Origin of the sequence: Agarivorans sp. Z349TD_8 (genome assembly GCF_050870825.2) — a bacterium.
Lineage (GTDB): Bacteria > Pseudomonadota > Gammaproteobacteria > Enterobacterales > Celerinatantimonadaceae > Agarivorans.
Genome location: NZ_CP194037.2, coordinates 3,687,936 through 3,803,278 on the forward strand (window position 1 = coordinate 3,687,936; position 115,343 = coordinate 3,803,278).

The 115,343-nt window shown below is 44.6% G+C and carries 100 protein-coding genes and 1 pseudogene (1 of these 101 only partly in view); 41 read left to right on the plus strand and 60 right to left on the minus strand.

The window, feature by feature from the left end; all coding sequences use genetic code 11:
* The first annotated feature begins 104 nt into the window (after positions 1-104).
* On the plus strand, positions 105-1,091 hold the full coding sequence (gene trhO / locus ACRRS1_RS16660; protein WP_432452077.1) for an oxygen-dependent tRNA uridine(34) hydroxylase TrhO: 987 nt from the start codon (positions 105-107) through the stop codon (positions 1,089-1,091).
* A 13-nt stretch (positions 1,092-1,104) separates the two neighbouring features.
* Here trhO and ACRRS1_RS16665 read toward each other — a convergent pair whose 3' ends face one another.
* The 3 genes from ACRRS1_RS16665 to ACRRS1_RS16675 all read right to left on the minus strand — a co-directional run bounded on the left by ACRRS1_RS16665 (position 1,105) and on the right by ACRRS1_RS16675 (position 3,516).
* Positions 1,105-1,617: an RNA methyltransferase gene (locus tag ACRRS1_RS16665; RefSeq protein WP_432452076.1), complete on the minus strand. Its 513-nt coding sequence runs from the start codon at positions 1,615-1,617 to the stop codon at positions 1,105-1,107.
* A gap of 119 nt (positions 1,618-1,736) precedes the next feature.
* Entirely contained in the window at positions 1,737-2,204 is a 468-nt protein-coding gene (locus ACRRS1_RS16670; RefSeq protein WP_432467344.1) for a VF530 family DNA-binding protein, read from the minus strand.
* Between the two features lie 325 nt (positions 2,205-2,529).
* Entirely contained in the window at positions 2,530-3,516 is a 987-nt protein-coding gene (locus tag ACRRS1_RS16675) for a Gfo/Idh/MocA family protein (RefSeq protein ID WP_432467343.1), read from the minus strand.
* A gap of 436 nt (positions 3,517-3,952) precedes the next feature.
* Here ACRRS1_RS16675 and ACRRS1_RS16680 point away from each other — a divergent pair, with 436 nt between their 5' ends.
* Positions 3,953-4,438 carry a DUF2937 family protein gene (locus tag ACRRS1_RS16680; RefSeq protein WP_432467342.1) on the plus strand — a complete coding sequence of 162 codons (486 nt, stop codon included), beginning with the start codon at positions 3,953-3,955 and terminating at the stop codon, positions 4,436-4,438.
* A gap of 81 nt (positions 4,439-4,519) precedes the next feature.
* Here the strand turns inward: ACRRS1_RS16680 and ACRRS1_RS16685 are convergent, their stop codons facing one another.
* A complete protein-coding gene (locus ACRRS1_RS16685; protein ID WP_432459929.1) occupies positions 4,520-5,374 on the minus strand; it encodes a carboxylate/amino acid/amine transporter in 855 nt (284 codons plus the stop codon).
* A 301-nt stretch (positions 5,375-5,675) separates the two neighbouring features.
* Between ACRRS1_RS16685 and ACRRS1_RS16690 the strand changes: the two genes are divergently transcribed.
* The gene (locus ACRRS1_RS16690) at positions 5,676-6,575 is read left to right on the plus strand and encodes an HAD-IIA family hydrolase (protein WP_432467341.1); all 900 of its coding nucleotides are present in this window, start codon (positions 5,676-5,678) and stop codon (positions 6,573-6,575) included.
* 130 nt (positions 6,576-6,705) lie between these two features.
* Here ACRRS1_RS16690 and ACRRS1_RS16695 read toward each other — a convergent pair whose 3' ends face one another.
* From ACRRS1_RS16695 to ACRRS1_RS16715, 5 genes are all read right to left on the minus strand, one after another.
* Positions 6,706-7,116: a hypothetical protein gene (locus ACRRS1_RS16695; RefSeq protein WP_432459931.1), complete on the minus strand. Its 411-nt coding sequence runs from the start codon at positions 7,114-7,116 to the stop codon at positions 6,706-6,708.
* 355 nt (positions 7,117-7,471) lie between these two features.
* A complete protein-coding gene (locus ACRRS1_RS16700) occupies positions 7,472-7,573 on the minus strand; it encodes a MetS family NSS transporter small subunit (RefSeq protein ID WP_432452069.1) in 102 nt (33 codons plus the stop codon).
* A 1-nt stretch (position 7,574) separates the two neighbouring features.
* Positions 7,575-9,062, minus strand: coding sequence for a sodium-dependent transporter (locus tag ACRRS1_RS16705; RefSeq protein WP_432459932.1), 1,488 nt, complete (start codon positions 9,060-9,062; stop codon positions 7,575-7,577).
* A 363-nt stretch (positions 9,063-9,425) separates the two neighbouring features.
* Positions 9,426-10,673, minus strand: a complete 1,248-nt coding sequence (gene sstT / locus ACRRS1_RS16710; RefSeq protein WP_432452067.1) for a serine/threonine transporter SstT — start codon at positions 10,671-10,673, stop codon at positions 9,426-9,428.
* A gap of 547 nt (positions 10,674-11,220) precedes the next feature.
* A complete protein-coding gene (locus tag ACRRS1_RS16715) occupies positions 11,221-11,853 on the minus strand; it encodes a YiiX/YebB-like N1pC/P60 family cysteine hydrolase (RefSeq protein WP_432459934.1) in 633 nt (210 codons plus the stop codon).
* A 577-nt stretch (positions 11,854-12,430) separates the two neighbouring features.
* On the opposite strand from ACRRS1_RS16715, the gene ACRRS1_RS16720 reads away from it, so the two are divergent.
* Positions 12,431-13,885, plus strand: a complete 1,455-nt coding sequence (locus ACRRS1_RS16720; RefSeq protein WP_432468974.1) for an SLC13 family permease — start codon at positions 12,431-12,433, stop codon at positions 13,883-13,885.
* A 56-nt stretch (positions 13,886-13,941) separates the two neighbouring features.
* On the opposite strand, the gene ACRRS1_RS16725 is transcribed toward ACRRS1_RS16720, so the two are convergent.
* From ACRRS1_RS16725 to ACRRS1_RS16755, 7 genes are all read right to left on the minus strand, one after another.
* On the minus strand, positions 13,942-15,678 hold the full coding sequence (locus tag ACRRS1_RS16725; protein WP_432452065.1) for a methyl-accepting chemotaxis protein: 1,737 nt from the start codon (positions 15,676-15,678) through the stop codon (positions 13,942-13,944).
* 149 nt (positions 15,679-15,827) lie between these two features.
* On the minus strand, positions 15,828-17,081 hold the full coding sequence (lamB, locus tag ACRRS1_RS16730; RefSeq protein ID WP_432452064.1) for a maltoporin LamB: 1,254 nt from the start codon (positions 17,079-17,081) through the stop codon (positions 15,828-15,830).
* A gap of 246 nt (positions 17,082-17,327) precedes the next feature.
* Complete coding sequence (locus ACRRS1_RS16735) at positions 17,328-19,400, minus strand: beta-galactosidase (protein WP_432467340.1); 2,073 nt, start codon at positions 19,398-19,400, stop codon at positions 17,328-17,330.
* A gap of 21 nt (positions 19,401-19,421) precedes the next feature.
* Positions 19,422-20,657 carry a glycoside hydrolase family 53 protein gene (locus ACRRS1_RS16740; RefSeq protein ID WP_432452062.1) on the minus strand — a complete coding sequence of 412 codons (1,236 nt, stop codon included), beginning with the start codon at positions 20,655-20,657 and terminating at the stop codon, positions 19,422-19,424.
* A gap of 2 nt (positions 20,658-20,659) precedes the next feature.
* Entirely contained in the window at positions 20,660-21,502 is an 843-nt protein-coding gene (locus ACRRS1_RS16745) for a sugar ABC transporter permease (protein WP_432452061.1), read from the minus strand.
* 10 nt (positions 21,503-21,512) lie between these two features.
* A complete protein-coding gene (locus ACRRS1_RS16750) occupies positions 21,513-22,817 on the minus strand; it encodes an ABC transporter permease subunit (protein ID WP_432452060.1) in 1,305 nt (434 codons plus the stop codon).
* Between the two features lie 55 nt (positions 22,818-22,872).
* A complete protein-coding gene (locus ACRRS1_RS16755) occupies positions 22,873-24,111 on the minus strand; it encodes an extracellular solute-binding protein (RefSeq protein WP_432452059.1) in 1,239 nt (412 codons plus the stop codon).
* 282 nt (positions 24,112-24,393) lie between these two features.
* On the opposite strand from ACRRS1_RS16755, the gene ACRRS1_RS16760 reads away from it, so the two are divergent.
* Both ACRRS1_RS16760 and ACRRS1_RS16765 read left to right on the plus strand, forming a co-directional pair.
* Positions 24,394-25,512 (plus strand): ABC transporter ATP-binding protein, encoded by a 1,119-nt coding sequence (locus ACRRS1_RS16760; protein ID WP_432452058.1) that lies wholly within the window; start codon positions 24,394-24,396, stop codon positions 25,510-25,512.
* A gap of 344 nt (positions 25,513-25,856) precedes the next feature.
* The gene (locus ACRRS1_RS16765; protein ID WP_432452057.1) at positions 25,857-26,855 is read left to right on the plus strand and encodes a substrate-binding domain-containing protein; all 999 of its coding nucleotides are present in this window, start codon (positions 25,857-25,859) and stop codon (positions 26,853-26,855) included.
* 165 nt (positions 26,856-27,020) lie between these two features.
* Here ACRRS1_RS16765 and ACRRS1_RS16770 read toward each other — a convergent pair whose 3' ends face one another.
* Positions 27,021-27,503, minus strand: coding sequence for a YajQ family cyclic di-GMP-binding protein (locus ACRRS1_RS16770; RefSeq protein WP_432452056.1), 483 nt, complete (start codon positions 27,501-27,503; stop codon positions 27,021-27,023).
* 74 nt (positions 27,504-27,577) lie between these two features.
* Here ACRRS1_RS16770 and ACRRS1_RS16775 point away from each other — a divergent pair, with 74 nt between their 5' ends.
* Genes ACRRS1_RS16775 through ACRRS1_RS16785 form a run of 3 tightly spaced genes read left to right on the plus strand, consistent with a single transcriptional unit; the run spans position 27,578 to position 29,380 of the window.
* Positions 27,578-27,943 carry a VanZ family protein gene (locus ACRRS1_RS16775; protein WP_432452055.1) on the plus strand — a complete coding sequence of 122 codons (366 nt, stop codon included), beginning with the start codon at positions 27,578-27,580 and terminating at the stop codon, positions 27,941-27,943.
* Positions 27,886-28,824, plus strand: coding sequence for a ketopantoate reductase family protein (locus ACRRS1_RS16780; RefSeq protein WP_432459937.1), 939 nt, complete (start codon positions 27,886-27,888; stop codon positions 28,822-28,824). Before ACRRS1_RS16775 ends, ACRRS1_RS16780 begins: the two co-directional genes overlap by 58 nt.
* Positions 28,817-29,380, plus strand: coding sequence for a DJ-1 family glyoxalase III (locus ACRRS1_RS16785; RefSeq protein ID WP_432459939.1), 564 nt, complete (start codon positions 28,817-28,819; stop codon positions 29,378-29,380). The genes ACRRS1_RS16780 and ACRRS1_RS16785 overlap by 8 nt, the downstream gene beginning before the upstream one ends.
* Before the next feature lie 378 nt (positions 29,381-29,758).
* On the opposite strand, the gene ACRRS1_RS16790 is transcribed toward ACRRS1_RS16785, so the two are convergent.
* The 8 genes from ACRRS1_RS16790 to ACRRS1_RS16825 form a co-directional block, all read right to left on the minus strand.
* Positions 29,759-30,505, minus strand: a complete 747-nt coding sequence (locus tag ACRRS1_RS16790) for a carbonic anhydrase (RefSeq protein ID WP_432459940.1) — start codon at positions 30,503-30,505, stop codon at positions 29,759-29,761.
* 248 nt (positions 30,506-30,753) lie between these two features.
* Positions 30,754-31,737, minus strand: coding sequence for a substrate-binding domain-containing protein (locus ACRRS1_RS16795; RefSeq protein WP_432452051.1), 984 nt, complete (start codon positions 31,735-31,737; stop codon positions 30,754-30,756).
* Between the two features lie 455 nt (positions 31,738-32,192).
* On the minus strand, positions 32,193-33,176 hold the full coding sequence (locus tag ACRRS1_RS16800; RefSeq protein WP_432452050.1) for a substrate-binding domain-containing protein: 984 nt from the start codon (positions 33,174-33,176) through the stop codon (positions 32,193-32,195).
* Positions 33,177-33,389: 213 nt separating this feature from the next.
* Positions 33,390-33,746 carry a DUF1499 domain-containing protein gene (locus tag ACRRS1_RS16805; RefSeq protein ID WP_432467339.1) on the minus strand — a complete coding sequence of 119 codons (357 nt, stop codon included), beginning with the start codon at positions 33,744-33,746 and terminating at the stop codon, positions 33,390-33,392.
* Entirely contained in the window at positions 33,734-33,862 is a 129-nt protein-coding gene (locus ACRRS1_RS16810; RefSeq protein ID WP_432467338.1) for a hypothetical protein, read from the minus strand. Before ACRRS1_RS16810 ends, ACRRS1_RS16805 begins: the two co-directional genes overlap by 13 nt.
* A 97-nt stretch (positions 33,863-33,959) precedes the next feature.
* Entirely contained in the window at positions 33,960-35,441 is a 1,482-nt protein-coding gene (lysS, locus tag ACRRS1_RS16815; protein ID WP_432456151.1) for a lysine--tRNA ligase, read from the minus strand.
* A 40-nt stretch (positions 35,442-35,481) separates the two neighbouring features.
* Positions 35,482-36,580, minus strand: a protein-coding gene (gene prfB / locus ACRRS1_RS16820; RefSeq protein WP_432452048.1) for a peptide chain release factor 2 whose coding sequence is annotated in 2 segments (ribosomal slippage) — positions 35,482-36,504 and positions 36,506-36,580 — 1,098 coding nt in all. Because the reading frame shifts where the segments join, the coding sequence is not laid out codon by codon here.
* 330 nt (positions 36,581-36,910) lie between these two features.
* The gene (locus ACRRS1_RS16825) at positions 36,911-38,023 is read right to left on the minus strand and encodes an adenosylhomocysteinase (RefSeq protein WP_432459942.1); all 1,113 of its coding nucleotides are present in this window, start codon (positions 38,021-38,023) and stop codon (positions 36,911-36,913) included.
* A 275-nt stretch (positions 38,024-38,298) separates the two neighbouring features.
* Between ACRRS1_RS16825 and ACRRS1_RS16830 the strand changes: the two genes are divergently transcribed.
* The 3 genes from ACRRS1_RS16830 (at position 38,299) to ACRRS1_RS16840 (ending at position 40,282) form a co-directional block, all read left to right on the plus strand.
* Positions 38,299-38,640, plus strand: coding sequence for a DUF3316 domain-containing protein (locus tag ACRRS1_RS16830; RefSeq protein WP_432459943.1), 342 nt, complete (start codon positions 38,299-38,301; stop codon positions 38,638-38,640).
* A 114-nt stretch (positions 38,641-38,754) separates the two neighbouring features.
* On the plus strand, positions 38,755-39,672 hold the full coding sequence (locus tag ACRRS1_RS16835; RefSeq protein ID WP_432452045.1) for a LysR family transcriptional regulator: 918 nt from the start codon (positions 38,755-38,757) through the stop codon (positions 39,670-39,672).
* A 250-nt stretch (positions 39,673-39,922) separates the two neighbouring features.
* Positions 39,923-40,282 (plus strand): hypothetical protein, encoded by a 360-nt coding sequence (locus ACRRS1_RS16840; RefSeq protein WP_432467337.1) that lies wholly within the window; start codon positions 39,923-39,925, stop codon positions 40,280-40,282.
* A 96-nt stretch (positions 40,283-40,378) separates the two neighbouring features.
* On the opposite strand, the gene tyrA is transcribed toward ACRRS1_RS16840, so the two are convergent.
* Positions 40,379-41,503, minus strand: a complete 1,125-nt coding sequence (gene tyrA / locus ACRRS1_RS16845) for a bifunctional chorismate mutase/prephenate dehydrogenase (protein WP_432452043.1) — start codon at positions 41,501-41,503, stop codon at positions 40,379-40,381.
* A 14-nt stretch (positions 41,504-41,517) separates the two neighbouring features.
* Positions 41,518-42,591, minus strand: a complete 1,074-nt coding sequence (locus ACRRS1_RS16850) for a 3-deoxy-7-phosphoheptulonate synthase (RefSeq protein ID WP_432452042.1) — start codon at positions 42,589-42,591, stop codon at positions 41,518-41,520.
* Positions 42,592-42,884: 293 nt separating this feature from the next.
* Between ACRRS1_RS16850 and ACRRS1_RS16855 the strand changes: the two genes are divergently transcribed.
* Positions 42,885-44,540: a LytS/YhcK type 5TM receptor domain-containing protein gene (locus ACRRS1_RS16855; RefSeq protein ID WP_432452041.1), complete on the plus strand. Its 1,656-nt coding sequence runs from the start codon at positions 42,885-42,887 to the stop codon at positions 44,538-44,540.
* The gene (btsR, locus tag ACRRS1_RS16860; protein WP_432467336.1) at positions 44,537-45,283 is read left to right on the plus strand and encodes a two-component system response regulator BtsR; all 747 of its coding nucleotides are present in this window, start codon (positions 44,537-44,539) and stop codon (positions 45,281-45,283) included. Before ACRRS1_RS16855 ends, btsR begins: the two co-directional genes overlap by 4 nt.
* A gap of 108 nt (positions 45,284-45,391) precedes the next feature.
* On the opposite strand, the gene ACRRS1_RS16865 is transcribed toward btsR, so the two are convergent.
* Positions 45,392-45,988, minus strand: coding sequence for a DJ-1/PfpI family protein (locus ACRRS1_RS16865; RefSeq protein WP_432452039.1), 597 nt, complete (start codon positions 45,986-45,988; stop codon positions 45,392-45,394).
* 465 nt (positions 45,989-46,453) lie between these two features.
* Between ACRRS1_RS16865 and ACRRS1_RS16870 the strand changes: the two genes are divergently transcribed.
* Positions 46,454-47,938, plus strand: a complete 1,485-nt coding sequence (locus ACRRS1_RS16870; RefSeq protein WP_432467335.1) for a carbon starvation CstA family protein — start codon at positions 46,454-46,456, stop codon at positions 47,936-47,938.
* A gap of 244 nt (positions 47,939-48,182) precedes the next feature.
* Here the strand turns inward: ACRRS1_RS16870 and ACRRS1_RS16875 are convergent, their stop codons facing one another.
* The 3 genes from ACRRS1_RS16875 to ACRRS1_RS16885 form a co-directional block, all read right to left on the minus strand.
* Positions 48,183-48,869: a TIGR01621 family pseudouridine synthase gene (locus tag ACRRS1_RS16875; protein WP_432467334.1), complete on the minus strand. Its 687-nt coding sequence runs from the start codon at positions 48,867-48,869 to the stop codon at positions 48,183-48,185.
* A 68-nt stretch (positions 48,870-48,937) separates the two neighbouring features.
* Complete coding sequence (locus ACRRS1_RS16880) at positions 48,938-52,645, minus strand: DUF748 domain-containing protein (protein WP_432467333.1); 3,708 nt, start codon at positions 52,643-52,645, stop codon at positions 48,938-48,940.
* Between the two features lie 30 nt (positions 52,646-52,675).
* Positions 52,676-53,302, minus strand: coding sequence for a LysE family transporter (locus tag ACRRS1_RS16885; RefSeq protein ID WP_432456150.1), 627 nt, complete (start codon positions 53,300-53,302; stop codon positions 52,676-52,678).
* 343 nt (positions 53,303-53,645) lie between these two features.
* On the opposite strand from ACRRS1_RS16885, the gene ACRRS1_RS16890 reads away from it, so the two are divergent.
* Positions 53,646-54,917 carry a GGDEF domain-containing response regulator gene (locus ACRRS1_RS16890; RefSeq protein WP_432467332.1) on the plus strand — a complete coding sequence of 424 codons (1,272 nt, stop codon included), beginning with the start codon at positions 53,646-53,648 and terminating at the stop codon, positions 54,915-54,917.
* 23 nt (positions 54,918-54,940) lie between these two features.
* Here the strand turns inward: ACRRS1_RS16890 and ACRRS1_RS16895 are convergent, their stop codons facing one another.
* On the minus strand, positions 54,941-57,862 hold the full coding sequence (locus tag ACRRS1_RS16895; RefSeq protein WP_432467331.1) for an HD domain-containing phosphohydrolase: 2,922 nt from the start codon (positions 57,860-57,862) through the stop codon (positions 54,941-54,943).
* Positions 57,863-58,106: 244 nt separating this feature from the next.
* On the opposite strand from ACRRS1_RS16895, the gene ACRRS1_RS16900 reads away from it, so the two are divergent.
* The gene (locus tag ACRRS1_RS16900; RefSeq protein WP_432467330.1) at positions 58,107-59,426 is read left to right on the plus strand and encodes a DEAD/DEAH box helicase; all 1,320 of its coding nucleotides are present in this window, start codon (positions 58,107-58,109) and stop codon (positions 59,424-59,426) included.
* Positions 59,427-59,541: 115 nt separating this feature from the next.
* Positions 59,542-61,338, plus strand: coding sequence for an ABC transporter ATP-binding protein (locus ACRRS1_RS16905; protein WP_432467329.1), 1,797 nt, complete (start codon positions 59,542-59,544; stop codon positions 61,336-61,338).
* Between the two features lie 2 nt (positions 61,339-61,340).
* Here the strand turns inward: ACRRS1_RS16905 and ACRRS1_RS16910 are convergent, their stop codons facing one another.
* From ACRRS1_RS16910 to ACRRS1_RS16920, 3 genes are all read right to left on the minus strand, one after another.
* The gene (locus ACRRS1_RS16910) at positions 61,341-61,808 is read right to left on the minus strand and encodes a TIGR02444 family protein (RefSeq protein ID WP_432467328.1); all 468 of its coding nucleotides are present in this window, start codon (positions 61,806-61,808) and stop codon (positions 61,341-61,343) included.
* A gap of 217 nt (positions 61,809-62,025) precedes the next feature.
* Positions 62,026-62,238: a cold-shock protein gene (locus ACRRS1_RS16915; RefSeq protein WP_432452030.1), complete on the minus strand. Its 213-nt coding sequence runs from the start codon at positions 62,236-62,238 to the stop codon at positions 62,026-62,028.
* A gap of 270 nt (positions 62,239-62,508) precedes the next feature.
* Positions 62,509-62,766, minus strand: a complete 258-nt coding sequence (locus tag ACRRS1_RS16920) for a DUF3820 family protein (protein ID WP_432467327.1) — start codon at positions 62,764-62,766, stop codon at positions 62,509-62,511.
* A gap of 87 nt (positions 62,767-62,853) precedes the next feature.
* Between ACRRS1_RS16920 and ACRRS1_RS16925 the strand changes: the two genes are divergently transcribed.
* Both ACRRS1_RS16925 and ACRRS1_RS16930 read left to right on the plus strand, forming a co-directional pair.
* Positions 62,854-63,135 (plus strand): pyrimidine/purine nucleoside phosphorylase, encoded by a 282-nt coding sequence (locus tag ACRRS1_RS16925; protein WP_432459954.1) that lies wholly within the window; start codon positions 62,854-62,856, stop codon positions 63,133-63,135.
* Positions 63,136-63,144: 9 nt separating this feature from the next.
* A complete protein-coding gene (locus ACRRS1_RS16930) occupies positions 63,145-63,420 on the plus strand; it encodes a hypothetical protein (protein WP_432468973.1) in 276 nt (91 codons plus the stop codon).
* On the opposite strand, the gene ACRRS1_RS16935 is transcribed toward ACRRS1_RS16930, so the two are convergent.
* The 4 genes from ACRRS1_RS16935 to gloA2 form a co-directional block, all read right to left on the minus strand.
* Positions 63,406-63,822, minus strand: a complete 417-nt coding sequence (locus ACRRS1_RS16935) for a MerR family DNA-binding protein (RefSeq protein WP_432467326.1) — start codon at positions 63,820-63,822, stop codon at positions 63,406-63,408. The genes ACRRS1_RS16930 and ACRRS1_RS16935 overlap by 15 nt on opposite strands.
* On the minus strand, positions 63,815-66,196 hold the full coding sequence (locus tag ACRRS1_RS16940; protein WP_439036000.1) for a heavy metal translocating P-type ATPase: 2,382 nt from the start codon (positions 66,194-66,196) through the stop codon (positions 63,815-63,817). Before ACRRS1_RS16940 ends, ACRRS1_RS16935 begins: the two co-directional genes overlap by 8 nt.
* Positions 66,197-66,257: 61 nt before the next feature.
* A complete protein-coding gene (gene phrB, locus ACRRS1_RS16945) occupies positions 66,258-67,706 on the minus strand; it encodes a deoxyribodipyrimidine photo-lyase (RefSeq protein WP_432467324.1) in 1,449 nt (482 codons plus the stop codon).
* Between the two features lie 123 nt (positions 67,707-67,829).
* Positions 67,830-68,213 (minus strand): SMU1112c/YaeR family gloxylase I-like metalloprotein, encoded by a 384-nt coding sequence (gloA2, locus tag ACRRS1_RS16950; RefSeq protein WP_432452024.1) that lies wholly within the window; start codon positions 68,211-68,213, stop codon positions 67,830-67,832.
* 410 nt (positions 68,214-68,623) lie between these two features.
* Here gloA2 and ACRRS1_RS16955 point away from each other — a divergent pair, with 410 nt between their 5' ends.
* Both ACRRS1_RS16955 and ACRRS1_RS16960 read left to right on the plus strand, forming a co-directional pair.
* Positions 68,624-69,859 carry an OmpP1/FadL family transporter gene (locus tag ACRRS1_RS16955; RefSeq protein WP_432467323.1) on the plus strand — a complete coding sequence of 412 codons (1,236 nt, stop codon included), beginning with the start codon at positions 68,624-68,626 and terminating at the stop codon, positions 69,857-69,859.
* Between the two features lie 148 nt (positions 69,860-70,007).
* Complete coding sequence (locus tag ACRRS1_RS16960; RefSeq protein WP_432467322.1) at positions 70,008-70,715, plus strand: SDR family NAD(P)-dependent oxidoreductase; 708 nt, start codon at positions 70,008-70,010, stop codon at positions 70,713-70,715.
* A 37-nt stretch (positions 70,716-70,752) separates the two neighbouring features.
* Here ACRRS1_RS16960 and ACRRS1_RS16965 read toward each other — a convergent pair whose 3' ends face one another.
* Positions 70,753-71,571, minus strand: coding sequence for an AraC family transcriptional regulator (locus ACRRS1_RS16965; protein WP_432467321.1), 819 nt, complete (start codon positions 71,569-71,571; stop codon positions 70,753-70,755).
* Positions 71,572-71,611: 40 nt separating this feature from the next.
* Entirely contained in the window at positions 71,612-72,205 is a 594-nt protein-coding gene (locus ACRRS1_RS16970; RefSeq protein WP_432467320.1) for a LysE family translocator, read from the minus strand.
* Between the two features lie 202 nt (positions 72,206-72,407).
* Here ACRRS1_RS16970 and ACRRS1_RS16975 point away from each other — a divergent pair, with 202 nt between their 5' ends.
* Positions 72,408-72,662, plus strand: coding sequence for a TIGR02647 family protein (locus ACRRS1_RS16975; RefSeq protein WP_432452019.1), 255 nt, complete (start codon positions 72,408-72,410; stop codon positions 72,660-72,662).
* Positions 72,663-73,088: 426 nt separating this feature from the next.
* Here ACRRS1_RS16975 and add read toward each other — a convergent pair whose 3' ends face one another.
* The 6 genes from add to ACRRS1_RS17005 all read right to left on the minus strand — a co-directional run bounded on the left by add (position 73,089) and on the right by ACRRS1_RS17005 (position 79,283).
* Positions 73,089-74,093, minus strand: coding sequence for an adenosine deaminase (add, locus tag ACRRS1_RS16980; RefSeq protein WP_432467319.1), 1,005 nt, complete (start codon positions 74,091-74,093; stop codon positions 73,089-73,091).
* Positions 74,094-74,280: 187 nt separating this feature from the next.
* Positions 74,281-74,898, minus strand: coding sequence for a hypothetical protein (locus ACRRS1_RS16985; RefSeq protein ID WP_432467318.1), 618 nt, complete (start codon positions 74,896-74,898; stop codon positions 74,281-74,283).
* Between the two features lie 155 nt (positions 74,899-75,053).
* A complete protein-coding gene (locus ACRRS1_RS16990; RefSeq protein ID WP_432467317.1) occupies positions 75,054-76,952 on the minus strand; it encodes a transglutaminase TgpA family protein in 1,899 nt (632 codons plus the stop codon).
* On the minus strand, positions 76,952-77,920 hold the full coding sequence (locus ACRRS1_RS16995) for a hypothetical protein (RefSeq protein WP_432467316.1): 969 nt from the start codon (positions 77,918-77,920) through the stop codon (positions 76,952-76,954). Before ACRRS1_RS16995 ends, ACRRS1_RS16990 begins: the two co-directional genes overlap by 1 nt.
* Before the next feature lie 2 nt (positions 77,921-77,922).
* A complete protein-coding gene (locus tag ACRRS1_RS17000; protein ID WP_432467315.1) occupies positions 77,923-78,843 on the minus strand; it encodes an AAA family ATPase in 921 nt (306 codons plus the stop codon).
* A gap of 182 nt (positions 78,844-79,025) precedes the next feature.
* The gene (locus ACRRS1_RS17005; RefSeq protein WP_432467314.1) at positions 79,026-79,283 is read right to left on the minus strand and encodes a CBU_0592 family membrane protein; all 258 of its coding nucleotides are present in this window, start codon (positions 79,281-79,283) and stop codon (positions 79,026-79,028) included.
* 1,034 nt (positions 79,284-80,317) lie between these two features.
* Between ACRRS1_RS17005 and ltrA the strand changes: the two genes are divergently transcribed.
* The 3 genes from ltrA to ACRRS1_RS17020 all read left to right on the plus strand — a co-directional run bounded on the left by ltrA (position 80,318) and on the right by ACRRS1_RS17020 (position 83,740).
* Positions 80,318-81,649: a group II intron reverse transcriptase/maturase gene (ltrA, locus tag ACRRS1_RS17010; protein ID WP_432467313.1), complete on the plus strand. Its 1,332-nt coding sequence runs from the start codon at positions 80,318-80,320 to the stop codon at positions 81,647-81,649.
* A gap of 164 nt (positions 81,650-81,813) precedes the next feature.
* Entirely contained in the window at positions 81,814-82,623 is an 810-nt protein-coding gene (locus ACRRS1_RS17015) for a site-specific integrase (protein ID WP_432467312.1), read from the plus strand.
* A 76-nt stretch (positions 82,624-82,699) separates the two neighbouring features.
* Complete coding sequence (locus tag ACRRS1_RS17020; protein ID WP_432467311.1) at positions 82,700-83,740, plus strand: IS91 family transposase; 1,041 nt, start codon at positions 82,700-82,702, stop codon at positions 83,738-83,740.
* Between the two features lie 255 nt (positions 83,741-83,995).
* Here the strand turns inward: ACRRS1_RS17020 and ACRRS1_RS17025 are convergent, their stop codons facing one another.
* Both ACRRS1_RS17025 and ACRRS1_RS17030 read right to left on the minus strand, forming a co-directional pair.
* Positions 83,996-85,231: a hypothetical protein gene (locus ACRRS1_RS17025; RefSeq protein ID WP_432467310.1), complete on the minus strand. Its 1,236-nt coding sequence runs from the start codon at positions 85,229-85,231 to the stop codon at positions 83,996-83,998.
* A 116-nt stretch (positions 85,232-85,347) separates the two neighbouring features.
* Complete coding sequence (locus tag ACRRS1_RS17030; protein WP_432467309.1) at positions 85,348-85,713, minus strand: hypothetical protein; 366 nt, start codon at positions 85,711-85,713, stop codon at positions 85,348-85,350.
* 328 nt (positions 85,714-86,041) lie between these two features.
* Here ACRRS1_RS17030 and ACRRS1_RS17035 point away from each other — a divergent pair, with 328 nt between their 5' ends.
* From ACRRS1_RS17035 to ACRRS1_RS17045, 3 genes and pseudogenes are all read left to right on the plus strand, one after another.
* Positions 86,042-87,271: an ISL3 family transposase gene (locus tag ACRRS1_RS17035; RefSeq protein ID WP_432467308.1), complete on the plus strand. Its 1,230-nt coding sequence runs from the start codon at positions 86,042-86,044 to the stop codon at positions 87,269-87,271.
* Between the two features lie 34 nt (positions 87,272-87,305).
* A complete protein-coding gene (locus ACRRS1_RS17040; protein WP_432467307.1) occupies positions 87,306-88,286 on the plus strand; it encodes an integron integrase in 981 nt (326 codons plus the stop codon).
* 736 nt (positions 88,287-89,022) lie between these two features.
* A pseudogene (locus ACRRS1_RS17045) lies at positions 89,023-89,148 on the plus strand (transposase); the annotation flags it as partial.
* A gap of 749 nt (positions 89,149-89,897) precedes the next feature.
* Here the strand turns inward: ACRRS1_RS17045 and ACRRS1_RS17050 are convergent.
* Positions 89,898-90,149: a DUF2960 domain-containing protein gene (locus tag ACRRS1_RS17050; RefSeq protein ID WP_432452003.1), complete on the minus strand. Its 252-nt coding sequence runs from the start codon at positions 90,147-90,149 to the stop codon at positions 89,898-89,900.
* Positions 90,150-90,550: 401 nt separating this feature from the next.
* Here ACRRS1_RS17050 and ACRRS1_RS17055 point away from each other — a divergent pair, with 401 nt between their 5' ends.
* The 4 genes from ACRRS1_RS17055 to ACRRS1_RS17070 all read left to right on the plus strand — a co-directional run bounded on the left by ACRRS1_RS17055 (position 90,551) and on the right by ACRRS1_RS17070 (position 97,167).
* A complete protein-coding gene (locus ACRRS1_RS17055) occupies positions 90,551-92,239 on the plus strand; it encodes an AMP-binding protein (RefSeq protein WP_432467306.1) in 1,689 nt (562 codons plus the stop codon).
* Positions 92,240-92,374: 135 nt separating this feature from the next.
* A complete protein-coding gene (gene icd / locus ACRRS1_RS17060) occupies positions 92,375-93,628 on the plus strand; it encodes an NADP-dependent isocitrate dehydrogenase (RefSeq protein ID WP_432467305.1) in 1,254 nt (417 codons plus the stop codon).
* Positions 93,629-93,962: 334 nt separating this feature from the next.
* Complete coding sequence (locus tag ACRRS1_RS17065) at positions 93,963-95,453, plus strand: EAL domain-containing protein (protein ID WP_432467304.1); 1,491 nt, start codon at positions 93,963-93,965, stop codon at positions 95,451-95,453.
* A gap of 199 nt (positions 95,454-95,652) precedes the next feature.
* Positions 95,653-97,167: an EAL domain-containing protein gene (locus tag ACRRS1_RS17070; protein WP_432467303.1), complete on the plus strand. Its 1,515-nt coding sequence runs from the start codon at positions 95,653-95,655 to the stop codon at positions 97,165-97,167.
* 358 nt (positions 97,168-97,525) lie between these two features.
* Here ACRRS1_RS17070 and ACRRS1_RS17075 read toward each other — a convergent pair whose 3' ends face one another.
* Positions 97,526-98,086 (minus strand): hypothetical protein, encoded by a 561-nt coding sequence (locus tag ACRRS1_RS17075; protein ID WP_432467302.1) that lies wholly within the window; start codon positions 98,084-98,086, stop codon positions 97,526-97,528.
* Positions 98,087-98,232: 146 nt separating this feature from the next.
* Positions 98,233-99,180: a LysR family transcriptional regulator gene (locus ACRRS1_RS17080; RefSeq protein ID WP_432467301.1), complete on the minus strand. Its 948-nt coding sequence runs from the start codon at positions 99,178-99,180 to the stop codon at positions 98,233-98,235.
* Between the two features lie 411 nt (positions 99,181-99,591).
* Between ACRRS1_RS17080 and ACRRS1_RS17085 the strand changes: the two genes are divergently transcribed.
* Together ACRRS1_RS17085 and ACRRS1_RS17090 are read left to right on the plus strand one after the other, a co-directional pair.
* Positions 99,592-101,364: a putative bifunctional diguanylate cyclase/phosphodiesterase gene (locus ACRRS1_RS17085; protein WP_432467300.1), complete on the plus strand. Its 1,773-nt coding sequence runs from the start codon at positions 99,592-99,594 to the stop codon at positions 101,362-101,364.
* A gap of 83 nt (positions 101,365-101,447) precedes the next feature.
* The gene (locus ACRRS1_RS17090; RefSeq protein WP_432467299.1) at positions 101,448-102,305 is read left to right on the plus strand and encodes an alpha/beta hydrolase; all 858 of its coding nucleotides are present in this window, start codon (positions 101,448-101,450) and stop codon (positions 102,303-102,305) included.
* Here the strand turns inward: ACRRS1_RS17090 and ACRRS1_RS17095 are convergent.
* The 3 genes from ACRRS1_RS17095 to ACRRS1_RS17105 all read right to left on the minus strand — a co-directional run bounded on the left by ACRRS1_RS17095 (position 102,298) and on the right by ACRRS1_RS17105 (position 106,729).
* Positions 102,298-104,604, minus strand: coding sequence for an FdhF/YdeP family oxidoreductase (locus tag ACRRS1_RS17095; protein ID WP_432467298.1), 2,307 nt, complete (start codon positions 104,602-104,604; stop codon positions 102,298-102,300). The genes ACRRS1_RS17090 and ACRRS1_RS17095 overlap by 8 nt on opposite strands.
* A 10-nt stretch (positions 104,605-104,614) precedes the next feature.
* Positions 104,615-105,547, minus strand: a complete 933-nt coding sequence (locus tag ACRRS1_RS17100) for a formate dehydrogenase accessory sulfurtransferase FdhD (protein ID WP_432467297.1) — start codon at positions 105,545-105,547, stop codon at positions 104,615-104,617.
* A gap of 297 nt (positions 105,548-105,844) precedes the next feature.
* Positions 105,845-106,729, minus strand: coding sequence for an endonuclease/exonuclease/phosphatase family protein (locus ACRRS1_RS17105; protein WP_432467296.1), 885 nt, complete (start codon positions 106,727-106,729; stop codon positions 105,845-105,847).
* Between the two features lie 271 nt (positions 106,730-107,000).
* Here ACRRS1_RS17105 and ACRRS1_RS17110 point away from each other — a divergent pair, with 271 nt between their 5' ends.
* The gene (locus tag ACRRS1_RS17110) at positions 107,001-107,279 is read left to right on the plus strand and encodes a DUF3634 family protein (RefSeq protein ID WP_432451991.1); all 279 of its coding nucleotides are present in this window, start codon (positions 107,001-107,003) and stop codon (positions 107,277-107,279) included.
* A gap of 13 nt (positions 107,280-107,292) precedes the next feature.
* Here the strand turns inward: ACRRS1_RS17110 and ACRRS1_RS17115 are convergent, their stop codons facing one another.
* On the minus strand, positions 107,293-108,045 hold the full coding sequence (locus ACRRS1_RS17115) for a substrate-binding periplasmic protein (protein ID WP_432467295.1): 753 nt from the start codon (positions 108,043-108,045) through the stop codon (positions 107,293-107,295).
* Positions 108,046-108,480: 435 nt separating this feature from the next.
* On the opposite strand from ACRRS1_RS17115, the gene ACRRS1_RS17120 reads away from it, so the two are divergent.
* Positions 108,481-108,834, plus strand: coding sequence for a DUF2750 domain-containing protein (locus tag ACRRS1_RS17120; RefSeq protein ID WP_432451989.1), 354 nt, complete (start codon positions 108,481-108,483; stop codon positions 108,832-108,834).
* 233 nt (positions 108,835-109,067) lie between these two features.
* On the opposite strand, the gene ACRRS1_RS17125 is transcribed toward ACRRS1_RS17120, so the two are convergent.
* Complete coding sequence (locus ACRRS1_RS17125) at positions 109,068-109,241, minus strand: PA3496 family putative envelope integrity protein (RefSeq protein WP_432451988.1); 174 nt, start codon at positions 109,239-109,241, stop codon at positions 109,068-109,070.
* 319 nt (positions 109,242-109,560) lie between these two features.
* Here ACRRS1_RS17125 and ACRRS1_RS17130 point away from each other — a divergent pair, with 319 nt between their 5' ends.
* Positions 109,561-110,244, plus strand: a complete 684-nt coding sequence (locus ACRRS1_RS17130; RefSeq protein ID WP_432467294.1) for an MFS transporter — start codon at positions 109,561-109,563, stop codon at positions 110,242-110,244.
* Positions 110,228-110,713 (plus strand): hypothetical protein, encoded by a 486-nt coding sequence (locus tag ACRRS1_RS17135; protein ID WP_432467293.1) that lies wholly within the window; start codon positions 110,228-110,230, stop codon positions 110,711-110,713. Before ACRRS1_RS17130 ends, ACRRS1_RS17135 begins: the two co-directional genes overlap by 17 nt.
* A gap of 38 nt (positions 110,714-110,751) precedes the next feature.
* On the opposite strand, the gene puuE is transcribed toward ACRRS1_RS17135, so the two are convergent.
* A complete protein-coding gene (puuE, locus tag ACRRS1_RS17140) occupies positions 110,752-111,684 on the minus strand; it encodes an allantoinase PuuE (RefSeq protein ID WP_432467292.1) in 933 nt (310 codons plus the stop codon).
* Between the two features lie 116 nt (positions 111,685-111,800).
* Positions 111,801-112,472 (minus strand): GntR family transcriptional regulator, encoded by a 672-nt coding sequence (locus ACRRS1_RS17145; protein ID WP_432467291.1) that lies wholly within the window; start codon positions 112,470-112,472, stop codon positions 111,801-111,803.
* A gap of 241 nt (positions 112,473-112,713) precedes the next feature.
* On the opposite strand from ACRRS1_RS17145, the gene ACRRS1_RS17150 reads away from it, so the two are divergent.
* Both ACRRS1_RS17150 and ACRRS1_RS17155 read left to right on the plus strand, forming a co-directional pair.
* Entirely contained in the window at positions 112,714-114,171 is a 1,458-nt protein-coding gene (locus tag ACRRS1_RS17150; protein WP_432459981.1) for an NCS1 family nucleobase:cation symporter-1, read from the plus strand.
* 218 nt (positions 114,172-114,389) lie between these two features.
* Positions 114,390-114,698: a DUF1330 domain-containing protein gene (locus ACRRS1_RS17155; RefSeq protein WP_432459982.1), complete on the plus strand. Its 309-nt coding sequence runs from the start codon at positions 114,390-114,392 to the stop codon at positions 114,696-114,698.
* Between the two features lies 1 nt (position 114,699).
* Here the strand turns inward: ACRRS1_RS17155 and ACRRS1_RS17160 are convergent, their stop codons facing one another.
* Positions 114,700-115,343 carry the 3' portion of a methyl-accepting chemotaxis protein gene (locus ACRRS1_RS17160; RefSeq protein WP_432451982.1) on the minus strand. It continues 889 nt past the right edge of the window, so only the last 644 of its 1,533 coding nucleotides appear in the window; its start codon lies off the right edge, out of view; its stop codon occupies positions 114,700-114,702.

Consider the following 115,343-nt stretch of genomic DNA (forward strand, 5'->3'; position numbering starts at 1 on the left):
AACACAGATTCACATTATAGCTGCAATTATTAGCAATTTAATTACAATAGCCGCTTTTAACCATTGCTTCGGGTTTACGCCCCGCTTGGCAACAAGGAAACTGCATGAGTCAAATCACAATTTGCGCCCTCTATAAATTTGTTCGTTTAGACAATTTTCGCGACTTACAAGCCCCCCTTCTACAAATAATGCTAGATAATCAGGTACGCGGTAGTTTATTACTTGCTGAAGAAGGCCTTAACGGCACCATTGCTGGTCAAGAGAGCGCTATAGCAGAAGTACTCGATTGGCTAACAGCAGATCCTCGTTTGGTCAATTTGTCGGAAAAACGCTCCTATAGTGAACAGCAACCCTTTAAACGCTCCCGAGTCAAACTGAAGAAAGAAATCGTAACCATGGGCATTGAAGGTATCGATCCCAATAAAGTTGTGGGCAGCTATGTTAAACCAAAAGATTGGAATACCTTAGTCAGTGACCCTGAAGTGCTACTGGTTGATACCCGCAATGACTATGAAGTGGAACTCGGTAGTTTTAAAAACGCACTAAATCCCAATACAGAGAGCTTTCGTGAATTTCCAGCTTATGTTGCTGAACACCTAGATCCAAAGCAGCATAAAAAAGTTGCGATGTTTTGTACTGGCGGGATCCGCTGCGAGAAATCAACCGCCTATTTAAAACAGCAAGGTTTTGAAGAAGTTTATCATCTAGAAGGGGGGATCCTAAAATATCTAGAAGAGGTCCCCGAGCAAGACTCTCTATGGCAAGGCGACTGCTTTGTGTTTGATGAAAGAGTGAGTGTCGATCACCAACTTCAACCAGGTGATTACCAGCTCTGTAAAGCCTGTAGAATGCCCGTTTCCGTTGCACAACAGCAAAGCCCACTATTTGTGCCCGGCCTCAGTTGCCCACATTGTCATGCTCAACAAAGCCAACAGCAAAAGCAACGCTTTATGGAACGTGAAAAACAAGTGAATTTGGCTAAGCAACGCGGCGAACAACATGTGGGTATGGAAGCTAGCAAACACAGCGAGCAACGGCGCAAACAAAAACTGCGCCTACGTCGAACTCAACGGGAAAAATCAGCTGAATAACCACTATTGCTCATCACTGCGACTTTGCCTTCAGGCGATTATTCACATCGCGACTCTTGCGGATCAGTGGATCGCCTGCGAGGCCTTGGGCTAATTTGGTCTGCCGATCGTAGAGCAGTACATTCACCGTTGCCGCTAAATTCAAACAAGCTTGGCTCGGGATATACACCACCGAATCAGCTTGATCCACCACAGTTTGACTTAGCGAACCGTCTTCCGGACCAAAAATATAAAGAGCCTTTTCTGGGTGAGTAAACTCTGGCAAAGCAATGGCCCCTTCCACCAGCTCCACGCAAACAATTTGCATGTCTGGTGTTACCTGTGCCACCAATGAATCCACCCCCGAGAGTGGGATATTCAAACTCTGATTCTTGGTATCCGTATTGAACCGAGCTGCGCGAGCATAACGCTGCCCCGTATAAAAGACCGCATCCGCTTGAAAACAGCCTGCAGCGCGCATCACCGAGCCCACATTACTGGGACTTTTAGGGTTAACTAGGCCAATATGGACCAGAGTTTGAGACATAAATCGTACCGCACAAAATTAACTAAACCGACTTAACTAACAGCACTCAAGGCTGAGTCAAGTATTAAGTCGTCAATTGTACCTGAAGGCCGACAAAGACGCAGCGAAACTGTGATTACTTAGCGAGACGCAGCCCAAGGATCAAAAGGCTTGTCATCATCGACGCGGGGATTAACATCGCGCGATTTGTAGGGTGTATTTCCCTGAGCGCTTACTTTTGCCTTAGCGCTACGCTTGGACTTCGGCTTATTTTGCGGCTGTGCAGGAGCACTCATATCTATCACCACTGGCGCTCTTGGTTTTTGCTCTGAGGGGATGATTCGCTCCCGCGGCGGCAAAGCATATTGACGATCGTCGGGCCGCGGTAAATGTTTAAAACGATATAAATAAAAAGCCTCAACTTTCTCACGCGCCCACTTGGTTTTATGCAAAAACTTTAGGCAAGAATCAAGATCAGGCTTGTTTCTAAAGCAATTCATATTCATCGCAAAGGCTAAGGTTTTCCAACCATAATGCGCGACAATTTCATCTAGAAGCACTTCTAACTTAAGGCCATGTAAAGGATTGTTGTGGTATGGATTGCTCATAGAAAGTCCTAGGCTCAATATAACGACTTGAACACAATAAGCTCAAGTCAACTCAGCGCTAAGAGTAAGGCCAAAGCCAAAGAAGTCCAAACTATATTGTGCGCCGTATCAATCGTTGGTGAGTCTCAGGCAAGCAATCCACACTTTTACGGCCAGCTCTTATACATCACTATTATCTTCGCCTTGTTCTTCCCCATGCTGCATTCGTCAGCCATAAAATGCAGTGCAACCTAGCTATACCGCGAAGCTTTTGACACAATCCAAACAATAAAACAACCAATAATATCAACAACTTATAACCAATAACAAATCTACCGATAACTCACTACCTGTGAGCGAAGCAATCCATTAAGGCCATCACCGCTCTCGCCTCGCTCACACGACAAGGATTGTCTCGCTCATCGCGAAAATAAGCATTCACTTGCTCAATAAAGGGTTGTTGAATGTGCTCTGGGTTGTTAATCATAAACTCTTGCGTGCCTTGTGCGTTCTCTAAACGAATCACTTGCTCACCAAAAAAATTAACGCTGAGCTTGCCATCACTACCAATCACTTCACAAACATCGCGAGTTTGTTGCGCTTGCACCGCAAAATGCCAACGCCCTTGTAGGATCAGTGAATTCTGCAGACACGCCCAACCATGTGTACAGTCATCAGCCGCTGAATGTTGCTGTTGATTAACACTAAGCCCTTGGGCTGAAACGACGGGGCCAAACCACTGCAGAATTAAGTCTAATTGGTGGGGAGCAAGATCATAAAATAAGCCACCGCCAGAAATTTCAGGATTGACCCGCCAATTGTCTTCGCTACTAGAAATAATATCTGATGCCGCTGGCTGAAGTGTATCGATTTGAACCATTAAGGGCCGGCCAATAGCGCCATTCTTAAGCAACTCAGCCACTTTTAAAAAACAGGGTACATGGCGACGATAGTGTGCCACAACCACTTTAGTCGCAGCCGTTTTTTGAGCCTCGATAAGCTCATCGCACTGCTTTGCATTCAGTGTTACCGGCTTTTCAATATACACATGTTTACCTGCTTTTAGCGCAGCTAAAGCGTAATCTTTGTGTTGTGCTGGTGGTGTAGCAATATATACCGCGTCGATATCTGGATTGGCGAGCAGAGCCTCGGCATTGTCATACCAATGTGGCACTTGATGGCGCGAAGCAAAATCTTTGGCCTTTGTGCCGTTACGCCGCATCACCGCAAGCAATTGCGAGTCTTTTGCTTTATAAAATGCAGGACCGCTTTTGACTTCGCAAACATCACCGACACCAATAATGCCCCAACGGATTAGTTTTGATTGTTGCATCTGATTTACCTTTTATTTCAAGAATAATGAATACTAACGATAAAAGCCGAGCAATATTTAGGTTTAAATATACGAAGCAAACTACCTCGCATGCGCAGATTTGCTAGAATCATTACGCAGGTGTTACATCCGCCACATTCCTGAATAATTGCTATCTATCTACTCAAAGCTCGAATCAGTCGAGCATTCGAATGAGCAAATTGTGACAAAATATAAAACTATTTCAGGATCTTGCTCCCTCTGTTCAAAATAATAAACCGCAAAAAATAAGACTAAAGCGCGATTTACGATTTACCTATCGGACACGACTCAAATATCCAAATGCAAGACGATAAAATCATTTACTCTTATCATCGCAACAGCGTAGGATCAAACACTCAAAATATCACTAAACCAGCCAGCTAAACTGGTTTCGGCTTTGATGCGAGGATCGACTTTGATACTCAACACCCTAGATAAAGTCATATTCACTGTGCTATTACTGGTCTTTTTTCAACTACCGATATTGAGCAATCACTACTTACAGTTTATCAGTGGTTACTATAGCGCGGCTAAAATTCAGGTCGAAGGTTACCAACGCAATGCGACGGCTTATCACTATGCCGACGTCGATGCCATGATCGAAGATTTTAAGCATAACTCTAATCCCGCCGTTAGAGCCGATGCTGAACAAAAACAACAAACTCTGCACCAATTCGCTGACTTAGCCCAAGCCCTTGAGGTTCTCCAACATGGTAACTTACTAGAAAAAACCATCTATATTTTTGCGCCAGCACGTTGGTCAAGATTGAACGAGGTTTTAAAAAACTTTAAACCGGGCATCCCCCTTGAACCGATGGTTGTGGGCTACAGTGTATTAGTGGCACTGATAATTGGCGGCTTGTTTATGTGGCCAATCCGCCGCTTGAGTAAAGCCCGTTAGCAGTCGTAAACAACCGCCATTACCAGCGGCGTGATACAGCCATCAAACTTGCGCCAGCGCTATATGCTCAAGCACCTTGGGCTAAACCCGCCTCGCCCAACGCTGATTCAATGCCAAGGCTCCGAGGATAATCGCCGCCCCAATGCTTAAACGCAAAATATCGGCATCACGATTCCAAATCAGCAAATTGACCGCAATACCCGCTGGAATCAGCAAGTTATTCGCCACAGCTAAGGCGCCAACATTGACCATGGTTGCGCCCTTGTTCCAAGCAAAATAGCCAAGCCCTGAGGCGATGACCCCTAGATAAACCAATACCCCCCACTGCAAGTTTGTGCTGGGTAGGTTTTGGGTATTACCTAGCAGTGCAAAAGCCATACTGGCCACCAGTAAAGCTCCGATAAAAAACCAGGCAAATACCGTTTGCTGGGCCAACTTTACCGGTAAGCGAGCCATCAAACGTTTATAGGCAACTTGCCCACTGGCAAAACATAAATTGGCCCCCTGGACCAATAAAAAGCCAGTAATGAAGCCCTGATCGATGCCTTGATAACGGATAGCCACCGCCCCCATAGTTGCGAGCAGTGCAGTTAACATGAAACGCTGATTAAAACGTCGCTCGAAGGCATCATTGACGAGGGTCACATAGATCGGAGTCATCACCGTAAATAACAACACTTCTGGCACCGACAAATATAAGAAGGACTGATAATAAAAACCATACATACAACCAAGCTGCACCGCTCCAATCGCCATCAACTTCAAGGCGGTACTGGCAGCTAACTCTCTAAATTTTAAAAAAGGTAAGAACACCAAGGTCGCAAGGGCAATTCGCATCAACACTGAAAACCACGCATCTACTTGGCCAGCAAGATAAACACCAATCAAGCTAAAAGAAAAAGCCCACAACAAGGTAATCGCAATTAAATACGCCATAGTCACTCTAATTTGATATAGGCCAGATAGGCCATTGAACGAATATTTTAATTTTACTTAAATTACAAGATGTTAATCTTTAATTTAGGCGCGGCAGCTTAGCACTTTCGGCAAATACCTCGCAAGCATCCACAGACAATTTATCTTAAGTTAAGATGCCAAGCACGGTTGTCCACGACTTGATGCAAACAACCAATGTATATATATGCCCACTCCAAAAGACGGTTACGAAATGATTTAGTTACGCGTCGGCTGTTACTTCTTGTTAGAATCTGGTCTTGATTTTAGACAGGTGAAAGCAATGTTTTTTAGTCCCACGGAGGCCTTTTCCGCTTATTTGGATATGGCGCAACGATTACCCGCCATTGTTCCCGTCCCCTCAAGCCAAACCATCCAACAAATCACCGATTTGGTCGATGATATAGACGTTTTTTTATTTGATGCCTACGGCGTGTTAAACGTTGGAGGAACAGCCATTGCGGGGGCTGCAGCCCAAATCGCTAAGCTACGAGCCGCCGGAAAACTGGTGTATGTGGTGACCAATGCGGCGACTCAAAGTAAACCTCAACTACTTCAAAAATTCATTCGCCTCGGCTTCGACTTTAGCGACCAAGAAATCATCAATAGTCGTGAAGTATTACTGCAGCATATGCCGCAGCCAGCAGACAGCCCACTAGGGATTATCACTTTATCCGAGTTTCGCTTAGATTTAGCCCGCCCCTGCTACTACCCAGAAGATGAAGCTTTTTGGCAAGCCGACGAGTTTCTATTTTTAAGTGGCCAAGCCTGGAATGCTCAGCGTCAGGCACGCTTTATTGAAGCCTTGAATGACCGACCACGTCCAGTCTGGGTTGGAAACTCAGACTTAATTGCCCCCTTAGAAAATGGAGTTTCCCAAGAACCCGGCAGTTATACATTAACCCTACCTGCTCATTTATTTGAACAGGTACGCTGCTTTGGCAAACCCTTTGCACCAATCTTCGACACCGTTTTAGCAAAAATTAAACCGCGTCTGGCAAACATCAACCGACAGCGTATTGCAATGATTGGCGATACACTGCATACCGATATCTTAGGTGGGAACGCCATGGGATTTAAAAGCGTATTGGTGACCCAGCATGGTTTTCTACGCGATTTAGATGTTGATGCGCATATTCAGCGCAGTAATATTCGCCCGCACTTTCAACTCAAAAGTATCTAAATACGCGAGACACAGTGCGGTAAATGAGGACAAGAAGATCCATGACCATGTTTCTTATACCAAGCAATTCACCACTAATAAAGGCTTCCACATAAAGCGGAAGCCTTTATTCAATCAATCGAACAGCAAACTATAAATTTAAGCAATCGTCGTAGGTTTTTAACTTACCTACAAAACCATTTTCACCTTCAAGATTCACCAATACAGCAAAGCCATACTGAAGAACATCTTGTTCACAAATATTCTTAAGAATATTCTTAGTGTTTGCAGCCGCTGCTTGAGGAGTCCACTCCCAGCGTCGATTGATTAAATTAGCATTGTAAACCAATACATCACCAGAAAGGTAACAGTTCACTTTGACTACATTATCTTTGTATACCAAAGATGAACAATGCTCAGATAAAGTTTCACGTATAGTTTCTTTTTGTGGAGTATTGAGCTCAGAATGATAACTGTCTGCGACCTCTTCAACACTCGGTCTTGTCATCGCACAACCACTTAAGGCCAGCGCCAATAAAACACCACTAATAATTCCTTTCACACATCATCCTTAGATATCAATAGAGACTCAATTTTAAGCAAAAATTAACTATAAAATCAATAAAATAGCTTAACTCTTTTTATTTCGATAGCAACGTGTGCTGGTGCTCCGCCGAAAACACCGCTTTAATACCAACCTGATTCATTATATGAACAACTAATTGCGCAGAATAAATCTGTCGATAACGAGGCATGAAGCGCAGTAAGGGGTGGCTCTCATGGCCAGATACATCACCTAGTTAGCGATGATTTAGCGGAGCTAAGAATGAACAGATAATGAGTTAGATTGGTATAATATCGATATAAAAAAGCCAAGCAAAGTGCTTGGCCTTTTAACTCATAGCAGGTTTAAACCACTAGCCTTTATCTGCCTGCATGGCACGGCGAATACAAAATATCGCGCCGCCCCAAGTACAACCCAAACCGATGATCATCATCACAATGGCACTTAATTCCATCTTAGTTTTCCTCCGCTGTAAGTTCAGCTGTCGGTAATTTACGTATAATAATTGCGAGCACCGCCATAATTGCCACGAGGCCCCAACCAAAACTCATTAAGTCAAATTGGCTATAACCACCGTAACCTTCTGATAATAGCGACACAAAGTTGGTTGCTAAGATAATCAGCAAAATTGCAGGGCTAATAAAACGTAAGCACCAAATAAACCAGTCACCAACTCTCAATTCAGAGCGTCGATTGGCATATTCTTGAAGCTCAGGCAAGCCTTTGAGCATCCAACCAACAATCAGCAATTCCAATAAACAGCTACCTAAGATCCCTACATTATTCATGAAGTAATCCACCACATCTAACAGCAACAAACCACCGTTACAGGTAAAGGCCAAGGATACGATTAAAGCCACACCACACACCAAAGTGGCCGCTTTACGACGGTCGCAACCAAACTTATCAATCACAGCTGAAGTGACTGCTTCGATAATGGAGATCATCGAGCTTAAGCCTGCAACGGTGAGCGCGAAGAAAAACAGAGGCCCCAAAATATAAGGCGCAGGTAGCAGGTTAATTGCTGTCGGGATCGTCACAAAAGCTAAACCGACTCCCGCTTTCACCACTTCGGTAATGGCAACCCCTTGCTGATTAGCCATGTAACCTAGAATGCCAAAAATCATGATGCCAGCCATGATAGAAAAACCACAGTTAATCAACACCGTCATAAAGGCATTGTTACTAATATCGGAATCTTTTGGCAAATAACTGGAATAAGCCAGCATAATTGAAAAACCAACACTCAAGGTAAAGAAGATCTGCCCATAGGCCGCCGACCAAACGGAAACATCAAGAATTTTGCTAAAGTCCGGCTTGAATAGGTAATTTAGGCCTTCCAGTGCGCCGGGCAAAAACACCATGCGAATAATGAGACCCAAAACCATGACAAATAATAGCGGCATCATGATTTTACTTGCTCTTTCAATGCCTCCTTTTACCCCAGTAAATACTGCAGAGTAAGTGATCAGCCATGCCAAGATCACAGGTACAACAATATGTAGCTGTATGCCGCCTAAGCGGCTTGGGCTATTATCGCCAAGCTTTAAGTACTCGGTGAAGAAAAAGGTATTGGGATCTGCCCCCCAACTTTGTGAGAAAGAAAAACCGAGGTAGGAAATAGCCCAGCCGATCACCGCTACGTAATACACCGCGATCACAAAGGCCACTAAGACTTGAAACCAGCCCAGCCACTCTAGTCGTCGACCCAATTTGGCAAATACCCGAGGGGCGGCACCACGCATTTTATGACCAAGGCTAAATTCCATGATCATAAATGGGATCCCCGCAGACAACATCGCAAACAGATAGGGAATAAAAAATGCCCCCCCTCCATTTTCGTATGCCATATAGGGAAAACGCCAAATGTTACCTAAACCAATAGCGGAGCCAACTGCCGCCATGATAAAGCCTGCCCGAGAGCCCCATTGTTCTCGTTTCATATTTGTTACCTCAAACTGCTTAAACGGAAAGTCAAAGAGAATGGTTTAAAATGCACTTTGACTTCCATATATGAATAATGTTGTGCTACTGGAGAAAATTATATTTATAAGTATCTACCGCCAGAAGCCGGCGATTCTATAAAATAATCATCTGTGAAAACAGAGAAAACTCACAATCTATTGAGTTAATGACGATGACGCGCATCTTCAGCCCACTGGACTCAAATCATCGAAATAATCGCCTTGGTTTACCAGTTCGCCATCGAAGTGAACCTCGATAGGCCGGTGGCTACGCCAACCTCTGACAGCAGTAATAAAAAAACAGCGCTTTACGGCGCTGTTCTTACTTGCAAGTAAATAAACCTAGCGTTGGTCTTCTGCGACCTGAGCATATGGTTCTTCCGCTGCCATACAACAGGCGGCGGTAAACAAAACATCGGTAGAGCTATTTAATGCAGTCTCAGCCGAATCTTGTAATACACCAATAATAAAACCGACAGCAACCACTTGCATCGCGATATCATTCGAGACTCCAAATAGACTACAAGCCAGCGGGATCAATAACAATGAACCACCAGCTACACCCGAAGCACCACATGCAGATACCGCAGCAACCACACTCAACAATAATGCGGTCGCAAAATCGACGTGAATTCCCAAGGTATGTACTGCTGCAAGTGATAGCACCGTGATGGTAATTGCGGCACCTGCCATATTAATGGTTGCGCCTAGCGGAATAGAGACTGAATATGTGTCTTCATCCAGATTAAGCCGCTCAGCAAGATCCATATTCACCGGAATGTTGGCCGCTGAACTACGGGTAAAGAAAGCAGTCACACCACTTTCACGAAGACACTTAAAGACAAGAGGATAGGGATTGCGACGAATTTTGTAGAAAACCAACAATGGATTCATCACCAAAGCAATCAACAGCATAGAACCTATCAACACTAATAACAGTTGACTGTAGCCCCATAGCGCCGAAAAACCAGTTTGCGCGATAGTATTTGCCACCAGGCCAAAGATCCCAAGTGGCGCTAGGCGGATCACAAAACGCACGATGCTAGAGACGCCATCCGCAACATCATTAAACAAAGCTTTAGTCGTTGCAGAAGCACTATGTAGCGCCACGCCTAAGCCAATTGCCCATGCCAAAATACCAATGTAGTTACCATTCATAATGGCACTCACTGGGTTATCCACAATTTTAAACAATAAGGTATGTAATACTTCACCGATCCCCTGTGGTGGATTGGCCACGGTATCGGTACTCACCAAAACCAGTTCGGTGGGGAAAACAAAGCTCATGACAACTGCAGTCAGCGAGGCGGCAAAGGTACCAAATAAATACAAATAAATAATTGGTTTTAGTTGAGTATCTTGACCTCGTTTATGGCTCGCAACAGACGCCGCCACCAATACAAAGACTAACACTGGTGCAACCGCTTTTAGTGCACCAACAAATAGGCTACCGAATAAACCTAAAGAGATGGCAAACTCTGGCGCGACAACGGCCAAGATACTACCGGCGATAATACCGATCAGGATTTGTAGCACGAGGCTACCTTTAGTTATAAAGCTAAATATGTTGTTGTTTGAATGTTGATTCATGCTTCTTATTATCCTTGATGGAAGCTATATTGTTGGTTAAGGCGCAACCATATAGTATGAAGCACTAATTTTAAACAAAAGATCGATATTAAATTGACACATCACAAAAACTTTTTTTAGCCAAGCGATGCCGAGTCATAAACGACCGATCCTCGTCACAAATAATTAAGCAAACTCCCCTTTATCACGCTTAAGTAACAAGCAAGCACCCAAGCCTTTTTTACCGAAGAAAATGACACATAAAACGCTGTTAACCGTCCTCTTTGGCTTGGTTTGGCTTGAGTTTGAGTTTGAGTTTGAGTTTGAGGATATGCTGCAGCCGAAGCCAAGATGGATCCCGATGCCGGCATCTGCATATGATCGCGCGGACTAAAACCAAGCACCATCATTCAGACACAATGAAACAACATCACGGCGCACGATAACGGTAGTTAGGTTGATATAGAAGAGAGAGGACAAAACATAGACTTCACAGATCTGAATACTCACGCTGCGAAGCCATCGATGCAGGGGTTCACCAATGGCGTTCACAACTGCTTTAATTTAGTTAGACACTAAAGCTAAATTCACCAATGGACGGTTCTTGCTTAAGCAGCTCAACTTCTTCGGATAAGTAGAATCCGGAATTTAACTCTCGCAGCGCATCTTCAGAAAAATCAGCTGGGGTATACTCATTTGCAGGCTTAGTCTCATCTAGAAGACCTAAGCGCTGGTAAGCCGCTGCCACTAACTCACTGCAAAATAATGAAGACAAGTCTTGGCTATTTTCACCCCATGGCCCATCCCAACCAGCACGAGTCAATTGCCAGAAGTCTTGCTCATAACGGCGCCCCTGTAGCTGTTCCAGTAATTGCATCAAATTGTCTAACGCGGCTTGATTAAGTTCTTCGCCCATCAATTGGCGTACCGCAACATCACCTTGATGCTGTGCAACCCGCTCTTCCAGGGCAACCACCTGCACGCCCTTACTCGCGCGCTGAGCATAAAGGCAAAACCCATCTCGACTCGGTACTGCCTCCCACAAGGTTACAAAATCATAATTTGCTAACTGCAATACCATGCCGACATGTGACCAAGGACTAAAAGTCCCCACACGAATGAGACTACTGCCAAGCCCCTTACTCGAAAAAAAGACTAAATCGCCAGTTTTAAGCTGATTCAATAACTGTTGCTGCATCATCCATTAACGCTATATATGATCAATTACATTTTACCCATTCAAACAAAACCTACCATTATGCGAATTTATTGTAAATATTCACTGAAAATGCCATTTATAACAATTGATGCTAACAAATGTTCCCCCGATGAAATTTTGTCAAACCTATATCAACTATATACACATCTGTATTTGTGACTAAAAATGCATATTTTTTACCCTTAAATATCTTGCCCCCCATTCAAAGCAACCAGAAACTATGAAGTAAAATAATTATATATCTATAAAATACCGTTTAAAATCAATTAACTAATTTTAAAATCATCATAAAAGCAGACTTTGTATATTTTTACTATAAAGACCCCAATAATCCCTAGTTAAACCAACAATAAACGACCTCTAAATAGAATTACTTTTCTAAATTGGACGATAAACCATCACTTAAATAAGTAGATTAGAACAACGACTTGCTATTGCTTTACACAGAAGCCATCAATGAGTAACGCAAACACGCCTTTTTGTTCGGCGTAGTCGATAAATTTCTGCTATAGCTAATAGCAGAAAACCCCTTAAATCTTAAGGTATTATTATGAACTCGATGGTCAGCCATCCCAATTATCAACATCAACACCTCGCCAAACTATGCGGCTTACTACTTGGCCCATTAAGCTTAATTGCGACTCTCTTTATTCCACCTCCCTTTGAAGGGCTGCCCCAACAAGCATGGGTGACCATGGGATTGGCCACCATGATGGCAATTTGGTGGGTCAGCGAGGCAGTTCCGATCCCCGTCACCTCATTTTTACCAATGGTCTTGTCCCCACTACTCGGCATCGCCAGTTTAAAAGCTGCCACCGCATCCTTTGCTCATCCCTTAATCTTCCTATTCATGGGCGGATTTATGCTGAGTCTGGCGATGGAACGATGGGAGCTGCATAAACGAATAGCACTAGTCGCAATGCTCACCGTCGGGGACAAACCAGCGCAACAAGTAGGCGGATTTATGCTGATCACCGCTTTTTTAAGCATGTGGATGAGCAATACCGCCACCGCAGTGATGATGCTCCCCATAGGGCTGTCGATCATTGGGATGATGTCCAAACAAGAGCAGCAACCAGACTTCAGTGCCGCGCTACTGTTAGGCATTGCCTATTCAGCAAGTATTGGGGGGGTAGCCACCCTGATTGGTACCCCCCCCAACGCTTTACTCGCAGCGTATTTAGCCGACTCCTACGATATCCACATCGGCTTTGGCGAATGGATGCTCATCGGTTTGCCACTCTCAATTTCGATGTTATTCATTACTTGGATATGGCTAACTCGAATCAACTATCGCTTACCCAATCGAAGCCAGGGAAACTCAGCTGAAATGTTACGTCAGCAACTCCATCAATTAGGCCCAATGAAGCCACCGGAGAAAGTTGTCGCCGTTGTATTTACCCTAGCCGCTTGTGCATGGATCTTACGCCCCTTGTTGGCGTCTTATAGCGGCTTGGCGATCAGCGATACCGGGATCGCCATGATGGCTGCCGTCAGCCTGTTTGTCATTCCAGTGGATTGGCGTAAACAAGTCATGGTGATGGACTGGGATACAGCCAAAAAATTGCCATGGGGAGTATTGATGTTATTTGGAGGAGGCTTAAGTTTAGCGGCCCAGATCAAAAGTTCGGGGATGGCTGACTTCATCGGCCTCAGCTTAAGCGCAGCCTCTACCTATTCACTGATTTGGGTGATCGTTATCGTCACCACAGCAATCATCTTCCTTACCGAAATCACCAGTAATACCGCCACCGCGGCAGGTTTTCTGCCACTGCTCGGGCCAATTGCCGAGTCGATGGGGTCGAACCCGATGATATTAGTGGTTCCGGCAGCCTTAGCTGCCAGTTGTGCTTTCATGATGCCCGTTGCAACTCCACCCAACAGCATCGTATTTGCTTCTGGTCAATTACATATTAAACAAATGGTTAAAGCTGGCTTTATGCTTAACCTCGTCGGTATCGTATTGATCAGCCTTTTTAGTTACTACTTAATCGAAATCATACTGCTGTCTTAATACAAGCCCAGCATGTGCGAGTCAGGTGCTGACTCGCGCTATCAATCACTCATCAGCTAGGCAAGTTTGAAACGCGCAATAAAGTGAGTCAGCTCATTAGATACATCTTGCAGCTCATCGCTGATTTCAATACTCGTCAACTCATTGCTACGGATCTTTTCAACAAAACTTTCCACCCGAGACATGTTAGTTCGAACTTCCTGCATAATAGTATTTTGCTGATTAGCGGAGCCTGACATATTAGCGTTCAATTGATGAATTCGCTCAGTAGATTCACGCATCAAATCGAGTTTTTCCATCATCACTTGAGTAATAGCTTGAGAAGAATCACAGCTCGCATGAGTATCATCCATTCTGGAGCTAATATGATGACTGGTTCTCCCCCAAAAATTCAACATGTCATTGATTTGGGTGGTACACGCCGTTGTTTTTGCCGCCAAGGCTCGCACCTCATCCGCCACAACCGCAAAACCTCGACCTTTATCGCCTGCCCTGGCTGCTTCAATCGCCGCATTCAAAGCCAGTAAGTTTGTTTGATCGGCAATAAAACCAATGGTAGAAAGAATATCGCCAATATTTTTGGCCCCTTCATCCATCTCAGATATCGAGTTCGCCACAACACTAATATCTTCAATTAACACTTGCACACTATGAACAGCCTGCTTGCTAGACTCACTGGACTGCTCAACATTAACACGAACATTTTGGGTATATTCGGCGGTTTCGTTGGCCCCTTCTGCGATATTATCGGAAGAAGCACTCAACTGCTCGATAGAGCGTACAATTTCTCGGCTTTCAGCATTATGTTCCTCAATCGCCGAAATATTACGCTTAGATTGCTGACTAAGCTGTTGGATCACCGTGTTAATATGCACATTAGATTCTGAGATATGTACAAAAATCTTCTGCAATTGGTCGGTAAACATATTAATTGAATGACAAATCTCTCCCAACTCATCCTTAGATTTAACTTCCAAGCGCTGAGTTAAATCCCCCTCTCCCTGGGAAAGACCATAAACCAGAGTTCGCAAACGGATTAAGGGTTTAAAGGTAAAATGTAATATAAAAATACTCAGAGAAAGCATAATCAAGGCACAGACTATCAAATAGAAGTTGATGCTTTCATTAATAGACTTGGTGATTCTATGTATATCCGCCACGTCGATAAAACTATTTAAGTGCCAAGTCTGGCCATAAAAATTTAATGTTCCTTCATTCACTTCTAAATTAACACTTGGCTTATTTGAATAAATCAAGGTGTCATTATCAGAAGTAATTTGCAAATAAGTGTTGATTTTATGAAAACGTTTAACTAGAGATTCTAAGTATGTCAAATCAAGCGTAAAAAAATCGACAATATTATTTTTCTTCTTCGAAATAATAACGACAGGTACACCATCTAATATCGATACCTGGCTAACCTGAATACCATCGGGGTGATTTTTAACCTGCTTGATGTAAAGGCTCGCTTCTGCTTTAGGCATGCTTCCCTTATCACTAAGGGCTAAATTATTAATCACCTTTACGACACTTAAAAACCCCAATTTATCCTTGGTTGAACGGATCGCCATAATTCCAAAGTCGACACTTTGAATGAGATCAACTTTCGCTTGAATACTTCTTTCAACCTCTCCACGGATCAAGTTGACCTGACTTTCTACATCACTCACATAGGATTTATAAATATAGGCACTAATCACATGGCGAACACTAAAGTAGGATGAAATGATAGTGACCATAATGGTTGCTATCATCAAGGCGATGATCTTGTTTTTAAACGAGAGATACTTCATTCATTTACGATCCTAAATAACCTCAACTCAGCATAAGCAACAGCACTCTATTACGATCTAAAGTCCATTCAGCTCTAAGCTTGCCTGCTACCGTTTGATAAAAAACGAAAAAAAGCGGTGCAATCATGCACCGCTCTGTTCTAATCGGCCTACCACCAAGCTTCGATTTGAACACCTAGTTTGACTGAATCTTCATCTTGAGCAACCTGATCAACAACATTAAAAGATTTTCCTTCGGTATCTTTAAAGTAACTTGCGTAGAAACGAATTTCAGGGCGAGCAAAGAAGCCTTCACCAGTGGCTAAGACTTGTGAAATAGTCACTTTGTTACCACCAGTTTTGCTTTCAGAACCGCTAACCAATTTCTTAGTTTGCGTAAAGTAGCCTAGTTCTAATACTGTTTTATTGTATTTAGACCAGTTATAGGTCGGGCGAGCGACTAACGAAAGCAGCGTTTCATCGTCAACTTTAACACCATTTACAACACCGTGGTCTTGCGCATAACCGTAGGTAAACACATGATCAATAATGATATTATCACCAATGTTAATATCACCAGTATTAATCAAGCGATAACCTTTAGCGCTATTTACATCACCACTCCATACATCGTACCAACCACCGCCTTGCGAGACCGCGTTTTGCGCCAGTCCTTTGTCCATGTATTGCAATACAGTTTTGTTGTAACCCATAGAGAAGCTTTGACTTAGTTCTGCAGTAAGCATCAAGCCATTGTCAAAATCTACGTTATCCTTTTCTTGCTGGTCGGTAGGATTGGTCATACCGTAATCAATACCAACTTCTACCCAAGCGCCCTGCCAAGGTTTCATTCCCGCATAACGAACATCAACATAGTTGATGTTTAAACCATCCTGGTCACCACGAATAATTGCCGTAGACAATGCACCAGGGCCCATTTGAACCCCCTCCAGACCAAAACCGTAACCCGATACATTCCAGTATTTGGTATCGATAATGTGCAAATCATGACGCTGATAAAAACGTTTACCCGCCCAAACGACCGCTTCTGGAGCAGCAGCAATATACCCTTTGGCTTGCATATTTAACTGCTTGATCGAGAAGTTCGCACTGTCATCGGTGGTCTTTTCTGTCTCAGAAAAACCATCGGATGACATTTCAAACATGCTTTGAAAATAGACACTCTTGCCATCGTCGTTAAATAATTCCTGACCTAGGCCAATTTCAGAATAAGTATCAAATTCATTTCCTAGACGACCAAGCTTTTGCTTCTGAAATTCGTCGCCGCCTTGCACACCGCCGCCGGCTGTATCAATACCTATTCCAGCACGCACATAACCACTAAAATCTACCGCAGACGCTGGCGCTGCCACCATTGCAAGAAGTACCGCAGAAACAACCGGTTTTAAACTATTTTTCATCATAACATCCTTATACTTTTTGTAATTATTGCATCTAGCTTTGCTTTTATAACAAGCCTTAGCCAGAACACATTGTAATATTATTAAACAACAAAAATTCGCGACATTCACCCAACAAATGGAAACGTTTACATTTTTTACTTAATTTTATTAACTTTTGCTATATGAGTCACATATATTGATGGAACTAAAAAAAAGCCAGCTTTTAATAAGCTGGCTAAGACATTACAAGGAATAAGGTTTATAAGGCTATATTGGTCTGCTAAATACTTTTACTTCATAGCCAGAAAGTTTAATTTGAGCATTTATTAAACTATGCTGAGTACTTTCATCAACATAGTTTGTATCATCTAATAATAATTCTTTCTCTTGGGTTGAAAAATTCATGACAAATAGATACTCAGTGCTTTGATTGTGACGCTTGGTGACCGATATCCCCTGAGGTAATTCGCTATTGATCACCCTCGTTAAGTGATGGCGGCGGATAATCCCTTGATAAAAGTCACGGTTAAAATCGAGACTGTTCTTAGACGTAATATAATAGGCGTAACCTTCGCCTTGGCGATTACAGGTGACAGCTGGCATCCCCGCAAAAAAGTCACTATTGTATCGCGCGATAATCTCAGCCCCTTCGCAATGGATTAATTCACATAGATGGCGCGCTTGGTATGCTCCACTCAGACCCAATGGATTAATTGGCTCTGCCACAACTTCTATCCGCTCTTCATCGTAAAGGGAATCTATCTCTTCGGCCCAAATGCCAAGGGTATGACGTAAAGGACTGTCACTTCCGCCAGGGAATCCACCTAAAAAGCACAAATCATTTTGATCAACAATGCCACTCCAATAGGTGGCAACAAATACCCCCCCCAGATTAACGAAGGCTTCGATACGCTCTGCAACACCGGGTTTAATCAAATAAAGCATTGGAGCGACAATCACTTTGTATGTAGAGAAGTCAGATAACTGTTCGATGACATCACAGTTAATCCCCTGCTCCCAAAAACCACGGTAATTATCATTCACCGTTTGCTCATAAAACAAACCTTCATTACGTGGGCCTTGCGCATCATCCATAGCCCAACGACTTTCCCAATCAAAAATAATGGCAACTTCTGCTGCCGTTCGACTGCCGGCGAGTCCCGAAAGCTGTTGTAGTCGTTGGCCGACTTGTGCCACTTCTTTACCGACTCGAGTATCAACATGACCGACATGATCGACCACTGCACCATGGAACTTCTCTACCGAACCACGGCTCTTACGCCACTGAAAATACTGCACCGAATCTGAACCATGAGCAACAGCCTGCATTGAGGCAAGCAAATGCATCCCTGGTTTCTTCAACTTTGTCACTGGTTGCCAGTTGGTTTGGCTTGGCGTTGACTCCATTAATAGGAAGGGTTGGTCTTTCAAGCTGCGCATTAAGTCGTGATACATTGCGGTATAACAGGCCAAACCCAGATCATCCTGCCCCTGATGCCACAAGGGATAACTATCCCAAGAAGCAATATCAATGGCCTGACTTAACTTCCAGTAATCATAATCGTAGAAATACTCCATTAGGTTTGCAGTCACCGGCAGCTTGGCATTCACTTTTTTCAAGGGCTTAACTTCTTGCACGCAAAAGTCGGTGACTTGTTCACTCACAAAACGTTTCCAGTCCAACTTCAAACCATGCACTGAATTTTCGCCGATTGACGAAGGCGACTCAATTTGTGACCAACTCGAGTAATTATGACTCCAAAATTGGCTCCACCATTTTTGATTCAGCTCATCCAGGCTCTGATACTTATTTTGTAACCAAAGTCGAAATGCACTTTGACACTCATCACAATGGCAATCGCCACCATATTCATTAGAAATATGCCATGCTATCACCGCTGGGTGGGAGGAATAACGCTCAGCCAATTGCTGATTAATCATTGCCACCTTGGCGCGATAATCGACCGAGGTATAACAATGGTTATGCCGTTCGCCATGCAATTGCTTCACCCGTGCATTGTTCACGCGCAGCACACTGGGATATTTTTGCGATAACCACGCTGGACGAGCGCCACTAGGGGTTGCTAAAAATACCGAGATATTGTTCTCGGCCAAACGATCCAGCACCTGATCCAACCAGCCAAAATTGAACTGGCCTTCTTGAGGCTCTATCGCCGCCCAACTAAAGATGCCAACCGACATCACGTTGCAGCGAACTTGCTTCATTAATTCAATATCTCGTTCGAGAATATCGGGACGATCTAACCATTGCTCTGGATTATAATCCGCCCCATGGAGCAAACCCTTTACATTTGGAATAATTGGCGAAAAATGACTCATAATATGTCCTTAAAACAATGACTACTGACCGTTAAACACTTGCATTGAAGGCAAAACATTTCCTTCAAAATCAAATAAGGCTTGGTTATCCCAAGAATTACCCGCCTGCCAATGATCATCGGTGTAAGTCATACCCTCTTCAGTTGCCCAAGTTGCATTTGCCACCGGTAACCATGCAGGTTCCCAGTAGAAGAGTCCTAAGCCCTGTTGATCAGGCACATTATTTAGTAATTCCATCATGTCTTTGAGAAACTTAGCTTGGCCAAGCACCGATACCGGATAGCCCTCAGCAGGCGTTTCACCGGTATAAGCGTTCGCCAACTGGTCACCATTTTTAGCGGTATAGGCGTAAGACGTTTCGGCAATAATCACCGGTTTGTGGTAGCGTTTCACGACATCCGCAATATTGGCTTTCACCGCCGCCACAGGCCCATGCCAGAAGGGGTAATAAGACATACCAATAATGTCAAAATCAACATCACGCTTGGTTATCTCGTCGAACCACCATCTAAACAGACCGTTATCACCCGCCTTCGCGAGGTGAAGCATAATTTTTACTTGCTGATCACTCCTGTAGGCGGCCTTTACTGAGGTGATACCTGATTTAAGTAACGCAGCCAAACGATCAAATTCTTTGCCATCGCCTCCCCAGCTTTTTCCTTCAGGCCATAACATGCCACTGTTTAACTCATTTCCCACTTGCACCATATCTGGCATTACCCCAGCGTCACGGTGGGCCTGCATCACCTCGGTTGTATAACTCCCCACTTTGCCTACCAATTGCTCAAAAGATAATGTCTCCCAGCCCTTCGGTTTAAACTGTTTTCCCGGATCGGTCCAAAAATCACTGTAGTGAATATCCAACAAGTACTTCATGCCGAGTTGATGAGCGCGTTGGCCAATATCAATTGCCCGAGCTAGGGTCGAATTACCACCACCATAAGGTTTACCGTCTAGCGTTTGTGGATTCACCCACACCCGCATACGTACATAGTTAATCCCATGTTGCTGCATAATTTTTAAGGGATCCATCTGCTGGTGATCTTGATAGTATTTTCCACCAAGCGCCTCAACTTCGGGGATCATCGAGATATCTACCCCTTTAATAAAGTCACTGCGTACCTGAGCTGGAACGATTGACTGTAGCTGAGGTTCAGCATTGGTCTGAGCTGACGAAGACGTGACTGACTGACAGCCCGCTAAGATAACAGAGCTTGACAACACGGCTGCCAAAGAAAGTAGAGTTAAATGTTTCATGGTTACCCTTTTGTGCTTCCTGCGGTTAATCCTGATACAAAGTATTTTTGTAGGGACAAATATAAAATGGCGACTGGAATAGATATCAATACTGCTCCAGCTGCGTAAGTTGTATAACTGGCACCCATTTTTTCGACAACCAAGTTGTACAAACCAATTGGTAAGGTGTAATTGTCGGGGGTACGTAAAATAGTGGTCGCCAAGATAAAATCGCCTAATGGTCCGGTAAAGGAAAACAAAGCGACGACCGCAATAATCGGTTTGGACAAAGGCATAATGATTTCGATGAAGATCCGAAAACTTCCCGCACCATCCATTCGTGCAGACTCGTCCAAGTCCTTAGGAATCGCATCCAAGTAACCTTTCATCAAGTAGGTATTCATTGGGATCATTCCGCCGACATAAACCAATACCAAAGCGATATGGCTATTAATGAGTCCCAACATTTGTGCCAGAACAAAAATGGCGATAAGGGCTGAAAATTGCGGCACCATTTGCAGCAGCAAAAACAGCACTAAGCCATTCTTTCTGCCTTTAAACCTAAACCTAGAAAAGGCGTAAGAAGTACAGCAAACACTAATTAGCGTTAAGACCATAGTCATGACACTAATTTTCAAACTATTCCAATACCAAGTTAAATAAGACACTTTGTCATTTTTAAATAGGGTCAAATAATGACTTAAAGTCGGTTGATCAGGGAATATTGAATCGCCCATGATGCTATTACCTGGATAAAAAGATGCCCCCACCGTCCACATCAAGGGATAAATAATGATGATACTTATCGCGATAATTAGCAGATAACTTAAAGATAACCGAATATATTTACTACGTTTAATGCTCATCGTGAATCCCTTAAGCGACTTCTTTGAAAGACTTGGTCATACGGAATTGCCATAGAGCAATACCCACTACAAAGATAGAAAGAAGCAGAGTAATCGCCGCTGCGATAGAATATTGGGAAGAAGACATGGTTAATTTATAAATCCATGACACCAGAATATCAGTTCCACCTGCATTACTGCCAATCACCGCCGGACCTCCATTATTAAACAAGTAAATAATATTAAAATTATTAAAGTTGAAGGTATATTGAGTAATTAGAATGGGTGCTATCGAATATAAAACCAAAGGTATGGTAATGGTTTTTAATTGCTGATATTTACTCGCGCCATCAATAGTCGCCGCTTCATACAGGTCATTCGGAATCGCCTGTAGTACCCCAGTAGTCATCGCAAATACAAAGGGGAAACCAAGCCATGTTTGAATTAAAATTAATGCTGTTTTAGTCCAGAAAGGGTCAGTTAACCAAGACTTAGGATCAATCCCAAAGGCATGTAATACGACGTTATTTATTACCCCAAAGGTTTCATTAAACATCCCAGTGAAAATAAGGATGGTCACAAAACCGGGGACCGCCCAAGGTAGGATAAAAATAGTTCGAATCAGCGGTTTAAACTTAAGATCTTTTTGATTCACCAGAATCGCTAATAAAACCCCCACCGTGCACTGCAGAGTGGTCGCAAGCAAGGTCCAGATCACGGTCCACTGCAACACATCTATAAAGGTCTTCCGCCATAGATTAATTTCAAAGATATTGATGAAATTTTTAAGGCCAACCCAATCCACTAACTTCGCTGGCGGAGAATTGTATAAATTGTAATTAGTGAAACCAATAGCAAAACCGAAAACGATGGGAAAAACCACCACAAATACCAACAAAATAAAAGCTGGCGAAATCATTAAATAGGGGAAACCAGACTCTAGCACCGTACGATATTGGCGACGAATAGAATTAAGTTCTTTGCCTTGATCTCTCAGTTTTCCATTAATATAGGCATCGTAAATCGATAAGGCGTAAACCCCGATCCCAAACACAGAAACGATCACCGAAATAATACCCTCGGCAAGTAGAAACACAGAGTTATCTTCTGGCAGTGATTCACCTAAAGTGAATAACCCCCAGTAGCCTGATGTTAAAAAATCATGAAAAACCCCAACAAAACTTAGTACGAAAATAAAAAATATCACCGATTTTGCCAGCTGCTTATTATATAACTGACCTAGCCCGGGAATAATAGACAAGCAAGCCGCATAAATACGGTGCTGAGTATTAGAATTAATATTGCTCGGTGATATATCTTGAGACATCGAAGGCATAAATTTTTCCTATACAACTATGTCAGCCTGAAACACTCAGGCTGACAACCACAGACTATTGGCCCATCATCGCTTGATTGGCTTCAATCTGCATTTCAATCGCTTGTACTGCACTATCTAATGCATCTTTTGGCGTCTGTTTACCTGTAGCAATCAGTTGCAAGGCACTATTAGCAGGCCCCCACACTTCATTCATCTCAGGAATCGACGGCATTGGAGTGGCATGTGCTGACTGCATAGCAACCGCTCTCGCACCAGGATTATTTTTAACAATCGGATCATCAATCAAAGCTTTTACTGCTGGAACTTCACCAGTCAGTTCGAAACGACGTTTGGCGTTGTCATAGTTATTAATGAACTCGATATATTTAAGAGCTAGATCTTTATTTTTAGAGTAGGTCGAAACACTGTAACTCTTCACCCCCATGAACGAACTCATCGGTTTACCGTTAGGTAAAGTCGGCAGCGGCGCAACACCGAAGTTAATGCCAGCTTCTTCATAAGGTTTAAAAGACCAAGGGCCGGTCTGTACAATGGCAGCTTTTTTACTAGTAAATAGTGAATCAATCGCATTCGCACCAGAATCGCCTATGATACCGCTTGGAAATGCACCATTTTTAAAGAATTTCTCGATATATTGACCACCTGCAACCGCACCATCAGTATTCAATAGCAAGTGCTTCGCATCATAAGAACCATCGGCGTTTTTAGCGAAGATATCGCCGCCCATTGCTTTCACAATTCCGTAGGCATAATAAATCTCGTCCCATTTAGCCAACAGACCATAGTTACCCTGCTCGCGGGCTTTTAACGACAACTGATAAATCTCTTCCATGGTGGCGGGCAGTTCGGGTAACAAATCTTTGTTATATACCATAACTACGGTTTCTACCGCCTTAGGGATCCCATACAACTGACCTTTGTAACTCAAGGCGTCTATCGATGATTTGGTAAAAGTATCAAGAACTGCAGCATCCACCTTCAACGGCACCAACAAACCTTGAACCACCGCACTACCAATTTGATCGTGAGGTAAGTTAATCACATCAGGACCAGTCCCTGCTGGGCCATCCATCCGTAATGACTCAACTTGACCGCCATATGGCAGTTCCTGAACCGACACTTTCACATCAAATTTTTGTTCAAATTGCTTCGTTGCTTCTTCATTACCAACTGCTTTTTGAATGTCTTCCCAGACCAACAACTTAGATTGAGCAAACACTGTTGCAGAGCTCAAGGCACTCCCCGCAATAAGTGCGACCGATACTGCTTGGCAAATCGTAAGTTTTTTCATCACGTCTCCTGAATTATTTGTGTAGGATTTATCGCTTATATTGTCGTCAGCCCTGCTCCAGAGAAAACGATTACACCGCAAAGATACGCCTACACAATGCGCAAATTCCACACTAAATAACTATATTCGTGAGCACATACGCAAAAAAAAAGAAAAAAAGGGGTAACGTTTACACTCTCTACGTATAATCCAATGAAAACCTTATCTATCTAATTTGGGAAAACGCCTTTGTCCTCTGATGAAACATATGGCAAAGCGAAAACTAACTCGAGGAAATCCCCTATGGCTTCAATTAAACTAGAGAATGTTGTAAAGCGTTTTGGCGCGACACAGACAATCCATCATGTAAATCTGTCCATTAATAATGGGGAATTTGTGGTTTTTGTTGGACCATCAGGTTGTGGTAAATCAACCCTGCTACGTATGATTGCGGGTCTAGAAGATATCAGCGAAGGTACTATATCAATTAAAGATCGGGTCGTTAACGATGTTCAACCGTCCCAACGAGGCGTGGCAATGGTCTTCCAATCCTATGCCTTATACCCACATATGACCGTCGCCGAAAACATGGGCTATGCCCTAAAAGTGAGTAAAACCCCCAAAGAACAAATTGCAAAGAAAGTTCACCAAGTGGCGCAAGCCCTGCAACTTGAAGCCTTGTTAGACCGAAAACCAGCGCAACTATCTGGCGGTCAACGTCAACGCGTCGCCATTGGTCGAGCAATTATTCGTAACCCAGATGTATTCTTATTTGATGAACCCTTATCCAACTTAGATGCCGAACTACGAGTCGATATGCGGCTACACATTGCCAAACTGCACCAAGAACTAAAATCAACCATGGTCTATGTTACCCATGACCAAGTCGAAGCCATGACTTTGGCAGATAAAATAGTGGTGCTTAAAGAAGGAGCCATTGAGCAATTTGGGAGTCCAATGGATCTTTATTACCATCCAGCGAATAAATTTGTAGCTGGTTTCATCGGTTCACCCAAAATGAACTTTATACCCGCAACCGTCTGCCATTGGTCAGAAGAAACGCTTCGAGTAAAAATTGCAGGGCAAACCCAAGAAACCAGCTTAAATATTAGCACCGAGAAATGCGCACTAGGTGACGAGTTAACTTTAGGGATCCGACCAGAACACCTCAACCTAGATGCAGGTGAGTTTGCTATCGAATTTCAATCTGAAGTGGTCGAGCGTTTAGGCAGCAGCACCTATGTATTTGGTCAAAGCTATGGCATCGAAAACTTTAAATTTCTTAATTCTGGAGATTGCCCACTCAAGCCTTATACATCAATGACGCTTTACACCGATACTGATTCTATTCATGTATTTAATCCGCAAGGGCAAAATATTAAACAATTTAAACCAGTCCTTGAAAACGCAGCCAACGCCTAAGGTCAGCGGAGTATTCAAGATGATTGCTGCAGCGGTTTGTCGACTGTTTCGATAAGGAGAAACCTGTGCTATTTAGTTGTAAAGCAGGCAATATTTCCCTCGACAAATGCTGCCTGGCAGTTTAAGTGGTGATTGAACGATATTTGCGCTGTTCACTCTGTTTCATGGTTCTTAGCGCGAAATATCGACCGATCGATAAGAGCCCCAAAATAGCTGTGCTTTTATCATTTTTGCTAAGCCCCTAGTGTTAAATATGCTCATTTTCATGTTTAATGAGAAACTAATTTTCAATGATTGTACGCATGGAATGCGTCACAACAGCCCATTAATACAAAGAGGTAATAATGGCAACCATCAAGGATGTCGCCAAGCAAGCGGGAGTCTCCGTTGCGACTGTATCTCGAGTCATTAATAACTCCGGGAAATCTAGCCAGGCAACCAAGGTTGCGGTGAAAGCGGCAATGAAAGACATTGGCTATCGACCCAACGCCAACGCCAGAGCATTAGTCAACCAATCAACCAATACCATCGGGGTATTAATTGGCGATGTTTCCGATCCGTTTTTTGGCGGCATCGTCAAAGCAATCGATATCATCGCGCTACAACATGGAAAACACTTGCTCATCGGTAACGGCTACCACAATGCCGAGATCGAACGCAAAGCCATTGAACTGTTAATTAATAGTCGCTGCGAGTCACTGATTGTTCATAGTAAAGCCTTGAGTAATGAAGAGCTGATAGAATTTGCCCATGAAATACCTTCGATGGTACTGATCAACCGCTTTATCCCCGAAATAGCTGAGCGCTGTATTGCCTTGGATAACCACAAAGGCTCCTATCTCGCGACCGAATTTCTGATAAAAAAAGGCCACACATCCATCGGCTATATTTGTTCGAATCACAATATTGAAGATGTAGAACAGCGGAAGAATGGCTACATCGATGCCCTCAAGGCTTACCAGCTTGAGCACAGTGCAAGCCATATCGAATACGGTTCTCCCGATGAAAAAGGTGGAGAGCAAGCCATGACCAATCTACTGACCAAAAACTTACCCATTACGGCAGTGGCAGCCTATAACGATTATATGGCAGCAGGGGCACTATCAATCATTGAGGAAAATGGCATCAAGGCCCCTGAAGAGATGTCATTAATTGGTTTCGATGATGGCCTGATTGCGAAGTACTTACATCCCAAATTAACCACGATCCGCTATCCGATCCAAATGATGGCAGAAAAAGCGGCTAATTTAGCTTTAAAACTGGCAAACAAAGAGCCATGTTATAATGACATACAGATTTTTGTGCCCACTTTAGTACAGCGTTTATCGGTCGCAAATAAATAATTCACTGGTACGAATCGTACTTGTAATACGGCCCGCACTAGCCACGCAAGCGATTCGACCCGAGCGAGCACAACAAGCCACGGATCCATCACCCACGATCAGTGAATGCCAAGCCGCATCATCAAAAAACTAACGAAGGGTGTAATAAAAAGTTAAATACACCTTTTAATCGCGAAAGTTATTAAACTGAAAGGGCTGTTCAAAATCAGCAGCGCGCATCAAGCTCATCACCGCTTGAAGATCGTCGCGTTTCTTACCCGTTACTCGAACTTGGTCACCTTGAATAGAGGCCTGCACTTTCAATTTTGCATCTTTAATTTGCTTGACGACCTTTTTAGCAATAGCTTGATCGATACCATTTTTAAAATTAACCATCTGCGAATAAGTCTTGCCAGTATGAACAATATCCGCAAGATCGATAGCCTTGGTATCAACCGAGCGTTTCACTAAAGTTCCCCGCAATATATCAAGCATTTGATTAAGCTGAAATTCAGCTTCGGCGGTCATTTTGACGCTGTCGTCTTTATATTCAAAGCTGGCTTCCACCCCGCGAAAATCAAAACGGATCTCTAATTCACGAGCGGCATTCTCACACGCATTACGAACTTCTGCGCTTTCTATTTCTGAAACGATGTCAAAAGAAGGCATGTTTTCTCTCCCTTTAGATCTGGCCTTATGCGAAAATATTGCATTATATCCCTTTGTCAGCAAAAGAGTATGGTGTGGTGGCGAACCAACGCAGATTAATCTTCCGTAGCCTATTTTTCATTAGTCTAATTACAGTATTTGTATTAGCGCTACGCCCCATGGCACTGCAAGGCCCATTACAAAACACCGATAAAATTTTACACTACGGCTGCTTCTTCTATTTGGCTTGGTTAGCTCAATTAGCCCTATTTTCAAATAAAATAAACCTACTCTGCTTGCTAGCATTTGGTGCGCTGATCGAGTTATGCCAAAGTTTTACCAGCTATCGCCAAGCATCGGTGGCAGATCTACTGGCCGATTTGCTGGGCATTGGTAGTTATCTATGGTTGAGTCGTTGGGCATTATTGAAAAAGGTGAATCGATGTATCACTGCGCAATAATCGGCGCTGGTGCCATTGGGGGCTGGTTGGCCGGACATATAGGGCTGCAAAATTCGGTCTGTTTTGTCGATAGTCGACAAACAGTTCCCAGCCAGTTAGCGCTGAGCGTCACCAGTTTAATCAAAGGTACAATCCAGCTGGATGTACCGGTACTCACTCAAATACCCGGCTGTCATTGGCTTATTATCTGCGTGAAAGCCCATCAAGTGCGCCCAGCCATCCAACACCTCAAGTTCCCCAAAGATTGCCAAGTATTACTAATGGTGAATGGTTTAGGCGCCCACACGCCACTATTAAGCCGCGTTGACACGGGTCATCTTTGTTTGGCCAGTAATACCCATGGCGTTTTGCTACAACAAAAAACAGCCGGGCAATTAAGCGTGAAACATACCGGTTTAGGTAGAATAGACATCGGCTCGGTGATCCGCAGTCAGGCTGCACCTGAGCATTTCAACTCGATTCAAAACGCCATCGCCCCTTTACTGTGGCAAGACAATATCTATCAAGCCTTGTGGTTAAAATTGGCAGTAAACTGCTGCATCAACCCGCTCACAGCCATCCACAATTGCACCAATGGCGAGCTCCTACAAACGCGCTACCGCCAACAAATCGGCGCGTTGAACCAAGAACTTAGCCAAGTGGCCCAAGCCGAGGGGATAAACTTATCTTCGCAAACCTTAACTGACACGGTATTGATGGTGGCTAGCAATACCGCCCACAACTATTCCTCAATGCAGCAAGACATAAAACATCACCGACCCAGCGAAATCGACTACATTAATGGTTATGTAGTTCGCTTAGCCGAAATCCACCAGCTGCCTTGTCAGCACCATAAAGCATTGTTGGAACAAATTAAATTATTGGAGAGTCACCATGGATAAAGTGATGGTAGCACTTGCTTCTGGCAGTGAAGAAATAGAAGCGGTGACCATAATCGACGTATTACGACGCGCTGAAATAGAGGTCGATGTAGTCAGCGTCGATGCCGATGAACAACTACAAATCACAGCGTCTCGGGGTGTGAAGCTGGTCGCAGACAAGTTGCTCTCGCAGATTTCCGCTAACGACTATTGTATGTTTGTACTACCGGGAGGGGTCCCCGGAAGCGAACGTTTTCGAGATAGTGAAGGCTTAATCACCATGCTGCAACAACGCCATGCTCAGCAGTGGTTAGCGGCTATTTGTGCAGCCCCCGCTATCGTACTGGCACACCATCAGCTGCTGGGTCGAGCTCAGGTAACGGGTCATCCGGTTTTTCAACAAAGACTGCCCAAAACGCAACGAACCAAGCAACGAGTGGTGGTGGATCACCCCCATAAACTCATTACTAGTCAAGGACCGGGAACAGCCATCGAATTTAGCCTGGCGCTAGTGGCACAAATTAAAGGGCAAGCACTCGCTAACTCGATTGCAATACCGATGATCATGGCCAAATAGCCTCAACAATTTTCTTAGTCCAGCCAACAAAAATTTATGCTTCGCCTCGTGATTGCAAGTAACAATGTCGATGACGAGCCGACATGTTCTAATAGCAACCACTGTAGACTCAATAAATTTTAAATATGCCAATAGTCTCCGGCCACTTGCAAGTGTGAATGACCCAGATTTTTGGCTAATTCAGCGACAACATCTTGATTCGAAAAGTCTATGAGCGCCAACGCAATCAAACAAAGAACAATAAAGCCTTCTTAGTTTAACCTCATGTATTTTCAAGCAACAATGATCAAATCAAACTTGGAAAAAAATGAAAAAGAAGATTCTATAAGGGAGTCAAACTTAGCGCCATGGGCACTAAGTTTGACTAACAAGCGAGGATTATTTAATCACAACGCGGGCATTACGCGCCTGTACTGGGCGATTATTAGGGTGATGTAATACTTCAACAAATTGCTCGATTTGCTGTTTCGATGCACTCACCGGCTGTTTCATCACTAACCAAACCACACCTTCGCTACAAGGCGGCGTTGTTAACGAGCCATTAAAACGATAGTAATCATGATCTTCCGGAAGCAGACTAAGGGCACTCACTTGCTGCTCAAGCTTGAATTTCTCACCCGTTTTATGCGGCAATTGTGCCCACGCTTTGGCAAGCTCTGGATTTGTTTTACCTTCTTCAAACATCACCGCCACAACCGCTAAATGGCCTTCAGCATCGGCATGTACAAAATGAGCTTCCATTGGGAAAGACTGGCCTTCAATGGTATTTTCACTCGGAGCATGAAAATGAAATTGCTTCAGCTCAAAACTGTGACCGTCAACACTCAGTTTGCTACCAGCTGCATAATTGACTTGCACCGCATGGCCATTGTTCAAAATTTGCTGACCCGCCACTTGATAGTCAAAAGACAAGGGCGCTAATTCGCCTTCGACGCTGTCACTGATATCGATAGGTGACTGATTGACACCACTCGCGCAAGTCGCAAAAGCGGGTGACAATTCAGCCCAATGCTCCGGGCCTTGATGTCCGGTATAGCCCCAATGATTACCTTCTTGAGCAATGACGGTACTAGATATAAGCAGCGCTGAAGCCAATACACTCAGTTTAATCGAAGCCTTATTCATTCATTATTTCCTTTTTATTGATTACACGATATGTCATAAAATTATGCTGATGACTTTTATACGGCCTGCTAAGCAAAACACCAACCATTAAGTCGAGATAAACTTGTTCAGCTAAGCAAAGTAAAATTTACGCCCACAAATGCCTCTTCAAAATATCTGGAACAAATCATCAGTTTTAACAACAGCTGCAAGCGCGACGTACCGGTCGGTATCATCTGAGGCAAGTAAGGCAAGGCAAGCTCAGCTTATCACTGACAAAGCGGTTGTTGCCCCTGTTCGCAGATTTCCAAAGCGGTATAGATGATCGGCGCAAGTGTTTTACCCTGACCAATTGAATGGAGTGCATAGATGGCCTGATACCCCATATCAAAGGGCCTTTGGCCGACATTGCCATGGGCGAAACCTTCCGCTAACAACTGCTTTTGCTTCGGTAATGTATCCCCAAACAGCAAGATCAATTGGCGTGAGTTAAGTCGGTCAAGGTAAGGACTGACCGAGTCAGTATATTTTAAGGGCGTTGCTTGGGCCCCCATACCCAAGGTAATCAATACATTTAGCAAGTCTGGAGAATACATATGTAAACGGATCATTTTATCTAAAGTCGTCAGCCCTCTATCGGCATCGTCATCGGCAAAAATAGGACAGCGGGTATGCTCTTCCCAGAGCGGCGCTTCATCTTGATTATTATTCCCTAACGCGGCATATAGGCCACTGATGCGTTCCTGCATATTGGTCGCGGCACGGTGACCGGAAAGCACGCAAAATACCCCGCCTTGTGGCCTAAGACGCTGAGCAAGTAGGCCCAGTTGATAGCCAAACTGAAAGTTATCGCTACCGATATAACTATAACGTAACTGAGGATTTTTCAGCAAAGCGACTTCAGAAAAATCCGAATCAAAGGTAATCACCGGGATATTTTTTTCGGCAGCTAACAGCATACTTCGCTTGGTCAACACCCGAGAGTTAATCACCGAAACCGCAATCCCATCAATTCCCGATTCTATTTGCTGACTAATAATCTTATCTTGAAAGCGAGCATCGGCTTCTTCGGGGCCTAGATAGAGACACTCAACATTTAGCTCTGCCGCTGCTTGCATGCAGCCTTTTTCCACAGCATCAAAAAAGGGAGAATCGATACTTTTTGGGATCACTAAATAGCGGAGTTTATGCTGCTGCGCCATCGCCTCAAAGCTCAGAAAAAAAACCGCTAAAATGATCAATAGAGATTTCATGGTGACACCGCGTCTGATTAAGCACTGTTATAAGCTAAGTCAATAAATCAGCCTTGGTAAAGAGAATATCCAGCATTTGAATACCTGATCACGCTTTGTGAAGGGGAGGCGTAAAATAAGCACTAAATACAATCTATCCGCAGCTAAAAATAACTATTTGAGGTTCAACGAGTCTGTTGATTAACGGAACGCATCGCTCGGAAATTGAAAAGGGAGAGCCGATGGCTTGGTTTTTTTGTATGGTAAAGACAAACAAACAGATAAGAGGTAAGCGCTATGAATATCAACCGTAGTGGATTCTCGGCTCTTAGTAGAGGGCGTTCAGTATTCTGCGATGCTGATTGTAAACCTTATAATCATTGTTGAGGGCTAAAGCCAAAAGCATTAACCAGTCGACAAAACGGTTATTAAGGAATGCTAAAACGCCCGAGGCTCGGCGAAAGCCACGCACTACATCAATGGCAAAGTGGCTGTTGCCCCTGCACACAAACTTCTAAATCAGTATAAATGATTGGCGCAAGTGTTTTGCCCTGCCTAATGCTATGTAGTGCGTAAATCGCCTGATACCCCATATCATAGGGCCTTTGGCCTACATTTCCATGAGCTAAGCCTTCGATTAACAACTGTTTTTGCTTAGGTAAGGTATCGCCAAACAGCAAGATCAATTGTCGTGAGTTAAGTTCCTTGAGGTAGGGGCTAACAACGTCGGTGTATTTTAATGTTAATGTTTGAGCGCCGGTACCTAGATTAATTAACACATCTAATAACTCAGGAGCATAGGCATGTAAGCGCAGCATTTTTTCTAAATTAGAGAGTGCTCTATGTGCATCATCATCAGAGTAAATTGGGCAGCGAGTATGTTCTTCCCAAAGCTCATTCTTATGCTCATCATTGAGTTTTAAAGCCGCATACACGCCAGCCATGCGCTCTTCCATATTCGCCGCAGCTCGATGTCCAGACAAAATACAAAAGACCCCTCCTTTCGGTTTTAAGCGCTTGGTTAGTAGGCCTAATTGATAGCCAAACTGAAAGTTATCACTGCCAATGTAGCTATAACGTAATTGAGGATTATCTTGCAGGGCTTGCTCCGAAAAATCCGAATCAAAGCTAATGACCGGGATGTTTTTTTGGGCTGCCAACAACATACTACGGTTAACCAACACCCGAGAGTTAATCACCGAAACCGCAATCCCATCAATCCCGGCGTCTATTTGCTGACGAATGATGGTATCTTGAAAGCGAGCATCCGCTTCTTCGGGCCCGAGATAGAGACACTCAACATTTAACTCGATCGCAGCTTGCTTGCAGCCTTTTTCCACGGCATCAAAAAAAGGAGAGTCGACACTTTTGGGGATCACCAAATAACGGAGTTTTTGCGCCTGCGCCATAGTCCCAAGACTCAGAATAAAAACCGTTAAAATAGTCAGTAAAGACTTCATGCTGATACCGCGTCTAGTGATAATCCTTTAATAAGCTAAGACAACAAATCGATCTTGGTAAAGAGAACATCTAGCATTTGGACACTCGGTCACGCTTTATTGAAAAAGAAAGTACCCAGTAAGCGCTGAATTTTTCCTATCGGTAAATGTAAAACAAGCATGCCTAGACAACACCGCTAAGTCTCAAGTTAAAAGCGAGGCGCTATGATTTGCTCACTCTTGCTCCGTATAGAGCTTGGCAAACTGCCGATAACGCGCCAAATTTACTCCTCGATCAGAGTAACCGACTCGAGACTGCGAACGAAAATGAACTTGCTGTTGTCGCGGGTCAAAGTACAGCTCAACATCGTCGCGAAAGCGCAGCTTAGCGGTAATAAACACCGTGTGAACATAAACTTCATTACGGAGCATCACTTGGTTGTTCCCCATTTTCGCCAACGCGCCTAAAGCAGCCAATTGAGTTTGTTTTAAATCCCCTTTAAAGGGTAACGCCGCAACTTTTTTACTCTCGTTTTGAGCTTCTGTTGACACGCCATTAGGCGTGCTCGCCAGCGCAGCTAAATGACCCATCCTTGAGGCCGAGGTTGCTTGGCATTTTGAGGTTTTGATAACTCATCCCCCCAAGCAATACCAGTAGTACCAAAACCGTCCCAAGCAACACCATCTTCATTATCTCGCCTATTCACCACTCAAACCTGTATTCACGACTATAGCTCACTGTAAAGCAAAAAAAAGCCAAGCACTTCGCTAAAAGTGCTTGGCTTGTTCAGTCTTTTTAAATAGTTAAGCTTGCGGGCGCATCGCTGGGAATAAGATAACATCACGAATAGTATGGCTGTTGGTGAACAACATCACCAAGCGATCAATGCCAATCCCCTGCCCAGCAGTCGGTGCTAAACCATGTTCTAGCGCAGTAATATAATCTGCATCGTAAAACATCGCTTCATCATCACCGGCATCTTTTTGTGAAACCTGGTCTTTGAAGCGTTGATCTTGATCTTGTGCGTCATTTAACTCAGAGAAACCGTTGGCAATTTCACGCCCACCCACAAAGAATTCAAAACGATCGGTAATCATCGGATCGTTATCATTACGACGAGCTAAAGGAGACACCTCCGCTGGATATTCGGTAATGAAAGTCGGTTGAATCAAACGGTGCTCAACGGTCTCTTCAAAGATTTCGGTAATCACTTTACCAAGACCCCAATTGGCTTGCACTTCAATACCAAGTTGCTTCGCCACTGCGCTGGCAGCCTCGAGACTTTGCAACTGTTCAACACCCAGTTCAGGGTTGAAATCCAGAATCGATTGCTTCATTGGAATACGCTGATAGGTACTCCCAAAATCAAATTCTTCGTCACCATAACGCACTACGCTTGAACCCAATACTTCTTGGGTAATGCTGCGCAACATCGATTCGGTGAGATCCATTAAATCTTCGAAGGTTGCATAAGCCATATAGAATTCCATCATGGTGAATTCTGGATTATGGCGAGGTGATAAACCTTCGTTACGGAAGTTACGGTTAATCTCAAACACTCGCTCAAAGCCACCCACCACTAAACGCTTCAAATATAGCTCTGGCGCAATCCGCAGGAACATCTCTTGGTCGAGGGAGTTATGGTGAGTCACAAATGGACGCGCAGTCGCGCCACCAGGAATCACTTGCATCATCGGTGTTTCCACTTCCATAAACTGATGTTTAATCATGAATTGACGGATGGCTGAGATAATTTTAGAGCGGATCATGAAGGTCGTACGTGAATCTTCATTCATGATCAAATCAACATAACGTTGGCGATAACGTTGCTCTTGGTCGGTTAAACCGTGGAACTTCTCAGGCAAGGGACGTAGGGCTTTGGTCAATAAAGCGTAGTCATCCATATTCACATAGAGATCGCCCTTACCCGACTTGTGTAGCGCTCCTTTAACACCAATAATGTCACCGATGTCTAAGCCACCGATTTCTTTAAGCGCTTGTTGTACCGGCTTTGGCGCATAAGCTTGAATACGACCAGAAACATCTTGTAACACCAAAAATGGACCACGTTTCGCCATAATACGACCTGCAATGCTCACCACATTACCGGCTTGTTCAAGCTCATCTTTAGACAGTTCACCAAAACTTTGCAGTAAACTGTCTGCTAAATGCTCACGTTTGAAATGATTTGGATGGCCATTGGCTGCACAGTTTTCGCGGATCTTGTCTAACTTAGCGCGACGCTCTGCAATTAGTTTATTTTCTTCTTGTGTTACTTGTTCCAGACTTTGTTCTGTTTGTTCCGACATGTGAAAACCTTGCTCGTTACAGCCCTGATTTAAGGCTAGCTTCAATAAATTTATCTAAATCACCATCTAATACTGCTTGAGTATTTCGGTTCTCAATACCAGTACGTAGATCTTTAATACGTGAATCATCTAAGACATAGGAACGAATTTGACTGCCCCAGCCAATATCCGATTTAGTGTCTTCTGCTGCTTGCTTTTCAGCGTTTTGCTTTTGCAGTTCCAGTTCAAACAACTTGGCTTTTAACTGCTTCATCGCTTGATCTTTATTCTTGTGCTGAGAACGGTCATTTTGGCACTGCACCACAGTATTGGTAGGCAAGTGGGTGATCCGTACTGCAGATTCAGTTCGGTTCACGTGCTGACCACCTGCGCCAGAGGCACGATAAACATCAATCCGTAAATCGCCGGGATCAATATCAACTTCGATACTATCGTCGATTTCAGGGTAAATAAATGCCGATGCAAATGAAGTATGGCGGCGACCACCCGAATCGAAAGGCGACTTACGAACCAAACGATGTACCCCAGTTTCAGTCCGTAACCAGCCATAGGCATATTCACCACTCACTTTAATGGTGGCACCTTTAATCCCCGCGACGTCGCCATCAGAGACTTCGACAATTTCAGTTTTAAACTGATGGGCCTCACACCAACGCAAGTACATGCGCAACATCATGTTGGCCCAATCTTGTGCTTCGGTGCCACCGGAGCCGGACTGAATATCGATATAACAATCGCTTTCATCCATTTCACCAGAAAACATTCGGCGAAACTCGAGTTTTTCTAACTGAGTCACCAAGTCCGCCGCTTCTACTTGTGCTTCTTCAAAGGTTTCCTCATCTTCCGCTTCCACCGCTAGTTCAACCAAACCAGCAACGTCTTCAATACCTTGCGTCAGATTATCAATGGTTTTTACCACTAACTCTAAAGCCGAGCGCTCTTTACCTAAAGCTTGGGCGCGAGCGGGATCATTCCAAATTTCAGGTTGCTCTAATTCGCGACTAACTTCTTCTAACTGCTCTGCCTTGGCATCGTAGTCAAAGATACCCCCGGAGTACTTCTGTACGCTCTTTAATATCTGCCAGAGAATTATTCACCGAATTAATTTCAAACATCTTGTAATGACCTACGTCTGAGTACCAAAAACGCGCAATTTTAACCAATTATGCAGGGAATAAACATAGCTGAAATCAGGATCCACTTAAAAAAGTAGTTATTTAAGTGGAACTGGGAATAATGCGCCTTGTGAGCACGATAGCAATCAAAATTTATCCGCTGTTTACACCACAATCAAGGTTGGTTTGCACCGCAGTCTCTCTCGAGGGTGTTGCATACTTCATCAGGAAAAGCATAAAAAGGCGATGCTGAGCCCTTTCAAGCCAAGAGATCGAGTCAACGCTGACGGTTCATCAAAACTGCTCACACGACTGAAACTAAGATGAAACTCATGAGAGTGCCGACTTCCAAGCCTGTTCGGGCAAGAGATGTAAGCTCACGGGTAAATCCTTCCCTTGAAGTAACATGTATTTCAATCCTCCCGCCATAATCGCCAGCGTCACATCAAAGGCATTAATACTATCGCCAAACCCAGCGGTTAAATTAAACATCGCACCATTCGCTAGTACATACACCGATCTACCATCGATATGGTATTGGTGAATATGTGGCATCACTTCGCTGACGGGGTCATCACTTAACTCAGCCATTTTAATTTCACCACTGCCATGGCCCACATTCATAACAAAAGCACCGGATTTGAGTCGACTTAATTGCGAACGCCCAACCACCGCTTTAGCGCCAGTGGCCGTCACCAATACATCGGTACTGGCGAGTACATCGTCAAGCGCTGCGGTTGCCCAGCCATCGTAAGCCGCCATAAGCTGGCGTGCCGGATCTCGTTCGATCACTGTGACCTGACCGCCATAGGCCCGCGCCGCCGCCGCAACGCCCTGCCCGACCAAACCATAACCTAATAAGGTCACTCGTTTTTCATGCAGGGTTAAATGAGTACGCTCACAGAACGCTTGCCAGGCGGTGAGTCCCACCATATGACGATTATGTAAGCCCTCTTTGGCATCCAAATCATCCCAATTCAATACAGGGACCGACAAAGCTAAGGGCCTTAATTTGGCAACACCAGAGCCTGTGCCTTCCATCGCAGCCACCAGACCAGAAGCCTGCTGATGATGATAGAGGGCGGTCAGCTCGCCACCAAATTCACAGATATATTGTGGCTGCCAAGCCACAGCTTTGTCTAAGGAAGCCAACCACGCTTGCTGTGACATCCCCTTCCAAGCTTCGGCCTCTGCGCCTTTACTCACTAAGTAAGCAACCACTTCATCACGCACTGTATTCGGATCACAGGTGGTGATAAAGAGTTGGCAACCCGCATTTAGCAAACCTTCAAATACCGGGACCATCTTAATATCAAGGTGGGTGCAAATGGCGATTTTGACTGGTGGTAGGCTAGAAAATTCATTTAAAACCCGTTCCGTACGAGGCATCTGACCGCAAACCCAGTTGAGCTGCTGCAAAAACTTATCCGATAGTTGAGACATCTATATTCATCCGTTTCATTTAGGTATTGCCATTGTATGATTATCTATTTTTAGAACAAGGGCAGGCCAAAGTTTCATAGTAAGGCAACTGCAAGGTCGCAGACCAATTCAGCTAACTCAAACATGCTTCAATAGTCGCGCTCAATCTTGTTCGAATATTCCGAACAACTTGTCTTGTTTTTCCCGATATCATCTCCACAGCCTTAGTCTTACTATTTATACATGCCTGAACAAACAGTTTCAGGAATATAAATCAAACACTTAAGGATTAAATTATGAAAAAAATTATCGTACTATCAATGTTATTCGCCAGCTTTTTTACGCAAGCTTCAGTTAACAATATACAACACAGCAGTGCCACACTAGAAACTCAAAGCCTTTCCAGCAAAGCAGAAGCTTTTGACCAAGGTTGGCAACTGGTCGCACAACTCAACGACTTAAGCTCAAGAGATTTAAATCAAAAACTAAACTTGAGCCAACAACAATTCAACAGCAAAGTAGAGTTAGGCAAAAGCACCGTAAAAGTAGAAGAATTATCGACTCAACAGGGTACGGTCTCCTATAAAGCCATCGTGACCACTCCGGTTAGCTATCAACAATGGGGAAGCGATCGTTAAGCGAGCACATCATTACAGCTTATATTATGATGGCAGAATCAATCCCAGTAAGAGGATTGACTCTGCCATTTGCCATGCTTACGCAGAAAAGAACAAAAACTTAAAGGATCCGTCGTGAAAAAGCCCCTCTCATTAAGCAGCATTATGATGCTTGATCTTATCGAGCGCTATGGCAGTTTCTCTCTTGCAGCAGAGCAACTGAATCGTTCTGTATCCAGTTTAAGTTATCAAATTCAAAAACTAGAACAAGAACTCGACCTGATGATCTTTGATCGCTCTGGCCATAAAGCAAAGTTTACCGCGGCAGGACAACTCTTGTTAGAACGCGGCCGTCAGTTGTTATTAGCAGCGGATGATTTGGTGTTAGAAGCCAATGCCTTAAACAATGGTTGGGAATCGAAGTTAACCATTGCTTACGATGGCATTATTGGCTGTGAAGCATTGTTCCCATTAGTTGAGTCTCTCGCATCAATTGCCAATACCCAATTAATTCTACGTGAAGAAGTACTCGCAGGCTGTTGGGAAGCGCTTCGCTATGAGCATGCGGATATTCTTATTGCAACACCCTCGTTAAGCGCGCCCGTTGAAACGAAAGTCGCTCAGGTGGGTAAAATAGACATGGTGTGGGTTGCGGCTCCCCAACATCCGATTCACCAGGCCTTCGATCCTTTAACGCCTGAAACCCGCCAAAGCTTTCGCATCATTAGTGTGGCCGATAGTGCTAGAGAACTCCCACCACTGAACCACAACATTTTAGATGGCCAACAGTTTCTTAGCGTTTCAGACTTCCATAGTAAAGTGAAAGCCATTATCCGAGGCTTGGGGATCGGAACTCTGCCTTACTTTATGATAGAGCCCTATCTGCATTCTAAAGAGCTGGTCATGATTGGTCCGAATAAAACCATTGATGTGGTTATGGCTTGGAAAAGAGATCCCATGGGACAGGCCAAATCCTGGTGTATTAATCAACTTAAAAAGTCATTGAGTGCTCAACTAAAACACTGCGAAATAAATACTCACTTGGTTCAATAACCGTTAAGCAAACCATCATATGGAGATTGAATGCACATCCCAGGGTTGATTTTTCACGCGGCTATTGCTGAAACGAGTAACTCAAGATAAGTTAACTTGAACATGGCATAAACCGCATTGTTCACAATGCTTTTATCCCCAGTTCAAGTTCATACAGAGCTATCGCCATTTCCGACAGATAATTTTGCTGGAGTCAGTCACTTTGCTTAAACCACATGGTTCCATGACGTTCTCCGTTCATGGGAAAATTATGGAGATTGAAGGGACCGGACCCTGGAACCTCATTCTCTTGCAACAAGGCGCGATGAAAGCCAAACCGATACATCAACAATTACTCGGTGCGCCTTGGGCGGTACTTGCGACCTTTCATGGCGATACTTTTTATACGGAAGAGGCAGCCAATGTGCTGATCGAATGGTTAAAAGATGATAAACAACGTGGCCGAATTGCCACCGCCTTCGTGCTTTCTGATATAGACATTTGTGATGTGGCAGTTTGGCATTTAAAAAAAACCTACCGAGAAGGCCATGAAACCGTGCAATTCTTCACTCATAGAACAGATGCATTAAAATGGTTGGAGCAAAAAATTGCCAAACCGAAAACCGCTTAAGCCTGTCGCAATCACAAGCAAATTCAGGTTGGGATAAAACCGAATAAAAAGCCAGTCATATAGACTGGCTTCGGATAAAACCTAGATAAATCGAACTTATAAACGGCGACTATCGTTGGCTTGTTGTAGCAGGCTGCGACTTTCTTGCAAGAATTCTTGAGAGTAATCACCAAACCATTGACTAACACGCTCAAAAGACGCGATGAAACCATCTCGATCTTTACGTTCAACCAAATCCACCAGCTGTCCCAGATGTTGATGATAACGTTTAATCATCGAGATACTCTGCTCTGAGGCCATAATAATATCGGCGTAAAGATCTGGTGATTGTGCAAACAAACGTCCCACCATCGCCAATTCTAAACGATAGATAGGCGAGCTTAAGTCCAGCAATAGCGGCAAATCGGCATTTTCTTCAGCCAAATGCTGACCATAGGCAAACGAGGTAAAGTGACGCAACGATTGGATCAAAGTCATCGCTTTATCATGACTTTCGGCAGCCACCGCATGTAAGCGAGCCCCCCAAATTTGCATCTGCTGCAACAACCATTGATAGCTGTCACTTCCACGACCATCGGCATAGACAACCACCTGTTTGGCCAAACTCGGCACATCCGGGCCAAACATTGGATGTAAACCCACCACCGGCCCTCGATGCACCGCGAGCATTTGATTTAAGGGTGCCGCCTTAATACTCGTGATATCCGCTAATACACAATCGGCAGGCAACTCACTTAACTGGGAAATCACTTGCTCAGTCAGATTAATTGGTACCGACACGAGCACTAGGCCAGCGTTAGCAAACAGCGCGGGCGCTTGCTCCCAATCATCTTTACCAATCACATCCACTTGATAACCCGATAAGCGAAACATCTGCACAAACAGGCTACCTAATTGACCTCGACCACCAATGACCACGATCCCGCCCAGCGCTGGTTTCACAGTTTTAAAACCGCTGTCCTTTTCGCTGGTATAAGATTCACGCATGACCCGGCGTAAAACGTCTTCAATTAAGGCTGGAGGAACGCCTTTATTCGCCGCTTCTTCACGGCGCTTGGCCAACATTGCAGCCTCACGATCGGGGGCATAAATGGGTAAACCATGTTGGGTTTTAACTTCACCAACCTTATGCACCAATTGAATTCGTTGCTGCAGTAAATCAAGCAGTTGCTGATCAACCGCATCAATTTGGTCACGCAACAGATTTAGAGCTTGAACCATGTCGTTTCCGTCTTCTAAGATGCCAAACGCTTGGCTAAGCTATCGCCAAGTTCATTAAACATTTTTTCCAATAATGTGGCGGTAGAGTCCCAATCAATACAAGCATCGGTTACTGATACACCGTATTTTAAATCTGATTTAGGTGCTTCACTTGGCTGGTTACCTGCAGCCAAGTTGCTTTCTAACATTAAACCAATAATTGATTTGTTGCCTTCTTCAATTTGATTAATCACATTTTCTGCCACTAAAGGCTGTAGTTCGTGATTCTTACTCGAGTTTGCATGACTACAGTCCACCACTAAGCTCGGACTTAAACCCGCTTTAACCATCGCCTGTTCGGCTAAGGCAACGTTCACAGAATCATAATTTGGCTGTTTACCACCGCGTAAAATCACGTGTCCATCAGGGTTACCCTGGGTTTGCAACAAAGCCACTTGCCCCTGCTGGTTTATCCCCATAAAGCGATGTGAATGTGCCGCCGATTGCATCGCGTTAATCGCTGTTCCAAGATTGCCATCGGTGCCGTTTTTGAAGCCAACAGGCATCGATAAGCCACTCGCCATTTCACGGTGAGTTTGTGACTCCGTGGTACGCGCACCAATTGCAGCCCAAGAGAATAACTCAGATAAATACTGAGGACTAATAGGGTCTAAGGCTTCGGTTGCGACTGGTAAGCCTAACTCCGCTGTCCAGGTCAACAACTCACGGGCGTTATGTAAGCCAGTTTCCACGTCGAAAGTATTATCCATATGTGGGTCATTAATAAATCCTTTCCAGCCCACGGTGGTACGTGGTTTTTCAAAATACACCCGCATCACAATAAACAAACGATCCCGATACTGATCATGTAATTTTTTTAAGCGAGTCGCATATTCTTTTGCTTGGTCTAGATCATGAATAGAACAAGGGCCAGTAATCACCAATAACCGAGGATCGCGGTGATGGCAGATCTCCGCAATGGTTTTACGTGATTCGAGCACAAACTTGAGCGCTTCTGGTGAGGCAGGGAGCTTTGTTCTAAGCTGTTCTGGGGTAATTAAGATTTGTTCTGACGAAATATTAATATCGTTGATCGGATCGTTTTGCATTTGCTCTTATACTCCGGTGGCGTTGCGTCCACACATTCCTTCCCCTTAAGGGGATTAATTATTATGAAAACCCATCACCATACCAGTGCTTACACCATTTGCAAGCAGACAAACATGACTCTGTTGCCACAAGCTTTCACCAAGAATGTGCTTAGTCCTATAGCTTGCTGCAAACAGTATGCTAATATCCTGTAATCTTAGAAAAAAAACATATATCCTTCCGCCAACAACCGAGGCGCTCATCATCAATGATAATCAGCGATTTTTCTCTCCTATTATCGTTAGCTCAACAAATGAGCGTCTTTTTAGTAATCGCCTACTTACTCAGTAAAACACCCGCATTTTTACCGCTTTCGAATCTGTCGCCACGCTTACCCAATGCCTTTACCATTTACTGTTTGTTTTCGGTTTTTTGCATCCTCGGCTCTTACTTCGGTTTAGGTATTGATGACGCAATTGCCAATACTCGAGCAGTTGGAGCCGTACTGGGCGGTTTATTTGGTGGGCCTATTTTAGGTTTACTGGTGGGCTTAACTGGCGGTATCCATCGTTATTCCATGGGTGGATTCACCGACCTAGCTTGCGCCGTATCAACAACCTTCGAAGGCCTGGTTGGCGGACTATTCCATCTATGGATCCGCCGTAGAAGTCACCACAACGAGCATATTTTTTCCCCCAGCATTGCTTTTATTGCCACATTTTTAGCCGAAACGATGCAAATGCTGCTGATCCTAGCCATTGCTAAGCCGTTTGATCAAGCACTAGACTTAGTTGAAAAAATTGCCATTCCAATGGTTTTAGCAAACTCCGTTGGCGCCGCGCTATTTATGATGATGATCCGTGACCGTCGCCACCTATATGATAAATTTAGTAGTCATTCTTCGGCCAAGGCACTGATCATTGCACAACGCATGGTCGGGATATTCCATCACGGTTTTAAACAAGATGATGCGGTGCGTATTGCCAATATTATTCACGAAGAAACGGGCGTATCGGCGGTGGCAATAACCGATACTCAAAAAGTATTAGCTTTCATTGGCTTAGCCTCAGACCATCACCAAGCTGGGCGTCCAATTTCCTCTGAGCAAACTCATCGAGCCATTAGTGAAAATAGAGTGGTATTTGCCGATGGCGTAGAAGAGCCCTACCGCTGCAGTCGTCACGATAAATGTCCATTAGGTTCAGCCTTAGTGGTGCCAATCCGAGGGAGTGACAACGAGGTAATAGGTACCGTAAAACTGTATGAATCCAAACGGCGGCTATTCCTACATATCAACCGAACGCTGGGGGAAGGAATTGCGAAAGTGATTGCCGAACAACTACGTGATAGCCATGTGCAACAGCAACAACAGCTACTCACCGAAGCCGAACTCAAACTAGCACGCGCCCAAATTAATCCACACTTCTTGTTTAATGCATTAAATACCATCAGTGCGGTGGTGAAACGTGATGCTAGCGCCGCGCGCGAATTGATTGCCGATCTAGCGCTATTTTTACGGATCAACCTAAAGCGTAATTCTCAGACCAGTATTGTGAGTGTCGAACTTGAACATGTGAATGCTTACCTGCATATTGAACAGGTTCGCTTTGCCGACCGCTTAGTGGTGGAACAACACATCGCTGATGATTTTCTAAGACTAGAGCTGCCCACATTTACCCTGCAACCCTTAGTCGAGAATGCAATTAAACACGGTACCGCTCACCTCTTAGATAGAGGGAAAATCACCATCTACAGTCGAGTGAAGGCAGGCTTAAAACAATTGGTTATCGAAGATAATGCAGGCTTGTACCAAAAGCAGGAACAGGCCAGCAGTGATGGCTTAGGTATGCACATCGTGGATACCCGCTTACGTAACGCCTTTGGTAGCGCTTACGCTTTACAAGTAGAATGCCAACTGAATCAGTATACACGAGTCATTATTTCGCTGCCCCAGGAGCCAAGCTCATGAGAGCCCTTATTGTTGATGACGAGCCCTTGGCCCGTGAAGAGCTTGCCGAAATGCTGCAAGCTCACCCACAAATCGAACTGCTTGGCCAATTTGGCAATGCCATTGAATGCTTAAAAAATCTTAAAAAACTCAAACCGGAAGTGCTATTTCTGGACATTGAGATGCCTCAAATTAGTGGTCTTGAACTGGCCAACATGCTCGATAACGAGGAGCCGCCAGCAATTGTTTTTGTTACCGCCTACGATCAGTTTGCCGTTGATGCCTTCGAACAAAATGCGGTCGACTACCTGCTCAAGCCAATCGATAGCAAGCGCTTAGCAAAATCGATTGTTCGCTTAACACAACGCTTCAATACACAGGGCAATGATACCCCGCCACTCGCTAAAGAACCTCACGCTTATCAAAAGTTGCTCAAAGATCAGGCGCTACGCCTGATCCCTTGTTATTTCAACCAGCGCGTCAAATTGATCCGTTTAGAAGATGTCGAGTACGCTTCCTGTGACTTAAGTGGTGTGCATGTCGCAACCGCTAAAGGCTTAAATCATACCCAACTCACGCTCAAAGTCCTGGAAGAAAAATCTCCGTTACTACGCTGCCATCGCCAGCACTTGGTGAACCTTGATGCAATTTCAGAACTTAGCTTGGAAGAACATGGTGGCGCCCTGTTAACCACCAAGAGCGGCAATCAACTACCAGTGAGCCGTCGCTATTTTAAAGCCATTAAAGAACACTTCGGCTTATAAGCAATGTAGGGCAATTGAATTAAAATTGCGATGCACAACGCTAATCAGCGAGTTATTTGAACGTTCATACCCAACAACACATAGTTGAATGTGAGTTTTGTCGTTCGACTACAGATACGCACTAACCAGTGACATACAATGTTTCACGGTACTTTCTTTTTCACCAACCGGAGCAACATAATGAATTGCGGATTCAGCTTGGGACAGCCCTGCCAGCTTACATAAAACCCATGTTGCGAGGTACTTCGATGATAAGCAACCACCAGCGGTAGCCAGATTGCCTTGTGCATAAAACGGCTGATCTAAAACAGCCACACCCGACTCAATGACCCAAGGCTTGGTCGTCAAATCGGTACAAGCTGGGACTTTATCTAACAAACCGAGAACCGACATCAGCAATGTTCCCGAACACTGGCCAGCAATTAGCTGACTTTGTGGCTTAAGCTTTAACCTTGATAACAAACCGCTATCTTTCGCAATATCTCGAGTCAGCAGCCCACTACCAAATAACACTGCGTCTGCGGTATTTGCAAACTCTAAAGGCTGCTGAGAACATATACTGACACCATTCATCGACGTGACGGATTCACTAGGGCTGGTGATTTGTACGTTCCAACCAGACTCTTTCATCCGATTCAAAATTCCCGCGACAATGAATGAGTCTAATTCATTAAATCCATCAAAAGTGAGTACTGCAATATTCATATTTTCATTCCTATGTATATAACCCATGAGCAACCTGCCGAGGCAGAATTCCATTTTAATGGAAGTAAAATGTGCAGAGGAGCTTAGATGAACCTAACTAAGTTCATATAGCGTAGCCGTATATTAATCAAGGGGAGTCTTTTATAGAAAAAACACAATTGATCATAAGCGATTGATAATTAGAATCTAATAACGAGCCAATGGCAAGGACATGAATGCGAGAGAATGACGACTTAAACCGCCATCCTAGCCCCATGATTTGATAGAAAACCGTATCGGATAAACTCACTTGAGTGCTCTCAAACGAAGTATCGCGACGACGTCCAAAGAATAACTATTGCCGCCACTCAGAGCTTCTCTCGACCACTCACTCTTATATATGACCACTCACTCAAAGCACGACGGCATCCATCTAATGACTTGCTTACACTAGGCGTAATTACAACTAAGTATTGAGAGGATGACATGCTTTGGTTTTTATTCTGCGTCGCAGCACTGCTCGGCGGTTACTTCATTTATGGCGCTTTCATCGAGAAGGTGTTCGGTGTTAAACAACAACGGAAAACCCCCGCTTATACCAAACAAGACGGCGTTGACTACGTGCCAATGTCGCAGAAGAAAGTGTATTTAATTCAACTGCTCAACATCGCTGGTGTCGGCCCAATCTTCGGTCCGATTATGGGCGCATTGTACGGCCCGGCAGCGATGCTGTGGATCGTCATTGGCTGTATCTTTGCTGGCGCAGTACATGACTATTTCTCAGGGATGTTATCGGTACGCAACGGTGGGGCTTCTGTCCCCGCGTTATCGGGTCGCTACCTCGGATCAACCGCTCGCCATTTCATGAATATCTTTGCCATTGTATTGCTGCTACTGGTGGGCGTAGTGTTTGTTTCCGCCCCCGCTGGCATGTTAACCAATCTGATTAACGACCAAGCGGGCCTTAATCTCGGCCTTGGTACCATGGTTTCGTTAATTTTTATTTACTACATCGTTGCAACCATTGTTCCCATCGACAAAATCATCGGCCGCTTTTATCCCTTATTTGGCGCACTACTGATCTTTATGTCGGTTGGTCTGGTAACTGCCTTAGCGTTCTCCAGCGAACACACGCTGATGAGTGACTACAAAGTATCGCAAATGTTCAGTAACATGAACCCTAGAGATTTACCGCTTTGGCCCGCACTATTTATTACCATCGCCTGTGGCGCAATTTCAGGTTTTCATGCCACTCAATCTCCGCTGATGGCGCGTTGTGTTGAAAATGAAACCAATGGCCGCTTTGTGTTTTATGGTGCCATGATTGGTGAAGGGGTGATTGCCTTGATTTGGTGTGCCATTGCTCTGTCTTTCTTCGACTCAGTTGACGCGCTACAAGCCGCAGTATCTAGCGGTGGTCCAGGTAAGGTGGTATATGATGCATCATTTGGCTTATTAGGCGTGTTTGGTGGGATCTTAGCCTTCCTTGGCGTGGTGATCTTGCCGATTACTTCAGGCGACACAGCATTCCGTTCCAGCCGTCTGATTCTGGCCGAATATTTCAACTTATCACAAAAACCAATTAGAAATCGTCTGTTGATCGCCCTTCCGATTTTCGTGATTGGTGGCATTCTCACCCAAGTCGACTTCGGGATTATTTGGCGCTACTTCGGTTTCGCTAACCAAACCACCGCAGTGATGATGTTATGGACCGCCAGTGCTTACTTACTGCGCCATAACAAATTCCATTGGGTAAGCACTGTTCCCGCAATGTTTATGACCACCGTGGTTCTCACGTTCATCTTAAACTCAAGCACGCTAGGCTTTGGTTTACCGATGACCATCTCAACCATTGCTGGTTGTGTGACCACGCTGGTGATTACCGGTTTACTGATTGCTCGTATGAAAGGCATTGGTGAAAGTGACATCGACGAGGATGAGACCTCAATCGGCTCAGGAGAAAAAGCTTAAAGTTTAAGTATTAAAGCTAGGTGCAGAGCCACATGAAAGGCTCTGCACTTAGGCATCAACCATTCAACTACAGCAAGCCATGCTCACTCGTTTCCCTATCAAGCTTTGCCCATGCCGCGAACCAATAACGGTTTAGATAGGACCCCATCGATCAACGAAACAACATCGACCCAGCGAATCGCTGAGCCACAACCAGATTTAAAGTCTTCGCTTTTGATGAAAACTTAAGCTTGACGGATCACCGTCAATTCGCTCCAAGGCGTGGAAATGGAATATCCCAAGGTTTAGCCAACAGTCTAATTTGCTCTGCCATCGCCGTAGCAGCAAATTCACCATCGAGATTTTCTTCAGCAATAAAACTTTGTGGTTCACCATGCCACACAAAATGTAAAGCATAGGCGTGTAAATAACCTCGTTCTGCTGCCTCTCCAGCATAACGCTGATCGCCTAAAATTGGTGAACCTAAGCTTTTTAGAGCGACTCGCAATTGGTGAGTTCGTCCGGTGCGAGGTTTAAGCAAAAACAAACGCCGCTTAGCCTGCACCGCGTAACTAAAAAACTGAGTGATAGCGGGTTTATTGCTGGTTTTTGCCAGCTTCCAGCTGCCGTTACGCGCCTTCAGCATATCGCCTTTAATCAGACCTTGTTTCTTTTTTGGCTTAGCACTGGCAATCGCTAAATAATATTTATCGACCTGACCTTGGCTAAACAATTCTTGAAACTCACTCGCAGCCTGCTTGGTTTTCGCTAACAATAACAGGCCCGATGTAAGTTTATCTAAACGATGCACTGGCCACAGCGGCATTGCAAACTGCAGCTTGGCAAGTTCAACCAAGCCCAGCGCACCATCTTCAGTATGAAAATTCAGTCCACAAGGTTTATTAAGCACTAAAAAATCGGGATGTTCGGCGACTAAAACTAGAGTCTGCATGACAGGCTTCCTTAACAACGGAGCGCTATTATCCGCCCCCCCTTAATTAACGCAAGCCCAAGACCCTGTTAATCCGCAATCACACTCAGCGTCACTATCATCGCTGAAGGCTGTTTATCTAAGGTTTGGCGCTGTACAAAGGCGCGCTCATTGGGCAACTGATATTGTTTGGTTAAGGCATCCTTCACGGTGATAGCTCGATGTTCGGCCAAAGTTTCTAACTGCGCTTCGCTCACCGTCATCTTTTGCACCAGATACTGATACCAAAGGCTATGTAACTGTTGATTGAGATGTTCAGGGCTTAACTGTTGCTGTTCTTTTAAACTCTGACTCAAGGTTTGTCGATCGAGCTCTCGACGACTTTCTTCTATATTTTGCTGAGCCAAATTCACTAATGCGCTGCGCAAGCGCGTATCCTCTAATACCGAGCTTAAATTAACTTGCTCGATAGGCAGCGTTAAACCCGATGCTTCGATCAACAAAGATGCAAGTTGCTGACGTTTTAAGGCTGGCACATCTTGTGCATTTTCAACCGTTCCTGTTAACGCAATTTTTAGGTGCGGTCGTTTATTTAAACCTTTCACTAATTGCGCTAATTGCTGAGTTTGGCTCTCACTTAATTGGCTACTACCAGCCGCAAAGCTAAAATGATTTAAGGTTTCGTCAGAGCCAACTAAAGAGCCGATGATGGCAAAGGGTGACGTGACAATTTTAGTCAGCGCGCCCCCCAAGGCTTTAAACACTAAACCAGCAACATTAAACTCAGGATCATTCACATCGCCACTAACTTTTAATCCGAGATCGATCACCCCTTGATCATCTTCCAGTAAAGCAATAGCCAAAGAAACCGGCAATGAAGTGGCCTTCTCACTGTCAGTGCGCTTACCTAACTGTAACTGTTCGATATAAATCTGATTATTGCCCTGTAGCCGATTCTTCTCCATCTGATAAGCGAGAGATAAAGACAATTGCCCACGCTCAATCACATAGCCAGCATAAGTCCCGGAGTAAGCACTTAGGCGGGTTAATTCTAGATGTTTAAAATCGAGCTCCGCATCAAAAGTTGGCTCGGTAGCTAACGGGGCGACTTTACCCACAAAATTTACCGGTGCATAACCATCAACCTGCCCGCTCAACGCCACTTCGGCAGCCATACCAGGCGCTTGGCTTAACTGACCAATATGACCAGAAACCTGTTCGATATCGGCTGAAAAATTAGGCTTTAATGAGCGGTCAGTGAAATTGACCAAACCGTCGCTAAATTCGGTTTTTTCGATACTCACCCGCCAATCGTCTGGTTCTTCGGAAACACTCGATTCCGTTGACCTATGACGAGCCACTTTAGCAGGCTCCGCCGCTTCAATCGGCTTAATAAGGCCATTCAGGTTGGTCGAAAAATCTTCATCGATATCCACCAGGAAATACGGCTTGATAAAACTCAGTTCACCCAAGGCCAAGCGCCGCTCGGCGCTATTAAACTCGAGGTGACTCAGCTTCAATTGATTCCATTTTAACAGCTCAGATTGAGTCCGCGCATCTTGTAACTGCAAGTCATCTACACCAAGCTCACCTTGCATCGCCAACGCAAAAGCCTGTTGCCAGTTTAAACTTAACTGTAAATGTGAACTTAGCTTGGCCGAAATAAGTTCCAATTCGGAGTATTGCGCGATATAGGGTTGGTAATGATTTAGCGCGAGTGCATCAAGCGTGACGTCAAGTTGAGCCTGTTGCTCAGCTAATTGTACCAGCCCTTGCAGCTGCACTTTCCCACCTTGTTGTGCACTCAGCGCTGCCGAAACATTCACCGGCTGTGCCAAACTCGAATCCAGAGGGCCTACATTAAGACTTTTGATCTGCCAGTGATGGCTCAATGCTTGCCCCGAAAAAACTTCGCTCAAAGCCAACAGGGAGTTCTGCGCATGAACCTGTTTAATCCGTACTTGCCAGTCAGGTTCAGAGCCATCATCGCTGGCCTTATCCCTTAAAATCGCAGCAGGCTCTAAATGAGGAGAGCTCTGCGATGATGTCTGAGTCACCAGCAACTGCTCAAGCACATCGAAATGGCCGTCTTGATCGACACTCATCGACAAATTAAGACCTTCGCTATTGACCCTGTCAATTTGAACTTGGCGTGTGGCAAGGTCGACCCCTATATCTTCGACCTGCAATGTTGGCCAAATGATCCAAGCTTTAGCGCCATCATGCGGCGAATTTAACACCCTCAACTCAGAGAGCTCCAACCGACCTTGCTGAGAGGTAAAACTCATGAAGTCATTCAGATCAATGGATAACCGGCTACTAAAAGCCAGCTTGCCCTTGGCCGAAGGTAAGTGAAGCCAAGGGGAATACCACTTTTGCAGCTCGGCTATCGACAAATTAGCGATGCTCAGTTGGCCATTTAGTTTCTGTTTAGGCCCCTGAAACTGTAGTTCGGCTCGAATTGGACTCTCACCATAAAGTTGGGCCGCCAAACGCACATCTGTGGTTTGATTCATTGCACTGGAAAAAGCACCGAGCTGTAATTGCTGTAACAACAGTAAATGATTTTTACTTTCGGCCTGCCACTGTTCATCAATATTCAAGGCAAACTGCTGCAACGACACACTGGAAAAGCTCACTTCCCAAGGCTTAACAGCTGCCTCTGGCGCATTACTGATAGACCTCGCTGGCTCGACCTCAGCCGCCCCGCTCATTTCCGCCAATAACCTATCGAAATGAAACCACGACAACCAGTCTAAATGCGCTTGTTGATCAAGCATCCCCTTAAACATGCCATCACTAATTTGGATGTCACCGAGGCCAAGCTGCCGTTGACGCAGATCGAGCGCGATACCTTTTAATTTAAGCTGCGCTAAATGACTACGGGTTTGCTGCAGCGCCTGTAAACTCAGCGTATCAATAAGCAACTGGCCCTGCTCCGTAGTCAATTGAAAATCATCTTGGTAATCAATTAAATACTGAGTGCTAAGTTGTAAATTGCCCTGAGTGATGCGCAAATCAGTATAAGGACGAGCAAAGGCGAACGCATTGGCTAACTGAAAGTTCTCTAAACTCACATCACCAGAGATTTGCGAAGCGGGTAAGTCCACATAACCGTTCCACGTTAAGCGCCCCTTATCTCCAATCTGAGCATTCACTTGGTAAGCATTAACGCCCGCACCGGTTTTTTGGCTATAGAAATTCTGTAAGGATAAAGAAACTTCCGAAATATCGAAATCTACTGCTTGCTCAGGTAAATAGTCACTGATCCGCAAACTCGCATCACGTAACAAAAATTTCCCGAATCCAAACCTTGGTAAACTGCGACCAGAGATATCCGTTGGTTCTATTTCGGGTTCAGCGGCTGTCGCAAACAAGCTATCAATATTCAGACGACCATCTTGCAAGCGACTCAAATGAACAAACAAGCCATCGAGCTCAACTTTGTCAAACTGCCAGCGCCAATAAAATAGGGAACTCAGACTGAAATCAATATACAGTCGTTCAAAACCAAGCAGGGGTTGAGATGGCTGAACCGCCAATTCGGCCAAAGAGAATTGGCGTAAAGTTAATGCAAGCTTTAAAGGATGATAACTCAGTGCTTGCACTGAGACCGGATGGCCACTACTGCGACTGAGTTGGCTCTCAATTTGCTGTTTCAATAGCCATGGCAAGAAAGTAAGAGACAACAACAAATACGATATAAAAGTGAGCGCTAAATAGCTGGTTATCTTTTGCCAAGGCCGTAAGGTCTGCCAACGTTTTTTTAGTAGTTTTATCCATCCAACTAAACTCATAGCGCTCCCATAAAACTAACTTACCTCGACTTACTTTTGACTACTAAACAATAAGCGAATACCCAAGCTCACTAACACCAGCCCCATGCTGCGATCAAACCAATGACCCACTTGCAAAAACTTACGCCTGACTCGCTGAGTGCTAAACAACCAAGAGATCATCATAAACCACAAAGCGGTGGCCATAACCATATATAAACCATAGCCTATTTGAACTAACATCGGGGTTGCAGGACTAATCACCACGGTAAATAATGACAAGAAAAATAAGGTTGCTTTAGGATTTAAACCATTGGTCATAAAACCACTGATAAAGGCGCTGCGATCACTGAGTTCTACGGGCGCAGTCTGGTGAAGATCGTGTTCGGTTCGAGCCTTGGAACGTAAGGCATGAAAGCCAATCCATAATAGATAAGCGGCACCTAAACATTTGATTACATTAAACAACCAAATAGATTGTGAAATCACCAAACCAATACCAAGTACCGAATAGACCACATGAATCAAAATACCACAGCCCACCCCCAACGACGTCATAACGGCAGCCCGCCGCCCCACGCCAATACTATTCTTTAATACCACTGCCAAGTCTGGGCCAGGTGAAGCAACAGCCAATAAATGAACCACGACTACGGTCAAAAACTCCATCCAATACATCACATTCCCTCCTGAACAATACTATCTACAAACACAAGCCCAATATCTCCGCTCCAGAGAGTCACAGAGCAAGCTGAGTGAAACTGCTGAATCACGCAGCAAATAAAGCTTTCACAACGATTACTTTTCACAATCATAGTCTGTTGTTCCAAGGCCCATAACCATGGTGCGACAAGCACAACAAGCGCAGCTCCTGGCCATTATACATTGAAGAGCAAGCGTCTCTCCAAACGGCCACCTTCAACCAGCCCTTGGTATTTATATTGAGAAAAACTTGGGTCATTTACTAAACTTTAAGCTCTCTTACTCTACAATCAAACAAGCGCTTATTGGAAGTCATACAATGCAAAAAGTACTCATTGTCGAAGACAGTGCCACAGTTTTAAAAATACTACGTCATCTATCACCGATGCTTCGTGATTTAGTTCCTGTTTTTGCCGCCGACTTCGAGCAGGCAAAACAAGCGTATTCGGCACACCCAGAGCATTTCTTTGCGTCTCTCGCTGATTTCAATTTGCCCGATGCCCCTAATGGCGAACTCATCGATTACTTACTTGAACAAGGTTTACCAACCGTTGTTCTTTCAGGCTCATTTAATCAACAGAGCCAATCCTTAATCCATAAAGGTGTGGTTGATTATGTATTAAAAGAAGGTCGTTATGCCTACCAACTTGCCTTCGATTCAATTAATCGACTCTATCAAAATCGCCATACTAAAGTACTGGTTGCCGAAGATTCTGGCTTAGCAAGGAAACACATTTGCAGTTTACTGCAACGCCAATTATTCCAAGTATTTGAAGCCGAAGACGGACCAAGTGCGTATCAACTTTTGCAACAGGAACCTGAGATTAAATTACTGCTCTGTGACTACCAAATGCCACACTTAAATGGCTTTGAATTAGTCCAAAAAGTCCGTCACGAAATGACTCAGCGACGGATCAGCATCTTAGGACTTTCTGCGGCGGATGATCCCCAAGTATCAAGTAAATTTATTAAAAATGGTGCCAATGATTATCTGCCAAAGCCCTTTTCCATTGAAGAGTTTCAATGTCGGGTGAACCACTGCCTAAATACTCTCGCCTTGGTCGAAAAACTAGAAAAAGCAGCCTATCAAGATTACTTAACCGTCATCCCCAATCGACGTTATTTTATTGAACATGGCCGAAAACTACACCAAAAGGCTCTTCAGAAAGGCTCGCCACTTGCAATAGCTGTGCTCGATATCGATCACTTCAAAAATTTTAATGATCAATATGGACATGAAGCTGGCGACGCGGTGTTAGTTCACTTCGCCCGCCTACTAAAGTCAGGATTAACAAATTTTTTGTTCGCTAGAACTGGAGGCGAAGAGTTCAATGTCGCCTTAGCCGGATTAAATAACGATCAGGCTTATCAATTACTCGATGCTTTTCGAGCTCAAGTGGCAGCCACTGATTTTTACTACAACGACCAAATATTATCGATCAGTGTCAGTATTGGCGTAACCAACCAGCACCACGAACATTTAGAAGCTCAGCTCAATTATGCCGACGAATTGTTATATCACGCAAAAAGTGCTGGACGGAATATTGTCGTTGGTGACGAGTCACTTACTCACAAAGAATCACCGGAGTGAGCAAATCATGACTTGTCGAAGCCTTATACGCCTTGTGGCATATAATCATCAACGTTAATCTCATCAACTTGCGCTGGAGCTAAATAATGCTTGGCGTAATCAAGATAGATCCCCGAACTTAAGAACAAACGGAACACATCTGCGTCAATATGTTGATCTTCACACATGCGACACATAATCATCAACGACTGACTCAACGTTTTACCTTTTTTATAGGGTCTATCAGCGGCGGTTAAAGCTTCAAATATATCCGCCACCGCCATCATCCGGGCCGTGAAAGGCATTTGAGACTTGATCAGCTGTTTGGGATAACCGCTGCCATCCATTTTTTCATGGTGGCCACCGGCGATTTCGGCAACCCGCCGTAAATGATCTGGAAAAGGTAATTTCTCTAACATAATGATGGTTTGCACAATATGATCATTAATTTTATAGCGTTCTTCTTCCGTTAAAGTGCCGCGTGCAATGCTCAAATTATAGAGTTCACCGCGGTTATATTTATATTTAGGAACCTCAAGTTTAAAACCCCAAGGATTATCATCAGCAATTTTTTCATCTTCTCGCCGATAAATAATATGTTCTGGTTTATCATCGATCAGCTTCTCTTTAACAGGCAGTGGCGATACCTCAGCACTACGACGCTCTAACTCCACATGAGATAAACCTAAACGATCATCTAATGTTCTCAACCAAGTTCGTTGGGCAATGCTCTCTAAACGTTCGATGTCATCTACACCAACAAATTCACCGCCAATATTCAACTTGGCAACAAAAGCAAATTCATCGTCTAACACCTGCAGTTCCTGCGCTAGCTGTTGCGCAAGACGCTCCTGCTCTGGCTGGCTAATTCCATCAGCAACTTGCTGCCAATAACGTAGCTGTGCATCTCTTTTTACCACTTCAAAGCGCATTCTTAACTCGTGGATCCGATCATAGATGGTTTCCAATTTAGTGGCTTTGTCCACCACATACTCAGGGGTTGTGACCTTGCCACAATCATGCAACCAACTCGCGATATGCAGTTCTTCCCACTGATGCTCAGTCATGGAAAAATCAGCAAACACCCCTTGTTGTTGCGCAACCGCAGCGCTCGCCAACATTTTTGTTAACTCGGGGACGCGTTGACAATGCCCGCCGGTATATGGCGATTTAGCATCAATTGCACCGGCGGTCAGACGAATGAAAGACTCAAGTAATTGCTTTTGTGATTCCACTAAATGACTGTTTTCAATGGCAATCGTCACAACACTACTCAAGGCGTCGATAAACGACAGGACTCGAGAAGATACTTCGGTATTTTCGAAACCAAAAGTGGCAATAATACCGACCAACTTATGTTGACGATTAATTAACGGCGACACGACTAAATTCAAGTTTTGCTGTTGAAAATTCAAACGTTCGAATTTGCTGGTGGCAGTCGTCGTAGCATCTAACAAATGCTTTACGAGAGGTTGTGACAAGCTATCAACATAGTCAAACTGCTTGGGCAAAGAGATGGTATTACCAGATTGGGTTTGCAACACAAATTGCTGATCCTGCTTCAACCATATGGCCCCATTGTTCATGTTCGCCACTGTTTGCATCTCTTGGACACTTTTTTCTAATAAGCGAGAGAAGTTACTCTCCTCACCGAGCATGGTTGAAACATCGGCAAACTGTTGAATGGTTTTCTTTAATTGTTCGGTAATTTTACTCAGCTGATCCACCTCCAATACGACCGAGTTCACGGGTACAGTGGCATCGAAATTGAAGGCCATGATCGCTTCACTTTGTTTCATTAACGCCCGTAACGGCGTAGCAACTAAGCGCGAGGCATACCAAGCAACAGGTAGCGAAATTAAAATAATGATAATGCTAAATATGACCGACTGATCACGTATCGCTCTTACGTCCATTAACAGCTCATCTTCAGGAGTGACCAAACCTAAATACAGATTTTCTAAGCCTTGTTCATTCCCAGAGCGAGCCCCCGCCAGCTTCAATTCGATCACATTTCCCATCCACTGTTGATCTTGATAGTCAAACAGGAAGCTTTCTCCAGAAACTAAATTCGCTTGCTTGGTTAAACAAGACAGTACCCCTAAGTCTTGCTGTTCAAGTTTTGGTAAAACCACCGCCGCGTCACTCACTTGCAAGTGTTCACTAATCCACGACGGTTGTTGATGGGCTAATACCGAAAAATCTTGATCAAACATCACCAACTGCGAAGATCCACTGATAATATTTTTTTGCAGGCTGGAAGATACACTGGCCAGTGTAATATCTACCCCTACGACCATCGATTGACTGGTATTTGCGGTGGCGAGGGTCACCCCGACCTCATTGGTGGTATAAAACACATAGGGTTTGGTTGTCGCCAAACCAGGCTTACTCATCGCCAGCTGATACCATGGCCGCTCACGAGGATCTAACTGATAATTTCGGGTGTGCGAATCAACTAAGGTCTGCATTTTTTTGTTATAAAAAGTCAAACTCGATTTTCCCGCCACCACTTTGGTGACTAATACCACAGCGCCTAAGGGCGCCTTTAGTTGGCGATGCTTTTCTAGGGTATCCAGCGGACGAACTAAATAGAAGTCACCGTTTTGATACCCCAGATAAGCCGCCGATAAGCCCCGCTGCTGGTTCAGGCTGGCATACAGCATCGGTAACCAACGCAGCTCTTGTTGATCAAGCTGCTGCATACTTAAATCCAGTGCCGCTAAATCGCGGATGAAATGCTGCGCCGGATAAATAAGCCCCTCTAATTCAGACACCGTAGCGTTCCCAACTTGCTCAAAGGCATGGGCCTGATTTTTACTCACAATATCGCTGGTATGGTAATAATTGAGCGCCCCTATCACCACGCCGCTCATAATCAACATAAACATCATTACGCACACCAGGTGAATGTGAAAAGAAAATCGCCAAGCGGGTTTTTCACTTATATTTTGATTTGTGTTCATGATCGATCCATCAATAAAGAGCTCTGTCCTAATTGATAACTATCGCAACATGAGCCAATACAGGCAAGTACAACCCGTCGTTAAATTGATATGTAACCAAAAAGGTTCATTCATCAAACCCAGCCTGATAGTCAATCAATCGCGCGATAAACCAACAAATTAACCCCATGGCTATGAATCCTTTAGGTAAGCATTCCGCTTTACGGTTATAATCAACACACATTCATCATATGAGAGTAACAACTTGCAGTTTTCCGAACTTGGCTTAGATCCTCGCTTAAATAAAACCATTGAGCACTTTGGCTTTGCCGAGGCAACCGAAATACAGGCTAGAGCGATTCCAGCAGCCATTGCAGGAAAGGATCTGCTCGCATCTTCAAAGACAGGCTCCGGTAAAACCTTAGCTTATCTGCTACCCGCAATGCAGCGGATGTTAAAAACCAGAGCACTTTCCAAACGAGATCCTCGGACCTTGATCCTCACTCCTACTCGCGAGCTAGCTAAACAGGTATTTGCGCAACTGCGCCTACTGGTTGCCAATACGCAAACGCGAGCCTGCTTAATCAGCGGTGGAGAGAATTTTAATGATCAAAGTAAAGTCTTGCGCAAAGACCCACATATTATTGTCGCCACCCCCGGTCGTTTAGCAGACCATTTGAGTAAACGTCATTTATATCTAGAAGGTTTAGAACTGCTGATCCTAGATGAAGCCGATCGAATGCTCGATCTCGGATTTGCCGAACAATTAAATATTGTTGACCAAGCAGCCAACCATCGTAAACGTCAAACCTTGATGTTCTCGGCCACTTTAGATGATGCTGCGATTAACTCTTTCGCCCTCAAGCTGCTTAATGAGCCAGAGCGGATTGCCGTTGGCTTTAGCTTTACTCAGCACCAAGACATTAGCCAACATTTTGTATTAAGCGATAACTTGGAACAAAAACAGTTACAGTTAAGCCACTTACTGCAACAGGCGCATTTAAAACAAGCCATTGTCTTTACCGCCACTCGTGCCGACACTCAGCGCTTGGCCGAAGAGTTTAACCAACAAGGCTTAAAATGTGCGGCTTTGAATGCAGATCTCAACCAAGGGGCTCGCAACAAAATTATGGATGAGTTTAGTCGCGGCCATCAACAAGTCTTGTTTACCACCGACTTAGCCTCTAGAGGCTTAGACATTGTGCAAGTTTCCCACGTCATCAACTTTGATATGCCAAAACATGTGGAAGAATACGTGCATCGTATCGGTCGCACCGGGCGCGCGGGTAACTCAGGCACCGCCTATTCCTTGATAGGGCCAAAAGATTGGCAGAGCTTTAAAAGCTTAGAAGCCTTATTGGAACAAAAAGTTGATTTTAGCCTACTTGAAGGGGCTGAGTTAAAGGCCAAGTTTAAAGGCTTACGAGCACCAACGAAGAAGCAAATGAAACACAAAGCCCAGCCTGCGGCGAACAAAAAGCGCGGCACAATTAAAAAAGACAAAGTAATAAAATCGAATCGAACCTTTGATGTTGGCACCGATATGGGTGATGCCCCCATTGTTCGCCAGAAGAAAAGCGATTAAATTCAAGTTGTTCAGGGTACCACTAATTCTTTAGCCGTACCCTGCGGCTAGCTTTTTCAATCAAGTGTCCGTAGACTTGGCAGCATCTCAAATGAAAAAGATTCTTATTTAAACTATGGATTCAGCCTCAGTCTCTCCGACTTTTACTTGGGCAAGCATTCGCCAACAAATTTTCCAATACAAACGGCCGCTCGCTTATGCTCACTTGATTGCCATCATCGCGACCTTGGTCAGCGTACCAATCCCGTTAATGATGCCGCTACTGGTTGATGAAGTGCTACTTAAGCAACCGGGAACCGCCGTTGCGATAATGCAAACACTGCTTCCCGAAGTTTGGCACAAACCCAGTGGTTATATTCTAACGATTTTGGCCCTAGTGATTAGCCTGCGACTACTATCTTTAATTGTTGGAGTACTACAATCTAGACAATTTACTTTCATCGGCAAACAGATCAGTTTTTTAATCCGTCAACGTTTAGTCGAACACCTACCCAAAGTTCAGCTCCGAGAATATGAAACTCAAGGATCCGGTGGGATCAGCGCCCGTTGCATCACCGATGTGGAAACCTTGGATAAATTTATTAGCGAAAGCCTGTCAAAGTTTTTAGTGGCGGTGCTCACGATCATCGGTACTGCGGCAATTTTACTTTGGATAGATTGGCAGCTAGGGCTGATTATTCTGCTGCTTAACCCAGCAGTCATCTATTTTTCTCGATCTTTTGGCAAGCATGTTAAAGAACTTAAAAAACAAGAAAACGCAGCCTTTGAGGCTTTTCAATTAGCCTTGATTGAAACCCTAGACAGCATTCAACAATTACGCGCAAGCCAGCGCGAAGACCATTACTTCTCACGGGTGGTCACCGCAGCCAGCCAACTCAAAGATCATGCGATCGCCTCGCATTGGAAGACCGATGCGGTTAATCGTTTAAGCTTTACTGTCTTCTTAATTGGTTTTGAAGTGTTTCGCGCCGTAGCCATGCTGATGGTGATATTTTCCGGTTTAACGGTTGGCCAAATCTTCGCTGTATTCGGCTACCTTTGGTTTATGATGGGCCCCGTTCAAGAAATACTCAATATTCAATACAGTTACTTTAGTGCCAATGCAGCGATGGCAAGACTCAACCAAATATTTGAGTTAAAGCAAGAACCTCGTTACCCCTGTCAAGTAAATCCCTTTAGCCAATCGCAAGCGCCCGACATTCGTTTTGAAGATCTTTGTTTCAGTTACACGGCCGAAAGCCCTGTATTAAAAAACATTAATATTCAGCTCCCCGCTGGGAAAAAAGTGGCCATCGTATCGGTAAGTGGAGGCGGAAAATCAACCTTAGTCAACTTACTGTTAGGTCTCTACCAAAAAGACAGTGGTCAAATTTATTTTGCAGGTCACCCTATTGAATCCGTTGGTTATGCCACGGTCCGTAGCAATATCGCCACAGTATTACAGCAACCAATCTTATTTAATGCCAGCGTGAGAGAAAATCTCAATATGGGGCAACAACATAACGACCGCGAATTATGGCAGGCCCTAGCGCTCGCAGAATTGAAGACCACCACCCAGAAACTACCTGAGCAGTTGGATACGATCGTAGGGCGCAGCGGTGTACGTTTATCTGGAGGACAAAAACAACGTTTAGCGATTGCCAGAATGATTTTAGCAAAACCTGCGGTGGTGATTCTAGACGAAGCAACATCGGCCCTAGATACCGAGACCGAAGCGAAGGTTCACCGTAATTTACAAGGATTTTTAGATAATCGTAGCACCTTGATTATTGCTCACCGTTTAAGCGCTATCAAACAGGCCGATCTAATTTATGTGTTGGATGATGGGCAAATTAGCCAAGTAGGCGAACACCAACAACTGATCCAACAACAGGGCCTATATCAAACCCTTTATCAGCACCAAACCGAGTGAGACTAGCCAAGGGCGAGCGCAACTCGCTGTAAATATTCCTCTGGACTCAGCTCTACCTGTTCAAGGTACGCAGATAAAGCCTGCTCAGCGGGCAGCCCACCAGGATAGCGTTGTTGGCTAATCACCAACTTTTGCTGCTGACGTTGCTCCAATTTTAATTCATGCTGTAATAACAGATCATATTGACGTTGGCTAATTAAGGGCTTCACCACGCTGCGGTAATCCCGAAATTGCTTCAGCTTTTGTTCGCTATCGTCAATGTTTCGTTGTAAATAATCAAGATTGACCATCCATCGCTGCTGCTTACAAAATCCTAACCAAAGTAGCAAATTGACATTACATTGATATTTATTTTGTAGGGACAAACACAGGCTTTTTACCTCTGGCGCAGCATAAACTTGTAGGGAGTAACGCCAAAACTGATCGACGATGACCTGCTGTTCCGGTACTAAAGAAGATTCTTGCATCATAGTCTAACTCACTCCATGTCAAACCAATTTAAGTAATATTCTTATGCCTGATCAAAAGCTAAAAAAGCTAAAAATCTGCTAATTACCAAAGTCCTACCCTAACAAAGTGGCTAACTACCTGACAACTCTTGAACTATTCCTTAATCAAACGAACTGTAAAGAAAAAAAAACGCCATCTGAAAGATAGCGTTTTGACTAAAAATCTTAACTGCACGATTTAAATGGCAGTTACATTTTCAGCTTGAGGGCCTTTTTGACCTTGTACCACTTCAAAAGTCACCGCTTGACCTTCTGCCAAACTACGACGACCGTTACCATTGATCGCGCGAAAGTGAACAAAAACGTCCGGACCTTTCTCTTGAGCAATAAAACCAAAACCTTTTTCGTCGTTGAACCATTTCACGGTTCCTGATAATACCTGACCTGACATTATCGTCCTCTCATATATCATGTGCAAATTAACGTATTAGCTAGGCAAGCCAGCGACAAAAAGTTAACCACACCTAAAATAGACAGGCTAAAACCTTTGACATATCAACAAGCATTGCTACAGCGCATTACATTCTCTACTAAATACTCAATCAGTGCATTTTTCAATCAATTACTTACGACTTAATTTTGATTAAATGCATAATAAGAGTACTTAGATTTAATACGCTAGCAAAGAGATGAGCAAAAAACAACCAAGTATAGACGAAAGTTAATCGACTTTTCTCTCTAACAGCGGCCAAATCACTTTCTCTAAGCCGGCTATTTTTATTTCTAGTGCGAAGGCCATCAACTGACCCAGCTCACCATCTGGAAAACCATCTTTATTGAGAAACCATAATAAATATTCTTCGGGGAGCATGATAATTTCTCTCCCAGCATATTTGCCAAAGGGCATTTTATGCCGGGCTATTTTGACTAACATCGCCTTATCAAAAGGCTCACAGGGATTCAAATTCTGTTCATTCATTGTTCAACTAACTCTTAGGACGATCCAAATTAGCTCACATTATGCTAGCCTGCTATTTTGTACAATCAATTCAAACAAGGATCTTTAATGTTAAAGAGTAACGAGTACTTTAACGGGCAAGTGAAATCTATTGGCTTTGCAGGGAAAGAAAAGCCTAGTTCAGTCGGCGTGATGGCTGTGGGTGAATACGAGTTTGGCACCGCCGAACCAGAGTTAATGGTGGTTGTATCAGGTGAATTGATCGTCAAACTACCCGCAGAACAGGAATGGCGAAGCTTCAAAGACGGTCAACAATTTAATGTGCCCGGCAATGCAAAGTTTCAATTGAAGGTACCTTGCGAAACCGCCTATTTGTGTGTGTACGGCTAGGTCTTCATGATGAATAAAGATCCCGACTCCCTTCTAAAAAAGCGCCCAGCACTGATCCACTCCGAGCATTTGCAAGTCAGTTCGCATGTACAGCGCGAAGAAGGAGACTGGATCTTACATACCCTGATGATCAGCAATTACGATGTGCCCTTTATCTACAAGCGCAAACAACGATATAAAGACTTAGTCGGGGCGAGAGTCAATCTAAGTTATTATCCGAGTACGCAAAGTCGTGGCGGATTTGATTTTGAGATCATGAAAGTGGTGCGTCTACGGCATAGCTAAATACTGCAAGCGACTCGCACCAGCCAAGCCTTCCAAAATAGGGCACTCTGGCCGCTCTCCACCATGGCAACAATCGACCATCGCGGTAAGACTCGATCGCAACTGCTGTAATTGCTGAATCCGCTGTTCCACCTCTTTAAGATGTTGCATGGCGATAGTTTTCACCTCCGCAGCATGACGTTGCTGATCACCATATAGAGAAAGCAGCTGTTTACTTTGCGGCAGGCTAAAACCAAGTTCTCGGCAATTCCCAAGAAATTGCAAATGACCAAGTTGTACTGGCTGATAATAACGATAGCCATTGTCGCCTTTAAGCGCCTCGACCAAGCCAATATCATGATAGTAACGTATTGTTTTCACCGACAAGCCCGTGAGCTTAGCCACTTCACCAATCTTATACATCGGTCTCTCCTTGAGGGGCATGCCAATACTTAAGCCGTAAAGCATTGCCGACCACACACACCGAGCTTAAGGCCATAGCTCCGCCCGCAAATGCCGGATTAAGCCAGCCCATGGCGGCAATCGGTACGCCAAGCAAATTATAGATAAAAGCCCAAAACAAATTCTGTTTTAAGATCCGCCAGGTTTGTCTGGCCAAGGCAATAGCCTGAACAATCAGCAAGGGATCATCACGCATTAACACCACATCTGCCGAATTTAGCGCGATATCACTACCGCCCCCCATGGCGATACCAACATCTGCTTGCGCCAGTGCCGGCGCATCATTCACGCCATCACCCACCATCATCACGGTCGCCTGCTGAGCCTGTCGTTGTTTAATCTGCGCTAACTTTTGTTCGGGCAGTAGCCCCGCGTGCCAGTCATTAATTCCCAAATCACAGGCTAAACTCCGACTCACCTGTGGGGCATCACCACTCAACATGCTGACTTTAAGCTTAAGCCGTTTTAACATTGCAACCGCTAACTTGGCACTAGGGCGTGGTACATCAGCAAAAGCCAGAGCAGCAAGTAGTCGTTGCTGATTCGCTACATATACCACCGTGAGGCCTTGCTGCAAACATTGTTCAGCTATATCTAACTGAGCTTGGCCAAGTACTATACCTTGCTGTTCAATGAAGCGCTGATTTCCGAGATACAGTCGATCCACAAGCAGCTCACCTTGTGGCAGTTGTAGTAACTGCGCTTCGATGCCAAGTCCCGGATAACTATTAAAATAATCTAATGCGAATAACTGTTGCGAGTCAGCTGCCGCGATCATCGCCGCCGCTAAGGGATGTTGACTCCCTTGCTGTGCACTGGCGCATAAGCGCAGTAAATCGCTGTCGGCCAGTTCACTGAAATTATGACGGTTCACCAATTTAGGCTGGCCTTCACTCAAGGTACCGGTTTTATCGAGCAATACCTGATCCACTTTATGACTCAGCTCTAAGGCCTGAATGTTCCGATATAAGATCCCTAGTTTCGCTCCCCGCCCTGTGCCTGCCACCAGCGCAGTTGGCGTAGCTAAACCTAAAGCACAAGGACAGGCTATCACCAGCACCGAGACCGCCGCTAACAACCCTTGAGCAGGCTGGCCAAGAAGACTCCAAACCAACAAAGTTGTGAGCGCAACCAATAAGATAGCGGGCACAAAATAATGGCTGATCTTATCGACTAAGCTTTGGATCGGAGCCTTACCCGATTGTGCTTCACTTACCAATTGAATAATTTTACTCAAGGTGCTGTCGCGGTTTTCAGCACTCACAGTGACCTTGAGTAAACCCGAGCCGTTGATGCTACCAGCCAGAACTCGATCTCCCACTTGCTTCTTCAAGGGTAGGCTTTCTCCGGTAATCACCGCTTCCGACACTTCACTGCTGCCCCACAGTACATCGCCATCGGCGGCTAAAACTTCTCCCGGCTTCACCAAGATGATATCTGCCACCTTTAAGCTTTCAACCGATACTTGTTCAGCAATGCCTTGCTCATTTAAACGCAGCGCTTGCTGGGGGCTTAAATTAACTAACTCGGCAATATTGCTAGCCGCTTGGTATTTGGCCCGTTGCTCCAGGTATTTACCGAGTAAAATAAGGCTAATAATCACTGCGGCCGCTTCAAAATATAGATGCCCCGTTTGACCACTTTGCCACAGATAAACACTGTACCCATAGGCGGTGCTGGTTCCCATCACCACTAAGGTATCCATTGAACTACTACCGCGCTTTAAGGCTAACCAGGCACCGCGATAAAAAGGCAAGGCAATATAAAACTGCACAGGCGTGGCCAGTAACCACTGCCATAAGGGCGCTAAAGTGAGGGAAGAAAGCAACATTGGAAGTAATAAGGGTAGTGATAACAACAAACTAAACAATAAGCGCCAAGGAATAACAGCTTGCTGAGCATGCCCTTGCACTTCATTTTGCGCTTGCTGAACCGCAAAACCGCAGTCAATGATGGTTTGTTTCACCGCACTCAGATGCTGAGCCTCTGGCAGTATGTCGATGCTCAGTTGATTTAAGGCTAAGTTAACACTCACTTTATCAACCCCTGACAGTTGATTCAGTGCGCTTTCTAACTTCGTCACACAACTTGCACAATTAAGACCAGTAATCTGCCAGATATGATGCTCGAAGGGGATCTCAAAACCTTGGGCACTCAAGGCTTGACGCAGCGCTGGTAGCACCGAAATTTGTGGTGAGCGGATCCGCACCTGATTCAAGGCTAGATTAACACTGCCCTCTTCTACCCCAGCTTGCTCGGCTAAGATCCCTTCAACTTTTCGTACACATCCAGCACAGCGTAAACCCTGTAAAGGAAACACCAGTGAAGCACTCATCATCAACGCCCTAAATTAACCTCGTGATGAGTATAGTGTTAACCCTCCCATAACGGGAGGGTCAAGCGAAATTTTTAGCCTGTTCGAAGTAAGCTAAAATTAATTGACGCTGTTCGGCATGGTTCACTACGGGTAAGGGGTAATCAATATACCGCTTATTTTTATTCGCCCAAGCATGGGGTTGATGCACATACTTGCCAGGAATATCCGCTAGCTCAGGCACCCATTGGCGAACAAATTTACCTTCTGGATCGAAACGTTGGCCCTGAGTGGTCGGATTAAAAATACGAAAATAGGGTTGAGCATCGGTACCCGTAGACGCCGCCCATTGCCAACCGCCATTATTCGACGCGAAGTCGCCATCAATTAAATGCTGCATAAACCAACGCTCACCCAGCCGCCAATTGAGCAGCAGATCTTTACTTAAAAAACTCGCCACGATCATCCGCAAACGATTGTGCATCCAACCCGTCTGATTTAACTGGCGCATCGCTGCATCAACAATCGGATAACCCGTTTGTCCCTGCTGCCAAGCCTTTAGCAAGTCTTGATTCTCATGCCAGGGGATCGCCTCGGTCCAACCGATAAAGGCATGAGACATCGATAAACGTGGATTTGCAGCCAGTAAGTGGCGGTAAAATTCACGCCAAATAATCTCACTTAACCAGCAAAATGCGCCCCCCTCAGGTTCAACTAAACAGTGGGGATGGTCTAATAATAAACGAGCCAGACATTGTCTTGGACTTAACATTCCTAAGGCCAAATAAGCGGATAATTTACTGGTGGCAGGCTCAGCTGGAAAATCACGCAGCTGTTTATAGGCAGTTGCTTGACTCGCGCTAAATTGTCTCAGCTGAGTAATGATCGCCTCATCATCCACTGCCCAGGCACTGCTATCTACTCGCGGATAATTAATGTCAGGGATTGCTGCTGAGTGAGCCAGCAAATGGCTAATGCCTGTACTCAAGCGACGACTAACCAGCGCAGTTGGGCTGCGTAGTGGGCTCAGCTCGCTTTCACTCAAGTGAGCCAACCAGGCTTTGCGAAACGGCGTAAACACTTTAAAGAAATTACCCGCTTGAGTTTTCAGCGAACCTGGCGCAATACCACATTCGCCATGATACTGACACCATTGAACATTGACGGCTAACAATTGCTGCTGGCATGCTTGGTCACGGCGCTGCTCATTCAGCTCATATTGGTAATGACTGTGCGCAGCAACTATTTGATATTGCTGGCACAGCTCAGTCAAACATTGTGGAACATCGCTAAAATGCGGACATTCTCGTAACACCAGTGGGATATTTAAAGCCGCGAGATCTCTTTGCAAAACTTGCAAACGTCGCCCAATTAAATCGGCTTGAATTGGTGCCATTGCATGCGCCTGCCATTGCTCAGGGCAGCCAATATAAATGGCTAACACATCCCCGCCCTCGGCAATCGCAGTGCTCAGCGCTTGATTATCTTTAATTCGTAAATCGTTTCTAAACCAAACCAAATGGGTGGCCATGGGATCCCTTTCGCGATTATTATATTCAAGCTGTACTACGTAGCGACTCACCAAATTGATCAGCCGCTTAAGCGATTCGCCCATTGTTCGACTGAGAACCCAGACCTGAATTATCTCGACAGCTTATTGCTCGTACAACTCCAAAGGTAAACCGTCAGGATCATGAAAAAAACTAAAACGTTTTTGGGTATAGGGGTCGACTCGAACAGGTTCAACCGCGATTTGGTGCTGAGCCAAATGGCCAATCGCCTGATCAATATTTTCCACCGAAAAAGCCAGATGTCGCAGGCCTTGCGCCTCTGGGTAACTTGGGCGTAATGGCGCACCAACAAAAGAAAACAACTCAATTTGACGACCGTCAGCCAAGGCTAAATCGAGTTTGTAAGAATGACGCTCGGCTCGATAATGCTCAGCCACAATCGTCAAGCCCAAAATTTCACTGTAAAACTGTTTAGAGCGGCTATAGTCAGAACAAATAATCGCAATGTGATGGATCCCCTGAAACATACTGAATTCTCTCCTATTAATAATTATCGATCCAAGCAAACAAAACTCATGTAATGAGCCACGAGGCTAAATAGCAACCCTTAAAATCAACGACTAGATGTACTTTAGTCTGCAAATTAAACTCAGAATGAAACAATGGGAGCTAGCTAGCATTATCACAAGGACCCGCCCCTACCTCGAACAAGTCCCTAAAAAAAGCAGGGTAGAAAAATAATTCACTAAAAAAACCATTGAAAGCAATAAATTTTAGAATAAATAATGTCGTGGTGCTGGATAAGCTCATAATATTCCATCTGGTCGGAGTTGTAGCAAAGCCTTGACTTGCCTAAGATGCGCCAGCAAATTCCAATCAATAATATAAAAGCTGCGCTAACCATCGGCAAAAGCTCCTACTTAGAGACCATTTCTCAATGAATAAACGTATATTAGGCCTAATGTCTATTAGTGCTTCATTAATCAGTGCCCACAGTCTGGCGGCAGGCTTTCAACTCAACAGCCAATCTGCGACAGGGATTGGTCGTGCATTTTCCGGTGATGCGGTGATCGCCGATAACGCCTCCGTATTATCGCGTAACCCTGCTTCAATGGCCATGTTTGATAGCCCAGCCTTGTCACTCGGCCTCACCTATGCCGATATTGATGTCACGATTAAAGACGTGAACTATGGTCCCATCAACTATGGCAGTGAGCGCGACGCAGCAGAAGATAAAATCATTCCCAATGCCTATTACATCCATCCGCTCAATGAACGTTTAGCTATTGGGGTAGCCGCCTTTAGTAATTTTGGTACCGGCACCGATATTAGTGCACTCAACAACAGTGGCGCAGCAGTGACTCCGGTTGATTTATTCGGTAAAACCGAAATTGTCACCATGAACTTTAATACCAGCCTATCTTATCGAGTGAATCAACAACTAAGTGTGGGTGCAGGCCTTGACTTGATTTACGGAGAAGGCACCCTCAACCGAACGGGTGAAGTGATTGGTGGCAGCACAGTGCAAAGCACTTTAGTTGATGTCGAAGCCGATGGATGGGCGATTGGCGGTATTGTCGGCGCAACTTATGAGTTCAATGATAAAAACCGCTTAGGTATGAGCTATCGGATCAGCCCCGAGTTTGTCGCTGAAGGAAAAGTTAATTATGGCGGTCAAAGTTACGATGAAATCCATATTCCACTGCCCAATATCTTGCAAATTGCCGGCTACCATGAGTTAAACCCACAGTGGGCGGTTCACTATACCACGCAACATACCAGCTGGAGTGATTTTGATCACATTACCGTTACTGGCTCTCAAGCCGAGCAAACCGTAAAAAGCTACCAATGGAAAAACTCATGGCTATTTAGCCTGGGAGCCACCTATCAGATCAACAGCAAGTGGACCGCCCGCGCGGGTTACATGTATGATCAAGGCGTGGTCGATGAGTTAAGTTCCTTATCCATCCCAGATTCCGACCGTAACTGGTATACCGCTGGCGCTACCTACCACCTCAGCCGTCATAGTAGCATCGACTTCGGTTTAGCCTTGGTTCGAGGGGAAGATGTTGAAGTCAAAGAAAACAGTAGTATTCCAGGGCTTGGTCAAGTCGTTGGTCACACCCGCTCCAACGCAGCTTATTACTCGATGCAATACAACTATTCTTTCTAGAGCACTCAAGTCTTTCTAAGATTACCCAAGCGATGATGAGCGAATTCATCATCGCTGCACCAGCTCTGCCCTTCCTTTTCGATCGGTGAACTTTATCGTTCAGCACTACGTATTAGTGCCATAACTCACCAAACACTAGCGATTGTATATGCATGCTCTGGTCATCGGCGGCTCAGGCGGTATTGGTTTGGCATTAGTCAAACAGCTTTGCCAAGACCTTCGTTTTACTCGCGTTAGCGCCACTTGGCATTCTCGCCCTGCCAACTACCAACATCCAAAACTCCATTGGACACAACTAGATATCCGCAAAGAAAATGATATCTCAAAGCTATTTGCCGAAATGAAACAACTCGATTGGCTAATTAATAGCGCTGGTCTACTACACAATTCAGCACTTAAACCAGAAAAAAGTCTCGCTGAATGCCACAGTGAAGCCTTTATGCTCAACATGCATATCAACGCACTGCCCTGCATCTTGTTGGCAAAACATAGCGCTAAGTTACTCAAACAAAGCAAAACAGCGATATTCGCGAGTATTTCAGCTAAATTAGCTTCCATTGAAGATAATCGTATCGGCGGCTGGTATAGCTACCGTTGTGCCAAGGCGGCACAAAATATGGCGCTAAAAAACATTAGTATCGAATGGCGGCGCAGCCATCCAAATTGCTGTGTTGCAGCACTGCATCCCGGCACCACAGATACCCCGCTATCCCAGCCTTATCAAAACAATGTACCCGCAGCACAATTGTTTACGCCAGGGCAAAGCGCCAACTATCTATTGGCAATACTACACCAACTCAAAGCCTGTGATAGTGGTCAATTCTGGTCTTGGGATGGGCAAAAACTGCCTTGGTAAACTGCCTATTCAGCATTTGTTGACACTAAGTTCAAGCCTAAACAAAAAATCCCTGATACTGCTTAGGCGTTAAGGCCAGCCGTTTCTTAAAGTTACGTTGAAAATGACTTTGATCGGCGAAACCGAGCTGTAAGGCGGTATCGGCTATACTGTTACCGGTGCGTAATAAGGCTTTGGCTTGATTGATCCGTTGATTCAATTGAAAAGCATGTGGTGATAAGCCATAAACTCGCTTAAAGCTTCTAACCAAATGGTAGCGACTTAAACCTGCGACATCGGCTAATTCACTTAAATTAACAGTCTCCGCCAACTGATCTTGAATACACTGTTGCACCCTTGCCAGCTGAGGTAGCGCTAAGCGCTCAACATCAGAACGTAACCCCTGTTTAGCGCCAAATTGCTGCTCAAAAAAACCGATCAGCAACTCTTCTTGTAATAAAAGCTCCTGCTCCTGGGCAATACGATTAAACAACTGCGAAATAGCTCGATAACTGGCCCCACAACTCAAATAATCCTGGCCAAAGGCATGGTAGTCAGTTGCCGGTTTAGCCAACATTTCAGCTTGTAGTTGACCGACCCACAGACTATCTACAAACAACATCCGGAAGGACCAAGCACCTTGTTTTGGGTTGCAAGAGTGAACATCGCCCGGATTAATCGTGACGACCTGCCCTTGCTGAATACGATGCAGCTGACGCAAGTTCTGGTAGTTCGCCTCTCCAGCGTCAATCACACCAAAAGAAAACTCATCATGAGAGTGACGGTGGTAGCAAGCCTGCGATTGGTAAGCCTGACGCAATTCCACGCTAGGTAAACCAATACTGCGTTTCAACATCACTTTCTCGCTTGACGCCATTCCCCCTCCCTCTGCAAGTCGATTAGACCAGTAAGCTGAATTACCAAAACCAAGAACACACCGATAACACCAATAAGCTTGCCATCAACAAATTAAAGCCGCGCATCCGCCGCGGAGTCGCTAAAAAGGAGGAAATTAAGGTGCCAAGCGCAGCCCAAGCACCCACCCCAAATAAACACACCATAAAAGAAACCAGACAAAAAACCAACAAGTAATAAAATGCTGGCTGCTGGCTCGATACAAACAAACTTACACCAGACATCGCCACCAGCCAGGCTTTAGGGTTGAGGCCTTGAACCAAAACCCCCTCCAGCAATTTTGGAGGCATTGCTAAGCTGAGTTGCGCTGTTTGACTCACTGGCGCAGCGCCAATGCGCAAGGCCATGTACAATAAATATGCCGCCGCAAGATATTGCAATATGGGGTTCAACAATGGCATCACCAAGCTGAGGCTATTCAAACCAAGCCCTGCCAGCAGCACCACACCACTGTAACTTAAACTGGCACCAAGCACATGCGGTAGTGTGCGACGAAAACCAAAATTTACCCCGGCACCCGTCGCGATAATATTAACCGGTCCCGGCGTTATCGCCCCAATCAAGGCAAACAAAAACATCGATACAAACACACTCATCTCGTTCCTCCCCATTCAATGCGTCACGCTAACATAGAGGATCGCCTCAACGTTTTATTGAACAAAATTGCGCTAAGTTATCGACCGATGAGAAAGCTATCGAGAAAAACACTGCGTTAGTTATCACTTCTGTGCCACTTCGCTTGCGCGCTGCGAACAGTCTTTTTATGGTGAGAACAACACAATAATAAAGGAACACCCTATGAAATTTGCGACGACCAATATCGCCGAACTAAATTTGTTATTACAGTTTGATAGCAGCAGCCTGCAAACTGGCATTAAAGTTCACCAAGACGCCCCTTCAGAGTTAGTTGCAGCCGCCCAAAGCCTATTTGACAAGGGGCTAACCACGCTCCCCGATGGCGGGTATCTTACCGATTTAGGCGTTGAAGTATTGGAGCATGGGCAAAGACTACTGGCGGTTCTGAACACCAAACCAGAACACGAACCCGCTTAAAAAAATCTCAAATATTTGACAGCCAAGCAGCAAAAAGCTTGGCTCTATTTTCAATTAAAACATCCATCATCAGCCAATCCATTTCTGCCGCTCAGCTTCAATTTAAATCATCAAAAACTGACGCCTCATCTATACATTTACACAAGTGAAGATGAAGACTCGTTTAGTCATTGATGTTACATATCAAACAACAGGCACGACCATAAATTGCTCACTGTCATCCATTTCCTCTTCCACTAAATGACGGATTTAAAGCGCACCAAGGTATCAAAAACTCCCCGCCCGCTAATGTCTGCTTTATCATTAAAAGCATTTACAATTGCGATGAAATCAAAATGGAATTAATTTCATGGTCAACAAGCAATTTCAGTGCATGACAGTCGGCAGAAGCCGCATCAGCCTAATACAGCTGTTCATTGACAGAATTTACGCTATGCGTTTTGCTGCTTTCTCGCGCAGTCTTCTGCGCTCTTGCTCACTCACAAAAGCCATTTTTAAGCCATTACTTTGTAACAGTGCAATTTGCTCATCAGCAAAACCTAAGATCTCTCGGGCAATCCGATACTCATCAGACAACTCAATAGCCGAGACTCCGGGATCGTCAGTATTCAGGCTAGCTCGAATACCCGCCGCTAAAAAAGCTTTTAGAGGGTGCTGGCTTAAGTCAGCCACGGTATTGGTTTGAAAATTTGATGACAAACAGGCCTCGACGCCTATTTTATGCTTCGCCACATATTCCATTAACTTCGGATCTTCGATGATCTTCACTCCATGGCCAATACGCGTCGCGCCTAACTCGCGAATCGCCTGCCAAACACTCTCTGGCCCAGCAGCTTCACCAGCGTGCACAGTGATCGCAAAACCAGCATTACGAGCGTGAGAGAAGTGTTCTACAAATAACCCGCCGGGTTTGCCCAACTCATCACCCGCTAAATCAACTGCAACAATGTGCTCACGAAAGGCCATACAGGCAGCCAACTCTTCACGACAAAACTGCTGACCAAAAGTGCGGCTCATAATGCCAATTAACTTCACCTGCACATCATATTTTTGCATGCCTCGGCGAACGCCTTCAATCACCGCTTCTACCACACCTTCGGGCTTCAACTGGTGACTCATCGCCATATAACCCGGACTAAAACGCAGTTCGGCGTAATCAATCTTCGCCTTCATCAAATCTTCTACGTTCTGTTCGGCCACCAGCGCGCAAGCTTCATAATCACCAAGTACCTTAACGCCCCAATCCAACTTAGACAAAAAGGCGACTAAATTCGGTTCTTGTTTGGTAATTTGCACATGTGGAACCAATCCAGCTAATTGGTTAGCTGGTAAGGCTACATTAAACTTTCGACCCAGCTCTAAAATAGTTTCGGCGCGAATATTTCCGTCGAGATGGCGGTGTAAATCAGTCACTGGATATTGGATTAACATCGTAAAGCCTGCTGTTATTTTAATGATTGAACTCAGTTTAGTCAGCGGCTCAGGCGAGTCCAACTTAGATTGGCTGAAATAACATCGCCTAACTGGAATAGTTTCAAACCGCTCACTATTTTAACTTAATATGTTGATTAAAAGTAAGCAATTACTGGGCTTAACAAGCCAATTACCAATAGCGCCCTTAACTCAGGCGGTACACAAACAAATCATCACGATGACGATAAGGCCTAAATCCCATCTTGATTAAGTACTGCCGATGTTTAGAAATTGTCGTGTAACTGACTATTTTAGTCACTCCTAAACGCTGAAAAAATTCAGAACGATGATAAAGGTAATCACCTGTTTTAAAATCTCGATAAGCCGGAAACACATAATCTAACTTAATATCGAACTCTTGTTGTTGCCGCAAACCCACTAACATACCGGCAGGTTCAGAATTTCGCATCAACAAATAACATTCTTGCCCCGCAACCGAGGCTTCACTAAACTGCGGAAAATACCGCTCAATATCATCCTGATGCTGTTTGATCCAAAATGCCAACAATGGACTGTTCGCCCCGACATCAACCATATGAAACAGGTCAACACGACGAAAAATACCGTACAAGTAATAAATATTGGCGAACACAATAAACAAGTTGAGGAGCGCTACAGGCATTGCGCCAATCACAAAACCATAGCTGGAAAACAGCGCTGCACCGAACATATTTAAACAACGTAACTTCACCAACGAGCTCATGGTTAACGATATTGCCACGACCACCGAAGCCAAATAACCAAACCATTCAACCCAATCCATTAATCCTCCCTTTACTGCACTCTAATCGCTGGACACTTTACGAGCCAGACAGACAATAATCTGGTTAGTTCAAACAAAAAATCAAAAGAATTACACTTTTAAAAAGATCTTTCCCAGCTATGTTGATCGCAAGCCGTCAATAAAGCGTTTCACCGTTATTCAAGGTAGCGACGCTGCTGATAAGCTCGCACCGTTTGGCGTAAGGCGGCAAGATGTTTCGGCGATTCTAGCGCGACACGCGCCACAAACTGATCAAGGGTCTCCCCTGAGCGACGATGAATATCATGTCGTTCGAGTAAGTATAACTGCCAACGTAGCGCCCTTAGCTCCGCCGGTGGTAAACGCCAACGCCAGGGTTTGGCAAGTGCCACTGCACTAAGCAAGATCCCAAGCAACAATAAAGAAGTCGTTAACATCCACAAAGAACTTCCCGGCAAACGCTTTAATAAGCGGGAAAATAGAGACAACTGGCGAGTTTGATCGAAATTGAGCACCCAAGTTGCCCACCAAAAATCGGCTTGTGCCATTAGCAACCTTAATTGGTTTAAACCTTGGCTATACCATAAACCTTGTCCCCAACTATGAATATTTTGCCACTGAGCTGCTGTCGACGGGCTCTGCTGCAAGTTAAATTCAAGCCGATCCGGAGCAATCCAAGCGGTAGGATCAAGCCGCAGCCAACGCTGGCCATTCCAGTACTCTGCCCAAGCATGCGCATCATAATGACGCACCGATATTCGCAATCCCGGTTGCTGCCACTCCCCGCCTAAGTAGCCAGTAACCATTCGCGCAGGGATCCCCATCAAACGAGCCAATACCACAGCACTCTGCGCATAATGCACACAAAATCCACGCTGCTGCCTAAGCAAAAAATCTTCGACGCCTAACCAAGCGGGATACGCGGGCGGGTTTAAGGTATAAACAAAAGCTTGTGCTAAAAACCACTGTTGCATCGCTGCAATCGCTTGTTCGGTGCGCAGAACGGAGCTTTGAGCGGTAGCTTGGGCGCTAAATTGCGAGGCTAAACGACTAACAGCATCAGGGGTCCCTGGCGGTAAAGTGCTTAGGCGACGCTGTTCAGCCTGCGGAAGTGGCTGTAACTCGGCATCGGAAAGTTGCCCAAAACGCAGCAACTGTCGAGCAAAGCTATCACCACTTCGCAACCAGCTACCATCAGCTTGAAACTGCGCGCCACTGCCGTTTAGCACGCTTGGATGAAGAGTTGCCAACCAGTTATTGGACGCTGGTTCCAACAATAATTGGTAGCTTGGGAGCGTAGTGAGCGGCGCGTCGGGCGGCTCAACAATTTGTTTAGCTAAAGCACTGCGGGTCCATTGTTCACCATCGAATTGATCTAATACCATAGCCCGCCAATACAACGATGTGCTGATTTGTGCTTGGCTAAACTCGGCTCGAAATGCAAGTTTGTCGGAGCGAATTAACTGACTAATATCCCCCGCTCGAACCACCTCGGACAAACCGGTTTGAGCAGTGTCGGGACGAGGCATTTTCCATAAGGGTGCAAGCCGCGGTGTCAATACAAATAGCGCCACCGCTAAAGGACTCATTGCCAACAACCATAGCCCCAGCATTTTTCCCTGTTTAAACGATAAACGAACATCCAGAGTGAGCAAAAGCAACAAATGGATGAAGCAAACCAACAGCGCCAACACTGCCGCGAGAGGCTGACTGGAAAACACTAACGAAAATGATGCTAAAAAAAATCCAGTAAGAACAAAAACTTCTAAGTCTCTGCGTTGATGTAACTCAATATATTTCAAACTATAACCGAGCATCACCACATTCACTAACTTGTCGAACAAATCCATCGAGTAACTTAAGCATAAGGTCAGCAATACCATCAATAACAGGATCAACTTCACCCACCTGGGTTTGGGGAGGCTAGCTAAACCTTGTACCACTCGTAAGCGCCACCAACCACAAGCGCCTCCCACCAATACCAGCAACCAAGGCAGATGTGGCATTAATATCAAGGCGCTAGCCAAGTAACAAACCAGAGATAAATGAATACTGCGAGCACCTAAAGTGTTCATCAAGGTACCTCAGCCCCCGCTAGCATCCGCAGAGCAGCTTGTAAGTGTTGGTTACCACTAGCGCTGGCAAGCCGTCGCTGCGCCAACTGTAAACTAAAAGCTTGTTGCTGCTGATTTAGTTGACGAACCCAGAAGACCAGGACCGATAAGGACTGCTCATAGGGTAAATGAACTAAAGCGCGATCGGTCAGCTGCAACTCGAGTGCCGGATTATCACTAAATTCCTTACTTTGTAGACCTCTACCTGCGGCAAATTGCTTCCAGGCTAACAAGCTTTTACGCTCACCACTACGATAAGCCTTTAAGCCAGAAAACTCGTTCGGTTGTGGACCGGTGCTCAGTTGTTCAACATCATGCTCTCCGGCCAACTCAGCCACAGGACAAGGAAAGCCCGAAAGAGGTACCGGATAAGCTGTGATCGTGGCGTTAAAATCAACCCGTGTCCAACATCGAAATAGACCTAAAGGATAAACACTCGAAATATCAATTCGAGGCAAGGGCCAATGGCCACGTTGACTCACGGTAATATCAATCGCCAAGCACCCAGCGCTATACTCACTCGCCTGAGGCCCCTGCCAAGCGCTTAATTGCCCCACGACTGCGAGGGCTCTTTTATCGGCGGTTTTATCCAAGGCTAACAACAAACGTAACGGCTGGTCACATTGACCTTCAGCGGTATAACGTAACTGCAGCAGGCTCCCTGACAAATTCTGATGGCAGAGAATTAAACACAGTAACCACAACGCCAACAGCCACAAACTCAGAGCCAAAATAAGGTTATTTTGGTAGTTGGTCCCAATCGTGAGTAAGGTCATTAGGGTCAATAAAAAAGACCAACCAAAGGCGGTTGGCAAGATAAATAAGTTCTTTCGATTGAGCGTCAACGAAGACGCCGCTGGGATCCGCCGAGCCAACCACGCCTCCACTCGCTGCTTTCGCCAATGCTTTAATCGCTCAGTCAGCCGCAATGCTATTCTCCCGAAGGTAAATCGCGATAGGGATCAACTTCTGCCAAAATATGTTTAGCATAGGCTTCACCACTGTCACCGCGTCCCAAACGATGAGCGCTAACCGCTGTAAAAACCGCCTGTAAATCATCTGGCGAAACATGCTTCTTATGGTGAACAAAAGCCCAAGCTTTGGCGCAAGCTAACAGGGTTAAACTGCAGCGAGGAGACAAAGGATGAGCGCCTTCCAATTGCCGACTAAAGTGAATTAAGCGTAATAAATAATCGAGCAAGGCATCACTACAATGCAGCCGTTGAACCTCATGTTGCAGGGCTAATAATTGCTCAATGGTCAGCGACGATAGGGCTGGCGTGGCATCTTGCTCCCGTTTCAGCATCACCATTTCAGACCCAAGGTCGGGATAGCCAATACTGAGGCGCATTGCAAAGCGATCCAACTGCGATTCAGGTAGATCAAAAGTGCCGAGCTGTTCGCGTGGATTTTGAGTGGCGATCACAAAAAATGGTGAAGCCAGTGGATAGCTGTTGCCATCGGTACTCACCTGTTGCTCTTCCATTGCTTCTAACAAAGCACTTTGGGTTCTTGGACTGGCACGATTGAGTTCATCGGCCAGCACCAAATGATGAAAAATAGGACCCGGATGAAAACTGAATTGTTGAGTCGATGGCTCAAATACCGATACTCCAATGATATCGGCGGGCAACAAATCGCTGGTAAATTGGATCCGTTGAAAACTCAAACCAAAACTGCTGGCCAACCACTTTGCGAGGCTAGTTTTACCTGCTCCGGGCAAATCTTCAATTAATAAGTGCCCCTTAGCCAGTAGACAACTTAAAGCCAAACGCACCACTTGCGGCTTACCTAAAAGCTGTTGCTCTAGCTGACAACTAATTGCCTGTAACTCGGGATGTAAGGATGCCACATGCGTCTACTGCAAATAAGCCATAGTATTAGCATACAAAGCTTTCAGGTTTTTAGGCAATGTTCGTCACTAGAGTTCCGACAAGATCGCTTTAAGCAAGACGGTAAATTATATGTTAAAGGATAGAAGGATAGCCATTAAAGTTAAGCACTCCGTATATAGAATGCTTAACTACACGGGACTTAAGCCATCGTAGGCGAGCGTTTAAGGAATTTGACAATGCCGACTAGCGAAGCACTAATCCAGAACAGCTCAATAATAAAACTGGCTAAATTAAAGTTGATGCATAGGCTAATCAGCAACAATACTGCACCACTGAGATTCATTAAGTTGTAACTGAGCTGTTTTGGGTTTAAGCGTTCTAACTGGAGTAGGAAGAAAGCTCCTACGACTAAAGCGGTCCCCGAAAGGCCGACGATATTGGCAAATAAATGTTGCATAAGATTCTCATTAACAAGCGAACTGGTTCGTCCAAATTGCTGGCCCGCTCCTTGGGGTGGACGCTCTCAACTGCAATGCAGTATTCCCTGAGACAGCTTGTTAGTGGCATATTAAAATGCGAGCGTAATTTACCAGAAATGACAGCTCGATGCAGGTTTATTTTGACAGTTTTTTAGAAAGCGGGCGAATGGTGTCGCTGGAACTATAAAGTGACATAAGGACCTGCGTTACATCTAATGCAAATCCAAAATTTGAACCATAGTTTGACATAAAATAGAACCATAATATGGCATAGTGCATTTCGTATGTTTGCCGCCCCCAAACACACTTTTGGACATTTCCGAGTTAAAGCCTTAACTCTAAAGCGTCTGTTTCGGATAAAAATTTCTATGGGTTAACGCCCAATTAAGGGGTGAACAACGCCTTCACCCAAACCTAAAGCATTGTGCCATAAACACTAAAACTGAAGTAGAAGCAAAAGTGCCAAGCGTTGAGAATCCCTCTTAAATTGTTTGTGTACGCCCAGCATGGGCATGAACTAATGAGGTGAAAGTCCTCTGTAGGAAGGTCACCGTTTAATAACACTTTGATTATTAAACGCTAACTACTAGCGAATGGCAAGGGCGTTACCGTGAGGGAATGTCTGAAGGAAGCCGGACGCAAATCTGCGAGCTGATGAACAAAAACATCATATGAGGCGTAGGCTGGAGGCGAGTTGGCACAAGACAACGAAGCCATGTGATCTAACGGCCACCGTAAATGATGCAGCAGTGCAGAGACAGTGCATGTTCTTATCTGGGGAGATCTGCTTAACAGGCGATCGTTAAACTGACTAGCTTGGCCGCTAGTTCAACAGGCCCGGCACTTAATTCTCATCAACTTAAGTGAGCAAATACGATGAACAACGATAGCGCTATTTGGGGTAACTCAAACGGTGATTAAGCAGAAGTCAGCAGACGGCATAGTAGCCCAACGCCCATCGTAATGGTTGGGACACGGTGAAGGCCTGAACACTTAGAATAAAGGAGGAGCCTTGTTAAACTTGAACACCCATTCGCCGTCCAGCGTAGATGCGATTCAGCGTAATAACTCGCAGCCAACCTTTAGCCAACATCTATTCGAACATATGCTAACGCGGCAGAATATTCAGCTCGCGTGGCAAGGTGTTCGAGCCAATAAAGGGGCTGCTGGAGTGGATAACATGTCCATTGATGCATTTCCTTCTTGGGCAAAACTACACTGGAAGCAGGTTGCTGCTGCGCTGCGTAATGGCCAGTATCAGCCTAAACCGGTTCGCCGTGTGGAGATTGACAAACCCGATGGCGGTAAACGCCAACTGGGGATCCCAACGGTGCTAGACCGTGTTATTCAACAGGCCATAGCTCAAGTGCTTACGCCCATTTTTGACCCTAGTTTCTCAGCTAATAGCTTTGGATTTAGGCCAAATAAGAATGGGCAGCAAGCAGTGAAGCAAGTTCAAGGCATCATCAAGCAAGGCCGACGTTTTGCGGTTGATGTGGACTTATCTAAATTCTTTGACCGAGTTAACCATGATCTGCTCATGAGTCAGCTGGGAAATCGAGTTCAAGATAAACGGCTACTGACACTGATTGGAAAATACCTGAGAGCGGGTTTTATCCATAACCAGTGCTATCAGCAAAGTCGAGAAGGTGTACCGCAAGGGGGACCATTATCGCCCTTGCTGGCCAATATCATGCTCGATCCATTGGACAAAGAGCTGGAAAATCGAGGGCACAAGTTTGCTCGTTACGCCGATGATTTTACCATTTTGCTGAGAAGTCAGCGTGCGGGTGAACGAGTGCTTACGAGCATTAGTAGCTTCTTGCAACGGCGCTTAAAACTTGTGGTTAATACAGCCAAAAGTCAGGTGGTTAAAACGGCGAAGAGTAAGTTCTTAGGGTTTACCTTTAAAGCGGGACGGCTGCAAATTCATGCCAAAACGTTACACCGTTTTAAACAACAAATTAGGCGTCTAACAAACCGTAACTGGGGCGTGTCGATGGGCTATCAGCTATTTAAAGTAAGCCAATACTTGCGAGGATGGATAAACTACTTTGGGATCGCGAATTGCTATCAACTGTGCGTAGATCTAGATCACTGGATAAGGCGCAGAGTGCGAATGGCCTACTGGCGACAGTGGCGAAAACCGAGAACCAAAGTAAGAAATCTGATGCGTAGAGGAGTACATGTTCAAGCCGCGGTAGCCTGTGGCATAACCAGTAAAGGCCCATGGAGAAGCTCGAAAACACCGGGGATCCAACAAGCATTATCGAATGCTTATTTAGCATCCCAAGGTCTATTTGCGCTTCGAGATGGATGGATTAAGCTTCACCATTCTAAGTGAAACGCCCTGTGCGGAGCCGCATGCAGGGTGTTGTGGGGGCTGGAGGCTAGATACCTTCGGCTACCCGATTGAACGAAGCCGCTCTGCGGCAGAGTGCATAGCACCTGATATCTCATACTCAATGTGACACGGCCAATCGGTCGTGATGAATCGGAGTATGCAGCATGAACCCTACCCAACAACATCGTTATCATGTTTTATATAAACAACACCTTACCAATTTAACCTTACAAGGGAAACGACCAGCCACCATTGATGCGTACTCGCGTGCGGTACGTCGGATTTCTGCCCACTTTGACCGCTCCCCCGATACCTTAAGCACCGCTGATTTAAAGGCCTATTTTGCTCAACTCATTAGCAGCCATTCTTGGAGCACCGTGAAGCTAGACCGCAATGGCTTGCAATTTTTTTATCGCTACACCCTCGAGAAACAATGGCAGTGGTTAAACATTGTGAAGCCTCCTCAAGTGAAGCGCTTACCCGATATCTTAAGCCCTGCGCAAGTCGGCTTCGTGATTAGCATGACGTCGCAACCCCGCTATCAAGTCTTCTTCTTGGTGTTGTATTCCATGGGGCTGCGCTTGAGCGAGGGCTTACACTTAAGCATTCATGATATTGATAGTCAGGCCATGCAAATCCATGTTCGGGATGCTAAAGGCGGTAAAGACCGCTTCGTGCCCATGCCGCATCGCACCCTTCAGGTTTTACGTGCTCACTGGCAAAGCCATCGGCATGCGCGTTTGTTATTTCCGCGCCAAGGCAATAACGCGCAAGTGCCCATGGATAAAGGCGGCGTACAAAAAGCCTTGAAGCGGGTATTGCGCGATTGCGGTATTCATAAACCCATTAGCCCGCATTCGCTGCGCCATTGTTATGCCACCCATCTGCTTGAACAAGGCTTGGATTTACGCTCCTTGCAACACTTGCTGGGACACGCCAGTTTAAATACCACTGCACGTTATACCCAGTGTTGACTCAAGTGAAGCAATTAGATGCCGTAAAGGCGGTGAATAAGCTCACTGACTCTCTCACTCTCATGTGGCCGTAACCATGAGCACCTTTATTGATTTACTTCACCAACATGAGGCCGAGCTTGCACCGCTTTTAAGGGCGGATGCTAAACGGGCAATGTATGCCATGCTGCGTTGTAAAACTGAGCAACAAGGTCACAGCCTTTGGCAGTGTGAACATTGCCCGCATCAAGACCAATTGACGCTGTCTTGCGGCCATAGGCATTGCCCGCAGTGCCAACACCATTGCACCACTGGCTGGTTAACTCGCCAACAACACAAGCTGCTACCCACGACTTACTTTATGGTGACCTTCACCCTGCCTCATGAGCTAAGGGCTTTAGCCCGCGTGCAGCCTAAAGCCTTATACCAAATCATGTTCAAGGTGGTATCAAGCCTGTTAAAGGACTTTGCCAAACGCCAGAACCAGGGGGAATTAGGGTTTACCGCCGTACTGCATACCCATAGCCGCCAGCGTAATCTGCATCCCCACTTACATGTATTGGTGGCCGGTGGGCGCTATCACCGTGCGAAGCAGCAGTGGCATCACTGCAACAAGAAGTACTTGTTTAACGCCTTTGCGCTGGCCAAGGTATGGCGAGGGAGGATGCTAGATGCGCTCAATCAACACCCAAACATCAAGTTGCCCCCGCATATCCCCACCAAATGGGTGGTCGATTGTCGCAACGTAGGTTTTGGGCTGCCCGCGCTACAGTACTTATCTCGCTACTTGTATCGCGGGATCTTATCCGATAACGACATCATCAGTACTCATAACGGCCAAGTGAGTTTTAGGTATCTAGATAGCCAAAGCCACACCACCAAAATCCGCACCTTGCCTACCTTAAGGTTCTTAAGGCTTATCTTGGCGCATGTATTGCCCAAGGGATTACAGCGGGTGAGAGATTATGGTTTTTTACGGGGCAACGCCAAACACATATTGCGGCGCATTCAGTTACTCCTGCGAGTGCCGCAACGCGTGAACCTCGCCGCGCTCCAAACCGACAACCACAGCGCGACCCGGCCATGCCCTTGCTGCCAGCACCCCATGCACTGCACAGGCGTGAGTCGAACGAGCTAGCCGAAAGGCGAACAGGATAAGGAGAATGGCAGGGCTTAACATGAGGATGAATACATAAAAAAATAACAGCTTAGCACCATGTATGACAGGTAAAGGCTTAACGCCATTTACCCAGTCTTAGCCAAACTCGCCTTGTAAAAAGTAACAAGGCCTTGGCCCCGCCAACATCAATACCGTTATTTACTATAGAAGGGAGCATCGGGCTTGTTCAACACCCAAATAAGGTGGCGGCTACGCGACACCTATTCTTATTTGTTATATTTTGTTCAACGATTTTAAATTAACCATGTGTAATAAGAAGTTTATTTCATGAAATACTCTAAAGGATTCAATTACTTTCTTACAGTAATCAATCAGTAAAAGTTCTTTACTTACAGTTCGGTTAAGCCCTTCTTTTTTAGGGTAATATTTGATCACCTGATTAGAGGGATCATACTCCCATTTATAATGAGCAGTAGAATTTCTTAATTGATTATCTGCAATATCACTGGATATTTTGAGCCAAGAAGAGTCAATAAAACTAAGTTTTCTACCAAAATCAAGATCTGCGTAAGCTTTCAAAGACTTGGGTTCCAAGTTTTTGTTTTTGGCAGAAAGAGTAACTTCAAATTTATTATGGTCATTTCTTTTTAATAAATTATTTAAACCAGCAACAGTCACAAGCTGTCTTGATAATACTTCTGATATATCTTTAAATAGATCACTAATGTATTCAAAGTCTTTTGTAGATAACAAAAAAGGTAGTTTCTCATCTTCATATTTATCAACATGATCTAAGAATAATGATGGTCTAAATATCACTTCTTTTGACAATATTTTTTGATATATTTTGACGGCATCGTTTATTGAATGTTCAGTAAATTTACTGTTACTAACCTCATCAGTAAACGACTTCAGTGCAGTACTTGATACTTTTTCTATTTCTTTAATTTTATTTAGAAACAGATCAATTGAAGTATTCGTTAATTCTTGAGAGTTAAATGGTTCAATTATTTCGAATAAGTATTTAAAAAGTAGCATTTCTGCTTGAATGTTATCTAAGCTATTTTCTTCAATATTCAGGTAGGATGAAACTTTTCTTGAAAATGGTTTATGTTTCTTTTTTAAATAAAAACCAAGTGTATTTTTTATATCTACTATATTGTCCGAAATAGAATTTAAAAGATGCATATCATGAGCATGTTTCGAGGTATTCAGTTCGCCTCCCATAATATGAGACATCATAAATGGAGATATTAAAGGGTGCGTATCATGTTCAAAAACAGGAAAATCTAAATGAAGATCTATATGGTAACTTGGTTCTTTTATGGATTTTTTTACCCCAGTCATTGATAGCTTCTGCATTTCTGAAACATGAAATGTTGATATTGCTCCGCATTCTTTACAACTCAAATTTAACTCTTGTTCACTTCTATTAGATAAACCAATCCTACATGAGAATGTATTTTCACACTCTTGGCACTCAATAGTTCCTAAGTTTAAATTTCCCATTTATTGCGATATCTCCATAAAAATATAATGCCGCAAGCACGGGCAACGAACAGCGGCTCGCCGCGTCGTGTTCGTTGTCCCCGAGGAGCAAAGCGACGAGTTAGTGACTTGCATTGTTATACGTTCACGCCAAATCCAACAACAAACAAGCCTATGCCAACAAAAGCCAAAAACAGGCAAGTGAATAGTATGTTTGAAGGATGAAATGCAGGAATATGCTGATAATCCTCGTCGATTCTCCGTATCTTGAACTCCGGGAAGTACGTTTGAACCACTGGCCTCAATACATGTGCAATAGTGAAAATGTAGGTTACGAGCATCATGCCCAGAAAAATCGATATGAACGGTACGATTAGCGCCACCTTCCCCTGTACCTCAGGGAAGCCAAGGCGTAAATAGGCCCCCATGAAGGAGAAGTAAGCTAGCGACTGCATGATGTTCTTAATGAGACCTTCATTTTTCGCAATTTTTTCCAATGCCATTACATACCTCCATTTACGTATAACGCTAAGTAGGCCGCACGTGCGGTCTATCCCATTCAATGAGCGCGCGTCCTATCACAAAAAACATGATCTTCATCACGTTCGCTCATCAATTTATGATTTGATATTAACCCATTGTCTACCTTAGTTTTTTACTCGGAATCAATCAATCATCGATCCATTTCTATCATTGATTACTTTGACAAATGACGCAAACGAAACTAAAAATACTGTATATATATGGCTCTTCACCGAATGTAGTGGAAACACTTTCAACAAACATTAATGAGCGAGATAATAAGTAAACGTTCATGAATACCTCGCGACCATGCAAGACACGACGCTTTATCAATCTATTCTTGGATTAACTCATCCTTGGGCTGTTTCATCTGTTGAACTCAATGAGTCAACCCAAACCATCACCGTACGCGTTGACTATGACCGAGGTTCATTAACGGCTTGCCCCTCTTGCGGTAAGGCTGTTCGTCGACACGATACTCGGCGGCGGGTTTGGCGACATTTAGATACCTGTCAGTTTGAAACACGTATTGAGGCTGAAGTACCTAGGGCTGATTGCCCCGAGCATGGGGTACAAACACTTCAAGTGCCTTGGGCCACGAGTAAGAGCCGCTACACAGAGCTGTTTGAGGCTCGCGTTATAGAGATGCTTAAAGTCAGTTCATTATACGCGGTGAGTAAAACCTATCGGCTTAGCTGGGGAGCCATTGACCGGATGATGACTCGGGCCGTTCAACGTGGTCTGACAGCCAGAACCACCATCAACTACCAAGACCTGTTGGTCGATGAAACGGCATTTAAGAAAGGCCATGACTATGTCACGGTATTATCCAATCGTGATGGTCAGGTGATATCGGTTGAAGACGGTCGAACAGGCCTGAGCTTATCTGCTTGCTTTAAGGCATTGCCCCCTGAGTCAACAATGGTTACACGTTCCATATCGATGGACATGAGCAGAGCATATATAAACGCAGCATATGACTACTTCGGTGAGCGGGCTAAGCAAATGATAGCCATAGACCATTTTCATATCGCAAAGGTCCTCACTAAAGCGGTTAATGAAGTGAGAAAAAGCGAACTCATGGCGTTGCCCCAGCATTTAAAAAGAGAGTGCCACCAAACACGGTATGGATGGTTAAAACGAAACAGCCACCTACATGGGACATTGAGAGAAAGAGTGAGTGCGCTGGCCAAAATGATGCAAAACACAGGCTTGAGCTGGATATTTAAAGAGCAAGCAAGAGCCATTTGGTATGGCGATGCAGCTAACGCCAAAGCGGCTTGGAATGATTGGTTAGCACTCATAAAGGTCAGTCAAATCAGGCCGATGATGACAGCAGCAGAAACCGTGAAAACGCACTTAAAGGGCATCATCAATGCGATGCGTTATAAGGTATCAAATGGCTTAGCGGAAGCGATAAATGGAAACATTCAGCGCCTAAAAATACGTTCGATGGGTTTTAGAAATAAAGAACGCTTTAAGCGAGCTATTTTATTTCACTTTGGAGGGCTTGATATGACTTTCCACCAAGAACGGTGAAGAGCCATTTATATACAGATAAAAGGTGCGCAACATGTCAAACACACCATTGCGGCTCCAGCAGCGATTTAGAAATACGATTTATCAGCACCATTACAGTATTCGCACCGAGCAAACCTACTGGCATTGGATAAAACGTTTTTTGTACTTTTATCACAAGCAGCACCCAGCAAAGCTCGGAGCTGCTGATATTGAACGATTTCTAACTCATCTAGCGGTCGATAGGCAAGTCGCTCCGGCGACTCAAAACATCGCATTTAATGCCTTAATGTTTCTCTATAACAAAGTACTACGTATCGAAATGATTGGAATTCAGGCGAAACGCGCGAAAAAACAAGTCAACATTCCCGTAGTTTTTACTCGAGCTGAAGTGAGCCAAGTGATTGCGAATTTACCCGCGGATTATCAGATCATGGCTTCACTGCTTTACGGTTCGGGACTAAGACTCAGTGAATGCTTGAGATTACGGATTAAAGACTTAGATTTTGATCAAAATACAATCACCGTACGGCAAGGCAAAGGAAATAAAGATCGCGTGACTTTGTTACCCCCTAACTTGATCCCAAAGCTTCGCGATAACATTCTCGTGAGCAAAAGTGTTTTTGCTCACGATATGAGTCTACATTATGCTGGAACGACGATGCCTTACGCGTTAGCCCGTAAGTATCCACATTCTCAACGGTCGTTTTCTTGGCAGTTTTTGTTTCCTTCAACTCGCCTGTGTATCGACGCTAGAACAGGTGAGCTCAAACGCCATCATATTCATCATAGTGTGCTCCAAAAAGCAGTCACCAAAGCCGTGCGTAATGCCGGTATAAATAAGCCTGCAAGTTGCCATACCTTTAGGCACAGTTTTGCCACCCACTTATTAGAACAAGGGACTGATTTAAGAACTATACAAGAATTACTTGGCCATCAGGATGTAACAACGACTGAGATTTACACGCATGTTATCGGTCGTCATACCACGGGCGTCAAAAGCCCTTTAGAGTGCTTGGTTCAAGTTGCAAAATAGATGATTTTTGACAAGACCATCGAACAGGTTTTTGCATTCTAGCTGGTGATTAAACTTGGCTCGTAAAATCTGATTCAAAACCATTGTTTTGGTATGGAAAGAAACATGGGTGATTGCGTTGTTCGTTAGAAGGCGTAACACGGAATGGGGCAGAAATGTTTCAGCCCGATCAGGCTGAAACGAAGATGGACAAAACCGAGTTACAAACTAAAACACAATCTGACTGTTCGGTTCACCTCTGATATTGCAAACCATGCGCTAAACAGACATGAATGTGGACCAATTCACTTATACACTGATCGCCAATAAACTAGACACCCATTCTAAAAACAAAAACCTTTTACACTCTCGATAGCCAAGATTACGCTTTTAAATCCCATCATCTTCGCCGAGTAGCGCAAATAAACAAGGGAGCAAAGTTGAAGTCTGTTTGAGCGTAGTGTTTACTTCAACGCCCTTGTGAGTGAGCAACGGAGGAGCTAAGAAGGTGCTGGGTGGCCTTTATTTTGTATACTAAGCTTTAGCCAAGCAAGCTTAGTATATCGCCGTCAGGGCGAAACCCTCACTAACAGATCGATCCAAAACTAAATGATAAAAACGAGACTAACAGCTCCCACAAAAAATAAGTTAACTCACTTTGGGGCAAAAGCACGTTAGTGTTGCGATAACTCGACAAAAACTATTGGTTAGTCATCACTCTTCATTAGATGCATGCTTACCCAGCACGACATACATGACCTTGCCGACCTTCACATTCTTAAAGCTTATCTTGCAGCATATATTGCCCAAGGGCTTACAGCGGGTGAGAGATTATGGTTTTTTACGGGGTAACGCCAAACACGTATTGCGGCGCATTCAGTTAGCACGGTTAACTTTGACGCTAACAAACTTAAAGATGTTTTTATTCGGTGAGGGTTTTCACAAGCTTCTGATGTACATAAAAATACCCATGTGCAACAAACCTTAAACCAAGATACCTTATGTCAAGGTATGGGGCAAATTTGTCACACTATGGGTAAATTATGTCACAGTATGATTCAATTATGTCACTCTATGGTTCCAGCGACAAATGATGGTTCGGCCAAATAAACCCTGAGTCAATCAAAGCCAAATCAATAAAAACGGTAAGATCAACTCGGGCAATATAAAGAATCAGCGAAATAGCTAAAAAACGACTCAGCTGATTCTATTTAACTTAGCGTCGCGCGCGGCGACCCCATAACAGAATAGCCAACATCGCCGACCGCACCCCACCAAAGGCTCCCCCACCGGAAGAGGTAGCATCAACGACTGGTTGGGCACACAGAGTTTCATCTTCTAGCTCGCTGTCACTGCTTGCTATAACTTGGTCAAGCCATGGTGGAAATGGGCCAACAGACGGTGCCTGCTAACTTGTAGGTCCCACCCTCATCGATAAATATCGAACAGCCACAGAGAGCCTTGTCTCTCCCCCTCAATATAGGGAACAGCATTGTTGTCCGCATATAGATTGCCAACCCTGCTTAATGCCAATCAACCAAACAGCGCTGTGCGCCGTATTTCCACTTAAGAACCTAGTTGAACCCCATCTCTGATTAAACAGCTGCCCTTGCCCAACTAACGACAGCAAGCCTAAGTTTTTTCTTCATCTTTTAAAAAACGAATATGACTAAAGCCCAAACGTTGAAACTCTTTTTCACGATATGCTTTCAGGGTTCCTTTATCGCGAGTTGACATGGCAAGCTGTTTTTCCATTGCCAAGAAAGCATGAAGATCGATCCCTTCCGCGGCCGCCACCGCTTCGTGAATGTCATAATATTTATCGAAAGAAAAATTAATCACCTTGGTGGTGTTTTGATAGGTGTATGTAACCTGACGCGCCATTGTAAACCTCTAAAACTAGCTATGCGGCTCGATCATATCGCAAACGACCACAGGATGTTACGTAAATTACAGCGCCCTTAATCGCAATCACCAGTCATAGGTACAATGAGACAAAACCTCCACACCAGTCTAATTAGTGGCCCAAGATATATAGGTTAAAAATCCAACAAGCTACTGTATTCATAAGATTTCTGCTGAAAATTTGGCTAAAGCTATAAAACCTCCCAATAATCGGACGATTTAGCTCAACCATTTACAAAAATGCGCTAGGGTTTATGCAGCTGATAGGCTAACCTTGCGAGCGTTAACAAGTAGCCCATCGTTAGTGAGATCACTAACCCATTGTTGATGCTGAATTTGATCAAGCTGTCGCAATGCTAAACCGAGGGCGAGGATAGAAAATGAATTCAACAGAACAACCTTGGCTAAAAAGCTACCCAGAAGATGTTCCGGCAAGCATTGACACGGAACGCTTCCAAAATATTTTGGAATTATTTGACCATAGTGCCAAAAAATATGCTGAGCAGACCGCTTTTGTCAACATGGGGCACAAACTCAGCTACCAAGAACTCGATCAACAGTCTCTTGCCTTCGCCGCTTACCTGCAATATTTAGGCATGCAGCAGGGGGAGCGGATCGCGCTGATGATGCCTAACTTACTGCAATATCCTATCGCTTTATTTGGCGCTCTGCGGGCGGGTTTAGTGGTGGTCAATGTAAATCCACTTTATACCCCGCGCGAGCTAAAACATCAGCTACGTGATTCTGGCGCCACAGCAATCGTCGCGGTCACTAACTTTGGCAATAGTCTACAACAGGTGATTAAGTCGACCCAGCTCAAGCATGTGATCCTCACCAGCATTGGTGATCAATTAGCACCGCATCGGCGAACACTGGTTAACTTTGTCGTGAAGTACGTTAAAAAAATGGTGCCTAAATACAATCTGCCTGGCGCAATTTCGATGCGTAGAGCGCTCACCCAAGGCAAGAGCTTCGTTTACAAAAAACCTCATCTCACTGGCGATGACATCGCCTACTTACAATATACTGGCGGAACCACTGGCGTGGCTAAAGGCGCAATGCTCACCCATCACAATGTCGTCGCGAACGTGCTGCAAGTCTACTATCACTTTGGGCCTCGCACCCTCTATGATAAAGAGCACGCCGTGACGCCGCTGCCGCTATACCATATTTTTGCCAATACTGTGAGCATGATGTTTATTATGCATATTGGCGGAAATAACTTATTGATTACCAATCCCCGCGACCTCGACAGTTTTGTTCGAGACTTGCGTAATTACCCCTTCACCATGATTTTTGGCCTGAATACCCTATTTAATGCCTTGCTCAATCATGCTGGTTTTCGCCAACTGGATTTTTCGAAGGCTCGCTTTACTATCGGTGGCGGGATGGCTACCCAAAAGCATATCGCCGAACAATGGCAAGAACTCACCCAAATGCCGGTAATTGAAGGTTACGGTTTAACCGAATGTTCACCCGTTGTTGCAGCAGGAACCCACCAGCAGCAATCCTTCATTGCATCTATTGGGGTGCCGATGCCCAGCACGCAAATACGCATTGTCGATGAACAAGGACAAGAACTAGAAATGGGCGGTATTGGCGAATTGCAAATCAAGGGGCCGCAGGTGATGAAAGGCTATTGGAACCAACCCGAAGAAACTGCCGAAGTACTTAGTGACGATGGATGGATTAAATCCGGAGATATTGGCCGGATGGACGAAAGAGGGCATTTCTTCATCGAAGATCGTAAGAAAGACATGATTATTGTGTCTGGCTTTAATGTATTTCCGAGCGAGATTGAAGAAGTGGCTACCTTACACCCCTCGATCGTCGAAGCCGCAGCGATTGGCATTGCTGATGATATCACCGGAGAACAGATCAAATTATTTGTAGTCTGTAAGGCGAGAGTCGGTCGCGAAGAGATTAAAAAGCACTGCCGTAAACACCTCACCGGTTACAAGATCCCCAAATTGATCGAGTACCGAACAGAGTTGCCTAAAAGCAATGTTGGTAAAATTTTGCGCCGGCAGCTGCGCCAGACTAAGCAAGCCCAAACAGAGCTGAACTGAGCCAAGGTTTGTCGCTTGCTTATTCAGTCCGTCATAAAAACCGCGACAAGTTCACTTCTCGCGGTGACGACAATTGCCCTTGAGCTTCGCCCCAAGTAGAGTAAACATTTGTTGTTACACTCAAAGGCCACTCGAATGGATTACCAACATATTGTCGTTCCCGCTGGCGGAGAAAAAATAACCCTCGACCCACAGCATGGCTTGCAAGTACCCAATACTCCAATTATTGCCTATATCGAAGGCGACGGAATCGGAGTCGATATCACCCCTGTGATGCTTAAGGTGGTCGATGCCGCAGTGGCCAAGGCCTATGGAAAGCAACGTCAGATCATGTGGATGGAGGTATTCAATGGTGAAAAAGCGGCTGCCATGTACGACGGCGATTGGTTTCCACAAGAAACTCTCGGCGCGATTAGAGAACACCGAGTTGCCATAAAGGGACCCCTCACAACCCCCATTGGCGGCGGTTTTCGTTCTCTAAACATTTCGCTTCGCCAAGAAATGGACCTATTCGTTAATATTCGCCCAATCCGCTGGTTTAAAGGCGTGCCCTCCCCACTCAAACATCCTGAACTAAGCGATATGGTGGTTTTTAGAGAGAACTCCGAAGACATTTATAGCGGCATAGAGTGGAAGGCCGATAGTATTGATGCCGAGCGCATCATCGAATTTTTACAACAACAAATGGGCGTGACCAAGTTACGTTTTAGTGAACACTGCGGCATTGGCATTAAACATATTTCAGAGCAGGGCTCCAAGCGACTGATCCGCCACGCCATCCAATATGCCTTAGACCACCAGCGACAATCGGTGACCCTGGTGCATAAAGGCAATATTATGAAGTTCACCGAAGGAGCCTTTAAAAACTGGGGATATGAATTAGCCGAACAAGAATTTGCTGCGCAAAGACATCCCAATGGCTATTGGTTAGAAATCCCGCGTGACGATGGACGAGCACCATTGGTACTAAAAGACGTGATTGCCGATAATATGTTTCAACAAGTCACCTTACATCCAGAGCACTATGATGTAATTGCCACCATGAACCAAAATGGCGATCTACTGGCCGATGCGCTAGCCGCCCATGTCGGCGGTATAGGCATTGCCCCTGGCGCTAATTTAAGTAGTGAAGTGGCCTTTTTCGAACCCACCCATGGCACGGTCCCACGTCTAGCGGGGCAAGATAAGGTTAATCCTTGCTCAATTATTCTATGCGCCCAAATGATGCTGAAACACATTGGTTGGACGGAAGCCGCACAACTGATTAGCCAAGGCGTAGAGGGGGCCATTGCGGCCCGCACCGTCACCTACGACTTTGCCCGAATGATTGAGCAAGCCAGCGAAGTCAGTTGTTCTGAATTCGGCGTGGCAGTGATCAAACATATGTAAAATATCAAGGGATAAAGGCATTTACCTTCTGACAGTCTGGGGAGTCGTCCGACTGGAGGTCTTGAATACAGGTACTCTCAACGATGTCTAAAAGTGATCCATCTCACAAAGTACTACTTATTCCAAAACCACCTTTGTTGCCCACGATAGTAAACTGGACTTCGCTCTTTATGACCCAAGATGGTGTTCAAGCGCGAATACTGATACATGAGCAATTGAGCAAGCACTCAAAACTGATAATTAATTAACTTAAGAGTGAATATTTATGTCAACATAGTAAATTTATAATACAAAATTAATAACCTTCACTATGCAATTATCAAGCTATATTCACATGAGAAGCTTTATTTGGAGTTCAAACCTAATTGGACTCGCTTTCATCTGTATATTTGCGTATCAAGACATCGAAGACAAAGCGAGCACGCACTCCGCATCGATCTACCGACAACTCAATTCAATGATGAGTGAGGTAAAAGACTTATATAGCACTTCATTTAAAGATATCCATTTACCCGAAGACTGCCCTCTGTTTATCCAGCAGGCAACCAATACCATACTCAACAGCTCGGTGGTGAGAAGTGTTAGCTGGGTGTATCAGAAAACATTACTCTGCAGTAGCTTACCCAATTATCAAAGCGTGTCACTTTCCCCCAAATACAGTGCGGCCCAGCATCAACAGATATTTTTTGTTCCGCAGACCATCTTTAGTGTTAATTCTCAGATTGCAGAAAAAGGGGTGGTACTGATAACGATCCCGGTATCAAACGAGCACTATATTTATTTTGGCATACATCCTCAGCATCTCATGGGGCTGTTAGAAAATGTTGAAGCAAACTTTAATAGTTACTTAACGCTAGGAGATTACATTTTTAGTCGTTCATCTATCAGCCAAGTCCAAATGTTCAAAAAACTGGCTAAGCCACGTTATAGCAATGACTTATTTCAGGTCTATTATCAATATTCATTAAAAACTTATCTGCAATACCTCTTCAACAAATTCGGCATACTCATGGCACTATGGCTCATTATCAGCACTGTTGGAGCAAGAGCAGTTTATAACTATATCGACACCTTCAATTGGCTAAGTTTTAGTATTTCACGAGCCATAAAAAATAAGCACTTTACCGCTTATCTACAGCCCGTATTTGATGCCTCAGGCCTGCCAATTGGCGGTGAAGTGCTAGTGCGCTGGCAACATCCAAATAAAGGACTGATTTTGCCGAGTGACTTTGTTGGCGTCGCAGAAAAAACAGGGCAAATCAGTGCCATTAGTGGTCAATTATTTCAACAAGTGAGTATCGCCTTAAACAATATTCCCGAGGTCAATCGTAAGCCCTTACATATCGCCTTCAACATCTGTCCGATCCAATTAACCGAGCCCGTTTTTTTTACCGATTGCCAGCACTTTATCGAAAACTTTGCCAAATATGGCTATGTTTTGATCGTTGAACTCACGGAACGTGAAGAACTCCCCAATGGCGATGAGTATCTTGTCGCGATCGAACGATTGAAATCAATCGGCGTGAAAATGGCCCTCGATGATTTTGGTACTGGCCATTGTTCTCTCAAATATCTACATCAAATCGACACTGATTATTTAAAAATTGACCGGAGTTTTGTGCAAGCGATCCACGATGCCCACAAAATAGAGTTACTAGAAAATATTATCGACCTCGCTCAGCGCCTAAAAGTGCAAACGATTGCCGAAGGTATAGAACAACAGTGTGAGCTCGATTTTCTGCTCAGTCGAGGGGTAAACTATTATCAAGGCCACTACTTTGATAGACCGCTCGCGCTCGCAGCGTTTATCCAAAAATATGGTTAATTGATCAAGGTAAACGGTTTTTTGCTACCTTATGCTGCGTAATAATAATTTTGCGAGATCTTACAATTATTTTACAGTGTGAGCGATCAGCGATACGAACAGATAAGAACGGCGACATCATCGACAATAAATTAACTTGCATATCATCGTTTATATCAACATAGTATGTAAAAAAGATAAAGCGCCGCACATCGTCACTATGCAATTATCGACCTATATCAGTAGCAGAACCTTTATTTGGATTTCGAACTTTTTTGGACTCGCTTTCATCTGCCTGTTAGCCTACCAAAATGTTGAGAATGAAGGGATGGCCCACTCCGCCGCCATCTACCAACAACTCAATTCAATGACCAAAGATATGAATAACTTTTATGAGTATTCATTTAAAGATATGCAAATGCCCAAGGATTGCCCGTTGTTTAAGGCTCGAGCAGAAAATGCGGTATTAAGTAGCTCCAATATAAGAAGTATCAGTTGGGTAAATCAACAACAAATACAATGCAGCACACTACCGAACTATCAAGATATTAAGCTCTCGAACAATAATCATGCTGCGCAATCAAAACGGATGTTTTTTGTCCCTTCAACTATCTTTGACGTCTATGATCAAGAGCAAGAAAAAGGCGTGGTACTAATTGCCATCCCAGTTTCCGGTAGCAACTTTATCGATTTTGGAATACACCCAAAGCATATCAAAGAAATGCTGGAGAATGTGGAAGGCAACTTCAATAGCTATTTAAGGATCAACGATTACATTTTTAGTCACACCAGCGTCGTCAAGGTAGAGGACTTCAATACGCTACCTCAAGCCAGTTATGGCAATGACTTATTTCAAGTGTACTACCAGTACTCCCTAAAAACTTATGTACACTACGTGTTCAACAAATTTGGTCTTATGATAGCGCTATGGCTGGTCATTTGTAATATAGGTGCAAGGGCGGTTTATAAATATATCGATGCCTTTAATTGGCTAAGTTTTAGTATTTCACGAGCCATAAAAAATAAGCACTTTACCGCTTATCTTCAACCAGTGATTGATGCCTCTGGAAAGCTGAATGGCGCAGAGGTATTGGTGCGTTGGCAGCATCCTACCAAGGGGCTAATATTGCCCGCAGACTTTGTCTCTATCGCCGAAAAAAGTGGTCAAATTAGTGCCATTAGCTCACTATTATTTGAACAAGTGACTACCGCTCTGATCAACATTCCAGTCGCCAACCGTAAGCCCTTACATATCGCATTCAACATCTGCCCTGTGCAATTAACAGAACCCGCATTTTTTGTGGAGTGCGAACGTTTCATCAAGAACTTCGCCGAAGATGGACACACGCTCATCATTGAGATCACCGAGCGTGAAGAACTCCCCAATGACATGCTGTATTTCACCGCGATTGATAAGCTAAAGTTAATCGGCGTAAAAATTGCTCTCGATGATTTTGGCACGGGGCACTGTTCATTAAAGTATTTACATCAAATCGACACCGACTACTTAAAAATAGACAGGAGCTTTGTACAAGCAATTCATGATACTCATAAAATCAAATTGCTGGAAAATATTATCGATCTGGCCCAACGTCTGAAAGTACAAACCATCGCCGAAGGTATTGAGCAGCAGAGTGAACTGGATTATCTACTCAGTCGTGGTGTTAATGCTTATCAAGGTTACTATTTTGACAAACCGCTACCACTCGTAGAATTTATGAAAAAATATACTTAGAATATGCTCAATGAAGAATAGCTCATCAAAGGCATATAGCGCATACATATATATGCACTCACCGCTGTTTTACAGTTGATCAATCACCACAAGTATGCCCTTCCTATAAGCGCTTCGCTGACACCGCCGGTTAAGCTTGTATGTGATTTTTCAGCCATTTAGTGAAGATTAGATTGGCACCCGCAACCGTCTTCGCTATATCGTTCTCGGCAAAGAAGATAATAAAGCTGTAAAAATAGTCAATTGCGGTGTCCGAAGAATTCAATTCAAGGCTTTTACGTGTTTATCTGCGTCGCTCACAAGAGGACCTCTCGGCTTACCGCAATAAAAAACGTGCACTCAGCAAAATTCAACAGCCCTATGCATGGCTCACTAAAGACCCTTCCGAAAAAGTAGCTTGCTGACGAGCTTGTGCAATACAGGCCACATTATCTAATGGAGGTAATACCTCAACTTGCACATCACTCAGATTCATTAACTGCTGAGCACGCTTAAACAATGCTTCCATCAGAACAGCCTCTAATGGCTTGCTCGTACTTAAGGACAATACCCATCCACGCTGATGAGCAATCATCGCGGTCAATAGCGCATCAAAAATACAACTTGGGATCGCACAGCTGTGTTGATCCAGTACCGCCTTACTACTACCGCGACTAATATTAATTGCCGTGGACATCGTTAAACTTTGCTGACACCGAGAGAGGTGTTCATCACAGCTCATCTCCTGACTATTTTGATTTAAGCGTCGATAACGAGGGCCAAATTCGTCGACCAAAATGGCTAAGGCTTCAAGAAAGTCATCCACAGCCTCCCCCTCATGACTTGAGAGTTGTTGTTCGACAAACACAAGTAACGACCCGTCAATAAAAAGCTCATCTCGATGTTGGTAACCTTGAGTGCTTTGGGGTGATATATTCATGGTTAACTTCCTTATACTAATCATTATTCTGTTGTGTTGAATCAAGCGCCGCTCAACCAAGCTTCACCTTTAAGGTAACGCCCATACACAACTAAATAAAATTTTACTTTTCAATATAAGGTATAGATTTTATGAATAGTAATCGCTCAACGGTCAACCACAGTACTCGCAAAGGTCGATAACGAACGCCGCAACCATTGATGCGCCTTCGAATGTTGCAGCAAAGGACTCCAAATCATCTTAATTTCTATGGGGACAATTTGAAATGGGACTCGAACCAATCGTAACTGAGGATCATCTTTGTATAACATGGCCTGACGGCGAGGCAGTGTCGCAATCAGCTTAGGTTGCCTCAACAGCCAAGATGTAAGGCCATAGTGACGAGTATAAACTCGAATATTGCGCGTTTTATCCAGTTGCGCGAGCGCTTCATCAACCCACGAAAATTGCTGCCCTCCTCTATTGTTCGCAAGCGAAGTTTCCGCTCCCCAACCCGTTTGGTTTACCCAGATGTGTTCTGCCGTCAAATAGCTGTCTAGATCGAGCGCCTGCGCATAAGGATGCTCCTGATGTACTAAACAGCAAAAGTTGTCACGCCAAATACTCGATTGATGAAAAGTCTTCGGTAAACTGGTAAAGCGGTTCAAGGCTAAATCAATGTGGCCCTTTTCCATATCGGCCAGTCCAATATCACCCGGTCCATACAAGTCGAAACTAAGATTGGGCGCGCACTCTAACAAACTTTGAATAAATGGTGCTAACAAGGCTGCCTCAATATAATCGTTACACATGACACGAAACGTAAGCCGACTTTGTGCGGGCGAGAAGTCTTTATCTGGCTGAGTTATTTTTTCCGCCAGACTCAATAAACTCACGATCTCAGGTTTCAATTTGGTCGCTTTTTCGGTGGGACTCATCCCTTCTGCTGTACGCACCAGCAAAGGATCATCGAACAGCTCACGCAAACGCTTTAAAGCATTACTCATGGTAGGCTGAGTCAAAGCAAGCTTATTCGCCGCACGAGAGACGTTACGCTCTTCTAATAGCACATTTAAATACACCAAAAGATTCAGATCGACCTTCTTGATATTCATTTTGCATATGCCTTTCAAAAAAACTATTAGTGATTTCTATTATTAACGGCGACAAAGCTTAGAGTAAAGCGATGATTGCTAGCTTTCACACATTAGGTCTATGCTTTGTTTGAACACCAAAAGATTCATTTAATCATCAGCCAGTAAAGCTTCGAGATTAAAGGCTGATAAGTAACAGCAGGGTAAAATTTATTCGTCTACTTGGCGATCTATTTTGATTAAATAACAACCTAAAGGTAAACAACCATCAATCAGGACCAACTCATCGCTCATAGCCAACGAGATGCGGCTAATTTACTCTATGACAACGCTTTTTCGGGAGTATCGATTTCAATAATTGCCTCCTGCATACTCGTGTTCGCCTTTAATATCCCCCAAATTGAATCGTTTAAACATGCTTGGTGGCTACTCATGAGCAGTTTGTTATTGTTGCGTTTAATCGATTTATGGTGGTGGAAACGTCACCAGCAAAGTACCAAACTCGATGAAGTAAAAGCGATTCAACGCTTTATTATCGGTGCCAATCTAACCGCTTTAATGTGGTCGACCTATATTGTGTATATTATAAGCAGTGAATACAGCTCAGATCTCGATCTAAGCACACATATGATTATCGTTGCAGCAATGGCTGGAGGCTCGGCCACGACGCTGGCTGGACATAAATATACCGCCATGTTTTATGCGTCGAGCACGGTTGCGTTTCCAGCCTTAGCGCTGTTGCTATCAGGTCAGTACGAACGACAAATCTTAGGCATGTTAGGTATTATTTGCAGCTTAGCGATGTTAGTCGTTGCCAAACGCAATGCAGCATTCACTCAGCAAGCAATTATGCTCAAAAACCAAAATGTCACCTTAGTCCAACAGATGGAAAAAAAAGTAGAACAACGCACACGGACTATTTACCAGTTGTCGAATCTAGACCCACTCACCGGTCTATTTAATCGCTCCGCATTTTTACAGCATTTAGCACAACAACTTCAACAAAGTGCCCAAGCCAAGCAACACCTCGCGCTGCTATTTATTGACCTAGATGGCTTCAAAAAAATTAACGATGCCATCGGTCACGACACCGGAGATCAGGTGCTGACCAATACCGCGACTCGATTAAAACAATTAGCCACCAACCAACAATTACTTTGTCGTTGGGGCGGCGATGAATTTCTATTGGCACTAGAAAATAGCGACCATCAACCCGCCATTGCATTAGCAAATAAGGTGATACAAACACTCTCAGAGGCCTATAGCTTTGAAAATAATCGTTTATCGGTGGGCGCTACGGTCGGGATCGCTTTTTATCCTGAACATGCCCAAGATGAACACAGTCTTATCCGTTTAGCCGATACAGCGATGTATGCGCAAAAAAAACTAAGTCCTTCTACAGTGGGCCTATTTTCGCAACAATTAGAGCAGAAAATTCACCGAGAATTACGCCTGAAAGATGGACTGAGTCAGGCCATCGATAAACAACAATTCAGTTTAGTGTTTCAGCCTATTTTACGCTCTTCTGATAAACAAATAGTATCCTTCGAAGCGCTAATCCGCTGGCAATTTAATGGTGAATGGATTTCACCCGATGAATTCATTAGTATTGCCGAGCAATATGGATTAATTAGCAAAATAGGCGTCTGGGTGTTAAATTCAGCCTGCCAAGAAGCCTCTCTTTGGCCCGCCCAACAGCAATTCGGTGTGTGTGTGAACGTATCAGTCATACAACTTCAAGATCAAGATTTTATTGAGATTGTTGAGCACGCATTAAGTGCTAGTCAATTAAAGCCTGAACAACTACATATCGAGATGACCGAATCAGTTTTCACCTCCGATATTGTGCTGCTCTCGCAGCAAATTAAAGATCTACAAGATAAGGGAATAAAAGTTTCTATCGATGATTTTGGTACGGGTTATTCTTCATTATCAATAATGCAAGACTTAGCGGTTAATACCGTGAAAATTGACCGCTCATTTGTCAGTCGTATGGAAACCAATGGCTATGCCATCATTAAAGCCGTGATGCATATTGCCAAGTCCCTGAACCACAGCGTGGTTGCCGAAGGCATAGAAACCGAACGACAAATGAATCAATTAACCGAGTTAGGGGTTGATTACCTGCAAGGCTATTACTTCGCAAAACCCTTGCCTGTCGAACAAGTTAGACAACTGATAGAACCATCCAAGCTAAATCACTGAGCCTGGTACCCAATTAAAGCTCAATAAAACCAACTGATCCTTTCATGATAAGCCTCCGTAAATGTTATAAACGGAGGAATGCGATGCGCCTTATATTTATCAGCTTGTTATTTCTAAGTCTTAGCGGCTGCTCAAACAAACTCTTCTTTTCCCCTTCAAAACCGGACACCATCAATCCAGAAGTTCGTTGGATGAAGTCTCGTTCCGGTAACGATATCGCCTATCTGTGGCTTCCTCGCAGTCAACAGCTTGAACCTGCAGGCATCATCGCCCACTTTCATGGCAACAGTGGGCACATGGAACAAACCAAAGAAAAAGTTGATTGGTTAATCGAACACGGCTACGACGTCATGGTTTTTGATTACTCTGGTTTCGGCCACTCTAGTGGTCAAGTCAGTGACCAAGCTGCCTATTTAGACGCGCTTAGTATATTAGATTACTTTGAGCAGCTTGCGCTCCAGTCGCAACAAGCCAGCTTTATTATTGCGACTTCCACCGGCGGTAATATTTTGATGAGAGCCTTAGCTGATAACCCAATTCAAATCGACGGTATGATTATCGATTCATCCTTTAGTAGCTATGTTGAAGAAACCAAATACATCCTAAATAAAGGTAAGTTAAGTCAGCTTTATGCTTGGCTGGCAGGTTGGTTAATGCGGGATGACTACGCCAGTGCTGAGTCACTGTCTCGGCTCCCAGGACTCAACTCGCTGGTGATTCATTGTGCTTCAGATCAAGTGGTCCCTATCGAAGCTGGAGAAACGATTTACCAGCAACTTAAAGGCAACAAGGATTTTTGGCGGCTCGAGTCCTGCGCGCATGCGCGAGCCCTGACCCGTGACCATCCCGAACATCAGCAACGAATCATCCGCTGGCTAGCGACCTCGCGAGAAAGCGACACGGCAACGCTAGACCAACAATTTGCCAACAATCTCAACTAAGCGCAATCGCAATCTCCGAGTCGGCCGACGTAGTCAACACCACTGCCACGGATTTAGAGGTGGGCGTGTCACTCAGGTCGCCCTTGCTCATTAGGGGAACAAGCGGATTTGCCTCTGGAAAATAAGCAGCAACATTCCCTTGTGGAATATCATATGCGATCAGTTTAAAACCCTTCACCTTGCGTTCAATATTATCGGCCCAGAGGGTTTCAATATTAACCAGAGCTCCTTCTTTAAAGCCAAGTTCAGCAATATCGAGCGGGTTAATAAATAATACCTCTCGCTCATCGTAGATCCCCCGATAACGGTCTGCAAAACCATAAATAGTGGTATTGTATTGATCATGAGAACGCAAAGTTTGTAACACAAAAATACGATTATCACTCAAGGCTCGCACTTCAGCACTAATAATATTTTCGGGGAGTGAATGACAGCTGATTTGAGCTCGATTAGTCGCGGTGTTCCAAATTCGTCGACGCGCGCTATTACCTAAATAGAAACCACCAGGTTGCTGTAGGTTCTGATTAAAACGTTCAAAACCAGGAATCGTTTGCTCAATGAGATCCCGGATCCGATCATAGTCTTCCACCAGCGACAACCAATCAACTGGCGAAGCCCCAAAGGCCGCATTGGCAATACCAGCAATAATCGCGGGCTCAGAGCGCATATGTTCACGACTTTCATCAATTAATCCAGCAGAAGCATGAACCATTGAAAAGGAGTCTTCAACCGTCACTCGCTGTGGACCTGCGAGTTGCTCATCGACATCTGTGCGACCTAAGCAAGGTAAAATGAGAGACTGTTGACCAGGGGTAACATGAGTACGATTGAGTTTGGTGGCGATGCTCACCGTGAGCTCACAGTTAGCCAAGGCTTGAGTACTTAATGCCGTATCAGGCGCGGCAGCAACAAGGTTTCCACCGAGTCCAATAAAAACCTTACTTTTCCCTTTGAGCATCGCCGTTAAAGCCTGCACTACATTGTGCCCCGGTTTCTTTGGTGGCGTAAAGCCAAACACCTGCTCAATGCTTTCAAGAAAGGCGCTGCTGGGACGTTCATTAATGCCCATCGTTCGATCGCCTTGCACATTCGAGTGACCACGTACTGGACACAGACCTGCACCATCTTTACCAATCTGACCAAATAAGAGTTGCAGGTTGGTTAATTCATGGATGGTGGCTACTGAATGTTTGTGTTGAGTAATTCCCATGGCCCATGCAATGATCACTCGATCTGACTGATGATAGATATCTGCAGCCGATTCAATTTGGGCTTGGCTGAGCCCCGATTGCTCAACAATCTTCTGCCAAGAAGTCTGTTCGACTTCAATCAAGTAACTTTCTAAACCTTGAGTATGTTGCTTAATAAAATTCAAATCGAATACACTATCGCCGTGCAGCAGGGCCTGCTGATGACGCGCCAACAACACCTTAACTATCCCCCGAACCGCTGCCATATCACCACCTAACTTAGGAGTGAAATAATGACTGGTAGTTGGACTTGAGCCGCCGCTAAGCATTTCTGCTGGTTTTTGAGGATTGGCAAAACGCTCCAATCCACGCTCTTTTAAATTATTAAAGGCCACCACCTTGGCACCACGATGCGTTGCGTGAGCCAGTGTTTCGAGCATTCGCGGGTGATTGGTTCCAGGATTCTGACCAAACAAAAAAATGGCATCAGCCATCTCAAAATCTTCAATGGTCACAGTGCCCTTACCAGTGCCAATACTGCTACTAAGCGCATAACCACTAGCTTCGTGACACATATTTGAACAATCAGGGAAATTATTTGTGCCCAAACGACGGCCGAACAGCTGATATAAAAATGCCGCTTCATTACTCGCTCGTCCAGAGGTATATAGCTCGGCTTGATTAGGGTTTTCCAAGCGATGCAAATGCTTTGCAATCAATTGAAAAGCCTCATCCCAAGCAATCGCTTGGTAGTGACCACTCTGCGAGTTATAAACCACGGGTTCCGCTAAACGACCTTGATATTCCAAAAAGTAATCACTCTGCTTGGCAAGCCAAGCCACCGAATGCTCAGCAAAAAATTGGGCATTCACGCGACGCGACGAAGCCTCCCAATTCACCGCTTTAGCACCATTCTCACAGAAACGAAAAGTGGCCCGGTTGCCCTTTTCTCCCCAAGCACAACCGGGACAATCAAAGCCATGGTCTTGATTGGTCTTTAACAAGGTTTTTAAATTTTTGGCTACATTCTCACTTTTAACAAGATGTTTTGCTGTACTCGCTAAGGCAGCCCAGCCTCCCGCCGCCCCCGTATAAGGTTTATGACTCATCAATATTCACCTACTTATATTTAATCCGCCAAGGCGCGTGATACACGTTAAACTGCTTTGTTTTGGTAAAACCAATTAAACTAATATTAAACTGCCGTGCCACCGCTAAGGCTAGACTCGATGGTGCCCCTACCGCGACCACCACTGGAATATTAGCGCGTACTACTTTTTGCATTAACTCAAAACTCACCCGACCACTTAACACTAAAACCGAGCGCTCGGAATAACAGTCCTGTAATAACAACTGCCCCAACACTTTATCGACGGCATTATGTCGACCGATATCTTCTTCTACAATGAACCACTGCTGATCCGCGAAATACCCCGCACCATGCACAGCTCCTGTTTGAGGATAAAGCGTTTGTAAACCTTGTAGCTGACTAGGCAGTTGATAAAGCAACTGCTCATCGAGCCATTCAGCGCGACAATCGATGCTCGCTTGATGACTTAATGCCAGAGCTTGAACACTACTTTTACCACATAAGCCACAACTGGAATAGCTGGCAAAGTTACGCTGTAAAATAGACCAATCAGGCACCAAGCCTTTAACTAGCTGCACTTCTATATGATTGGTTTGGTTTAGCGTGGCGTCCGCTTCGCTCACAAACTGTAGCGCCTCGATCTCGTCAAGACGACTAATAATGTTTTGACTAAACAATAAACCGATGACAAGCGCTAAATCATCACCGGGCGTGCGCATCGTTAAGCTCAGTTGTCTTGTTTGATAACATTGTTGCTTCGGGCAATAAGATGTCAAATTCAGCAGCAGAGGCTCTTCGATAGCGATTAAATCGGGACATAAAATCGGCTCAGCTTCGCGAGTATCATTAAAGCGCATCAGCGAAACATCACCAAGCCCGTGCTCTAAAATAGTGCTGTGGGATAATTGCTCGGGCATTGCAGAAAGGCAAGCCCACTGAGAACGGCGTTTAGGCTTTAACATAGATTACCTGCTGTAAGATACGAGTCCGAGCGAACACTCTCGACTGCTACACTAGGGCCTGTTGAATTTGAGTATCGATCTTCTCTTCCAGATAAAAACAAGCGCCAAAGCTCGACGACCACTAATCTACAGGTTAATCAAAAGCCTAGGCCAAGGCTAGTGCTTTTATCAACATTACATCAAGTTATGAACTAGTTAACAACTTATGAATCAGTAAGATAACCAAGTCCTTACTCACAGCTTTAAACAAACACCATAACCGCGGCTCTGCTTGCGCTTCACAAGCTTATTGGTTCACTATTTTCTTGGCCTAAGTTCAAGCATCACCGCTGCATGATCACTGGCTTGACTGTCGATGGAAAAATCGGCGTGAGTGAGATGACGATCAAAGCATTGATAGCGCACAACTTCGGCCATTTGTTGCTGATAATCTGGGGCAAACTCTGCCGACAACAAAATATAATCAAGTACACTGCCTTGCCCTCCCCAGTAATGAGTGGCAGACCGCAAGTCGGTCTGCAGACTTAAAGCAAAACCATCATGCAAACGCCAAGTATTTTCCACTCCTACATTATGAGGCTGGGGACAATCAAAAATATGCGCTAGCGCTCCCGCCGACAAGTCATCATTAAAGTCTCCCATGATGATCACTGGCTCAACCTTATGGCGACGACAAGCAACAATATCTTGTAGTAATAAACGAACTTCTTTTGCCCGCAAATTATCTGCCTTCCAGCGCCCAAGATACTCATCAATATCACTAATCGGCTCAGGTAAGTCATCTAGCATCGGTCGTTTAGATTTTAGATGCAGCACGTAACATTTAACCCAGGCAATCCCTGGCAGCTTTATTCTCGCCACTAGCGGCTGTCGGCTAAATTGCTCAGATCTTGCACTTTGATACAAACTCACTTGCCGCAAAGGATACTTACTGGCCAAAGCTAAGCCGGGTTTACGATAAACATAACTTGACTCATCTAAAACGCTAGCAGTCGCCAGGAAATAGGGATAGCCTAATTGCTGACACTGCAGCGCGAGCGCCTCTGCGCTAAATACCTCTTGAAAAGCCATCACATCGGGCTGAGCTTGATGAATCAAGCCCATTAACCACGCTTGCTTTTGCTGCCACTGCTGGCTATCGAGGATATTATCAAACTCGTAGGCAGCATAAGGCGGCGCCACATAGTTCAATAAATTGAGACTTAAAATTTTGATACAGATTCCTTAGTGCTTGGTGTTGCCTATTGCCACCGAGCCTGCTGAGCGCCCCTTCATCACGAACGTCCTATAAGCTTAAATAGCTTTGAGACTAAAAGTAAGTACAAACTTCAAATCAAAATAAAAGGTTCCCCTCACAACCGCCATGGATAGACTACAGATACCTAAGTGGCCACTGGCAATATAGTTTTGTTATGATAAGAAGCAATATCGATAAATCAGAAAGTGGGGATAGATGTTAAAAGCAATCAGTGCAGCATTTGTCATAAAAATCGATGGGATCCGAGTTGAGGTGACAAAAGGCCGAGTGCCCGAGTACTTTATTCGTGAAATAAAACTACTTCAAGGCAATAGCGGCGCCATCAACGGTAAACTCTATGGCATGCGCCGAGGACGACAAATAAATTTAGAGTGTTCATCTTCGATCCCGGACAACATCTTACAACGCCTGCGTAATGTATGGCGTCCCAATCCGGACCCAAGCAATAATAATCAAGGTCGGCTGCGCCACTAATCAATCCGCTAAATCACTCCAGACTTGGCTCATCATCAATCGGCGTGGCGATATTACGAGATTGATAAAAATCATCGATCACCTGTCTGATTTCACCGGAATCGGTTAAACCTTGCAATAACGCGTCTAATTGCTCCCTTTCGACATACAAACTTGAACGCTTAGAAATAGCAATATACACCGGCGTATCATTCCCCCCCTGAAAGCTGGCAAGTTTAAAGCGACCCTTCCAAACCTTGCCATTAAGAGCAAAATGTCGACCGACTTCACCAACAATACAAGCATCCAGCCGATTACGATATAACAGTTCTAAGCAAGCACTATTGTCATTTAAACTCACCTTAGTCATTTTGCTATCATGATCAAAAGGTTCGAAATAACTGGCACCTAACTTAACCCCAACTCTCAAGGCATACAGGTCCTTATAGCGAGCTAAAGGTAGTAATTCCTGCTTTCGCAAGACAAAGAAATGGCGAGAAGAATCTAGATAAGGGGGCTTCAAAAAATAAAGTGATTTCTCACGGTCCTTGGTTTTATGCAGACCAGCACTAATATCAATACTTCCCAACTCTAAGCTTCGCAAACGGCGAGCGAAGGGAAGGTAATGATTCACACTAGTCACACCCGATGCTTTTATAAACATGTCCATAATCGCTTGGCTTAAAATATATTGCTTATTTGAACGGCCAACCTGCCAACTTGACTGAGCAGCATGAGTCTTATTTGCCACCGTTAGCAATAAAACGACCCAGATTACCTTCCGCATGACTGAATGATGTTCCTTTGCATATAAAGAAAGCCAGTGAGTCACTACTATTAGTGACAAGCCCGCACGAAGTCAATCCTGTAATATATAAATTCGCTATATCGAGCTAACAAAATGGATTTTGCTACTCAAATTTCGATAACCTAATCTCGCTAGATTATATTTCAGCCAGCAGTAAACCCCTCCTATCCGGCTAAACACACAAAATCTCCAACCCTTAAACGAGTCCAAATTAGGCAGAATATTTAATAAGCATCAGAAATATCCCTTACCGTAAAAGTATTCCGCTCAAAACATCGGCCAAAACGCCCACCAGCTAGCTTGCTTGTTAACTGGGATGGTATTGCGACTTCGACAGCAAAATATATATAGATAATAGTTGCCTAAAATCACGCAATCGACGACGATCTACAATCAATAATTTGGGAGCAATAAATGTCTACTTCAGAAAACAACCTATCAGACTTTAGCAAGGCCGTGATTAAAGCTGGCGAGCTTTGGGTACTTAGTGCCGACGACGAGTTTGTAGTCGTTGATTCCATTAATTATGAAAATACCGACGTGATGCCATTGTTTTCAACGGCGGCCAAGGCTCAAGCCCTATGCCTTGATGATTGGAGTGAATACCAGGTTGTTTCCATCAATTTAGAAGAGTTTTTTGAACAATGGTTGCCAAACTTAGACGAAGACAAAGTCTTAGTGGCCATCGATCTCGATGAAAATTTAGTTGGCGAAGAAATCGAAGCCTTTCATTTAGCCAAACAGTTAGCAGCAGATGACGCAAAATGACCGCCAAATAAAGGCGCCCCAGAGATGACTAAAACGCCACTTAACAGTGGCGTTTCTTATGCTGTGGCGTAGGCCTTTCAAGCCAACTGGCAATCTAAAATCAATGATTGCCAGAGACGTACACAGCTAACGCTCACTCAGCAGCCCAAGCGACGCTATCTAAAAGCATCCTCTTGAGTTTAATTGGATGCACTTTCGCCGCCCACAAGCCAAGCTAAGCTGATCACGCAACTTTACGAAAAGTCGACAAAATCTGCTATATAGTTATCTAGCTGCTTTTTCTCGTTATATTCATCGATACGTCGGCGAACCCGAACATCACTTTTGGCTTTCTTGTTCTGCTTTGAATACTGAGCCTTATCTTCTAAGTCCCATTCATCTATATCATCAAACTGTGAGTATTTCATGACTCTTCAACCCAATTAAACATCTAATAATATCGGCACCTAACTTTACTAAGCGCCAGCGACTCGCCACGACGAGTACTAAAAATGTGCAATAAAACCGGCCATCGGTCAATACAAATTAAAATTGAAACAAAGCGACAGAAACGCACATAAAGATAACAAAAACAATCAGTTATTGATTTACCAAGAAAATAAGGCCCATCAATTTATCTTAATCGTGACGACAAATAAGCTTTGTTTTACCTACTAAGTGATCGCTGGCATCATCGCGCCAATTTCCAACAAACCGACTGATCTTTAACCCTTCTGGTATACGCTGATGCTACATTCAAATTCCCTCAACTCGCACGCTTCCGGACTGCTTTCCCCCTTAGCTGGCCTCGGTTTATTTGCGATAGCGACTGGCTACCTAATGAGCCTTTTACCGCTGGCTTTAAGTTATTTCGAGCTCGACAAATCATTAAGTCCTTGGCTTGCCAGTGCGTTTTACTCCGGGCTGCTACTCGGCGCGCTAAAAATACAAGTAGTGATTAATACACTGGGGCATCGACGGGCACTTATCCTATTCTTCAGCGGGATTCTGGTAACGGTTTTATTAATGCCACTCCTTTCGTACTCAAGCGTATGGTTAATCCTTAGAGGTATCGCTGGCGCAGCCACCGCAGGCGTATTTGTGGTGATAGAGTCTTGGTTATTGCTGGTCGATGATGACAAACAGCGCGCGAAGCGTCTTGGCTTATATATGGTGACACTCTATGCAGGCAACGCCTTCGATCAACTACTTATTGAACACTTAGGCAGCCAAGGTCATCTCCCTTTTGTTTGTATTATCAGCCTACTCAGCTTGGCGATATTGGCGCCGATATTGAGCCGCAGCACAACACCACAAGTGACTCGACACCAGTCCTTGTCACTCAAAGCCATTGGCCCCGGCAGTAATCGGCTGCCTAGTCTCAGGCTTAATTTTGGGCCCCATCTATGGGCTGATGCCAAGCTTTCTTAACGATAATGATTTATGGCAAAACCAACTCGGTCAACTGATGGCGACGCTGATTTTAGGTGGTATGTTAATCCAGCCTTTAGCTAGTTATCTATCGGCTCGATTCAGCAAGACTCTGCTTCAGGCTTTATTTTGTTTGATGGGGTTTGCAGCCGCCATTGCAATAACCTTGGCTAACTCTTTGCTGAGCCTTGGCCTCAGTCTATTTGCTTTGGGAGCCGCTGCATTTTCGCTTTACCCCGTGGCTATTTGTCAGGCGAGTCTTCAGGCTAAAGCCGAACATATTGTCGCCATTACCGAACTCATGTTACTCAGTTATAGCATTGGTTCGATCATTGGGCCGCTCATCGCTGGACTCGGAGAAACAACTATTGCTCGCTTACCGCTCTATTTAGCCGCAACTTTTGCCAGCACCTGCATCTATATGCTAATCGTGGCCGCTAAAAATACAGCTATCGCGAGGGCCATTTAGCGAGCAGCTGATTAAACTTAGCTTCAAAAACTTAAGCGCTAAGCTAACTCAGGAGGATGGTTGGCAATCCAATGTTCGGCGATTTGCTGACGAGTTGCCACCCAAACCTGCTGATGTCCTTGCACATAATCCAAAAATTTCTTAAGCGCTTGGAAACGGCCAGGTTTACCAATAATTCGACAATGTAAGCCTATCGACATCATTTTTGGGGCGCTATCACCTTCCGCATACAGACAATCGAAACTATCTTTTAAGTATTGGAAAAACTCTTCACCATGACTAAACCCATAAGGTGAAGCAAACCGCATATCGTTGGTGTCTAGCGTATAAGGCACGATAAGATGAGGCTTGGAGCCTTGCTCACAGGGCTGCGATACCCAAAATGGCAAATCATCACCATAATAATCCGAGTCGTAAATGATATCTTGATGCTCGGCTAACAGCGCCCGAGTATTGGGAGAGTCTCGCCCAGTATACCAACCATTGACCGGCTTACCGGTTAATTGTTGCATCAAACTTAAGGCTTGTTGCATTTGCTCGCGCTCTTGCTCAAGGGGCATATGCTGGTAGTGGATCCATTTTAAGCCATGGCAAACAATGTCATGTTCCGCAGCAACAAGCGCCTTGGTCACATCGGGATTGCGCTGTAATGCTGTCGCAATAGCAAAAATAGTTAAGGGTAAATCACGCTGTTTAAATTCATTCAAGACTCGCCATACACCTGCTCTAGAACCATATTCGTACATCGATTCCATACTCATATGCCGAGCATTATAAGCTTCCGCACCAGCTATCTCGGATAAAAATGTTTCCGAATGAGGATCTCCATGCAATACACAGTTCTCGCCCCCCTCTTCAAAATTTAATACAAATTGCACTGCGATTTTTGCGCCTTTAGGCCAATTGGCGTGAGGCGGCTGACCAGCATAACCGCGCATATCCCTTACCGGAAATCCTTGCTGTTGACTCATGTTGATTCCTTTTTAATCCAACCATTATTGAAATAACCTCGGGCATATTCACTCAAGGCTAAGCCATACTTAAGTACTCAAACCCAACGGCCCATCCGAAGCACCATTAGCCAAACTTAAACCTCTGGAGAAAACAAGCGGTCAAAGTCTATTGACTGTTGGGGACGGGGCTCCAAACAAAGACTTTGCCGAATCATCTCCAGATGTTGAGTCATCCACGCCATCGCTTGCGCACTATCCTGCTGTTCCAATAAGCGGAGCAATTCAGAATGATTCCCACAATTGCAGCCAACGCTATGCTTTGATCCATAAACCGCAATAATTAACGAAGAACGATAGACCAGTTGTTGCACAAATTGACTCAAACTACGATTGTGAGTAATTCGGGAAAGTTCAATATGAAAATAAGCCGTTTGCAACACCAATTGGGCAAAATCACCTTTGTGTTTGGCCTGCCCTTCTTTGATGATAATGGCGCTTAAATTCTGTTGATGTAAGCGATTAAAATTAGCCATCACCATCGGTAACAACTGAGGTTCAATGAGACCTCGACTGTCAAAAATCTCTTGCGCTTCAGCAATACTCGGGCGCTTAACTTGCGCCCCTTTATTTGGCTCCAGACTCACCAAATGCTCCACCGCTAACTGCTGTAATACCTTACGGATCGCAGTACGACTCACCTTAAACGAGTCGGCTAACTTATCTTCGGGAAGGCGAGCACCAGGTTCAAGCTTTTGGGCGACAATCGCCGACACAATTTGATTATGTATTTTTTCGTATGGGATCATCGAAGCCACTATTACCAATCGTATACAATCAGACTAATCCAATTTTTTATTGGATAGCAATCACTATTTGCGCTTAATAATAAATTCGATGATGACTGCACTAGTCCAGCTCAAGCTTGCACCAAAACAGCTCGCTAAAATGATAAGCAAGGTTTAATTTTTAGTAATTATTGAATTTAACGACTGCTATAAGTTGGCATACAACTTGTACCTTCAATTGTATACAAAATGGAGGACCATTATGCCTACAGTGACAACTAAGTTTAAAGAAAGCGCCCGGCTCATTAACCCCGACCTAGCCCCTACCCAACAAAAACAATGGGGTTGGTATAGTATCTTTGCGTTTTGGATGTCCGATGTTCACTCAGTTGGCGGCTACGTTTTTGCGGCTAGTCTGTTCGCCTTGGGGCTCGCCAGTTGGCAGGTATTCTGCTGTTTGATTGCCGGGATCATGATTGTGTTATATTTTGCAAACTTAATGGGCAAACCAGGACAAAAGGCTGGCGTACCATTTCCAGTGGTTTGTCGCATGTCTTTTGGGGTGTTGGGAGCCAATATACCTGCCGTAATCCGCGGATTGATTGCAGTGGTTTGGTACGGCATACAAACCTTTCTCGCCTCCAGTGTATTTATCGTTTTAGTATTGTACTTTAAGCCTGAATACCAAGTTTATACCCAGGGGGGGATTTTGGGCTTATCCCCGCTGGGCTGGTTTGGCTTCCTGTTTATGTGGGTGGTTCAAGCTTTAGTCTTCATGTTTGGCATGGGCGCAATTAAAAAGCTCATTGACTGGTCGGGACCCGCCATTTATCTTGCAATGGCATTATTGACCGCCTTTATGGTCTACAAGGCTGGTTGGTCAAACATCGATTTAAATCTAAGCGAGCAACGCCTTAACGGCTGGCAAGCCCTCAACCAGATGCTGGTTGCCACAGCTCTCGTGGCCGGCTATTTCGCAGGACCAAGCTTAAATTTCAGTGATTTTTCCCGTTACTGCAAATCTTACAAAGAGTTGAAAATAGGTAATATTTTAGGTTTACCCCTCAACTTTATTCTGTTCTCATTTTTCAGTGTAATTATCGTGGCAACTTCAATTCCGGTGTTTGGAGAAATGATTACCGATCCAATCGAAACCGTGAGCCGTCTCAATTCAGGACTGGTGATTATCTTAGGCGCTCTCACCTTTATTCTCGCCACTGTTGGCATCAATATTGTGGCTAACTTCGTCGCGCCCGCGTTTGATTTTTCAAATGTAGCCCCCAATAAAATTAGTTTTAAAACGGGGGGATTTTTGGCCGCTTTTGGCTCTGTACTGATCACGCCTTGGAATTTATTCAACAACCCCGAGATGATCCACTATACGGTGGATATCTTAGCGGCCATGATCGGTCCGATCTACGGGATTGTCATCGTTGACTATTTTAAAGTAAAACAGCAACAAATCGACCTAGCGTCTCTCTATACCTTAGATCCTAAAGGTCGCTACTGGTATCAAAGTGGTATCAATCCAAAGGCGCTATATGCCTTGATTCCGGCAACATTCGCCGCCTTAATCTCTTCCTTTATTATTATCGAAATGGCGAACTTCGCACTATTCATTGGTGGTATTTCCGCCTCGGTTATCTATTACGGTCTAATGAAACCAGAATGGCAAAGCAGCAGCCATAAACCACAATATGCATCGCTTGATGAAGTCTAAGCACAAACCAAGCGTTATTCGTCAGTCCCCAGCCAATCCTTGGCTGGGTCTTACATTTTCCTCAAATGAAGAGCGAACACTAAGCCCAAATTTGGGTTCAGCCATAGTGAACCCAGTTCACACAAATAAAAGCTTTAGGCAGCCTATTCAACTGGCTTAGCATAAGTTGTCAATACAGACTACAGTTAAGCACTTACCCTGCTGGCTCGGATGAAACCATGGCTGCTTATTTAATTGGTCAAATAAAAGTTAAAGATCCTCAACGATGGAAGCGCTATGTAGCGGGCGTGGATATCAGCCTAGAACCATTTAAAGCCAAGCTACTCATGCGTGGAGAACAACATCAAGTGCTCGCCGGCAACAACAGTTTCGAGTTCGCTGTGGTGATTAAGTTTGAACAAGTCACAGAGCTAGAGCGCTGGTTTCAATCAGAAGCTTATCAGGCTCTCATCCCCCTACGAGAACAGGCTGCCGATGTCTCAATTATTAGCTATAAAAGCAACGATACCGAACCACAAGCGGAGTAATTTAAGCAAACATATCCGATAGAGATGCAATATCGTCTGACTTTTTCGCTAGATCATTGCTACTCGCCTTTAGCTCTTTTGCATGCTGTTTGGTTTCTTGGCTTAATTGGCTGATTTTTGAAACATTTTCAGAAATATTAGCGCTAACAACAGACTGCTGTTCAGCGGCCACCGAAATTGATGTAGAAATATCACACACTTCGTTCATCATGTTTGAGATATCAGCGACTAACTGTGAGCTTAAGTTAGCCGTATTTAAACACTGCTCTGCTTGCTCTCGGCTCGACTTCATTCGAGCCCCCCAACTTGCCAAACTCAGCTGCATTTTTTCCACCGATGTTTCGATTAACCCCGTCGCTTCGTGAGTTCGCGTTGACAACGCTCTAACCTCATCAGCCACCACCGAAAATCCTCGCCCCATCTCACCCGCCCTTGCCGCTTCAATCGCTGCATTTAAGGCGAGTAGATTCGTTTGATCCGCAATACCCTGAATTTCGCCCATAACCCGAGCAATCTCCTCAGCATCATGTGTAAGCTCATTGGCTAAGTTTTCCGCCTGAGTTACATCCTGTGAAAGAGCTTGTACTTGTTCAGTGGTTTGACTCATATTGGATTGCGTTTGCAGACAATGATTCTGTGTTTCAG

Excerpts from the sequence above, each read along its gene's own strand:
- ACRRS1_RS17110 (WP_432451991.1), top strand. The coding sequence starts at position 107,001 with ATGTTAAAAGCAATCAGTGCAGCATTTGTCATAAAAATCGATGGGATC.
- ACRRS1_RS16750 (WP_432452060.1), bottom strand. The coding sequence starts at position 22,817 with ATGCCTTCGATGTCTCAAGATATATCACCGAGCAATATTAATTCTAAT.
- ACRRS1_RS17090 (WP_432467299.1), top strand. The coding sequence starts at position 101,448 with ATGCGCCTTATATTTATCAGCTTGTTATTTCTAAGTCTTAGCGGCTGC.
- ACRRS1_RS17135 (WP_432467293.1), top strand. The coding sequence starts at position 110,228 with ATGCCAAGCTTTCTTAACGATAATGATTTATGGCAAAACCAACTCGGT.
- ACRRS1_RS16940 (WP_439036000.1), bottom strand. The coding sequence starts at position 66,196 with ATGAGTGCTTCACTGGTGTTTCCTTTACAGGGTTTACGCTGTGCTGGA.
- ACRRS1_RS16870 (WP_432467335.1), top strand. The coding sequence starts at position 46,454 with ATGCTTTGGTTTTTATTCTGCGTCGCAGCACTGCTCGGCGGTTACTTC.
- ACRRS1_RS16825 (WP_432459942.1), bottom strand. The coding sequence starts at position 38,023 with ATGTCTCAACTATCGGATAAGTTTTTGCAGCAGCTCAACTGGGTTTGC.
- ACRRS1_RS16675 (WP_432467343.1), bottom strand. The coding sequence starts at position 3,516 with ATGCAACAATCAAAACTAATCCGTTGGGGCATTATTGGTGTCGGTGAT.
- ACRRS1_RS16920 (WP_432467327.1), bottom strand. The coding sequence starts at position 62,766 with ATGAATGAACAGAATTTGAATCCCTGTGAGCCTTTTGATAAGGCGATG.
- ACRRS1_RS16915 (WP_432452030.1), bottom strand. The coding sequence starts at position 62,238 with ATGTCAGGTCAGGTATTATCAGGAACCGTGAAATGGTTCAACGACGAA.
- ACRRS1_RS17080 (WP_432467301.1), bottom strand. The coding sequence starts at position 99,180 with ATGAATATCAAGAAGGTCGATCTGAATCTTTTGGTGTATTTAAATGTG.
- ACRRS1_RS16740 (WP_432452062.1), bottom strand. The coding sequence starts at position 20,657 with ATGAAACATTTAACTCTACTTTCTTTGGCAGCCGTGTTGTCAAGCTCT.
- ACRRS1_RS17125 (WP_432451988.1), bottom strand. The coding sequence starts at position 109,241 with ATGAAATACTCACAGTTTGATGATATAGATGAATGGGACTTAGAAGAT.
- ACRRS1_RS17100 (WP_432467297.1), bottom strand. The coding sequence starts at position 105,547 with ATGTTAAAGCCTAAACGCCGTTCTCAGTGGGCTTGCCTTTCTGCAATG.
- ACRRS1_RS16780 (WP_432459937.1), top strand. The coding sequence starts at position 27,886 with ATGGTTGAGTCGTTGGGCATTATTGAAAAAGGTGAATCGATGTATCAC.
- ACRRS1_RS17035 (WP_432467308.1), top strand. The coding sequence starts at position 86,042 with ATGCAAGACACGACGCTTTATCAATCTATTCTTGGATTAACTCATCCT.
- ACRRS1_RS17040 (WP_432467307.1), top strand. The coding sequence starts at position 87,306 with ATGTCAAACACACCATTGCGGCTCCAGCAGCGATTTAGAAATACGATT.
- ACRRS1_RS16745 (WP_432452061.1), bottom strand. The coding sequence starts at position 21,502 with ATGAGCATTAAACGTAGTAAATATATTCGGTTATCTTTAAGTTATCTG.
- ACRRS1_RS16800 (WP_432452050.1), bottom strand. The coding sequence starts at position 33,176 with ATGAAGTCTTTACTGACTATTTTAACGGTTTTTATTCTGAGTCTTGGG.
- ACRRS1_RS16720 (WP_432468974.1), top strand. The coding sequence starts at position 12,431 with ATGGTCAGCCATCCCAATTATCAACATCAACACCTCGCCAAACTATGC.
- ACRRS1_RS17065 (WP_432467304.1), top strand. The coding sequence starts at position 93,963 with ATGAGAAGCTTTATTTGGAGTTCAAACCTAATTGGACTCGCTTTCATC.
- ACRRS1_RS16975 (WP_432452019.1), top strand. The coding sequence starts at position 72,408 with ATGAAATTTGCGACGACCAATATCGCCGAACTAAATTTGTTATTACAG.
- ACRRS1_RS16755 (WP_432452059.1), bottom strand. The coding sequence starts at position 24,111 with ATGAAAAAACTTACGATTTGCCAAGCAGTATCGGTCGCACTTATTGCG.
- ACRRS1_RS16970 (WP_432467320.1), bottom strand. The coding sequence starts at position 72,205 with ATGAGTGTGTTTGTATCGATGTTTTTGTTTGCCTTGATTGGGGCGATA.
- ACRRS1_RS16785 (WP_432459939.1), top strand. The coding sequence starts at position 28,817 with ATGGATAAAGTGATGGTAGCACTTGCTTCTGGCAGTGAAGAAATAGAA.
- ACRRS1_RS17145 (WP_432467291.1), bottom strand. The coding sequence starts at position 112,472 with ATGATCCCATACGAAAAAATACATAATCAAATTGTGTCGGCGATTGTC.
- icd (WP_432467305.1), top strand. The coding sequence starts at position 92,375 with ATGGATTACCAACATATTGTCGTTCCCGCTGGCGGAGAAAAAATAACC.
- ACRRS1_RS16930 (WP_432468973.1), top strand. The coding sequence starts at position 63,145 with ATGAATAAAGATCCCGACTCCCTTCTAAAAAAGCGCCCAGCACTGATC.
- ACRRS1_RS16760 (WP_432452058.1), top strand. The coding sequence starts at position 24,394 with ATGGCTTCAATTAAACTAGAGAATGTTGTAAAGCGTTTTGGCGCGACA.
- ACRRS1_RS16880 (WP_432467333.1), bottom strand. The coding sequence starts at position 52,645 with ATGAGTTTAGTTGGATGGATAAAACTACTAAAAAAACGTTGGCAGACC.
- ACRRS1_RS16960 (WP_432467322.1), top strand. The coding sequence starts at position 70,008 with ATGCATGCTCTGGTCATCGGCGGCTCAGGCGGTATTGGTTTGGCATTA.
- ACRRS1_RS17120 (WP_432451989.1), top strand. The coding sequence starts at position 108,481 with ATGTCTACTTCAGAAAACAACCTATCAGACTTTAGCAAGGCCGTGATT.
- ACRRS1_RS16715 (WP_432459934.1), bottom strand. The coding sequence starts at position 11,853 with ATGATGCAGCAACAGTTATTGAATCAGCTTAAAACTGGCGATTTAGTC.
- ACRRS1_RS16885 (WP_432456150.1), bottom strand. The coding sequence starts at position 53,302 with ATGTATTGGATGGAGTTTTTGACCGTAGTCGTGGTTCATTTATTGGCT.
- ACRRS1_RS17025 (WP_432467310.1), bottom strand. The coding sequence starts at position 85,231 with ATGGGAAATTTAAACTTAGGAACTATTGAGTGCCAAGAGTGTGAAAAT.
- ACRRS1_RS16735 (WP_432467340.1), bottom strand. The coding sequence starts at position 19,400 with ATGAGTCATTTTTCGCCAATTATTCCAAATGTAAAGGGTTTGCTCCAT.
- ACRRS1_RS16985 (WP_432467318.1), bottom strand. The coding sequence starts at position 74,898 with ATGGATTGGGTTGAATGGTTTGGTTATTTGGCTTCGGTGGTCGTGGCA.
- ACRRS1_RS16685 (WP_432459929.1), bottom strand. The coding sequence starts at position 5,374 with ATGGCGTATTTAATTGCGATTACCTTGTTGTGGGCTTTTTCTTTTAGC.
- ACRRS1_RS16910 (WP_432467328.1), bottom strand. The coding sequence starts at position 61,808 with ATGATGCAAGAATCTTCTTTAGTACCGGAACAGCAGGTCATCGTCGAT.
- gloA2 (WP_432452024.1), bottom strand. The coding sequence starts at position 68,213 with ATGTTTCAGGGGATCCATCACATTGCGATTATTTGTTCTGACTATAGC.
- ACRRS1_RS17075 (WP_432467302.1), bottom strand. The coding sequence starts at position 98,086 with ATGAATATATCACCCCAAAGCACTCAAGGTTACCAACATCGAGATGAG.
- ACRRS1_RS16895 (WP_432467331.1), bottom strand. The coding sequence starts at position 57,862 with ATGAACACAAATCAAAATATAAGTGAAAAACCCGCTTGGCGATTTTCT.
- trhO (WP_432452077.1), top strand. The coding sequence starts at position 105 with ATGAGTCAAATCACAATTTGCGCCCTCTATAAATTTGTTCGTTTAGAC.
- ACRRS1_RS16890 (WP_432467332.1), top strand. The coding sequence starts at position 53,646 with ATGCAAAAAGTACTCATTGTCGAAGACAGTGCCACAGTTTTAAAAATA.
- ACRRS1_RS16705 (WP_432459932.1), bottom strand. The coding sequence starts at position 9,062 with ATGAAACGAGAACAATGGGGCTCTCGGGCAGGCTTTATCATGGCGGCA.
- ACRRS1_RS17030 (WP_432467309.1), bottom strand. The coding sequence starts at position 85,713 with ATGGCATTGGAAAAAATTGCGAAAAATGAAGGTCTCATTAAGAACATC.
- ACRRS1_RS17055 (WP_432467306.1), top strand. The coding sequence starts at position 90,551 with ATGAATTCAACAGAACAACCTTGGCTAAAAAGCTACCCAGAAGATGTT.
- ACRRS1_RS16955 (WP_432467323.1), top strand. The coding sequence starts at position 68,624 with ATGAATAAACGTATATTAGGCCTAATGTCTATTAGTGCTTCATTAATC.
- puuE (WP_432467292.1), bottom strand. The coding sequence starts at position 111,684 with ATGAGTCAACAGCAAGGATTTCCGGTAAGGGATATGCGCGGTTATGCT.
- ACRRS1_RS17155 (WP_432459982.1), top strand. The coding sequence starts at position 114,390 with ATGGCTGCTTATTTAATTGGTCAAATAAAAGTTAAAGATCCTCAACGA.
- ACRRS1_RS16875 (WP_432467334.1), bottom strand. The coding sequence starts at position 48,869 with ATGCAGACTCTAGTTTTAGTCGCCGAACATCCCGATTTTTTAGTGCTT.
- ACRRS1_RS16770 (WP_432452056.1), bottom strand. The coding sequence starts at position 27,503 with ATGCCTTCTTTTGACATCGTTTCAGAAATAGAAAGCGCAGAAGTTCGT.
- ACRRS1_RS16840 (WP_432467337.1), top strand. The coding sequence starts at position 39,923 with ATGGAGATTGAAGGGACCGGACCCTGGAACCTCATTCTCTTGCAACAA.
- ACRRS1_RS17095 (WP_432467298.1), bottom strand. The coding sequence starts at position 104,604 with ATGAGTCATAAACCTTATACGGGGGCGGCGGGAGGCTGGGCTGCCTTA.
- ACRRS1_RS16905 (WP_432467329.1), top strand. The coding sequence starts at position 59,542 with ATGGATTCAGCCTCAGTCTCTCCGACTTTTACTTGGGCAAGCATTCGC.
- ACRRS1_RS16690 (WP_432467341.1), top strand. The coding sequence starts at position 5,676 with ATGTTTTTTAGTCCCACGGAGGCCTTTTCCGCTTATTTGGATATGGCG.
- ACRRS1_RS16830 (WP_432459943.1), top strand. The coding sequence starts at position 38,299 with ATGAAAAAAATTATCGTACTATCAATGTTATTCGCCAGCTTTTTTACG.
- ACRRS1_RS17150 (WP_432459981.1), top strand. The coding sequence starts at position 112,714 with ATGCCTACAGTGACAACTAAGTTTAAAGAAAGCGCCCGGCTCATTAAC.
- ACRRS1_RS16665 (WP_432452076.1), bottom strand. The coding sequence starts at position 1,617 with ATGTCTCAAACTCTGGTCCATATTGGCCTAGTTAACCCTAAAAGTCCC.
- ACRRS1_RS16925 (WP_432459954.1), top strand. The coding sequence starts at position 62,854 with ATGTTAAAGAGTAACGAGTACTTTAACGGGCAAGTGAAATCTATTGGC.
- ACRRS1_RS16790 (WP_432459940.1), bottom strand. The coding sequence starts at position 30,505 with ATGAATAAGGCTTCGATTAAACTGAGTGTATTGGCTTCAGCGCTGCTT.
- ACRRS1_RS16850 (WP_432452042.1), bottom strand. The coding sequence starts at position 42,591 with ATGCAAAACGATCCGATCAACGATATTAATATTTCGTCAGAACAAATC.
- ACRRS1_RS17005 (WP_432467314.1), bottom strand. The coding sequence starts at position 79,283 with ATGCAACATTTATTTGCCAATATCGTCGGCCTTTCGGGGACCGCTTTA.
- ACRRS1_RS16670 (WP_432467344.1), bottom strand. The coding sequence starts at position 2,204 with ATGAGCAATCCATACCACAACAATCCTTTACATGGCCTTAAGTTAGAA.
- ACRRS1_RS16990 (WP_432467317.1), bottom strand. The coding sequence starts at position 76,952 with ATGAACACTTTAGGTGCTCGCAGTATTCATTTATCTCTGGTTTGTTAC.
- ACRRS1_RS17115 (WP_432467295.1), bottom strand. The coding sequence starts at position 108,045 with ATGCGGAAGGTAATCTGGGTCGTTTTATTGCTAACGGTGGCAAATAAG.
- ACRRS1_RS16935 (WP_432467326.1), bottom strand. The coding sequence starts at position 63,822 with ATGTATAAGATTGGTGAAGTGGCTAAGCTCACGGGCTTGTCGGTGAAA.
- ACRRS1_RS16725 (WP_432452065.1), bottom strand. The coding sequence starts at position 15,678 with ATGAAGTATCTCTCGTTTAAAAACAAGATCATCGCCTTGATGATAGCA.
- ACRRS1_RS17050 (WP_432452003.1), bottom strand. The coding sequence starts at position 90,149 with ATGGCGCGTCAGGTTACATACACCTATCAAAACACCACCAAGGTGATT.
- ACRRS1_RS16805 (WP_432467339.1), bottom strand. The coding sequence starts at position 33,746 with ATGGGTCATTTAGCTGCGCTGGCGAGCACGCCTAATGGCGTGTCAACA.
- ACRRS1_RS17070 (WP_432467303.1), top strand. The coding sequence starts at position 95,653 with ATGCAATTATCGACCTATATCAGTAGCAGAACCTTTATTTGGATTTCG.
- ACRRS1_RS17130 (WP_432467294.1), top strand. The coding sequence starts at position 109,561 with ATGCTACATTCAAATTCCCTCAACTCGCACGCTTCCGGACTGCTTTCC.
- ACRRS1_RS16795 (WP_432452051.1), bottom strand. The coding sequence starts at position 31,737 with ATGAAATCTCTATTGATCATTTTAGCGGTTTTTTTTCTGAGCTTTGAG.
- ACRRS1_RS17085 (WP_432467300.1), top strand. The coding sequence starts at position 99,592 with ATGAGCAGTTTGTTATTGTTGCGTTTAATCGATTTATGGTGGTGGAAA.
- add (WP_432467319.1), bottom strand. The coding sequence starts at position 74,093 with ATGTTAATCCAATATCCAGTGACTGATTTACACCGCCATCTCGACGGA.
- ACRRS1_RS16865 (WP_432452039.1), bottom strand. The coding sequence starts at position 45,988 with ATGAATATTGCAGTACTCACTTTTGATGGATTTAATGAATTAGACTCA.
- ACRRS1_RS17020 (WP_432467311.1), top strand. The coding sequence starts at position 82,700 with ATGAGCACCTTTATTGATTTACTTCACCAACATGAGGCCGAGCTTGCA.
- ACRRS1_RS16700 (WP_432452069.1), bottom strand. The coding sequence starts at position 7,573 with ATGGAATTAAGTGCCATTGTGATGATGATCATCGGTTTGGGTTGTACT.
- ACRRS1_RS16765 (WP_432452057.1), top strand. The coding sequence starts at position 25,857 with ATGGCAACCATCAAGGATGTCGCCAAGCAAGCGGGAGTCTCCGTTGCG.
- tyrA (WP_432452043.1), bottom strand. The coding sequence starts at position 41,503 with ATGGTTCAAGCTCTAAATCTGTTGCGTGACCAAATTGATGCGGTTGAT.
- lamB (WP_432452064.1), bottom strand. The coding sequence starts at position 17,081 with ATGATGAAAAATAGTTTAAAACCGGTTGTTTCTGCGGTACTTCTTGCA.
- phrB (WP_432467324.1), bottom strand. The coding sequence starts at position 67,706 with ATGGCCACCCATTTGGTTTGGTTTAGAAACGATTTACGAATTAAAGAT.
- sstT (WP_432452067.1), bottom strand. The coding sequence starts at position 10,673 with ATGAATCAACATTCAAACAACAACATATTTAGCTTTATAACTAAAGGT.
- ACRRS1_RS16855 (WP_432452041.1), top strand. The coding sequence starts at position 42,885 with ATGAGCGTCTTTTTAGTAATCGCCTACTTACTCAGTAAAACACCCGCA.
- btsR (WP_432467336.1), top strand. The coding sequence starts at position 44,537 with ATGAGAGCCCTTATTGTTGATGACGAGCCCTTGGCCCGTGAAGAGCTT.
- ACRRS1_RS17015 (WP_432467312.1), top strand. The coding sequence starts at position 81,814 with ATGAACCCTACCCAACAACATCGTTATCATGTTTTATATAAACAACAC.
- ACRRS1_RS16965 (WP_432467321.1), bottom strand. The coding sequence starts at position 71,571 with ATGGCGTCAAGCGAGAAAGTGATGTTGAAACGCAGTATTGGTTTACCT.